Origin of the sequence: Nocardioides koreensis, from assembly GCF_039531775.1 — a bacterium.
GTDB lineage: Bacteria > Actinomycetota > Actinomycetes > Propionibacteriales > Nocardioidaceae > Nocardioides > Nocardioides koreensis.
Genome location: NZ_BAAAQR010000007.1, coordinates 54,763 through 168,196 on the forward strand (window position 1 = coordinate 54,763; position 113,434 = coordinate 168,196).

Below are 113,434 nucleotides of genomic sequence, written 5' to 3' on the forward strand. Positions count from 1 at the left end.
TCGACCACGACGTACGCCCCCGCGTCGTGCGCCGCCTCGCGGATGGTCTCGATGTCGGCGATCTCCAGTGCCGGGTTGGTCGGGGACTCCAGCCACACCAGGGCTGCGTCCTCGCAGGCCTTCACGACGGCGTCGGTGTCGGTGACGTCGACCAGCTCGGTCCGCAGCCGGCCCCGCGCCTCGAGGTCGCCGAGCTGCAGCACGGTGCCGTTGTAGGCGTGCCGGGGAGCAACCACCTTCGCGTCCCCGCCGACCAGGTCGAGCACCGTCGCGACCGCGGCGAGCCCGGAGGCGAAGCTCAGGCAGCGCCCGCCCTCGAGCGCGCCCAGCGCCTCCTCGAACGCCGCCCAGGTGGGGTTGCCGTAGCGGCCGTACTCCAGGTCCCCGCCGGCGACGTACGTCGAGGCCATCACGATCGGCTCGTTGAGCGGTTGGTCCGGCCGGTGCTCGGGTCGTCCGGCGGTGACCGCGACCGTCGACGGCCGCCACCCGGGGTCGGGTGTGGGGGCGGACACGGGCTGGGGGCTGGCTGGCGAGTCCTCGGACATGGGCCCGAGCCTAGGCCGCTAGGGTCGAGCCGATGAACGAGCCCACCCCGAACCGCAAGCCCCGCGTCGCCGTCGTGTTCGGTGGGCGCTCCAGCGAGCACGGCATCTCCTGCGTGACGGCCGGCAGCGTGCTGCAGGCCATCGACCGCGAGAAGTACGACGTCGTCCCCGTCGGTATCGCGACCGACGGCCGCTGGGTGCTGGAGTCCGGGGATCCCGACCGGCTGCGGATCGAGAGCGCGGACAAGCTGCCCAGCGTCGACGGCGCGGGCGCCTCCGTCGCGCTGGCCCAGCACGTCGGCTCCACCGACCTGGTCGTCTCCGAACCGTCGCAGCCCCCGAGAACGCTGGGCGAGGTCGACGTCGTCTTCCCGCTGCTGCACGGGCCGTGGGGCGAGGACGGCACCATCCAGGGCATGTTCGAGATGGCCGGCGTGCGCTACGTCGGCGCGGGGGTCCTGGCCTCCGCGGTCGGCATGGACAAGGCGTACATGAAGATCGTGCTGCAGGCCGCCGGCCTGCCGGTGCTGCCGTCGGTGACCGTGACGGCACGCGAGTGGGCCGCGGACCCGCAGACCTGCCGGGAGCGGGCGGCCACCCTGGGCTACCCGCTGTTCGTGAAACCCGCGCGCGGCGGCTCCAGCTACGGCATCTCCAAGGCGCACGACCCCTCCGAGCTCGACGAGTGCCTCGAGGAGGCCATGCGCCACGACCCCAAGGTGCTCGTGGAGGTCTCGGCCGAGGGCGGCCGCGAGGTGGAGTGCGGTGTCCTCCAGGCCCTGGACGGCACCCCGGAGACCAGCGTGCCGGCGGAGATCCGGGTCACCGGTGACCACGAGTTCTACGACTTCACCGCGAAGTACCTCCCCGAGGAGGCCACCGAGCTCGACATCCCCGCGCCGCTGCCTCCCGGGAAGACCAAGGAGATGCAGGGGCTCGCGACGCGCGCGTTCGAGGCGGTCGGTTGCGAGGGCCTGGCCCGCGTGGACTTCTTCGTGATGTCCGACGGCTCGCTGGTCATCAACGAGATCAACACGATGCCCGGCTTCACCCCGACGTCGATGTTCCCGCAGATGTGGGCCGCCAGTGGGCTGGACTATCCCGCGCTGGTGGACCGGCTGATCCAGCTCGCGCTCAAGCGCGACACCGGTCTGCGCTGACCTACTACTTGCAGCGCTCGACCAGCCTCAGGTCCCGGTCGACGACCGCACCGATCGTGGCGGCCGTGTTCGGGAACCCGTCCGGCCGGTAGCTCCCGGGCAGGAACACCTGCACCCGGGGCCGGTAGCCGACCGCGGTCATGGTCACGTCCTTCGACTGGTCGTCGGAGAGCAGCACCTCGTCGGGGACGTACCACCCGACCCCGGCCGCCTCGATGCACGTCGAGGTGTCGTCGAAGCCCGACGGCACCGGGACGCCGCAGGTGAGGACGATGGCCGGGTCGCCCCAGGCGGCGCCGAGGTCGGTGTCACCGGAGACGGTGCGCGACTCCTCCCCGGCGACCTGCTCCGGGAGGTCCTCGACGAGGTTGCGGCACGCGGCCGCGTCGGCGTCGGACATCGAGGGCGCGTCGATCCCGACCGGTCCGGGGCCCCCGCACCCGGCGAGCAGCAGCGCGCAGGCGGACGCGGCGACGCCCCGCGTCCGGGTGGACACGGGGCGTCGCCGACGGGCGGTGCGGTCAGGCACTCAGATGTGCACGACCGGGCAGGTCAGCGTGCGGGTGATGCCCTCGAGGTTCTGCACCTTCGAGACCACCAGCTTGCCGAGCTCGTCGACGTTGCGGGCCTCGGCGCGCACGATCACGTCGTACGGTCCGGTGACGTCTTCGGCGAGGGTGACGCCCTTGACCTGGGCAATGGCGGAGGCAACCTCGGCCGCCTTGCCGACATCGGTCTGGATCAAGATGTACGCCTGGACGACCATCGTGGGCTCCTCGTTCTTCGCGGGGATTCGTGTGCCGGTCAACCTACCGTGCGGGACGCGTGTGTCGATAGGTGCGCCCATGCACTGGCTGCGCAGCCCGATCTGGTGGGATGAGCGCATGGCTTTTCCCCCCGACGCCACGCTCACCGACGCCGGCGAGTTCGGACTCATCAGCGCCCTCACCGACGTGTTCACCCAGGGTGAGCACGTGCTGATCGGTCCGGGCGACGACGCCGCGGTGCTGCGGGTGAAGAACGGCCACGTCGTGGTCTCGACCGACCTGATGGTCGAGGGGCGGCACTTCCGTCGTGAGTGGGCGTCCGCGGAGGACGTGGGCCACCGGGCCGCCGCGCAGAACCTCTCCGACGTCAACGCGATGGGTGGCCGCGCCACCTCGCTCACGATCGGGCTGGCCGCCCCCGCCGACCTGCCGGTGCAGTGGGCGCTCGACTTCGCCCGGGGCTTCGCCGACGAGTGCGCGCTCGTGGGCGCGAGCGTGGTCGGGGGGGACGTGACCCGCTCCGACCAGCTGGTCATCGCTGTGACCGTGCTCGGCGCGTGCACGCAGGCACCCGTGGTGCGCTCCGGTGCCGAGCCGGGCGACGTGCTGGCCCTCTGCGGCCGCCAGGGCTGGGCCGCGGGCGGCCTGGCGGTGCTCGGGCGTGGGTTCCGCTCGCCGCGGGTGCTGGTCGAGGCCTACCGCCGCCCGGAGCCGCCGTACGACGCGGGGCGGCTCGCCGCCGAGGCCGGCGCCACGGCGATGATCGACGTCTCCGACGGGCTGCTCGCCGATGCCGGCCACGTGGCGCAGGACTCCGGGGTCTCCATCGACGTGCAGCGCGCGGCGTTCGAGGTGCCGGAGCCGCTGCAGGCGGTCGGCGCCGCGCTGGGGGCCGACCCGCTGCAGTTCATCCTCGGTGGTGGTGACGACCACGCCCTGCTCGCGACCTTCCCCGAGAGGTCGGTCCCCGAGGGCTGGTCGGTCATCGGGTCGGTCGCCGCGCCCGGCCCCGACGGGCCCGCGGTCACCGTCGACGGCGCGGCCTACGAGGGTCCGACGGGCTGGGTGCACTTCTAGGCCGTGTCTCCCAATTCCATGGCCTGCTGCGCGCCGCTCCACGGGCGCCTGGACTGCGTTGTCGTCGGTCGCCGTGGCTCCGCCACGTCTCCCTCCTCCGCCTTGCCAGGCACTCCGTGGGACGACGCTCGCGACGGCCCAGAATTGGGAGACACGCCCTAGCCGGTCCACCGGTCCGCGTCTCGGGCCGGCCGAGCGTCCTCCCCGAATCATCCGCGCCGGGGGAGGCGAACGGTGTGATCCATGGGAAAGGTGTGCACACAAGACGAGGGAAGGTGTCGCCGATGGTGGTCATGATCGGACACGCTGGTGTCTACCTGATCCTGGCGCTCGTGTTCCTGGCCATCATCGGCGGAGGCGTGCTCTGGGCCTACCGGAGGAGCCGGTAGGGCAGTGCGCGGGCATGCAGAGAGGCCGCCACCCGATGGGTGACGGCCTCTCGGCGATGCGTCAGATCAGCGCGAGACCTTGCCGGCCTTGAGGCAGCCGGTGCACACGTTCATGCGCTTGGGGGTGCCGTTGACGGTCGCCCGCACGCGCTGGATGTTGGGGTTGAAGCGACGCTTCGTAATCTTGCGCGACCACGGTCGGTTGTTGCCGAAGCCGGGCTTCTTGGCGCAGATGTCGCAGACGGCAGCCACCGTGAACTCCTGGAAAATCGAGGTTTCAGAACTGAGGGCCCGACGAGCGGGCAACCGCATCAGAGTATCCGATGCCCCGGGCCGGGTGCGAATCGTGGGGGATCGGACCGCTTGTCGCGGACTGATCCACGTGTTCACCACCGGGCGGCACGGGCGGGACCATGGTGCCACGCCCTATCCTGTGGCCTTCACCCGGCGTGGAGCGCACCACGCCGACGCGAAGCGACGGGACACGAGGCACGGCGATGGAAGTTCCACACGGGGGCACGATCGGGCTCGCCGTCGTGCTGCGCTTCGTCGACATCGCCACCGACGCCCTCGCCGCGGCCCGCGAGGAGATCGACGCGCTCAACGTCTACCCGGTGCCCGACGGCGACACGGGCACCAACATGTTCCTCACCGTGTCCGCCGCCCGCGACGCGATGCGCGAGGCGACGGGGGGAGACCCGGACAGTGACCGGGGTACGGCGCTCGCCGCGTGCAGCCGTGGCGCGCTGCTCGGTGCCCGGGGCAACTCCGGCGTCATCCTGAGCGAGATGCTCGGCGCGATCTGCCACCGGATCGCCGCCTCCGCGCCCGGCGAGCGCAACGCCGTGGTCATGGCGGAGGCCCTCCAGCAGGCGGCCGACGCCAGCTACGCCGCGGTCGGCACCCCGGTGGAGGGGACCATGCTGACCGTCGCCCGCGCGGCCTCGGACGCCGCGAACGAGCGCGCCGCGGACCCCCGGGCCCGGGCCCGCGACGTGTTCACCGCCGCCGCGGCCGCGGCGCGTGAGGCCCTGGCCCACACCCCCGAGCAGCTGCCCGCCCTCCGCAACGCCGGCGTCGTCGATGCCGGCGGGCGCGGCGTGAGCGTGATCCTCGACGCCGCCGAGACGGTCCTCACCGGCCGCCGGCCGGCGCCGGTGACCTCGCCGTTCGGGCGGCACGCGATCCCGATCCCGCAACCGGCCGGACCGCAGGAGGGCGACCTCACCGAGGACGGGCCCTCCTACGAGGTGATGTACCTCCTCGACGCCGAGGACGACCACATCCCCACCTTGAAGAAGGCCCTGGCCGGCCTCGGCGACTCGCTCGTCGTGGTCGGCGGCGAGGGACTCTGGAACGTCCACGTGCACGTCGACGACGTCGGCGCCGCGATCGAGGCCGGGATCGACGCCGGCCGTCCGCACCGGGTGCGCGTCACCCACTTCGCCGAGCAGGTCGACCGGGCCCGGGAACAGGCCAGACGGCGCGCCAGCGAGCGCTCCGGGCGCCGGATCGTCACGGTCGCCGCCGGACCGGGGCTGGCCGCGCTCTTCGCCGAGGCCGGCGCGGTCGTGGTCGAGGCCGGCCCCGGCCGACGCCCCTCCACCGGACAGCTGCTGGAGGCGATCACCTCCTGCGGTGCCGCGGAGGTGGTCGTGCTCCCCAACGACGCGGACTCGGTGCGCGTCGCCCAGGTCGCCGCCCGTACGGCCGAGGGCGACCACGGGCTCCGGGTGGCCGTCATCCCGACCCAGGCCCAGGTCCAGGGGCTGGCCGCGCTGGCCGTCCACGAGCCCGGACGCACCTTCGACCAGGACGTGCTCGAGATGACCGCCACGGCCCGGCACGCCCGCCACGGAGCGGTCACGGTCGCTGCCCGCCAGGCGATCACGATGGCCGGTCCGTGCGAGCCGGGCGACGTGCTCGGCGTGGTCGCGGGCGACTTCGCCCTGGTCGGCGAGGACCTGTACGACGTCGCCACGGCCGTGCTGGACCGGCTCCTCGGCGGTGGTGGCGAGCTGGTCACGATCGTGGCCGGGTCGCTCGACGACGGCGCCCACGCGGCGGCGTACGCCGAGGTGCGCCCGGCCGACCTGGCGGCCCGCAGCGCCGCCTGGGTGGAGGAGCACCACCCCGCTGTCGACGTCGTGGTGTACGACGGTGGCCAGCAGCGCTACCAGCTGCTCATGTCAGTCGAGTGAGGGGAGAGGGATGATCAGCCTCGACTCGCCGATCGAGACCGTGCTGGGGGACAAGAAGGCCAAGCGCGACAAGATCGTCGACAAGCTCGGCCTGCGCACGGTCGGCGACCTCCTCGACCACCACCCGCGTCGCTACGTCAAGACCGGTGAGCTGACCCGGGTCGACGACCTCGAGGAGGGCCAGATGCTCACGCTGGTCGGCGAGATCGTGAGCAGCAGGGTCAACCAGTACAGCGACCGTCGCACCGGCCGCACGGCGTACCGCCTGGACACCGTGCTCAAGACCGACGGTCCGTCGCTGCGGATGTCGTTCTTCGCCAAGTCCCAGCGCGTCTCGGAGTGGAACGCCTCCCGCCTGCGCGTCGGCCGGCGCGGCATCTTCCTGGGCAAGGTCGGCAGCTTTCGCGGGGAGTGGCAGCTCACCAACCCCCAGATGGCGCTGTTCGGCACCGCCGAGGAGGACGCCGCGAAGATGTCGCTGGACACGATGGGCGAGTACTACCCGATCTACCCGCTCACCCAGGGGGTCGACTCCTGGGACCTCCAGCGCGCCATCACCTTCGCCCGCACCGTCCTCGACGACGTGCCCGAGCTGCTGCCGGAGGGTGTCCGCCGTGACTTCGGCCTCGTCGACGCCCGCACCGCCCTCGACTGGATCCACGCGCCCGCCGACCTCGGCCAGGTCTCGCGCGCCCAGCGTCGCTACCGCTTCGAGGAGGCTCTCGTCACCCAGCTGGTGCTGGCGCGTCGCCGCCGCGAGCTGCGCCGGCAGGGGGCGCAGGCGCGCACCGGCGGCGACGGCAGGCTGCTCGCCGCCTTCGACGCCCGGCTGCCCTTCGAGCTGACGCAGGGGCAGCGCGACGTCGGCGCGCAGGTCGACCACGACCTGGCCCAGCCCCACCCGATGAACCGGCTGCTCCAGGGCGAGGTCGGCTCGGGCAAGACCTTGGTCGCGCTCCGCGCCATGCTGCGCACCGTCGACTCCGGGGGGCAGGCCGCGCTGCTCGCCCCGACCGAGGTGCTCGCCCAGCAGCACCACCGCTCGATCACCGCCATGCTGGGGGACCTCGCCGCCGGCGGCATGCTCGGCGGCGCCGAGGAGGCCACCGAGGTCGTGCTGCTCACGGGCTCGATGACCCGGGCGCAGCGCACCGAGCCGCTGCTGCGGATCGCCAGCGGTGAGGCGGGCATCGTGATCGGCACCCATGCCCTGCTCGAGGAGAAGGTCTCCTTCGCCGACCTCGGCTTCGTGGTCGTCGACGAGCAGCACCGCTTCGGCGTGGAGCAGCGGGCGGCCCTGACGGACAAGGCGGGATCCCCGCCGCACGTCCTGGTGATGACCGCGACCCCGATCCCGCGCACGGTCGCGATGACCGTCTTCGGCGACCTGGAGACCTCCACGCTCACCGAGCTGCCCGCCGGCCGGGCACCCATCCAGACCAGTCTCGTGCCGCTCGCCGAGCGTCCGCAGTGGCTCGGCCGGGTCTGGGAACGCGTCCGCGAGGAGGTCGGCAAGGGGCACCAGGCCTACGTCGTGTGCCCGCGGATCACCGGTGACGAGCCCGAGCAGGGGGAGACCGACCAGCTCGACGTCGACGAGGAGGGCCAGGTCGTCGCCCCCGCCGGGTCGCTGAGCGCGGTGGAGGAGGTGGCGGCCGAGCTCGCCGAGGGGCCGCTGTCCGGACTGCGGGTCCGGGTGCTGCACGGCAAGCTGCCGCCCGACGAGAAGGACCGGACCATGCGGGCCTTCGCCGCGGGCGAGATCGACGTGCTCGTGTCCACGACCGTGATCGAGGTCGGTGTCGACGTCGCCAACGCGACCGCGATGGTGCTGCTCGACGCCGACCGGTTCGGCGTCTCCCAGCTGCACCAGCTGCGCGGTCGCGTGGGCCGCGGCGGCCTGCCGGGGCTGTGCCTGCTCGTCTCGCGCGCCGAGCCGGACACGGACGCCCGGGCACGGCTGGAGGCCGTGGCGGGCACGACCGACGGCTTCGAGCTCAGCCGTGTGGACCTCGAGCAGCGCCGGGAGGGGGACGTTCTCGGCAAATCGCAGTCAGGATTCCGTTCCAGCCTGCAGACTCTGCGGGTGCTCCGCGACGAGAAGACGATCGTCGAGGCCCGGTCGGCGGCCGACGCGCTCCTCGAGGCCGACCCCGGCCTCGGCTCCAGCCCGGGGCTCGCCGCCGCCGTGGCGGAGATGGAGCAGTCCCGGCACTCCGACTTCATGGAGAAGTCATGACCCGCATCATCGGCGGGTCCGCGGGGGGCCGCCGGATCACCACGCCCCGTGGGGCGAGCACCCGCCCCACCAGCGACCGGGTGCGCGAGGCGCTCTTCTCGGCCGTGGAGTCCTGGTGCGGGTCGCTGCACGGACTGCGCTTCCTCGACCTGTACGCCGGGTCCGGCGCGGTCGGCCTCGAGGCGTGGTCGCGCGGCGCGGGTGTCGTCACGCTCGTCGAGCAGGACCGCCGCACCGCGGCCCTGATCTCCTCCAACGCCCGCGCACTCGGGTTCGCCAGGGCCAACGTGCTGGCCGCCTCCGTGGCCGGCACCCTGCGCCGGCCCCCGGCCGCGCCGTACGACGTCGCGTTCCTGGACCCGCCCTACCCGCTGGCCGACGAGGCGGTGGCCGACGACCTGCACGCGCTCGTGGACCACGCGTGGCTGGTGCCGGGGGCCCTGGTGGTCGTCGAGCGCTCCTCGCGCAGCCCCGAGCCGGGCTGGCCCGGAAGCTTCACCGGCATCCGGGAGAAGCGCTACGGCGAGACCGTGCTTTGGTACGGTCACGCCGCGTCCACGCCAGCCCCCGAGGAGTAACCCGTGCGCCGAGCCGTCTGCCCCGGATCCTTCGACCCGGTCACCAACGGACACCTCGACATCATCTCCCGCGCCTCCGGCCTCTTCGACGAGGTCGTGGTCGCCGTCGGCGTCAACAAGTCCAAGAACCGGCTGTTCAGCCCCGAGGAGCGGATCGCGATGCTCCGCGAGGTCTGCGGCGACTTCCCCAACGTGACCGTCGACAGCTTCGACGGGCTGCTGACGACGTTCTGCGCCGAGCGGGGCATCCACGCCATCGTCAAGGGCCTGCGGGCGGTCAGCGACTTCGACTACGAGCTGCAGATGGCGCAGATGAACGCCTCGCTGGCCGACGTCGAGACCGTGTTCGTGCCCACCAGCCCCGAGTACTCCTTCCTGGCCTCGAGCCTGGTCAAGGAGGTCGCGACGTTCGGCGGCGACGTGTCCGGCCTGGTCCCGCCGATGGTGCACGAGCGGCTGCTGCAGCGCCTCGCGGAGAACGCCGGCTCCGGCGGCAGATGAGCGGACGGGGGGCGGTTTTGCTGTCCCGTGCCCCGGACGGTTAACATTCTTGGCGATCTGTCCTGTCCGGACCCGGAAGTGAATCCCCTGAGCAAACTGGACCCGAGAGCGCCGCTCGTGCTCGATACACGCGAGCTCGGCCGCCGCCCGGGGTCCCAGCGCGAGGTGACACGAACGGTGCCGGCACCGGCAGATCTGGGCATCGAAGTTCTCCGTGTCCCCGAAGGATCGCAGGTCGAGCTTGACCTGCGTCTGGAGGCGGTCATGGAGGGGGTCCTGGTCACGGGCACGGCACACGCCGGGCTCGAGGGCGAGTGCGTACGGTGCCTGGAACCGATCACCGACGAGCTCGAGGGTCAGTTCCAGGAGCTGTTCGTCTACGACGACCACGCCACCTCCGAGGAGGACGACGAGGCCAGCTTGCTCGAGGGCGACCTGCTCGACCTCGAGCCCCTGCTGCGGGACGCGGTGGTGCTCGCACTACCGTTCCAGCCGCTGTGCCAGGACGACTGTCCCGGACTGTGCCCCGAGTGCGGGGCCCGTCTGGCCGACGACCCCGACCATGGCCACGAGGCTGCGATCGACCCGCGCTGGGCGAAGCTGTCCGGGCTCGAGCAAGACCCCGAACAACCCGAGTAACACGTACGGCCGGACGTCCCGGTCCTGGTAGAGGAGAGAACAGTGGCTGTCCCGAAGCGGAAGATGTCGCGCAGCAACACGCGTCACCGTCGCTCGCAGTGGAAGGCCGTCGCGCCGTCCCTGGTGACGTGTGCGAACCCCGCCTGCGGTGCCAAGCACCTTCCGCACCGCGCGTGCGGCGAGTGTGGCCAGTACGGCGCCCGCGCCGACCGTCGTCAGGTCCTCTGATCACGATTCCGGTCCGCTGACCAACTACGGCGAGCTCCGAGCGGCGCTCGGGAACCCTGAGCTGGATCCCGAGCTGCTCGAGCGCGCCCTCACCCACCGGTCCTACGCCTACGAGAACGGCGGCCTGCCGACCAACGAGCGCCTGGAGTTCCTGGGCGACTCGGTGCTCGGCGTCGTCGTGACCGAGACGCTGTACCGGACACACCCCGACCTCTCCGAGGGTCGGCTGGCCAAGCTGCGCGCCGCGGTCGTCAACGCCCGCGCGCTCGCCGAGGTCGGCCGCCGCATCGGCCTCGGCGAGCACGTCAAGCTCGGCCGGGGCGAGGAGTCGACCGGGGGCCGGAACAAGGCCTCGATCCTCTCCGACACCGTCGAGGCCGTCCTCGGTGCCGTGCACCTGAGCGGCGGTTTCGCGGTCTCGGCCGAGGTCGTGCACCGCCTCTTCGACCCGCTCATCGAGGCCGCCTCGGCCCTCGGTGCGGGCCTGGACTGGAAGACCTCGCTGCAGGAGCTGTCCGCCGAGCACGGTCTCGGCGTCCCCGAGTACGTCATCGAGGACGACGGCCCCGACCACATGAAGACCTTCACCGCCCAGGTCCGGGTGGGCGACGGCCTCTACGGCAACGGCGTGGGCCGGTCGAAGAAGGAGGCCGAGCAGGCCGCCGCCGAGACGGCGTACGGCGAGATCGCCAACGACCTCGGGGTCGACGACCCGGCCGTGAAGGCCGCGCGCGGCGCCGCGGTCTCGGACTGACCCGCGGCTGGCACCGGTGCCGGAGCTGCCCGAGGTCGAGGTCGTGCGGGCCGGCCTCGAGCGCCACGTGCTCGGCGCCACCATCACCCGTGTCGACGTGCTGCACCCACGCCCGGTGCGCCGTGACGTGCGTGGCCCCGACGGCTTCGCGCTCGCGCTGACCGGACGCCGGATCGAGGCCGCGTGCCGGCGCGGCAAGTACCTCTGGCTGCCGCTCGACAACGGCGACGCCCTCCTCGGCCACCTCGGCATGAGCGGCCAGCTGCTGGTGCAGCCGTCCGACGCCCCCGACGAGCGCCACCTCCGGGTGCGGCTCGTCCTCGAGGGCCCGGACGAGGGCAACCCCTTCGACACGGCTCGTCCCTCGCCCACTCAGGACACGGAGCTGCGGTTCGTCGACCAGCGGATGTTCGGGGGGCTGTCGGTCTCGTCCGGGGGCGCGGAGCTGCCTCCCGAGATCGCCCACATCGCGCGCGACCCGCTGGACCCCGAGTTCGACGACGACGAGTTCGTACGCCGGGTACGACGGCGCACGTCGGGCATCAAGCGGCAGCTGCTCGACCAGAACCTCGTCTCCGGCGTGGGCAACATCTACGCCGACGAGGCGCTGTGGCGCTCCCGGCTGCACGGTGAGCGCCCGGGGGAGCGGCTCACCGCCCGGCAGGTGCACGAGCTGCTCGGGAACGCCCGCGCCGTCATGTCCGACGCGCTCGGCCAGGGCGGCACGTCGTTCGACGCGCTCTACGTCAACGTCAACGGCGAGTCGGGCTACTTCGACCGCTCGCTGCACGCGTACGGGCGGGAGGGTGAGCCGTGCGAGCGCTGCGGGACCCCGATCCGGCGGGTCTCGTTCATGAACCGGTCGTCGTACTTCTGCCCGACCTGCCAGCCCGTGCCGAGGCGTCGCCGCAGGTTGCCCCAGGCTTTGCCTGCCGTCGATTGACCGGGCGCGGATCCGGTGAGACTCTTGAAGACGGCCCGCCACCGCGGGTTTACCACCCACCCGGGAGGATTGTCCATGGCCAAGGCGCTGATCGGCTACATGAACAGCGACCTGCGGACCCCCGCGCGACTCGTGGCCGAGAACGACCGGCTGCGCACCCGCGTGGGTGAGCTGGAGACTCTGGTCCGCCGACTCTCCGAGGAGAACGACAAGCTGGCGGCCACCCAAGCCGCGATGCTCGACCTGGAGTCCGCGTCGATGCAGGAGATGCAGCCCGTCTGATCCCGGGCGCACCCTCGCAGTCCACGGCGTGACCGTGGACACGGTGGCTCGTTGAGCCGCCATGCGTCCCGTCGTCGCGCTCGCCTGCTCAGTCCTCGCACTCGGTGCCACCCTCGGTGTCGCCGACCCCGCCGCCGCCCACGGGGACCACACCGGTCCACGTCACGCGCAGTCGGCGCTCGCCGGTGAGTCGGGGAGCGCCCTGCTCTCCAGCCCGAACGTGACGCACCTGTCCGCGAACCCGTCCCAGGTCGGAATCTCCGGCTGCTTCATGCGGACGGCGCCGATCCTGGTGACCAGCGGCCTGGACTCGGTCCGGGTCTGGGACGTCTCGGACGCCGCGCATCCGCAGCTCACGGGCACGCTGCCGAGCGCGCAGTTCGAGAACGAGGCGATGAACTGCGGCGAGCGGAGGACGAAGCACGGCACCCGGCGGTTCGCGCTGATCGGTGTCGACTCCGTGCAGGCCTCGCCCGACGACATCCAGCACGCCAACGTCGGCGGCGGCGAGCTGGTCGTCGTCGACGTCACCGACCCCGCCGCGCCGCACGTCCTGTCGCGGGCGCCGGGGACCACCAGCACGCACACCGTGGCCTGCGTGGACCAGGCCGACTGCACCTACGTCTACTCCGCCGGCGAGGGCAGCCACTTCTCGATCTTCGACCTGCGCCGGCTCGGCCGCCCGCGCGAGGTGGACGCGCGGCCCGGGAAGGACGGGGTGCAGCCGTACTGGTCGCCGACCGCCGGCCACAAGTGGAACTTCGACGCCGCGGGCATCGGCACCCACACGGGGTGGAACGGCGCGTCCATGTGGCGCACCACGGACCCGACCCACCCCCGGCTGATCACCACCACCGGTCGCGCGGGCCGGGGCACCGACCCGCGCCACCCGGGCTGGAACGACTTCATCCTGCACAACTCGTTCCGCCCCCACGCGCGGGCCTTCAAGCCCGGCAGCTCGCCGTCCTTCGCCCACGGCAACGTCCTGCTCACCACCGAGGAGGACTACGAGCAGACCGACTGCACGCAGGCCGGCTCCTTCCAGACCTGGTGGGTCAAGCGTCTCGACGGCACCAGGTCCGCCATCGTCCCGCTGGACAAGGTCGAGCTCTCCGACCTCGGCGACTTCCCGCTGCCGCGGGGCGCCTTCTGCTCCTCGCACTGGTTCGACTTCCGTCCCGGGGGGATCGTCGCGGTCGGCTACTACGGCGGGGGCACCCAGTTCGTCGACGCCCGCGACCCGCGGCACCTGAAGTCCTACGGCTACGCGGTCTGGGGCGCCTCGGAGGTGTGGGACAGCATGTGGGTCCCCGTCTACGACGGCCACGGTCGGCAGACCGGTGCCAGGACCAACGTGGTCTACGCGATCGACCTGGTCCGCGGCCTCGACGTGTACGCCGTCGACGTGCCGGGCGACGGGGTGGGTGCGGTGCCGTCACCGTCCGCGGTGCCGGCGGGCACGGTGGCGGATCGGGCCCGCGAGGGCGTCGTACCCCTGGGCCTGGTCGGGTCCGCGATGGCGCTGACGGTCGCGCTGCGACGCCGCCGGCGCGACCCGTAATTCCCATGACGGGGCGGCCCCTCGACGGCTAGCGTTGCCTGCTTGTGAGCCGCCTCGTCGAGACCGTCGTACCCCAGCGCCTCGGCGCCGGCTTCCGCTGGCTGCTGGCCTCGTCGTGGGTGTCGAACCTCGGCGACGGGATCGCCATCGCGGCCGGCCCGCTGCTCGTCGCCTCCCTGACCCACGACGCGCTCCTGGTGGCGCTCGCGGCGCTGCTGCAGTGGCTGCCCCCGCTGCTCTTCGGCCTGTACGCCGGGGCGCTGGCCGACCGGCTCGACCGCCGGCTGATCGTGGTCACCGTCGACCTGCTGCGGGCGGCCGTCCTGGTCCTGCTGGCGCTCTCGGTGGTCAGCGGAACGGTGTCCATCGGGCTCGTGCTGGTGGCGATGTTCCTCCTGGGCACGGCGGAGGTGTTCGCGGACAACACCTCGAGCACGCTGCTGCCGATGCTCGTGCGGCGCGAGGACCTCGCGGTGGGCAACGCCCGGCTCCAGACCGGCTTCATCACGGTCAACCAGCTGGCCGGGCCGCCGATCGGTGCGGCGCTCTTCGCGGCGGGGACGGCCCTGCCCTTCGTGACCCAGGCGGTCCTCGTCGCACTCGGGGCCGTGCTCGTCTCCCGGATCGTGCTGCCGGCCCACGGCCGCGACCGCAGCACCGAGAGCCACGTCCGCCAGGACATCGCCGAGGGGTTCCGCTGGGTGCTGCACCACGCCGCGGTCAGGACCCTGGTGCTCACCATCTTCGTCTTCAACATCACCTTCGGCGCCGCCTGGTCGGTGCTGGTCCTCTACGCGACCCGCCACCTCGGCATGGGGGCGATCGGCTTCGGCCTGCTCACGACCGTCTCGGCCGTGGGCGGCCTGATCGGCACCATGTCCTACGGCTGGATCACCCGGCGGGTCAGGCTGGGCGACCTGATGCGGATCGGGCTGCTGATCGAGACGTTGACGCACCTGGCGCTGGCGCTGACCACCCGGCCCTGGGTGGCGATGGTGATCTTCTTCGTCTTCGGCGCGCACGCGTTCATCTGGGGCACCACCTCGATCACGGTGCGCCAGCGGGCGGTGCCCTCCGAGCTCCAGGGCCGGGTCGGCGGGGTCAACCTGGTCGGCGTCTTCGGCGGGCTGGTCGTGGGGTCGGGCATCGGCGGCCTGCTGGCCCAGCACTGGGGAGTGACGGCGCCGTTCTGGTTCGCGTTCGCGGGCTCGGCCCTCTTCGTGGTGCTGATCTGGGGACAGCTGTCCCACATCGCGCACGCCGACGAGGAGCCGGCGCCGGCACCGGCCTGAGTCGCGCCGCGGCTCGCCCTGGTCGGCCGCTGACCGGCGGAAACGACGGAGATTCCCGGAACCGGGGGAGGGGGCCGGTAGTGTGAGCGACGCTGAGCTTCCCCACGGCGTGCTGCGATGAGGCAGCTCTCGTTCAGTGCCCCGTGACGGGCCGACGGACAGACCGTCGCCCCGACGATGCTGAGGAGCCGCGTTGTACCTGAAGAGCCTGACCCTGAAGGGGTTCAAGTCCTTCGCCTCCTCGACCACCCTGGCGCTCGAGCCCGGCATCACCTGCATCGTCGGGCCCAACGGCTCGGGCAAGTCCAACGTGGTCGATGCGCTCGCCTGGGTGATGGGCGAGGCCAGCGCCAAGTCGCTGCGCGGCGGCAAGATGGACGACGTCATCTTCGCCGGCACCTCCGGCCGCCCGCCCCTGGGCCGGGCCGAGGTGCTGCTGACCATCGACAACTCCGACGGGGCGCTCCCGATCGAGTACGCCGAGGTCACCATCAGCCGCACCATGTTCCGCAGCGGCGGGTCGGAGTACGCCATCAACGGCAGCTCCTGCCGGCTGCTCGACGTCCAGGAGCTGCTCTCCGACTCGGGCATCGGCCGCGAGATGCACGTGATCGTCGGGCAGGGCCAGCTCGACACGATCCTGCACGCGACCCCCGAGGACCGGCGCGGCTTCATCGAGGAGGCCGCGGGCGTCCTGAAGCACCGCAAGCGCAAGGAGAAGGCGCTCCGCAAGCTCGACTCCACCGAGGGCAACCTGAACCGGCTCGCCGACCTGCTCAACGAGATCCGGCGCCAGCTCAAGCCGCTGGGCCGTCAGGCCGAGGTGGCGCGCAAGGCCGCCGCGGTGCAGGCCGACGTCCGGGACGCCCGGGCCCGCCTGATGGCCGACGACCTGGTCGCGGCCCGCACCTCGCTCGAGCAGGAGCTCGCCGACGAGTCGGTGCTGCTCGAGCGCCGCACGCAGGTCGAAGCCGCGATCACCGCCGCACGCGAGACCGAGGCCGCGCTCGAGGCCGCGCTGCGCGAGGACCTGCCGGCGCTGTCGGCGGCCCAGGAGACCTGGTTCTCCCTGTCCGGGCTGCGCGAGCGGCTGCGCGGCACCCAGTCGCTGGCCGCCGAGCGGGTGCGCAACGCGACCGGCACCGCCGAGTCCGACGACACCCGGTCGGGGCGCGACCCCGACCAGCTCGAGGCCGAGGCCGAGCGGGCGCGCGAGCAGGAGCAGCGGATCGCCGCCGAGGTCGACGGCCACCGCACCGCCCTCGAGCAGGCCGTCACGGCCCGCAAGGCCGCCGAGGACGCCGCCGCCGAGGAGGAGCGCCGGATCGCCGGGCTCCAGCGTGCGGCCGCCGACCGGCGCGAGGGGTTGGCCCGGCTGCACGGCCAGGTCAACGCCCTGAAGTCCCGCGCCGCCGCCGCCGACGACGAGCTGGGCCGGCTCACCCTGGCCCGCGAGGACGCCCTGGCCCGCGCCGAGCGGGCCCAGCGCGACTTCACCGCGCTGGAGACCCGGGTCGCCGGGCTCGACGCCGGCGAGGAGGGGCTCGACGCCGAGCACGAGGCCGCGAGCGCCCTGCTCGACGACATCGAGGAGCGGCTGGCCAAGGCGCGTGACGAGGCGCAGCAGGCCGACCGCGACCGGACCGGGCTGCTGGCCCGCAAGGACGCCCTCGAGATGGGGCTCAACCGCAAGGACGGGGCCGGCGCCCTGCTGGCGGCCTCCGACTCGGTCTCCGGACTGCTGGGCTCGGTGGCCGCGCTGCTCTCGGTCCGTCCGGGCTTCGAGGCGGCCGTGGCCGGCGCCCTCGGCTCGGCCGCCGACGCGGTGGCGGTCGCCGACGCCGATGCCGCGGTCCGCGCGATCGGGCTGCTCAAGGACGACGACCTCGGCCGGGCCGGCCTGCTGCTGGGCGCCGAGGCGGGCGCCCACGACCGGGCGTGGCCCGGACTGCCCGACCACGCGTCGTACGCCGTGGACGTGGTGGAGTGCCCCGAGGCGCTGCGGCCCGGCCTGGCCCGGCTGCTGTTCAAGGTGGCCGTGGTCGACGACCTCGCCGCCGCCCGGAGCCTGGTCGCCGACCTGCCCGACGTCACCGCCGTCACCCGCGAGGGAGACGTCCTCGGGGCCCACTTCGCCTCCGGCGGCTCCTCGAGCCAGCCGAGCCTGATCGAGATCCAGGCGGCCGTGGACGAGGCCGCCGACCAGCTCGCCGAGGCGGTCGCCGCCTCCGAGCGGCTGGCGTTCGACATGTCGCGCCTGGAGAGCGAGCGGCTCGAGGCCCAGAAGCGGGCCGACGTGGCGCTGGCCAAGCTGCACGAGTCGGACGCGACCCTGGCCGCGGTGGCCGAGGAGCTGGGCCAGTACGGCTCCCAGGCTCGCGCCGCCCGCGGCGAGGCCGAGCGGCTGGCGCAGGCCATCGAGAAGGCCGAGGCCGCGCGGGACCAGGCGCTGGCCGGGCTCGCCGAGCTGGAGGCCCGGCTGACCCGTGCGGAGGAGGCACCCGAGGAGGAGCCCGACACCTCCGGCCGGGAACGTCTCGCCACGGAGGCGCGCGACGCCCGGCAGGGGGAGATGGACGCGCGGCTGGCGCTGCGAACCTCCGAGGAGCGTGCCCGCGCCCTGCACGGCCGGGCCGACTCGCTGGTGCGGGCGGCCCGCGCGGAGCGCGAGGCCCGCGCCCGGGCCGCGGAGCGTCGCGAGCGCCTGGTGCGGGAGGGGCGCGCCGCCGAGGCGGTCGGCGCCGCCGTGGCCTACGTGCTGGGCCGCCTGGAGGTCTCGGTGCACCGGGCCGCCGAGGCCCGCGCCGCCGTCGAGCAGGCCCGGCAGGGTCGGGAGCAGCAGCTGCTGAGCGTCCGCGCCAGCCTGCGCGACCTCGGCCGCGAGCACGACGAGCTGGTCAGCTCCGTGCACCGCGACGAGATGGCCCGGACCCAGCAGCGGATGCGCATCGAGCAGCTCGAGGAGCGCGCTCTCGAGGAGCTCGGCCTCGACCCGGACGGCCTGGTCGCCGACTACGGACCCGACCAGCTCATCCCGGTCCAGCCCGGCCCCGACGCGGCCGAGGACGAGACCGCGGAGCAGCCCGAGCCGGTCCCGTTCGTGCGCGAGGAGCAGCAGAAGCGGCTGCGGGCCGCCGAGCGCGCGCTGGCGATGCTCGGGAAGGTCAACCCGCTGGCGCTCGAGGAGTTCTCCGCGATGGAGGAGCGGCACAAGTTCCTGACCGAGCAGCTCGAGGACCTCAAGAAGACCCGCAAGGACCTCCTCGACATCGTGAAGGAGGTCGACACCCGGGTCGAGCAGGTCTTCACCGAGGCCTACGCCGACGTGAGCAGGGCCTTCGACTCGACGTTCGCCCGCCTCTTCCCGGGCGGCGAGGGTCGGCTGGTCCTCACCGACCCCCACGACATGCTGGCCACCGGCGTCGAGGTCGAGGCCCGCCCGCCCGGCAAGAAGGTCAAGCGGCTCTCGCTGCTGTCCGGAGGCGAGCGGTCCCTGGTGGCCGTGGCGTTCCTGGTCGCGCTGTTCAAGGCCCGGCCCTCGCCGTTCTACATCCTCGACGAGGTCGAGGCCGCGCTCGACGACACCAACCTCGGCCGCCTCCTCGAGATCTACGAGGAGCTGCGGGAGAACTCCCAGCTGCTGGTGATCACCCACCAGAAGCGGACCATGGAGGTCGGCGACGCCCTGTACGGCGTGACCATGCGCGGTGACGGGGTCTCGGCGGTCATCAGCCAGCGGCTGCGGGAGGCCGAGCCGGCCTGACCGCCGTGCTGGCCCACGGGCGCGCAGACGGGCCGGTCGCCGGCGTCGTCGCTGACGACTCAGCAAAGCACCGGCGCGAGCACGTCCTCGTAGCGGTCGAGCGGTGGATCGGTGTCGCTGAGCAGGCGGAACAGGGCGGCCCGGACCATCGCCTGGCGGGCGGCTCCGCCGGCCCAGTCACGAAGGCGGGCGGCAGGTGCCCCCAGCCACATCGCCGCGTCGAGGATGCAGACCGCCTCGGCCCAGCGCGGCGGGCGCCAGGCGGGCGAGACATCGAGGATCACCGGAGCGCCGGCCGCGTCGAGCAGCACGTTGCCCGCGAGATCGGCGTGGACGAGCTGGTCGGGGCCGAGCGGGGTGTCGTCGCGCAGGTCCGCGAGGCGGCCTACGAGGTCGGCGCCGGAGGGCAGGCCGTCGAACGCCGCCCGCTCGGCCTGCGCCCACCGGTCCTCGCGGCGGGACAGGCTCTCGGGTCTCGACGGCACCGCGTCGGCGAGCTCGGCGTGCAGCAGCCGACCGGACGCGACCAGCACGTCGAGCTCGGAGCACGACGTGGTGCCCGGCTCCCAGCGACTGGCTCCCCAGCCATCGACGACCCACTCGCCGTCGCGCGCCGGGACGGGCATCGCGATGCGCAGGCCACGCTGCGACCGGCCCGGCCGCTCGTCGAGGCGCACCGCCAGACGCGCCAGCACCGGGTTGAGCCACGCGCACACGGCAGCGTCGCGGCCGGGGGAGAGGACCAGGTCGCCGGCCCGGACGCTTGCGCCCTGCCCACCCGGCAACGGCTGCACGTCACCGGGCACGGCGAAGAGGTCGAGGACGCGCTCGGAAGGCAGCACGCCGACACCCTAGGAGGTGAGGCATCCCCTAGGCTCGGCGCCGTGACCCGCTCGATCCCGACCCGCGCCGACTACGTCCGATGGGAGCGGGTCACCACCCGCTGGGCCGACATCGACGTCTACGGGCACATGAACAACGCCCGCTACTTCGAGCTGATCGACACCGTCGTCAACAACCACCTGGCCGAGGCCATCGGGGTCGACATCCGGGAGCTGCCGGCGATCGGTGTGGTGGCCGAGGTCTCCTGCCGCTACTTCGCCGAGGTCGGCTACCCCGAGCCCGTCGACCTCGGGGTGGTCGTCGACAAGGTCGGCACGTCCAGCGTCGTCTACCGGGTGGGCCTGTTCCAGGGTGAGGGTGAGGAGGCGGCCGCCGAGGGCCGGTTCGTGCACGTGTACGTCGACAACACCGACCCGGCCCGCCCGGTCACGCCGATGCCGGACGTGGTCCGGGCCGCGGTCGAGCCGCTGCTGCGCGGCTGAGCCACCCCTGCCCCTTCGTACCCCCCGGGGCGTCGTACCCCCGTGACCTCGGCCACCGGGCCGGGAAGCCCGGGCCGGGTGCCGCACGCCGCGCTGGTGGCGTGTGGGACCGTGGAATTCGGGGTACGCCGAACCCGACCCACCTTCCCCGGAGGACACCTCATGCTGCTGATCGCCCTCGTGATGCTCGCCATCGTCGTCCTCGCCGTCCTGGTGGTGACGTTCGCGGCCTTCCCGCACCGGGGCGAGGAGGTGCCGGCGGCGCCGTGGCTCGGGGAGGCCATGACCAAGGCGGCCGACGCCCTCCCGACCATCGAGAACGTGGACGGGACGGCCTCCGAGGAGACCCCGCGCCGGGGCGCCGAGCGGCCGGCCGCCGCCCGGAAGGACACCGGCCCGGTGTTCTGACCGCCTCTGGTTGGATTGCGCCCATGGACCTCCTGTACCTCATCGCCCTCATCGCGGTCGTCGCGGTGCTCGCCATCGGCGCGGGTGTCGGGCTGCTCGTTCGGGGCGGCCGCAAGCAGCCCCCCGCCCCCACGGGCGGCACCGACGTCATCGCGCCGCCGCCCACCGAGGTGGAGGCCCCGGCCGAGACGGCCCCCGCGGTCGAGGTGCCCGAGGCGCCCGTCCTGGAGAAGCCGGAGGGCACCGCCTCCCGGCTGGTCCGGCTCCGGCAGCGTCTCGCCGGCTCGCAGGGTGGGCTGGGCCGCGGCCTGCTGTCCCTGCTCTCGCGCGACCGCCTCGACGAGGACACTTGGGAGGCGATCGAGGACGTCCTGCTGACCGCGGACGTCGGGGTCGCCCCCACCCAGGAGCTCGTCGAGAAGCTGCGCACCCGACTGCGGGTCGAGGGCGGGCAGACCGTGGACGCCCGGACCGTGCTCCGTGAGGAGCTGATCGCCCTGGTCGACCCCGACATGGACCGCCGGCTCCAGGTCAGCGGGGCGGACGGCACCCCCGGTGTCGTCCTCGTCGTCGGGGTGAACGGCACCGGCAAGACCACGACGGTCGGCAAGATCGCCCGGATCCTGGTCGCCGAGGACCGCAGCGTCGTGCTCGGCGCGGCGGACACCTTCCGCGCGGCCGCGGTCGAGCAGCTGGCGACCTGGGGCGAGCGGGTCGGGGTCGACGTGGTGCGCGGTCCCGAGGGCACCGACCCCGCCAGCGTCGCCTTCGAGTCGGTGAAGGAGGGGATCGACACCAAGGCCGACACGGTCATCGTCGACACGGCCGGGCGCCTGCAGAACAAGGCCGGCCTGATGGACGAGCTCGGCAAGGTCAAGCGGGTCATCGAGAAGCAGGCACCGGTCACCGAGGTCCTCCTCGTGCTCGACGCCACCACAGGCCAGAACGGCATGATCCAGGCCCGCGTCTTCAGCGAGGTCGTCAACGTGACCGGGATCGTGCTGACCAAGCTCGACGGCTCCGCCAAGGGCGGCATCGTCGTCGCCGTCCAGCGTGAGCTGGGCGTACCGGTCAAGCTCGTCGGCCTCGGCGAGGGCGCCGACGACCTCGCGCCGTTCGACGCCGCCGCCTTCGTGGACGCGCTGCTCGGGGGCTCCTGAGCAGCGAGCGGTCCCGAGCTGAACCACGCCCACGACGGGCCCCGCGCACGGCGCGGGGCCCGTCGTCGTTCACACCGAAGTAACACAACCCCGGAACTCGTTTCCTGGCCGCAACACGCGGCGGCGTACGTCGAAACCTGCGCCCCCGAAGGTTTCGGGCAATGGGGCGGGAGCCCTGGCCGACAGCGCGGTCGGCGGTCGAGATCACGGGCTCGGCGGGAGTGCTCCGTCCTCGAAGGATCGAAACCCTTGGAGGTTCTGTGGACGGCTACTACGCCTGGATGCTGATGGCGACCTCGCTCGTCCTGATGATGACCACGCCTGCGCTGGCGCTCTTCTACGGCGGCATGAGCGGGTCGAAGTCGGTGCTGAACATGATGATGATGTCCTTCTCCGCCATGGGCGTGATCGGCATCGTCTACGTGCTGTGGGGCTGGTCGATGTCGTTCGCCGGTGGCGACGTCGCGACCCTGTTCGCCAACCCCTTCGACGCCTTCGGGCTCGACGGCGTGGACTGGGGCAGCTACATCGCGGTGGGATTCCAGATGACGTTCGCGGTCATCACGGCGGCCCTGATCAGCGGCGCCATCGCCGGCCGCGTGAAGTTCTCGGCCTGGATGGTGTTCCTGCCGATCTGGATCACGCTGTCGTACTTCCCGCTGGCCCACATGGTGTGGGGCGGCGGCTTCCTCTCCGGCGCCAACCCCGACGGCCTGTCGGCGAGGCTGTTCGGCTTCGCGGACGGTGTCGCCAACATCGTGCCGCAGGACTACGCCGGCGGCACGGTCGTCCACATCAACGCCGGCATGGCGGGCCTGGTGCTCGTGCTGCTCATCGGCAAGCGGCTCGGCTTCGGCACCGAGCCGATGCGGCCGCACAACCTGACGCTGACCATGGTCGGCGCGGGCCTGCTGTGGTTCGGCTGGTTCGGCTTCAACGTCGGCTCGATCGTGTTCCTCGCCGGCGACGGCGGCGCCAAGGACACCGCCCAGTTCATGACCGAGACCGGCGTGACGTGGATGAACACGACGCTGGCCACCTGCGCCGCCATGCTGGCCTGGCTGGCGGTGGAGCGGGTCATGCACGGCAAGGCGACCTCGCTCGGCGCGGCCTCCGGCATCGTCGCGGGCCTCGTGGCCATCACGCCCGCGTGCGGCGCGGTCGACGTGTACGGCGCCCTGCTCGTCGGCGTGGCCGCCGGTGCGCTGTGCGCCTGGGCGGTCGGGCTGAAGTACAAGCTCGGGTACGACGACTCGCTCGACGTGGTGGGCGTGCACCTGGTGGGCGGCATCGTCGGCACGGTGCTCATCGGCCTCGTGTCGACCGCCTCCGCCCCCGGTGGCGTCGACGGGCTGCTCTACGGCGGCGGCCTGAAGCCGCTGGTCATCCAGGTCCTCACCGCCCTGTTCGCCATCGTGTGGTCCGGCTTCTGGACGCTGCTCGTCGGCCTGGCCATCAAGGCGACGATCGGCTGGCGGCTCAGCGAGGAGGACGAGGTCGAGGGCATCGACTTCACCGAGCACGGCGAGTCGGCGTACGACCTCTTCGGTCCCGGCGGCGCCCGCCGCCCCGGCTCGGTCCTGGCGACCGGCACGGTCAAGGAGTCGACGGTCACGGAAGGAGCACCGGCATGAAGCTGGTCACCGCGGTCATCAAGCCGCACAAGTGGGAGGACGTCCGCGAGGCCCTCGAGACCTTCGGCGTGACGGGCATGACCGTCAGCGAGGTCAGCGGCTACGGCCGCCAGAAGGGCCACACCGAGGTCTACCGGGGAGCCGAGTACGACATCGCGCTGGTCCCGAAGATCCGGATCGAGATCGTCGTGGACGACGGCGACGCCGAGGACGTGGTCGGCATCGTCGTCAAGACCGCCCAGACGGGCCGGATCGGGGACGGCAAGGTGTGGGTCAGCCCCATCGAGACCGTCGTCCGGGTCCGCACCGGCGACCGCGACGAGGCGGCCCTCTGAGGACAACCACCCCATGTGACGCGGTGTCCACGCCCCTACCGCGGTGCCGCAGCACCGCACCAGAGCCGTGGGCACCGCGTTGCATGCGCCGCCCCTCCGACTCGTTAACGCGACCGAAACAAATCCGGCGGGCGTCCGTAACAGGCTCTGGCGAGGCTGGGCGCCCATGACCGCCCTCGCCGCTGCCGCGCCCGCCGCCCTCGACACCGGTGACACCGCCTGGCTCCTGGCAGCCTCGGCCCTCGTGCTGCTGATGGCCCCGGGCCTGGCCCTCTTCTACGGCGGCATGGTCCGCTCCAAGAGCGTGCTGAACATGATGATGATGACCTTCGGGTCGCTCGCGGTCATCACCGTGCTGTGGGTCCTGGTCGGCTACTCGCTGGCCTTCGGTGACGACCTCGGTGGCGGCCTTCTCGGCGACCCGGCGCAGTACGCCGGCCTCGGGCAGCTGATGTCGCCCGACAGCAACGGTGACTCGACCGTCCCGCTCATCCTGTTCGCCGTGTTCCAGGGCCTCTTCTGCGTCATCACCGGCGCGCTGGTGTCCGGCGCGATCGCGGACCGGGCGCGGTTCGGCGCCTGGCTGGTCTTCGTCGCCGTCTGGACGCTGCTCGTCTACGCGCCGGTGGCGCACTGGGTCTTCGACTTCTCCTCCGGTGACCACGTCGGCGGCTGGCTGGCCAACCGGGTCGGCCTGGTGGACTTCGCCGGCGGCACGGCGGTGGAGATCTGCTCGGGCGGCTCGGCGCTGGCCCTCGCGCTCGTGCTGGGCCACCGGGTCGGCTTCGGCAAGGACCCGATGCGCCCGCACAATCTGACCCTCGTGATGCTCGGCGCCGGGCTGCTGTGGTTCGGCTGGTTCGGCTTCAACGCCGGCTCCGCGCTCGGCGCCGACCAGGCCGCCGCCGTGGTGTTCACCACCACCCTGGTCGCCGGCGCGGCGGGCGCGCTGGGCTGGCTGGTGCTCGAACGGCTCCGCGACGGCCACGCCACCTCGCTGGGCGCCGCCTCGGGCATGGTCGCGGGCCTCGTCGCGATCACCCCGTCCTGCGGCTCGCTCTCCCCGGTCGGCGCGATCGTGATGGGCGCGGCCGCGGGCGTCGTGTGCGCCTGGGCCGTCGGCCTGAAGTACCGGTTCGGGTACGACGACTCCCTCGACGTGGTCGGCGTGCACCTGGTCGGGGGACTGGTCGGCACCTTCGGCATCGGGCTCCTGGCGACGGCCGCTGCCCCCACCGGCGTCGACGGGCTGCTGTACGGCGGTGGGGTCGACCAGCTCGGTCGCCAGCTGCTGGGCGGCGGCGTGGTCCTGGTCTACGCCTTCGTCGTCTCCGGCATCATCGGCATCGTCGTGGACAAGCTCCTCGGTTTCCGGATCGACGAGGAGCACGAGGTCAGCGGCATCGACCTGGTCGTGCACGCCGAGACCGCCTACGACCTGCACGCCACCGCCGGGGCCCGCTCGGCGGGACACGGGATCCTGGGTCCCTTCACCCAGCAGCGAGAGGAACCACGTCCATGAAGCTGGTCACCGCCGTCATCAAGCCGCACAAGTGGGAGGACACCCGCGCCGCCCTCGAGACCGTCGGGGTCACCGGCATGACGGTCAGCGAGGTGAGCGGCTACGGCCGCCAGAAGGGGCACACCGAGGTCTACCGCGGCGCGGAGTACGACATCGCGCTGGTCCCGAAGATCCGGGTCGAGATCGTCGTCAACGACGAGGACGCCGACGCGGTGGTGGACGCCATCGTCACCAGCGCGGCCACCGGGCGCATCGGTGACGGCAAGGTCTGGGTCGCCCCCATCGAGTCGGTCGTGCGCGTCCGCACCGGCGACCGCGACGACGCCGCGATCTGACCGGTCGCCGTGACCGCCCCCGAGCGCGCCGAGCGCACCGCCGCGGCCGACGCGCTGTGCGCGGCGGCGTACGAGCAGTGCGGCGGCCCGGACACCGGGGTGGCGCTGGTCGCCGTCGGGGGGTACGGCCGCTCGGAGCTGGCACCGCACTCGGACCTCGACCTGGTGCTGGTCTCCGACGAGGGGGTCGGGCTGGGTGAGGTCGCCGAGCGGGTGTGGTACCCGCTGTGGGACTCGGGCTCCAAGATCGACCACTCGGTGCGGACCCTGCCGGAGATGGTGGCCGCGGCCGGGGGAGACCTGCGGGTGGCCCTGGGGCTGCTCGACCTGCGCCACCTCGCCGGCGACCCGAACCTCACCCTGCGGCTGCGGACCACGATGCTCGCCCACTGGCGGCGCCAGGCCCGCGACCAGCTGCCGGCGCTGCGCGAGCTGGTCCGGGCCCGGCACGCGCTGGTGGGGGAGCTGGCCCACCTCTCGGTGCCGGACCTCAAGGAGGCCGAGGGAGGGCTGCGGGACGCCACCGTGCTCAAGGCCCTGGTGGCCACCTGGCTGGTGGACGTGCCGCACGCCGACCTGGAGCGCACCCGCCTGGCCCTGCTCGACGTCCGCGACGTGGTCCAGGCGCTCGCCGGGCGCGCCGCCGACCGGGTCGGTCCCGAGATGTGGCCCGAGCTCGCCGCGGGCCTCGACCTGCCGGACGCACGCGCGGCGCAGGTGCACGTGCGCGAGCTCGGCCGCCGGATCACGCACCTGTCGCGGCTCACGTGGCGGCGCGTGGACGGCGTGCTCTCGCGCCCGGCGACGCGCGGCGCGCGGCGCCCCGCGCTGACCCCGCTCGCACCCGGCGTCGCCCTGTCGTCGGGGGAGGTGGTCCTCGACGGACGGGCGCGGCCGGCCGAGGACCCGGTGCTGCTGCTGCGGGCCTGCGCCGCCGCGGCCGAGAACGACGCCCTCCTGGCGCCGCCGACCGCGGCCCGACTGGTCCGCGAGTCCCCACCGCTGCCGGACCCCTGGCCCGCCGAGGCGCGCCGGCTGCTGGTGCGGCTGCTCGCGTCCGGTCGCGGGCTGCTGCCGGTCTGGGAGACGCTGGAGGAGACCGGTGCGCTGGCCCTGGTGCTGCCCGAGTGGGAGCGGATCCGGCTGCTCCCGCACGCCTCGGCGATCCACCGGTACACCGTCGACCGGCACGTCGTGGAGACCTGCATCGAGGCCTCCGCGCTGATCCGCAGCGTCGCCCGGCCCGACGTCCTCATGGTGGCGGCGCTGCTCCACGACATCGGCAAGGGCGACCTGACCGAGCACAGCGTCGCCGGGGAGCCGATCGCCCGCGCGATCGCGACCCGGATGGGCTTCGACACCGAGGCCGTGGACCTGATCGGCACGCTGGCCCGGCGCCACCTCCTCCTCGCCGAGACCGCCACCACGCGGGACCCCGACGACCCCGCGACCGTCGACCTCGTGGCGGCCGGCGTGGGCAGTGCCGAGGCCCTGTCGCTGCTGACCGCGCTGACCGAGGCCGACGCCCGGGCCACCTCGGCCAAGGCCTGGACACGGTGGCGGGCCGGGCTGGTCCGCGACCTCGCCCGGCGCGCGGCGGCCGCGCTCGACGCCGGGGCCAGCCCGCCGAGGGTGGTCGCCGACGACGTCGCGATCCCTCCGGAGGTGCTCCGCGGGGCGGCCTCGGTCACCGTCGACGCGGTGCCTGACGGGTCGCGGGTCACCGTGGTCGCGCCGGACCGGATCGGCCTGCTCGCCGACGCGGCGGCCGTCCTCGCGCTCCAGCGGATCCCGGTGCGGGCGGCCCGCGCCTGGGCGCAGGACGGCTACGGCCTCTCCGTGTGGGAGGTCGCCGGGGAGCACCTCGACGCCGCCGTGCTCCGCCAGCGGTACGACGCCGTGGTCGAGGGTCGGCTCGATCCCGCCGGCCGGCTGCGTCCCGCCGACGTCGACACGCTCGCGCCCACGGTCGCCGTACGCCCCGAGGCCTCCGCGCACGCGACCGTGCTCGAGGTCCGCGCGGCCGACCGGCCCGGGGTCGTCTACCTCGTCTGCGCGGTGCTGGCCCGGCTCGGCATCGCCGTCCGCTCCGCCCACGTCGACACCCTCGGTCCGCAGGCGGTGGACGTGTTCTACCTCCAGGAGGACTCGGCCGGAGTGCTCGGCGACGCCCGGGCCGCCGAGGCCGCCCATGCCGTGCGCGCCGCACTCTCGGGCGACGCCGGTTAGGCTTGACCCTCGACTGGCCGCCACCCGGCCGACGTACGACTGACGAGGACCGACTTGTTCGCCACACTCTCCGACCGGCTCGCCGACACCTTCAAGAACCTCCGCGGCAAGGGCCGGCTGTCCGACGCCGACATCGACGCGACCGCCCGGGAGATCCGGATCGCGCTGCTCGAGGCCGACGTCGCCCTGCCCGTGGTCAAGGAGTTCGTCGGCGCGGTCAAGGAGCGGGCCCGCGGCGAGGAGGTCAGCCAGGCCCTCAACCCGGCCCAGCAGATCGTCAAGATCGTCAACGAGGAGCTCGTCAACATCCTCGGCGGCGAGACCCGCCGGCTGCGGTACGCCAAGAGCGGCCCCACCGTCATCATGCTCGCCGGCCTCCAGGGTGCCGGCAAGACGACGCTCGCGGCCAAGCTGGCGCTGTGGCTCAAGGAGCAGGGCAAGACCCCGATGCTGGTCGCCTGCGACCTCCAGCGCCCCAACGCCGTCAAGCAGCTCGAGGTCAACGGCGAGCGCGTGGGCGTCCCCGTCTTCGCCCCCGAGCCCGGCAACGGGGTGGGGGACCCGGTCGGCGTCGCCCGGGCGTCGATCGACGAGGCGAAGCGCAAGCTGCACGACGTGGTCATCGTCGACACCGCCGGCCGCCTCGGCATCGACTCCGAGATGATGCAGCAGGCTGCCGACATCCGGGACGCCGTCCAGCCCGACGAGGTCCTCTTCGTCGTCGACGCGATGATCGGCCAGGACGCCGTGGTCACGGCGCAGGCCTTCCTCGAGGGCGTCGGGTACGACGGCGTGGTCCTCACCAAGCTCGACGGTGACGCCCGCGGTGGCGCGGCGCTCTCCATCGCCTCGCTCACCGGCAAGCCGGTCATGTTCGCCTCCGCCGGTGAGAAGATGACCGACTTCGACCTCTTCCACCCGGACCGGATGGCCTCGCGCATCCTGGACATGGGTGACGTGATGACCCTGATCGAGCAGGCGGAGAAGGCCTTCGACCAGGAGCAGGCGGCGAAGGCGGCGGCGAAGCTGACCGGCCAGGGTGGCGAGTTCACCCTCGACGACTTCCTCGAGCAGATGCAGCAGGTCCGCAAGCTCGGCTCGATGTCGAAGATCATGGGGATGCTGCCCGGGATGGGGCAGTTCCGCGAGCAGCTCGAGAACTTCGACGAGCGCGAGATCGACCGGATCCAGGCGATCATCCAGTCGATGACCCCGGCCGAGCGGGCCAACCCCAAGATGATCGACGGCTCCCGCCGGGCCCGGATCGCCAAGGGCTCGGGCCGCCAGGTCTCCGACGTGAACAGCCTCGTCGACCGGTTCTTCGAGGCCCGCAAGATGATGATGTCGATGGCCCGCGGTGGCGGCATGCCGGGGATGCCCGGGATGCCGGGTATGCCGGGGGTGGGCGGCAAGCGCGGGAAGACCAAGGCCCAGCCCAAGAAGGGCAAGGGCGCCAAGCGCTCCGGCAACCCGGCCAAGGCCGCCCAGCAGGCCGCCGCGGAGAAGGAGAAGGCCGCCTCCGGTGGCAACCCGTTCGGTGCGCCCGCCGGCGAGGACGTCGACTACGAGAAGGCCGCCGCCGCGCTCGACCTGCCCAAGGACTTCTCCAAGTTCCTGAAGTGATGAGCCGCCCAGCCGTGCACGAGCGGAGCGAGTGCACGGCGTGGGGGCGGCCAGGTCGAGCAGGCGACGCGACCGAGGAACGAGGTCGCGCGAGCGCGTCGAGACCCGGTGAGCCGAAGAGCAACCTGATGGACCTGATGGAGGGCGGCCACTGATGCCCACAGTCCTCGTCGTCGACGCCGCCAACGTGGTGGGCAGCCGGCCGGACGGCTGGTGGAAGGACCGGGCCGGCGCCGCGCGCCGGCTGCACGAGGGCCTCGCGGTGGCGGACACGCCGTACGACGAGGTGGTGCTGGTCCTCGAGGGTGCCGCGAAGGGCGGGGTGCGCCCGGGCCGCGACGGCCACCTGCGCACCGTGCACGCGCCACGCAGCGGCGACGACACGATCGTCGCCGAGGCCCGCGCGGCCGCGGAGCGCGGCGACCGGGTCACGGTCGTCACCGCCGACCGGATGCTGCAGGCCCGGGTGCAGGGGCTCGGCGCGATCGCGCTCGGCCCGTCGTGGCTGCTCGACCAGCTGGACTGAGCCCGCGGTAGCGTCCGGGCATGACTGCCTCCACGCCTGCCCTGAGGTTCAGCGGACCGGTCCTGCCCGACGGTGAGCCCCGGGACCTCTACGTCGTCGACGGGCGGGTCACCTACGAGCCCGTCGCGAGCGCCGAGGACGGCGGCCGCGGCTGGATCGTGCCCGGCCTGGTGGACGCGCACTGCCACGTGGGGCTCGACAACCACGGCGCGGTCGACGAGGCCACCACCGAGCAGCAGGCGATCACCGACCGGGACGCCGGCGCGCTGCTGCTGCGCGACTGCGGGTCGGCCGCGGACACCGCGTGGGTGCACGACCGGGAGGACCTGCCCCGGCTGATCCGGGCCGGCCGGCACATCGCGCGGACCAAGCGCTACATCCGCAACTACGCCCACGAGGTCGAGCCCGCCGAGCTGGCGTCGTACGTCGCGCAGGAGGCGCAGCGCGGCGACGGCTGGGTCAAGCTGGTCGGGGACTGGATCTCCCGGGAGGAGGGCGACCTGGCGCCGTCGTTCCCCGAGGAGGCCTTCGCCGAGGCGATCGCCACCGCCCACGAGCACGGCGCCCGGGTGACCGCGCACTGCTTCGGCACCACCGTGCTGCCCGAGCTGATCCACGCCGGCATCGACTGCATCGAGCACGGCACCGGGCTGACCACCGACCTCATCGACACCATGGTCGAGCGCGGCACCGCGCTGGTGCCGACGGTCGTGCAGCTCAACAACTTCCCCGACTACGCCGACGCCGGCGAGGCGAGGTTCCCGGCGTACGCCGCCACCATGCGTGACCTCCACGCGCACCGCCGCGAGACGATCATGTCCGCCTACGAGGCCGGGGTGGCGATCTACGCCGGCACCGACGCCGGGGGAGTCCTCCCGCACGGCGGGATCGCGGGCGAGGTGCTGGAGCTGGCGGCCTACGGCTTCAGGCCCGAGGACGCCCTCGGCGCGGCCTCCTGGCGGGCCCGCGCGTGGCTCGGCTGGAACGCCACCCTCGAGGAGGGCGCCCCCGCCGACTTCGTCGTGCTCGACCGGAACCCGCTCGAGGACCTCTCGGTCCTGCGCACCCCGTCGCGGGTCGTGCTCCGGGGGCGCGTCGTCGCCTGAGCCCGCCCGGGGAGGTCATCCGGGCTGGTCGCGGGCGCGACGTGACCGGATGACGTCGGCGGCCGGACCCCTGTCGGATCAGACGCGGCAGACGTCGCCCGGGTGCCGCGCGGCGCGACGCTCGGCGGCGTCCGCCGACACGGCGCAGGCAGGTGCCACGGTGACGAAGCCGCGGTACCCGTCACAGACCAGGGTGGCGCCGGCGCTGAGCGCGAGCCGCTCGGCCGCGTCAGCGGACAGCGCACAGGCACGGGACGCGCTCGCGCTCGCCGCGCCCGGTGTCGCGACGAGCAGGGTCGCCGCCAGCGTGACGGCGGTCCCGACGGCCGCCGCGCGGCCCGTGACGGGGTGGCTGGGTCGGGCCATGACGTCCTCCTCGGGCAGCGAGCCGCGAAAGGCTCTCGTCCGACGGTCCGGCCCCGCGGTATCAGGCGGGTACAACCGCCCGACCTCGCCGCCGGGACGTCATCCGCTCCGGTTGTCCGGGCGACGACCTCGTACGACGTTGCGCGGCCTCCGGGGCGCGCCGTTCGCGAACCTCACGCCCGTCACGATCAGGACGACCAGTCCGACCGCACCGAGCAGGAGCGGCGCCAGGATGGTCGCGAGGATCCCCCCGATGAAGCTGCCGATCTCCGGGGCGGGCCCGATCTGGGCGGGGCCGCCGGTCGGCGCGCAGATCACGCGCAGGTCGCCCGAGCCGGGGTCGAACCGCCGGTCGCCGACCCACTCCCCGCTCCCGGCGGACTTTGTGAAGCTGCCGGTCACGGGGGAGTAGGACACCTCCCGGCCGGTCGCCGCGTCGACGATCGAGCAGTCAGCGGCGTCGTACTCGTGCACCCACAGCATCCGGTCGCCGTCGGTCCCGATCGAGACGGCGTGCTGCCGCCCGTCGGCCGGGATCGTCGCGTCGGTCTCGAGGAAGCCCCGGAGCGTCCAGACGAACATCCCGATCCCGATCGCCAGCCCCGCGAGGACGATCCCGCCGCCGAGCACGAACCACCAGCCGCTGGGCCGCGGCTTCCGCGGCGGCGGTGGCGGGACGGGGCCGCCGTACGGCGGGGGTGGCGGAGCGCCGTACGGTGGCGGCGGGTACTGGCTCATGGCCTCACCCTGCCCGATTTCGGCGGGATGGACCCGATCTGGCAGAATCACCCGCTGAGTCCTGTGCGCCCGGACCCTCTCATCCGGACGCCGCAGTGCCCACGAGGAACCCGAACCAGTGTCCCCACTCAGGTTCGCGGGCCCCTCACCACACACCAGTCGTCAAGGAGACACCACCAACGTGTCGGTCAAGATCCGTTTGAAGCGCCTCGGCAAGGTCCGGGTGCCGCAGTACCGCATCGTCATCGTCGACTCGCGCAAGAAGCGTGACGGTCGCGTGATCGAGGAGATCGGCAAGTACCACCCCAAGGAGGACCCGTCGTACATCGACGTCGTCTCCGACCGGGCGCAGTACTGGCTCGGTGTCGGCGCGCAGCCGTCCGAGGCCGTCGAGGCCATCCTCAAGGTCACCGGTGACTGGCAGAAGTTCAAGGGCCTGCCGGGCACCGAGGGCACCCTGAAGACCGCCGAGGCGAAGCGCGACAAGCTCGAGATCTTCAACGAGGCGCTCAAGGAGGCCGCGAGCGAGCCCAAGGGCGGCGCCGTGACCAAGAAGGCCGCCTCGAAGAAGGCCGAGAAGCCCGCCGAGGACGCCCCGGCCGAGGTGCCCGCCTCGGAGACCCCGGAGGGTGCGGCCGCCGAGGCCGAGGCCGCCGAGAAGGTCACCGCCGAGGACGCCGGCAAGAGCGAGGCCTGAGCATGATGCTCGCCGAGGCGCTCGAGCACCTGGTGCGCGGCGTGGTCGAGCACCCGGACGACGTGAGCGTCCGGGACAAGCAGCTGCGACGCGGCTCGATCCTCGAGGTCCGGGTGCACCCCGACGACCTCGGCAAGGTGATCGGCCGCGGTGGCCGCACCGCGACCGCGTTCCGCACGGTGATCTCCGCGCTGGCCGGTCGTGGCGGGGCCCGGGTCGACTTCGTGGACGTCGACCGCCGCCGCTGAGCCTCATCGGTGGTCGAGCCTGGCGAGACCACCGCACGCAACGCGATCGAATGGGTGCCGCCCCCGGGTGGCACCCATTCGTGGTTCCCAGATCAGGAAGGCAACCGTGGCCCGCACAAGCTCGACCGATGACGGCTTGAACGGCGGCGGCTCGATCGAGGTCGTGGTCGGCCGGATCGGCAAGCCGCACGGCGTCCGCGGCGAGGTGACCCTCGACGTGCGCACCGACGAGCCCGAGCGCCGGTTCGTCACCGGTGCGGTGCTCCGGGCGGAGCCGCCGCGCGGGTCGGCCACCGCCCTGTCGTCGGTGACCGTGGCCCGGGCCCGCTGGCACCAGACCACGCTGCTGGTCACCTTCGAGGAGATCGGCGACCGCAACGCCGCCGAGGCCGCCCGCGGCCTGGTGCTGCACGCGACGATCCCCGCCGACGAGTCACCCGAGGACCCCGACGAGTTCTACGACCACCAGCTGGTCGGGCTCGCGGCGTACGACCTCGACGGCGCCGCGCTGGGCGAGGTGAGCGGGCTCGTGCACGGTGGCGCCCAGGACCTGCTCACGATCCGCACCCCCGACGGCCGCGACGCGCTGGTGCCGTTCGTCAAGGCGCTGGTGCCCGAGGTCGACCTCGTCGCCCGCCGCGTCGTGGTCGCCGACCGGCCCGGCCTGGTGACGCCGCTGCCCGAGGACGAGTAGCCCCGTGCAGATCGACGTCGTCACCATCTTCCCCGACTACCTCGCGCCGCTGGAGCTGTCGCTGGCCGGCAAGGCGCGGGACAAGGGGCTGCTCGACATCCGCGTGCACGACCTGCGCGGCTGGACGCACGACCGCCACCGCACGGTCGACGACACGCCGTACGGCGGTGGCGCCGGCATGGTGATGAAGCCCGAGCCCTGGGGCGAGGCGCTCGACGACCTCGGGCTCGACGGGGCGACGCTGGTCGTCACGACCCCCTCCGGCGAGCCGTTCACGCAGGCGCTCGCCCGGGAGCTGGCGACCCGCGAGCGGCTGGTCTTCGCGTGCGGCCGCTACGAGGGGATCGACCAGCGGGTGCTCGACGAGGCCCGCACCCGCACCGAGGTGCGCGAGATCTCGATCGGCGACTACGTGCTCAACGGGGGCGAGGTGGCCGCGCTGGCCATCACCGAGGCCGTGGTCCGGCTGCTCCCGGGCTTCATGGGCAACCCGGAGTCGCTGGCCGAGGAGTCCCACGAGGACGGCCTGCTGGAGTACCCCGTGTACACCAAGCCCGTGTCCTGGCGGGGGCACGACGTGCCCCCGGTGCTGCTCTCGGGCGACCACGCCGCGATCCGGGCGTGGCGCCACGAGCAGGCGGTACGCCGGACCGCCGAGCGCCGTCCCGACCTCGCCCACCCCTCGGTGCTGCTCGACGACGTCGAGGTGCGGCTGGTCCAGCCCGGCGACGCGGGGGAGCTGTTCACCCTGCAGCGGGCCTGCTGGGTGCAGGAGCAGCAGGACAACCCCGGCGTGGAGATCCCGGCCCTCCACGAGACGCTCGAGGACCTGCGCGACTGGATCGCCCGCGACACCGTGCTGGTGGCCCGGTCCGCCGGCCGCCTGGTCGGTGCGGTGCGAGCCCGCCTGGACGGGGGCGCCTGGGAGATCGGACGGCTGATGGTCGCCCCCGACCTCCAGGGTCGCGGCCTGGGCCGGGTGCTGCTGCAGCGCATCGAGGCCGCCGCGCCGCCCCACGTCACGGCGTACGCCCTCGTCACCGGCACCGGCAGCCTGCGCAACCAGAAGCTGTACAAGAAGGCCGGCTACCGGGCCCGCGGCGAGGTCGAGCCGGGCGTGGTCCGGTTGACCAAGAACGTCGGGAAGCGATAGTCGGATTACCGGCGCCGGACCGGGCTGTGGCAAACTTGCGCCTCGGCCAGTCGGCCAAACAGGGATCGCCCCGAGGACACGTTCCGATCGGGGGGTCCGCGTCGGTTCCTGCCGCAGGGGGAGCATGACGCCGCCGGCCACCACGACGGGCCCACAACAGAACGTTCCCCGTACCGCGGCTGACCTGTGGCACTCGCGAGGAGAGACAATGAGCAACGTCATTGCCGAGCTCGGCAACTCGATCAAGCGCGACGACGTCCCCGCCTTCCGCGCCGGTGACACCGTCAAGGTCCACGTCAAGGTCGTCGAGGGCAACCGCTCCCGCGTCCAGATCTTCCAGGGCGTCGTGATCCGCGTGCAGGGCTCCGGCGTCGGCCGCAGCTTCACCGTCCGCAAGGTCTCCTTCGGCGTCGGTGTCGAGCGCACCTTCCCGATCAACTCCCCGATCTTCGAGCAGATCGAGGTCGTCACCCGCGGTGACGTCCGCCGCGCCAAGCTCTACTACCTGCGCAACCTGCGCGGCAAGAAGGCCAAGATCAAGGAGCGCCGGGAGGCCTGAGCGAGTCCCAGCCAACCGCTCTATACGCTCTGCGCGTGACTTCCGAAGACCGCGACTCCACATCCGTCGTCGAACCAGACGGCGAGGGGTCGCGGTCTTCGCGTTCCCGCAAGAAGAAGAAGAAGCACCTGCCGGTCTGGCAGGAGACGATCCTGCTGCTCGGCATCGCGCTGGTGCTGGCGATCGTCATCAAGGCGCTGTTCGTGCAGGCCTTCTACATCCCCTCGGAGTCGATGGAGCCCGGGCTGGTCAACAACGACCGGATCCTGGTCCAGAAGGTCTCCTACTGGTTCGGCGGCAGCCCCGAGCGCGGCGACGTGGTGGTCTTCAAGGACCCCGGCGACTGGCTCAGCCCCACGGAGAAGACCGGCCCGCAGAGCGGCGTCACCGAGCTGATGGCCAAGATCGGCCTCTACCCCTCCGGCGGGCATCTCGTGAAGCGCGTCATCGGGGTCGAGGGCGACGTCATCAAGTGCTGCGACAAGCAGGGCCGCATCACGGTCAACGGCCAGCCCCTCGACGAGGACTCCTTCGTCAAGGAGAAGGGGATCGACTGCGACGGCCCGATGATCGGCGACTGCTCCCGGAACTCCTGGACCGCCGGCCCGGTGCCGAAGGGGCACATCTTCGTGATGGGCGACAACCGGGGACACTCGGCCGACTCCACGGTCCACATGTGCCAGAACAACCAGACCGACTGCGTCCCGGGGGACGAGTACGTCCCGGTGGACCTGGTGGTCGGCAAGGTGTTCGTGCTGCTCTGGCCCAGTGACCACTTCCGCTGGATCCAGCGTCCCGACACCTTCGCGGACGTGCCCGACGCCTCCTGAGGTCCGCTGGTCGCCGTGAGTGCACTTCCCCGAGGGTCCACGGTCCGGCGTGACGCCGGGCTGTACGGCTACGAGCGCGCGCTGCGCCGGCACGGCATCGAGCCGATCGCCGGGGTCGACGAGGCCGGCCGCGGTGCCTGCGCCGGGCCGCTGGTGGCCGGTGCAGCGATCCTCCCTGCGGGCAAGGCCGGGATCATCCCCGGGCTCGCCGACTCCAAGCTCCTGACCGAGAAGGCGCGCGAGCGCTGCTACCAGCAGGTGATGAAGCGAGCGCTGTCGTGGTCGGTGGTGGTCATCGGGCCCGACGAGTGCGACCGGCTTGGCATGCACGTGGCGAACGTCGAGGCGCTGCGGCGCGCCGTCGCGCTGCTGGACGTCGCACCGCAGTACGTCCTCACCGACGGGTTCCCCGTCGACGGCCTGGGGGTGCCCGGGCTCGCGGTGTGGAAGGGCGACCGGGTCGTGGCCTGCATCGCGGCGGCGTCCGTGCTCGCCAAGGTGACCCGGGACCGGATCATGTGCGAGCTCGACGCCGACTGGCCGGCGTACGACTTCAAGACCCACAAGGGCTACATCACCGACGTGCACGCGGCCGCGCTCAGCGAGCACGGTCCGTCGCCGGTGCACCGGATGCGGTTCGTGAACGTCCGCCGCGCCGCCGGGATCGAGCCGGCGGTGCCGGGGGTCGAGGTGCCCGAGGAGTCACCGGTCGGCTGACCGCGGTTGGTCGTCCCCGGCACGGGGGCCACGCCACCCGCCACGACGCCGCCGGCATCCTCGGTGACCCGTCTACGATGCGAGTCGGGGTGGAACACCGCCCCGGAACCGCCGCTGGCCGCACGCGACCGAGGAGAGCTGATGAGTGCCGAGGATCTCGAGAAGTACGAGACCGAGATGGAGCTCACCCTCTACCGCGAGTACCGCGACGTCGTCTCGATCTTCAAGTACGTCGTGGAGACCGACCGCCGGTTCTACCTGTGCAACCAGGTGGACGTGAAGGCGCGCACCGAGGCCGGCGAGGTCTTCTTCGAGGTCTCGATGAGCGACGCCTGGGTGTGGGACATGTACCGGCCGGCGCGCTTCGCCAAGAACGTCAAGGTGCTGACCTTCAAGGACGTCAACGTGGAGGAGCTCAGCCCCGCCGACATCGACCCGTCGAAGGCCTGAGCCCGCCGGACTCCCGCTGACCGGGCCACGAGTCGTGCACAGCCCGGCATCCTGTCCCCGCCGTCCACAGCCCCGCCCCCGCCGTACCGGCGCCGTCCCCGCTCCCGGCGACGCTGGGCGCAGGAGGTCGGATGATGACGGGATCGGCAACGGCAGCGAGCAGGCAGGCGCTGGGGGCGTACGGCGAGCGGCTCGCGGAGCGCCATCTGTGCGCCCAGGGACTGGTCGTCCTCGACCGCAACTGGCGCTGCGACGAGGGTGAGATCGACCTCGTGCTGCGAGACGGCGACGTCCTCGTGGTGTGCGAGGTGAAGACGCGCAGCGGGGTCGGCTGCGGGACGCCGCACGAGGCGGTCACCGAGGTCAAGCTCGACCGGTTGCGGCGGCTCGCCGAGCGCTGGGCGGGCGCCCACGACCTGAGGCCCGCGGAGGTGCGCATCGACCTGGTGGCCGTCCTCCGGCCGCTCCGCGGACCCTCGGACCTCGAGCACGTCCGGGGGCTCGCCTGATGCCGTTCGCGACGGCCCACACGGTGTCCCTGCACGGGGCATTGGGCCACCTCATCGACGTGCAGACCGACGTGTCGCCGGGCCAGGTCGGCCTCACCCTCGTCGGGCGGCCCGACCCGTCCCTCAACGAGGCCCGGGACCGGTGCCGGATGGCGGTCCTCAACAGTCGGCTGGAGTGGCCGTCGACCCGGAGGATCACGGTGCTGCTGTCCCCGGCAGACCTCGTCAAGCGCGGCACTCACTTCGACCTCGCCGTCGCGGTGTCCATCCTGGCGGCCGCCGGCACCGTCCCGCCGCGGGCCCTCGCCGGGACCGCGTTCATCGGCGAGCTCACCCTCGACGGGGGGCTGCGCTCGGTGCCCGGCGTGCTTCCGATGGTGCTGGCAGCCGCGGAGCGGGGCGTGGGCCGGGTGTTCGTGCCGGAGCCCCAGGCCCGCGAGGCGACCATGGTGCCCGGGATGACCGTGATCGGGATGCGCTCCCTGGGCCAGGTGGTCGCCGAGCTGCGTGGCGAGGAGGTGCCCGAGGCGGCTCCGGTGGCGCCGATGTCGGGCAGCCGGTTGCTGTCCTGGCGGGGGTCGGAGCGCCGCGACGAGCTCGACCTGTCCCACCTGAGGGGCATGGCCGACGCCCGGTACGCCGTCGAGGTCGCCGCCGCCGGCGGGCACCACCTGATGCTCTCGGGGCCCAAGGGGTCGGGCAAGACCAGCCTCGCCGAGCGGATCCCGGGCATCCTGCCGGACCTCACCCCGGAGGAGTCGCTGGAGCTCACCGCGATCCACTCGCTGGCGGGGGCGCTGGAGCCTGGCGACGGGATGCTGGTCCGGCCGCCCTGGTGCGCCCCGCACCACGACGCGAGCAAGGCCAGCCTGCTCGGCGGCGGTCTCGGACAGGTCCGTCCCGGCGAGCTCAGCCGCGCCCACGCCGGGGTGCTCTTCCTCGACGAGTTCCCGCTCTTCCGCACCGACGTCATCGACGCGCTGCGCCAGCCCCTCGAGAGCGGTGAGGTGACGGTCGCGCGACGCGACGAGTCGGTGACGCTGCCCGCGCGCGGCATGCTCGTGCTGGCGTGCAACCCCTGCCCCTGCGGGGAGTTCGCGCCCCAGGTCGGCCAGAACCAGTGCCAGTGCCGGGAGGTGCAGCGCCGGGACTACCGGGCGCGGATCAACGGCCCCGTCGCCGACCGCATCGACATCCTGCGACACCTGACCCCGATCCGGCCGCACGACGGGGACCACCTGTTCGACCCGCCGGAGACGAGCGCCGCGGTGCGCGCGCGGGTCGAGGAGGCGCGGCTCCGCCAGGCGGAGCGGTACGCCGGCACCAGCTGGCGGCTCAACGGCCAGGCGCCGGGGCCGATGCTGCGCGAGCACTGGCCCCTCGAGCGGGCCGGGCAGGGCCTGGTCGACGACGCTGCCTACGCCGGCCGGCTCACCCAGCGGGGCGCCGCCCGGGTGCACCGGGTGGCCTGGACCGTCGCCGACCTGCGCGGCCTACGGCAGCCCGGAGCGGACGAGGTCACGGTGGCGCTACAGCTGAGGACCGGGGAGCCGCTCCTGCTGTCGGCGCTGGAGAGGCGCGCCGGATGAGCCCGGCCGACGACGACCGTCTGGCGCGCGCGGCGCTCTCCCGGGTCACGGAGCCCGGCGACCTGCGGATCGCCCGGCTGGTCGACGAGCTGGGGGCCGAGACCCTCTACGGCGCGCTCCGGCTGGAGCGCGCCCTCGAGGGGGTGCTGACCGACGTGGCGGCGAGGCTGGTGGCCGTCGACCCCGTGCGAGAGCTGGAGCAGGCCGCGCGTCTCGGCGTCCGCTTCGTGGTCCCCGGCGACCCGGAGTGGCCGCACCAGCTCGACGCCCTCGCCGGCGCCGAGCCGGTGCAGGAGCGCGGCGGCGTGCCCGTCGGGCTGTGGGTGCGCGGACCCCTGCGCCTCGACGAGCTCGACCGTTCGGTCGCGGTGGTGGGGTCGCGGTCCGCGACGACCTACGGGGCCGGCATCGCGGCCGACGTCGCAGCGGGCACCGCGCGGGCAGGCTTCGTCCTCGTCTCGGGGGCCGCCTTCGGGATCGACCAGGCAGCGCACCGCGGCGCGGTGGCGGCCGGCGGGCGGAGCGTCGCGGTCCTGGCGTGCGGCGCCGACCGCGTCTACCCCGCCGCGCACCGGGCCCTGATCGACCATCTCGCCGCCGAGGGAGCGGTGGTCTCCGAGACGCCGCCCGGTGGTGCGCCGACCAGGCTGCGCTTCCTGTCCCGCAACCGGATCATCGCGGCGCTGGTCCGGGGGACCGTCGTCGTGGAGGCGGCGGTGCGCAGCGGGGCGCTCAACACGGCGAACTGGTGCACCCGGGTGAACCGTCCCCTCATGGGAGTGCCCGGACCGGTCACCAGCGCGCCCTCCCAGGGCGTGCACCAGCTGATCCGGGTGGGCGCCGCCACGCTCGTCACCTCTGGCGACGACGTGCTCGAGCTGCTCGGCGACGCGGGGGAGCACCTCGTGGACGAGCCCCGGGGGAGGACCCGGCCCAGGGACCGGCTCACGGTGCGCCACCAGCAGGTGCTCGACGCGGTGCCGGCCGAGCGGTGCGCGGGGACCGACTCCATCGCCCGCGCGGCCGGCATCGGGCTGCGGGAGGTGCAGACCGCCCTCGACCGGCTCGCGCGCGACGGCCTCGTCGAGCGCGTCGAGGGCGGGTGGCGGCTCGCCGCGATGGCACACACCTGACGGCGCCCGGGCTCCTACACTGGCCGTGTGACGGAGGAGGCTGTCGAGGCCGGTGGTGCCGGAGCCGACGAGCTCCCGGAGCCGATGGCCCGGGTGCTCGGCGAGTACGAGCGGCACCTCGTCTCCGAGCGCGACCTCACCCACCACAGCGTGCGCGCCTACGTCGCGGACATCGCAGGCCTGCTCGACCACGCCGCCCGGCTCGGGCACACGGATGTCGCAGGTCTCGACCTGCGCACGCTGCGCAGCTGGTTGGCCAAGCAGCAGACCCTGGGCCGTTCCCGGACCACCCTGGCCCGACGAGCCACCGCCGCTCGGGTGTTCACGGCGTGGCTCGCGCGCACCGGCCGGGCGCCGGTGGACGCGGGTGCCAGCCTCGGGTCGCCCAAGGCCCACCACAACCTGCCCGCGGTCCTGCGGGTCGACGAGGCGGACGAGCTGATCCGCGCCGCAGCGGAGATCGCCGACGACGGCAGCCCGGTGGGGCTGCGCGACGTCGCCATGCTCGAGCTGCTCTACGCCACCGGCATCCGGGTGGGGGAGCTGGTCGGGCTCGACGTGGACGACATCGACCGGGACCGGTTCGTCGTGCGTGTCTTCGGCAAGGGGCGCAAGGAGCGGTCGGTGCCGTTCGGCCGGCCGGCCGCGCGGGCGCTCGACTTCTGGCTCAAGCAGGGGCGACCCCGGCTGGTGGTCGAGGGCTCGGGGTCCGCGCTGTTCCTCGGGGCGCGTGGACGCCGCATCGACCAGCGCGCGGTGCGCACGCTGGTCCACCGGCGGATCGCCGAGGTCCCCGGAGCGCCCGACATCGGCCCGCACGGTCTTCGGCACACCGCCGCCACCCACCTCCTCGAGGGGGGCGCGGACCTGCGCTCGGTCCAGGAGCTGCTCGGGCACGCCTCACTGGCGACGACGCAGCTCTACACCCACGTGACCACCGACCGGCTCCGGAAGGCCTACCAGCAGGCACACCCGCGCGCCTGACGACGACGCGCCAGCGGACTCGTCGATGGTGGTCGAGCAAGCCGAGCGGCTGAGGAACGAAGTCGCGTCCGGCGTGTCGAGACCCGGTGAGTGACCCTGAGCGAGTGACTCAGGACGTCAGTCCGCGGCCAGGAGCAGCTCGACCAGCGGCCGCCACCCGGCGTAGGGAGACCTCGGCCGCGGCAGCGGGCTGGGCACCTCGTCCGGGAGGGCGTCGACCGGCACCTGGCGCCACAGCGGCAGCAGTCGCACCGGACCTGCGCCCACGAGTCCCAGCGGGTCCAGGTAGGTCGTTCCGCGCAGCCAGCCCCAGTGCAGGCAGGCCCGCGGGAAGCAGTGCGAGCCGGGCAGCTGCAGGACCCCGATCCGGTCGCCGGCAGCCACCGCGTCGCCCACGGCAACCTCGGCGCGCACCGGCTCGTAGGTGGTGCGGGTGTCGCCGTGGTCGACCACGACCACACCGCGCCCCGCGATCGAGCCGGCGAAGGAGACGGTGCCCGCCAGCGCCGTGCGCACCGGCCGGCCCACGGCGCCGAGCAGATCCACGCCCCGGTGCCCGGCGCCCCAGGTCGAGGAGGGCGGGTCGAAGCCGGCGACGACCTCGGGCACCGGCTCCAGCGGCCACACGCCCACCGGATCCGGTGGCTCCTGAGGAGGCGAGGGACGAGCCGTCTCGAAGGGCTCCCCGGGCGCGCCGGGCGCCGCGCCGGCACCGGACAGGGCCAGCGCGGCGCCCAGGACGACGACGAGGGCGAGCCCGGGGAGCCGGGTGCGGCGGGCTGTGCAGGAGGGGGTGCCGGGGCGCATGCCGGCAGCCTGCCCGGGGCGGAGGCCCGCCACGCGGCGTACCGTCCGGGCTGGGGAGGAACGGGGCGTCGGGAGCCGCTGTGCAGGGTTGCCGGCCCGTCTCCTCGCTGATTGGCCGACCACCGCAGCCGTCGACTACTCTGGTCGCAGCAATCCTTGCGGATTGACTTCGCACGCTCGCTGACCGCGACGGAGCCTGACTTCTGGACTCCGGTCACCCGTGGGCGAGTCCCTCAGTCCTCTCCGGCGACGGAGCGGGTCGGGCCTCGTGCGAGCGTCAGGGCAACCGACACCCGTCGGGTGCAGCAACTGAAAACAAACGCAGAGCCCGTCGCCGGCTCGTCCTGATTGAAGGGCGGGCACACGGCGGCGCGCTCACCACACAGGAGATTCACATGGCAGTCGTGACCATGCGCCAGCTTCTCGAGAGCGGCGTGCACTTCGGACACCAGACCCGTCGCTGGAACCCGAAGATGAAGCGCTTCATCATGACCGAGCGCAACGGCATCTACATCATCGACCTGCAGCAGTCGCTGGCCTACATCGACCGCTCGTACGCCTTCATCAAGGAGACCGTCGCCAAGGGCGGCACCGTGATGTTCGTGGGCACCAAGAAGCAGGCCCAGGAGGCGATCGCCGAGCAGGCGACCCGCGTCGGCATGCCCTACGTCAACCAGCGCTGGCTGGGCGGCATGCTCACCAACTTCCAGACCGTGCACCAGCGGATCAACCGCCTCAAGGAGCTCGACGAGATCGACTTCGACGACGTGGCCGGGAGCAGCCGCACCAAGAAGGAGCTGCTCCAGATGCGCCGCGAGCGCGACAAGCTGAACAAGTCGCTCGGCGGTATCCGCGAGATGAGCCGCACCCCCGCGGCCGTGTGGATCGTGGACACCAACAAGGAGCACCTCGCCGTCGAGGAGGCGCGCAAGCTGCGCATCCCGATCATCGGCATCCTCGACTCCAACTGCGACCCGGACCTGGTCGACTTCCCGATCCCGGGCAACGACGACGCGATCCGCGCCGTCGGCCTGCTGACCCGCGTGGTCGCCGACGCCGTCGCCGAGGGCCTCATCGCCCGCTCCGGTGGCAAGTCCGGCGCCGAGACCGCTGAGGTCGGCGCCGAGGAGCCGCTGGCCGAGTGGGAGCGCGAGCTGCTGGGTGGCGACGCCGAGAAGGCCGCCGTCGAGGCGACCGGTGGCGACGCCGCCGAGAAGACCCCCGCGTCCGAGGCCACCGGCGCCTCGTCCGAGGGGGCCGAGTCCGCCGCGCCCGCGGAGGCCGCCGAGGCTGCTGCGCCCGCCGAGGCCACCGAGGCTGCTGCGCCCGCCGAGGCCACCGAGGCTGCCGCCCCGGCCTCCGACGAGGCCAAGGCCTGACGGTTCCACGGCTCGCCGTCGTGCGCCCGGCCCCGGCCCGGCGTGCGACGGCGCCCGTGCACCGCCCCACTCACAGACACGTCTAGGGAAGAAGGACCATGGCGAACATCTCCGCCGCCGACGTCAAGAAGCTCCGTGAGCTCACCGGCGCCGGCATGATGGACTGCAAGAAGGCGCTCACCGAGGCCGACGGCGACTTCGAGAAGGCCGCCGAGCTCATCCGCATCAAGCTCGGCAAGAAGATGCAGGAGCGCGGTGCGGAGCGCGAGGCCTCGGCCGGCCTGGTCGCCACCTCCGGTGGCGCGCTGGTCGAGCTCAAGTGCGAGACCGACTTCGTGGCCAAGGGTGACGACTTCGTCGCCGCGGCCCAGCAGATCGTCGACGCGGCCGCCGAGGCCAAGGCCGGCGACGCCGAGGCGCTCAAGGCCGTCCAGCTCGGTGACAAGACCGTCGGCGAGGTCGTCGAGAACCTCGCGATGACCATCGGCGAGAAGATCGAGCTCGGTCGCGTCGCCTACTTCGACGGCCCGGTCGTCGCCTACATGCACAAGCGTGCCGCGGACCTGCCGCCGGCCGTCGGCGTGCTGGTCGAGTACGACGGCAACGAGGACGCCGCCAAGGGTGCCGCCATGCAGGTCGCCGCCATGCGTCCGCAGTACCTCACGCGCGACGAGGTCCCCGCGGACGTCGTCGCCAAGGAGCGCGAGATCGCCGAGGCCACCTCGCGCGAGGAGGGCAAGCCCGAGCAGGCGATCGCCAAGATCACCGAGGGTCGCCTCAACGGCTTCTTCAAGGACGTCGTGCTGCTCGAGCAGCCGTCGGTCACCGAGAACAAGAAGACCGTCAAGGCGGTCCTCGACGAGGCCGGCACCAGCCTGACGCGGTTCGCCCGGTTCGAGGTCGGAGCCTGATCCGCAGCGCTTGATGCAATAGATTGGCGCCAGTCGTGGATGAGGAGGCCGGTTCGATGACAGAGACCCTGATCATCGGACCGGCCTCCTCGCACGCCAGCCCCCGACACCCACACGCACGAAGGAGCCGCCCGTGACCGGGTACAAGCGAGTCCTGCTCAAGCTGTCCGGTGAGGTGTTCGGTGGCGGCAAGGTCGGCGTCGACCCCGACGTCGTCCAGAAGATCGCCCGCGAGATCGCCGCGGTCTCCCGGGCCGGCGTCCAGATCGCCGTGGTCACCGGCGGCGGCAACTTCTTCCGCGGTGCCGAGCTCCAGCAGCGCGGCATGGACCGGGTGCGCGCCGACTACATGGGCATGCTCGGCATCGTCATGAACTGCCTGGCGCTGCAGGACTTCCTCGAGAAGCTGGGCGTCGAGACGCGGGTGCAGACCGCGATCACGATGGGCCAGGTCGCCGAGCCCTACGTCCCGCGCCGGGCGATCCGGCACATGGAGAAGGGCCGCGTCGTGATCTTCGGCGCAGGCATGGGAATGCCCTTCTTCTCCACCGACACCGTGGCGGTGCAGCGGGCGCTGGAGAGCAAGTGCGACGTGGTGCTGGTCGCCAAGAGCGGGGTGGACGGCGTCTACACCGCCGACCCCAAGATCGACCCAACCGCGACGAAGTTCGACGACCTGACGTACGACGAGGCGATGAGCCGTGGCCTGCGGATCATGGACCAGACCGCTTTCGCGCTGTGTGGGGAGAACAAGCTGCCCATGGTCGTCTTCGGCATGGAGCCCGAGGGCAACATCCTTCGCGTGGTGCAGGGTGAGAAGATCGGAACACTGGTCAGCGCCGGCTGAGTCTCGACAGGCTCGACCACCGGGCGTGGGCGAGACCACCAGGCGTGGGGAGGCTCGACCGGTGACACCATCGACGTACGTGACGAATCAGGAGCAGCCGTGATCAACGACATCCTCAACGAGGCCGACAGCAAGATGGACAAGTCGGTCGAGGCGACGCGCGAGGAGTTCGCGGCGATCCGGGCCGGCCGGGCGCACCCGAGCATGTTCAACAAGATCGTCGTCGACTACTACGGGTCGCCGACGCCCCTGCAGCAGCTGGCGTCGTTCACCGCCCCCGAGGCGCGCGTGATCCTGATCCAGCCCTACGACGCCGGCGCGATGAAGAACATCGAGAAGGCGATCCGCGACTCCGACCTCGGCGTCAACCCTGCCGACGACGGCAAGCTCATCCGGTGCGTGTTCCCCGAGCTGACCGAGGAGCGCCGCAAGGAGTACATCAAGGTCGCCAAGGCCAAGGCCGAGGACGGCCGCGTCGCCGTGCGCAACCTGCGTCGTACCGCCAAGCAGAACCTCGAGAAGCTCGAGAAGGACGGCGAGGTCGGCAAGGACGACGTCACCGGTGCCGAGAAGCGCCTGGACTCGATCACCAAGCAGCACACCGACGCCATCGACGAGATGCTCAAGCACAAGGAAGCAGAGCTGCTCGAGGTCTGAGGACCTCCGAGCTCGCAGCTTCATGACCGAGACCTCGCCCGGCCCTGCGCCGGTGCCGCAACCCAGCTACGGCCGCGCGGGCCGCGACCTCCGCAAGGCGGTCGCCTCGGCGGTCGTGCTGCTCGCCGCGATCGCGGCGTCGCTCGCCGTCTGGAAGACGGCGTTCATGTTCATCGTGGCCGCGGCCGTGGTGGTCGCGGTGTGGGAGCTGCACCAGGGGTTCCGGGCCAAGGACATCGACCTCCCCGAGCAGCCGCTGATGCTGGGCGGGGTCGTCATGGTGGTGGTCGCCTACGTGTGGGGCTCCGCCGCCCTGGTGACCGCGACCGCCGTCACCGCCCTGGTGATCATGCTGTGGCTCCTGCGTCGCGGCATCGAGGGCTACGTCATGAACTCGACGGCCTCGGTCTTCACGCTGGTCTACGTGCCGTTCCTGGGCTCGTTCGTGGCGCTGATGCTCGCGGAGGGCGGCATCACCGGCGGCGGCCTCGACGACGAGGGCGTCCAGGGCATCATCACGTTCGTCCTGGTCACGATCGCCTCCGACATCGGTGGGTACGTCGCGGGCGTCCTGTTCGGCAAGCACCCCATGGCGCCGGTGATCTCGCCGAAGAAGTCGTGGGAGGGCTTTGCCGGCTCGGTGGTCTTCTGCGTCGTGGTCGGCTGGGCGCTGGTCGTCCACCTGCTCGACGGCGACTGGTGGGTCGGCGTCCTGCTGGGCCTGATCGTGGTCGTGATGGCCACGCTCGGCGACCTGTGCGAGTCGGTGATCAAGCGCGACCTCGGGATCAAGGACATGAGCCAGGTGATCCCCGGTCACGGCGGCCTGATGGACCGGCTCGACTCGTTGCTCGCCACGATCGCACCGGTCTGGCTGCTGCTGCACTACCTCGTCTTCTGACGTGACCCTGTTCCTGGTCCGGCACGGACGCTCCGCGCCCCGCCCCGGCGTACCCGCGCACAAGTGGGAGCTCGACCCCGTCGGCTTCGACGAGGTCTGGGCGCTGCGCGAGTCCGGCCGGCTGCCGGACGCGGCGGTCTGGTTCTGCTCGCCGGAGTCCAAGGCGACCGCCACGGCCCAGCTGCTCACCGAGGCCGAGATCGGCGTCGTGGACGCGCTGCGCGAGCACGTCCGCGAGTCCGGCGACTGGATCGACGACTTCACCGGCACGGTCGCGCGGGCCTTCGCCGAGCCCGACTCCCCGGCGTACGACGGGTGGGAGCCGCTCGCGGCCTGCCGGGACCGGGTCGTCCGTGCCGTGCGCGGCATCCTCGACGTGCACCGGGGCGAGGACGTCGTGCTGGTCGGCCACGGCACCGCGTGGACCGTCCTCGTGGCCGAGCTGACCGGCCGCGAGCCCGACCTCGCCCGCTGGCGCAGCCTGGCGATGCCCGACCTCATCGTCGTCGAGGCCTGAGCAGGCCCCGTGGCCTCACAGCGGTGACGGCACGAAGGGCAGGAACGTGCGGACCCAGTCGAGCCGGTCGTCGAGCCAGCCGAGCAGGCTCAACGTGTTGCCGATGGACGCGGGGGGCCGGCTCATGAGGGTGTCGGCGCGCAGCAGCCGCTCGAAGTCCACGGTCACCGGCTCGGCGCGGGGCCGGCCGTCCCGGGTCTGGAAGGCGACGCCGGCCAGCTCCATCACCTTGATGACCTCCTGGGCGACGATGCCGTAGGCGACGGTGGTCGGGTGCACCCCGTCGAGGGAGAACAGGCCCCCGTCGGTGCGGCCCTCCGGCCCGGACCGGAAGAAGCGGGTGGACGGCACCGGGTCGAGGGCGGCGAGCGCCGGCGGCAGCTCGTACGGCGTCCACCAGGTCGGCCGGGCCCACGGACTCTCGACGTAGCGGCGGGTGGCCAGCCGGTCGAGGATCGAGCCCATGTCGAAGAGGTACCAGTCCAGGCCGTCGGAGCGGGCGGCGCCGACCGAGGCGATGATCGCCTCGTTGTACGCGTCGATGGCCGAGTCGATCGCGCGCGCCTCCTCGCCGGTGAGGTACGGGTCGTGCCTGGGGTCGAAGGCGTCGTCGGTGATCCACGGCCGGGTGTAGTAGGGGAAGTACCGCGAGTCGGGGCGGACCTTGCGGAACACGCCGCGGGTGATCGGCGCGATCGTGACAGCGGGGACCGTCGCGACGATCACGTGCTGCGCCCCCACGCCGCGCAGGCGCTCCACCAGCAGCTCCCAGTCGGCCGCGAAGGCGCTGGGCCGCCACACGTTGCAGCCGACTCGCGCCTCGAGCCGCTGCTCGGGCGACAGCGTGGCGTAGTCGGCCGGTGTCCACGCGGGGCTGAGACTGAGCACCGAGCCCAGCGCGTTGTTGGACCCGAGGACCACGACGAGCGTCTCCACCCCCTCGCCCACCCGGGCCAGGTCCGTCACCGCGTCGAGCACGGAGCGTCCGCGGTTGCCCTTGCGCGCCCGCTGGAGGACCGGCCAGGCCGCGCGGTCCTGGTGGTGCTCGACGAGCTGGGCCAGGAAGTCGTCGCTGGCCGGGCGCCGGAGCCGGGCGGCGACCGAGGCGGCGGTCTGCAGCTGCGGGTCCAGCAGGTCCCAGCCGTAGACCGCCATGTTGTGGAACGGCGCCCCGGCGGGCGGGACGACGGCGCCGGCGCCGCGTTCCCAGTAGTCCTCGACGTCGTCCATGTAGGAGCGCAGCCACGCCGCGGCACCGACGATCTCCCAGAAGTCGAGCCGGTCCCCGTAGCGCTCCTCGAAGGCCCGGGCGAGCCGCTCGAGGTCGAGGGGCAGCCCGCCCGGCCCGGTGGGCCACTCGTAGGTGGGGTAGGTGAACTGCTCCGCGGTCAGGCCGAGCTCGTAGGCGGTGATCGCCGGCCACGAGAGGTCGGTGCGATGGATGGCCGCGCTCATGAACCCGTGGGTGAGGGAGTCGCCCACGGTGACCAGGCGGTGCTTCGCCGGGGCGGCGCCCCCGCGGGCCACGTCGACGCCGAGGGTCGGGTCGGTGACCGGCTCCCTTGGCGTGTCGTGGATCTGCACCTCGTCGGGAACTGCCCGTGCGTCCGCCATCACTCACCGCCTGGAACGGGTCACCGGACGCGACGTGCGACGCCGGGACCTCAGAGAGCCGCGTTGTCCTCTCGCACGCTACGCCGGTCCGGGCTTCCTCACCACCAGCCCTGCCGACGGGCCCAGCGGAGCAGGGCGAGGCTGATCGCGGCCATGACGACCAGGACGAAGACGAGCTCGGTGTAGTGCGTGTGCTCGGACACGATGACGTTCATGCCGTAGACGGACGCGATCGCGGTGATCGGGAGGGTGACCGCGGCGATGACCGCCAGCCGCTCCATCGCCACCGTCATCTTCGTGTGCACCTTGGTCTGGTAGAGCTCGATCACGCCGAAGAGGAAGTGCGCCTCGCCGTCGGCCAGGGACCGGACCCGGTCGAACTGGTCGGCCAGATCGCGGGCCCGGGTCGCGTCCGGGTCGTCGGCCATCCGGTGGATGCCGGCCATGCGGACCCAGATGTCGTGGCACTGCGCGGCCATCGTGCGGGTGGTGATCAGCTCGTGCCGGATCAGGAACAGCTGCTCGAGAAGAGCCTCGGGATCGCGCAGCTGCGACGCCATCACCTGTCGCTCCAGGCCCGGGAGCCTCTGGGCGACCTCCCGGATGAGGCCGCTCTGGCGTCGGGCCACGGCCGAGGTGATCGCGTACGAGAGCTCCGCCGGGCTGCCCGGCCGGAACCTGCCCGCCTCGATCCGGGCCAGCACCCCGTCGGTCTCGACCTGCGCGACGGACTGGTGCAGCCCCGGGTTGATCGGTCCGTGCACGGTGACGAGGTAGTGGTGGGCGATGATCTGGTCGAGCTCGAGCAGGTGCACGTGCCCGGCGTCCCCGAGGTAGGGCGACTGGGTCGTGACGAACACGTGGTCGTCGTACCCGTGCACGGTCGGGACGTAGTTGCGCTGCCGGCACCCCTCCACGACCATCGAGTGGCAGCCCAGGCCCGTGAGCAGCGCCTCGCTCGCGTCGTCCCAGACCGGGACGTCGACCCAGAAGAAGCCCTGCTCGTGGCCGAACAGCTCGACGACGTCCTCGGGCTCGCGCGGATGGGCCCCCGACGCATCCACGAACCGGACCTCCATGAGGACAGCGTGGCCGGGTCGGCGAGGTGCCACAAGACACAGTCGGCGTACGGCGAGGACTGCTGACTCCGACGGCGTGTTCTGCAAGTATCGAGACGATGAGCACCGAGCAGACCCACGAGGACGCCGGTCCGGCACGCCAGCCGGACTGGTGGCACCGCGACCACCCGACGTTCACGGCGATCACCGGCTTCTTCACGGGGCTCGCCTACATCATCGTGGTGCCGGGCCTGTACTACGCGGTGCTCAGCTGGACGTTCGACGACCGGCAGGCCGAGGACCTCTTCCCGTTCGTCCTCGTGTCGCTCGCCGTGCCGCTCGGCCTCGTCGTCTCGCCGCGGACCCGCCGGTTCGGGCTGTACATGTCGCTCGGGGTGGTGGCCACCGCCCTGGTGGTCATCGGTGTCGCCCTGCTGGTGCTGTGGATCCTCGTCTACCGTGACGCGGATCTCTCCACCTCGCTTTAGAGGTCCTCACCGCCCGGATGCGATGATCGGGGTCTGATGTCTGACGACGCCACGCCCCAGACCGCCGCTCCCGAGCCGCCCGCCGCGGCCGAGGGCGCCACTACGCTCCCGCTCGTGTTCGACGAGCCGCGCGGACGCCGCAAGCCGCCGCGCCACCTCGCCGACCTCGCGGCCGACGAGCGCAAGGCGCTGCTCGAGGAACAGGGCCTTCCCGGTTTCCGGGCCAGGCAGCTCTCGACGCACTACTTCGCGCGGCTGGTCGACGACCCGGCGCAGATGACCGACCTCCCCGCCGGACAGCGTGACGAGCTCGTGGCGGCCCTGCTGCCGCCGCTGATGACACCGCTGCGCACGATGGAGGCCGACCGGGGCACCACCCGCAAGACCCTGTGGAAGCTGTTCGACGGGGCGCTCGTCGAGTCGGTGCTGATGCGCTACCCGGACCGCGCCACCATGTGCGTCTCGAGCCAGGCCGGCTGCGGCATGGCCTGCCCGTTCTGCGCCACCGGTCAGGGCGGCCTCCAGCGCAACATGTCGACCGCCGAGATCGTCGAGCAGGTCGTCGCCGGCGCCCGCGCGCTGGCCCGCGGCGAGGTGCCAGGGGGCCCAGGGCGCGTCTCCAACGTGGTGTTCATGGGCATGGGGGAGCCGCTGGCCAACTACAAGGCCGTCATCGGCGCCGTACGCCGCCTCACCGACCCCACGCCCAACGGCCTGGGCATGTCCGCGCGGGGGGTCACCGTCTCGACCGTCGGCCTGGTGCCGCGGATCAACCAGCTCGCCGGGGAGGGCATCCCGGTCACGCTGGCGCTGAGCCTGCACGCGCCGGACGACGAGCTGCGCAACGAGCTGGTGCCGATCAACACCCGCTTCTCCGTCGCCGAGACGGTCGAGGCCGCCTGGAACTACGCCCGGACGACCAAGCGTCGCGTCTCGATCGAGTACGCCATGATGCGCGGCATCAACGACCAGGCCTGGCGCGCGGACCTGCTGGCCGACGTGCTGAGGTCCTACGGTGACTGGGGCTGGGTGCACGTGAACCTGATCCCGCTCAACCCGACCCCTGGGTCGAAGTGGACGGCGTCGGACCCGGCCGACGAGCGCGAGTTCGTGCGCCGGCTCGAGGCCAAGGGCATCCCCACCACGGTCCGCGACACCCGGGGCCGGGAGATCGACGGGGCCTGCGGCCAGCTGGCCGCCACCGAGTCCTGACGCCCCGCGACGTCAGCGCAGGAACGCCGGCGCCGGCAGCAGCAGCTCCACGTTGCGGTCCTTGCGGGTGCCGCGCCGGTTCTCCGTGCGCTCCTGGGGGTCGTTGGCGGCGAGCAGCCGCCCCAGGGAGGCCAGCTTCATCGGTCCGTCGAGGTCGGGGCCCGGCTTGAGCGGTGAGGCGTGGTCGAGCATCGTCGTGAAGATCGACAGCGTCCCGTCCCGGTTGTCGACGATCTCGACCAGCCGGGACTGCTGCGGCCAGTCGATGTGCGAAGCCGTGTTGACCTCCCAGAATCCGCCACCCGCCGCACGGGCGTGCGCCCGCACCGAGTTGCTGTGCGTGTGGCCGTTGACCCAGGCGACGACGTTCTCGTGCGCGAGGAGCTCGGCCACCACCGCGTCGCCGAGCACCCGGGGACCGGTGGCTCCGGGCGTGGCGTTGTCCATCGTCCACGAGGTGTGGTGGCTGGCGAGCACGACCAGGCGGTCGGTCGCGGCCGCGAGCTGCTGCTGGAGCCAGGCGAACTGGGCCTGGTCCATCGACCCCTCGGCGCCGCCGTTCTCGTTGACGGTGTCCATCACGACGAAGCGGACCAGCCCGCGGTCGAAGGTGTAGTACGCCGTCCCGTCGGTGCGGTTCTGCTCGGTGAAGCCGTGCCCGACGGGAAGACCCGCGGTCGTGAAGTGCTCGGCGACGGTCTCGGCGCGGCCGAGGGGGCGGCGGTCCGGGTCGGGGGTGACGGTGCGGACGCCCATCGAGGTCGACTTCTTGTCGCCCGTCGCCTGGGCCGCCAACGCCTCGGTGCGGGGTGCGTTGCCCTGCATCAGCTGGTCGTGGTTGCCCAGCGCCGCGAACCACTCGACGTCCAGGCCGTGCGCCTTGAACGGGCGGCGGCAGTCGTCGAGCAGGCCGGGGACGCGGGGGAAGCCGTACTGGGCGCGGTACTTGTCCGGCTGCTTGCCCGCAGGCGTGCCGTGCGGGTGCCAGAAGCTGGTGTCGTAGAAGTCCGGGTCGCCGTCCATGACCCCCTCGTACCGCGTCAGGTCGCCGGAGTCCTGGCGGATCCGCCCGCCGTCGAGGAGGTCGATGTTCCAGCGGATCTCGTTGTACTGCGAGTTGTCGGAGTTGTCGCCGGTCTGGATCGCGAAGGCCAGGCCCTTGCCCGTCACGGGGCCGCGGCCCACCCGGTTGATCTCCCGCACCATCGCCTCCGCGACGTGGGCGGTGAGGACCTCCTGGGGGCGGTACGCGGCCGAGACCACGACGTCCCCGCCCTCGAGCCGGGCGGGGGACTGCGCGTCGACGACGTGCACGTCGGAGAGCTGGGCGAAGGCCAGCAGCGCCCGGCGGCGGTCCTTGCGTCCGGCCTTGGCGGTGGCGCCGAGGCCGGTGCGCACGACGTGCCCCTCGCCCTGGGCGTGCGCGAGCGGAACCCAGCCGCCGCGTCCGGCCGGCCCCTTGACGATGACCTTGTCGATGCTGCCACGGTGACGCGCGGTGCCGGCGACGGCGGCGTCGGCCAGCCCGCCGAGACCGGCGAGGGCAGCGGCGGCGCCCACGGCGCCAGCGGAACGGAAGAGGTCACGACGGCTCAGGGTCACGAGCCGAAACCCTAGTTTTCGCGAGCCTCCCGCGTGGTGTTTTCGATGAGGTCGGCGGCTTCCTCGACCGTGTCGACGAGGTGCACGTGGGGCTCCATGACGCGACCGCGCGACAGCGACGCGAGCAGCGGCCACGCGGGCACGGTCTCGGTCCAGTACCTGCGGCCGATCAGCACCATCGGCGCGACCGAGGACTCGTCGGCGTAGAAGTTCTCGCAGCCGTCCTGGAAGACCTCCTGGACGGTGCCGCCGGCGCCGGGCAGGAACACGATGCCGGCGTCGCAGACCTCGACCAGGATCGCCTCGCGCGTGGCGTTGCGGAAGTACTTCGCGATTGCGGTGCCGAACACGTTCGGCGGCTCGTGACCGTAGTGCCAGGTCGGGATGCCCAGCGACTCGGTGGCGCCCGGCCAGCGGTCCAGGACGTCGAGCGCGGCGTCGGCCCAGGCTCCGACGGAGGGTCGGTAACCGGGCACCGCGGCCAGCTGGGCCAGCGCCTTCTCGTGGTCCTCGACGGGACGGTCGGCCAGGCGGGCGCCGAAGTTGGCCGCCTCCATGGCGCCCGGGCCGCCACCGGTGGTGACCACGTGGCGCCGCCCCAGGAGCCGACCCAGCCGGGCCGCGTCGGCGTACGCCGGCTCGTCGCGTCGCAGGGCGTGCCCGCCCATGACCCCGACCAGGTGGCGCGGTCGGACCCAGTCGACCAGCGCCTGGTCGATGGCGTGGTCGTGCAGGGCCCGGGCGAGCAGGGCGTCCTGGTCGCCCGGGCCCTTCGACCAGGCGTACGCGCGGGCGTCGAGGCTGGCGGGGTAGGACGTCGCGTCGTACAGCTCGCGAGCGGTGTAGAGCGAGGAGCGGTAGGGGTCGACCGGCACCTCCGGGATCGCTGGGAAGACCATCCCGCCGCGTGACTCGATCCGCCCGGCGTCCCCGTCGGCGAACGTGCAGCCGAGGAAGGACGCGCCGGCGACCTCGCACCGTGCCAGGTCCGCCCCTCGTGCCGAGAGGTCGACCGCCCGGACCCACCATCCCGACAGGTTGGTGGTGCCCCGGGCCATCCGGCGGTCGAACTCCTCCAGCGTCTCGATCTCGACGACGCGGCCCCGGGTGTGTCTCACACCGGAAACCTACGCCGTCGCGACCTCAGAACGCGTGTGCCACCAGCTCCCCGAACAGCTCGTGCTCGTCGACCTCGAGCCCCTTGCCGCGGAACCACCCACAGACGTTGGCGCAGTCCCGCATCAGGAAGTCCATCCCCGCCGTGTTGCCGGCCAGGTCGACGATCTGCGGCAGGTCGATGATCACGAGCCGCTCGCCCGCGGCGAGCATGTTGTACGCCGAGAGGTCGCCGTGGACGACGCCGTGCTGCACCATCGTGGCCATCGCCTCACGCAGCTGCTCGAAGTACGACGCCAGCAGGCCGGGCTCGGGGCGGGTCTGGGCCAGCCGCGGCGCGGTGTCACCGTCGGTGGTGATCCACTCCATCAGGATCTCGGTCCCGTCGATCTGCACCGGGTAGGGGACCGGCAGGCCGATCTCCCAGAAGCGCTTGAGGGCGTCCCACTCCGAGACCGCCCACTCGCCCGCCGCGACGACCTTGCCCCAGGTGCTCTTGCGCTTCAGGGCGCGCTCGTCGCGGGAACGCTTGGTGCTGCGGCCCTCGGTGTACGCCGCGGCGCGGTGGAAGCTGCGGTGCTCGTTGCTGCGGTACCGCTTGGCGGCCATCACGACGGCGCCGCCGGGGTCGGCCGGGTCGGCCCGCTCGACCAGGAAGACGTCGGCCTCCTTGCCGGTCTTGAGGATCCCGAGCTCGGTGTCGATGGCGCCCTGGGACGTCACCACCCAGTCGGGGCGGGGCTCCGGGCCGCGCGAGAGCGGCTCGACGCTGAGCCACGTGGACCAGCGCTGGGAGGAGTCGTCGATCTCGTCGTACGCGGCGAAGTCGAAGACGAACGACGGGTCGATCCCGTCGAGCGTGTCGTCGGCCGCGTCGTTGCCCGGCAGCCGGACGAGGTTGTCAGAGGTGTACTGCTCGTGGTGCGTGAAGTCCTGGGACATCGGTGTGGGTGCTCCATGAGATGAGAGAGGGACGGTCTGCGGACAGGCCGAGGACAGTGGCTGACATGTCACGGCTCCTCTCGGTCATGGGCACGGCTGCGGGATGGCGCAAGCGCCCGGGTCCCACCATGGTGCTGGCCGGCGTCCGAGCGGCACAACTGATTTACGCCGGGAGTCGGCTAGGTTCACGCCGTGCAGCGACGACACCCGGGCGGACGTCCCGCCCGGCCCGGCACCCGGCTGCGCCGAACCGTCGCGCTGGCGGCCGCGGGGATGGTGCTGGGCCTCCTCCCGGGACAGTCGGTGGCGGGGACCTCCGCGCCGTACGGCAGCGACGGGATCGGCGACCCCTACTTCCCGCTCGACGGCAACGGCGGCATCGACGTCCGGCGCTACGAGATCCACGACGCCTACGACTTCGAGGACCGCCGCATCTCGGGCTGGACCCGCCTCACCCTCCGCGCCACGGAGACCCTCGGTGGCTTCCAGCTCGACTTCCTGCTGCCGGTGCGCGACGTCCGGGTCGACGGTCGGCGGGCCGAGTGGTCCCGGCCGAACCCGCACGAGGTCACGGTGGCGGCCCCGATCCGGAGCGGCTCGACGTACGACGTCGTGGTGCGGTACTCCGGCCGCCCCGCCGCTAGGGGCTGGGACGGGGAGCGCAACTGGCTCGCCGACGACACCGAGGTCGTCGCCATGAACGAGCCGCACATCGCGGCCTGGTGGTTCCCGGCCAACGACCACCCCCGGGACAAGGCGCGCATGGACATCCACGTCACCGTGCCCCGGGACATGGACGTGATCGCCAACGGGGAGCGGGTCTCCCGCACCGTGCACGGCGACCGCGCGACGACGCACTGGCGGGCGGCCGAGCCGATGGCTCCCTACCTGGCGTTCTTCGCGGCCGGCCACTTCGCGGTGCGGCAGGGCCGCGACCACGGCGTGCCGTGGCTGGTCGCGGTGTCCCGAGAGATCGCGCGCCCGGACCGTGCGCGCCTGCTGCGGCTGATGGAGCGCACGCCGGCGATCGTGCACTGGTTGCAGGGACAGCTGGGGCGCTACCCGTTCTCGACCACGGGGGGCCTGACCACGCGCCTGAGCTCGGGCTTCGCGCTCGAGAACCAGACCCGGCCGACCTACGACATGCACCTCAGCTCCCCGAGCACCGTGGTGCACGAGCTCGCGCACCAGTGGTTCGGTGACTCGGTGGCCGTGGAGAGCTGGCGCGACATCTGGCTCAACGAGGGGGCGGCGACCTTCATGGAGGCCCGGTACGCCGAGGCGCACGGCGGTCTGCCCGCGCAGAGCTGGCTGCTGGACACCTACAAGGACCACGCCGACGACTCGTGGTTCTGGGGCCTGGACATCGCCGACCCGGGACCGGACCGGCTCTTCGAGTGGCCGGTTTACGAGCGTGGCGGCATGACGCTGCAGGCGCTGCGGCACCGGATCGGGAGCGACGCGTTCTGGCGGCTCCTGCACCAGTGGCTGCGGGACAACCGTGGCGGAAATGGCTCGACCGAGGCCTTCGTCGCGCTGGCCGAGCAGGTCAGTGGCCAGGACCTCGACGGGTTCTTCCAGGCCTGGTTGCGCGACGGCGCGCGTCCGGCCCGGACCGCCGCGAACGGCCTGGCCTGAGAGCGCTCAGCCGCGCAGCCGCACGGACAGGCAGGTGACGCAGCCCTCGAGCTTCTCGAACTCGCCGATGTCCACCGCGACGACGCGCAGCCCGCGATCCTCGAACAGGGCGCGGGTGCGAGGAGCGCTGGTCGACATCAGGACCGTCTCGTGGTCGAGCAGCACCACGTGGGCGCCCGGCTCCTCCGGCACCGGCAGGAAGTCGTCCCACACCGCGGGGTCGTCGACGAGCGGCTGGTAGCCCACCACGGTGCCGCCCGGCAGCGCGGTCACCGCGGACTTCAGGTGCAGCACCCGGCTCACCGGCACGCCCACGACGGTGGCACCCTCCGGACCGAGCAGGGCGGCGAGCTGCTCGACGCCGGAGGCGTTGGTGCGGCCGCCGAGGCCGACCCAGACGGTGTGGTCGTGCTTGAGGACGTCGCCCCCGTCGAGGGTGCCGGGCGCCTCGATCCGCGCGATCCGGTAGCCCAGCCCGGCCAGGGTCTCCTCGGTGCCGGCGGTCTCCGGCTTCCGCTCGTCCGCACCGGGCCGGCTGATGACCGCGAGGTCGCCGAGGACGACCACGGTGTCCTCGACGAACGCGGCGTCGGGGCAGTCGTCGGCCGGCGGCACCTCCACCGTCTCCCAGCCCTCGGCCCGCAACGCCGCGACGTACCCCTCCCACTGGGTGCGGGCGAGGTCCGCGTCGACCGGGGTACGGGCGATGTGGGTGAGCAGCCCCTCGGCGAGGCGGGGGCTCGGGCGACGGACCAGCGCGCGGTTCATCGGGTCAGTGTCCCAGCAGGGGCGCGACGGCCCGGGCGACCAGGCTCTGCTGCCGGGTCAGCCGCTCCTCGCCGTCGGCCAGCGTCATCGCGCGCAGCCCGGTGTTGATGCCGAGCCAGCGCAGCGGCTCGGGTTCCCAGGGCCGTGACCGGTGCCCGACCCACGGCAGCGCGGTGAGGTCGGTGTCGCGGCCCAGCACGAGGTCGCGCAGGGTCCGCCCGGCGAGGTTGGTGGTGCTGACCCCGTCGCCGACGTAGCCGCCGGCCCAGCCCAGGCCGGTGCCGCGGTCCAGCCCGACCGAGGCGCACCAGTCCCGGGGGATCCCGAGCGCGCCGCCCCAGGCGTGCGTCACGCGGGTGCCCGCGAGCACGGGGAGCAGGTCGAGGAGGGCGGCGTACAGCTTCATGAAGACCCGCTCGTCGCGGTCGAACTCGGGCCGGACGCGGGACCCGAGGTGGTACGGCGCGCCGCGGCCGCCGAAGACGATCCGGTCGTCGGCGGTGCGCTGGCCGTAGACGATCAGGTGCCGGTGGTCGGTGAACGTCTCGCGCCGGGCCAGCCCGATCTGCTGCCAGGTCTCGGCCGGCAGTGGCTCGGTCGCGATGACGAGGGAGTAGACGGGCACCACGGTGCGGGCGTGGCCCGGCAGCATCGGGGTGTAGCCCTCGGTGGCGCGGACCACCGTGCCGGCCCGGACGGTGCCGTGCTCGGTGCGGACCCGGCCGGCGTCGATGTCGGTGACGCGGGTCTGCTCGAAGATCCGCACGCCGCGCCGCTCGACGGCCTCGGCGAGCCCGCGGACGAGACGGCCCGGGTGGATGGCCGCACAGTCCGGTGTGTACGTCGCGCCCCGGGTGCCGGCACCCGCGAGGACCGAGGTCGCCTCACGGACGTCCAGCAGCCGCAGGTCGTCCTCGCCCCGGCCCCACGCCCGGGCGTCGCGGACCTCCTGCCGGGCGCGCTGCCACTGGGCCCGGTTGCGGGCCAGGGTGATCGTGCCGCCCTTGGCGAGGTGGGCGTCGATGCCCTCGGCGGCGGCGACCCGCGCGACCTCGTCGACGGTCTCGCGCATCGCCCGGTGCTGGGCCAGCGCCGCCGGCCGGTCGGACATCGCGGCCAGGGAGGGGAGCGAGGCGGGGAACAGGGCGGAGCACCAGCCCCCGTTGCGGCCCGACGCGCCGTACCCCGCGACCTCGGCCTCCAGCACCGCGATCCGCAGCGACGGGTCGGCCTCGGCGAGGTAGTAGGCGGTCCACAGCCCGGTGAAGCCGGCGCCCACGACGGCCACGTCGACGTCGAGGTCGCCCGGCAGCGACGCACGCGGCGTCGGGTCGTTCCCGGCCGTCTCGTGCCAGAACGAGAGCCGGTCGTACGCCGGGCGCTGGTTCAGCGGACGCCCCACGAGTAGGTCTGCTTGCGCAGCCGCAGGTACATGAACGTCTCGGTCGCGGCCACGCCCTCGATGGTGCGGATCCGGCAGGAGAGCAGCTCGAGGAGGTGCTCGTCGCTCTCGCAGACCACCTCGACCAGCAGGTCGTAGGCGCCGGCGGTGACCACGACGTAGTCGACCTCGGCGAGCTCGGCGACCTTGTCGGCGACCGGCTCGAGCGGGCCGGTGACCTTGACCCCGACCATCGCCTGGCGCGCGAACCCGAGCTCGAGCGGGTCGGTGACGGCCACGATCTGCATGACCCCGCTGTCGATGAGCCGCTGGACACGCTGGCGGACCGCCGCCTCGGAGAGGCCCACCACCTTGCCGATCGCGGCGTACGACCGGCGACCGTCCTGCTGGAGCTGTTCGATGATCGCCTTGGAGACCTCGTCGAGCTGGATGACGGGGTGGTCGTTCTTGCGGTTCATGCGACGCATGCTCGCAGGGTGCAGGACTGCCGGTCAAAGATTTCCGGTGGGTCGCGGACGAGGGATTTCGTTGCGTAGAGGTTTCGAACCGACGGGATCGCTTGTCGAGGGGCGCGGGACATGGCACGATCCGAGCATCGAGGGGGAGACACTCGAAGGGAGTTCGATGACGCCGGACATGCCGAACACTCGGGGGCTCACCAGACGCGGGTTGCTCCAGGGCGCCGGCGGTGTCGCGTTCGTCGGCGCGAGCCTGGCCGCCCTGAAGCTCCCGTTCTTCGCCACCGACGGAGCGCAGCAGAAGCCGGCGGAGTGCCGGTCGACCGACGCGTCCGCGAGCGACAAGCAGCTCGTGATCTCGAACTGGCCGGGCTACATCGATCCGAAGAAGAAGTCGGACTCCACCTTCCAGGTCTTCGAGGACCGCACGGGCATCACGGTGGACTACACCGACGACGTCAACGACAACGCCGAGTTCTACGCCAAGGTGAAGAACCAGCTCGGCGCGTGCGAGACCATCGGGCGGGACATGATCATCCTGACCGACTGGATGGCCGCGCGGATGATCGGTCTGGGCTGGATCCAGCCGCTGGACAAGGCGAAGGTCCCGAACCTCCACGACAACCTGATCGAACCGCTGCGCAACCGGCAGTGGGACCCCGACCTCACCTACCACGCACCGTGGCAGAGTGGCCTGACCGGCATCGCCTACAACGCGGCCAAGACCGGGGAGGTCAAGAGCTTCGACGAGCTCATCAGCCGCTCCGACCTCAAGGGCCGGATCACGCTGCTCTCCGAGATGCGCGACACGATGGGGTTCATGCTCAAGGTCGTCGGCGCCGACCCGACCAAGTTCACCTCGGCACAGTGGGGGAACGCGATCGACCGGCTGCAGGAGGTCGTGTCGGCCGGGCAGGTCCGGGCCTTCACCGGCAACGAGTACATCCAGGACCTCGCGGCCGGGAACATCGTGGCCTGCGAGGCGTGGTCCGGCGACGTGATCCAGCTCCAGTTCGACAACCCGGACATCAAGTTCGTCACGCCCGAGGAGGGGCTGTCGCTCTGGAGCGACAACATGATGGTCCCCAACCACGCGACCCACCAGGCGAACGCCGAGGAGTGGATCAACTACTACTACGAGCCCGAGGTCGCCGCGAAGCTGGCGGCGTGGGTCAACTACATCTGTCCGGTCGAGGGCGCCCGCCAGGAGATGGAGAAGATCGATCCGTCCCTGGTCGACAACCAGCTGATCTTCCCCGACGAGAAGACGCTGTCCGTGGCCTTCGACTTCATGCCGCTCGACGACCGCCAGACGGTCGAGTACGAAAGGGATTTCTCCGATGTCACAGGTGGCTGAGCAGGACGCGACATCCGTCCCCGGGGACGACAGCTTCGACGGGCTCCGGCTCAGGGAGGTGACCAAGTCCTTCGGCGCGTTCACGGCGGTGGACATGCTGGACCTCGACATCCCGAGCGGGTCGTTCTTCGCGCTCCTCGGGCCCTCGGGCTGCGGGAAGACCACGACCCTGCGGATGGTGGCGGGGCTGGAGACACCCACGTCGGGGTCCATCACCCTGGGCGGTGAGGACATCACGTCCGCGAAGCCCTACCGGCGGCCCGTGAACACGGTCTTCCAGAGCTACGCCCTGTTTCCGCACCTCGACATCTTCGAGAACGTCGCGTTCGGGCTGCGCCGGCGCAAGAAGTCGGACGTGGACGCGCAGGTCAACCAGATGCTCGAGCTGGTCGAGCTGACCAGCCAGGCGCGCAAGAAGCCCGCCCAGCTCTCGGGCGGCCAGCAGCAGCGCGTCGCCCTGGCCCGCGCGCTGATCAACGAGCCGCAGGTGCTGCTGCTCGACGAGCCCCTCGGGGCCCTGGACCTCAAGCTGCGCCGCTCGATGCAGATCGAGATCAAACGGATCCAGAACGAGGTCGGCCAGACCTTCGTGCACGTCACCCACGACCAGGAGGAGGCCATGACGATGGCCGACACGGTCGCGGTGATGAACGCGGGCATCATCGAGCAGATGGGCTCGCCGACCGACCTCTACGAGAACCCGCGGTCGACGTTCGTGGCCAACTTCCTCGGCCAGTCCAACCTGATCGAGAGCACGGTGAAGGACCGCTCGGCCGACGTCGTGACCGTGGACATGCACGGCATCGGGGTCTCGATCCCGCTGACGCGAGCACACGCTGACGGCAACAAGGGCTGGGTGGGGATCCGGCCCGAGAAGGTGCTCATCGGTGAGGAGGGCGAGGAGCTCGACGCGCCCGGCAACAGCGTCCCCGGCGGGGTGGTGAGCGACGTCAGCTTCGTCGGGGTCAGCACCCAGTACCTCGTCCGGATGCCGTGGGGGCAGGAGCTCCAAGTCTTCCAGCAGAACACCGGCCACCGCAGGCTGTTCCGGCAGGGTGAACGGGTCGAGCTCTCGTGGCGACCGGACTACGCGTTCCTGCTCGACTACAGCCAGGACGCTGCGGCCGGTGCGCAACGCGGCAGCGAGGACTGACCTGCCATGAGCGACTTCACGCGCCGCCGCGGCGCGATCGGCTACCTGCTGCTGATCCCGGCCGCGTTGTGGCTGGTGCTGTTCTTCGTCATCCCCTTCTACTCGTTGCTCGCGACCAGCCTCTACGACCCGGCCGGCTCGGACTTCCGCGGGTACGAGATGACCTACCAGTGGAGCAATTACCAGCACGCGCTGCAGGACTACTGGCGGCCACTGGTCCGGTCGCTCGTGTACGGCGGCGTCGCGACGCTGCTGTGCCTGGTCCTCGGCTACGTGCTCGCCTACGCGATCGCGTTCAAGGCGGGGCGGTGGAAGAACCTGATGCTCGTGCTGGTGATCGCGCCGTTCTTCACCAGCTTCCTGGTGCGGACCCTGTCCTGGAAGCTGATCCTGGCCGACGACGGGCTCGTGGTGAACACGTTGCAGGCCGTGCACCTGCTCGGGCCGGACGGACGGCTGCTGGCCACCCCGGTGGCGGTGGTCGCTGGTCTGACCTACAACTTCCTGCCGTTCATGGTGCTGCCGCTGTTCGCCAGCATCGACAAGATCGACCACCGGTTGATCGAGGCCTCGAGCGACCTCTACGCCAACCCGGTGGTGGGCTTCTTCAAGGTCACCTGGCCGCTCTCGCTCCCCGGGGTGGTGTCCGGGACGCTGCTGACGTTCATCCCGGCCGCGGGTGACTTCATCAACGCCCAGCTGCTCGGCAGCCCCAACCAGCGGATGGTCGGCAGCGTGATCCAGAGCCTCTTCACCGATGCCAACGACTATCCGGCCGCGGCCGCCCTCTCGATGATCCTGATGGTGATCATCGTCGGGATGGTCTTCGCCTACATCCGCCGCGCCGGGACGGAGGAGCTGCTGTGAGCATCCGCTGGCTCCGCGACCACCTCGTCCTGCTGCTGGGCCTGGTGGTCCTCGCCTACACCTTCATCCCGATCGCGGTCGTGGTCCTGATGAGCTTCAACGACCCGCAGAGCCGGCTGGTCTACCAGTTCGACGCGTTCACCCTGCACAACTGGCTCAATCCCTGCGAGGACCCGAGCATGTGCGAGGCGCTCGGCCGCAGCGTCGAGATCGGGCTGGCCGCGACCCTGGTGGCGACGATCCTCGGCACCCTGGCCGCCTTCGCGCTCGTCCGCTACGACTTCGCCGGGCGGTCCTCCTCCAACCTGCTGATCTTCCTGCCGATGGCCTCACCCGAGATCGTGATGGGGTCCTCGCTGCTGGCGCTCTTCGTCGCCTCCGGCTTCGCGGGTCAGCTCGGGTTCTGGACGATCCTCATCGCCCACATCATGTTCTGCCTGTCGTTCGTGGTCGTGACCGTCAGGGCCCGGCTCGCCGGGCTCGACGACAACCTCGAACAGGCGGCCATGGACCTCTACGCCACGCCGTCGCAGACCTTCTGGCGGGTGACCTTCCCGTTGGTCTTCCCCGGAATCCTCGGCGCGGCGCTGCTCAGCTTCTCGCTGTCCTTCGACGACTTCATCATCACCAACCTCAACGCCGGCAACACGACCACCTTCCCGATGTACGTCTGGGGCGTCGCCCAGCGCGGCGTACCCATGCAGGTCAACGTCGTCGGCACCGTCATGTTCGTGATCTCGATCGCGATCGTCCTGGGCGGCGAGGCCCGGAACCGGCAACGGCGACGCAGCCTGACCGAGGGCCCCGTCGGCGCGGAGCTCGCAAGCGCCAGACGACCCTCGTAAGGCCGAGTCGGCGCAGTTTCACCCGGACGGGAGCCCGAGTCGGCGCAGTTTCACCCGCGCAGGAGGCCCAGTCGGCGCAGTTGTACGCACAAGGCGGTAGAGCTCAGATGATGAAGGTGCGTGTGCCGTAGGTGGCCTTCGCCTGCTGGAACGCCGCGGCGAGGCGCCGGTCCGCGTCCTGGTGGAAACCGTGGACGTTGGCCTTCCCGAACACCTCGATGAGCCAACGACGCTGCTCGGCCAGCCACCCGCGGCGCGAGTCGTCTGCCTCGACCTGGTCGTCCGAGGAGTGCCACTCCACGCCGTCGTACTCGGCGGCGAACAGCAGCTCCTCGAGCCCGAGGTCCAGCCGGAACACCACCTTGCCGTCCACGACGATCTCGATCTGCAGCTGGGGCCGCGGCAGCCCGGCGTCGTACCAGCGCAGGCGGAGCGCGGACTCGCCCGCAGACTCGGCACGTCCGTCGGCGAGCGGGACCAGCCAGCGCAGCTGTACGACGCCGCGCTGGCGAGCGAAGCGCTCGATCGACGCCAGCAGCTCCTCGTGCGTGAAGACACCCAGCCGCAGCAGGGCGTCCAGCGCGGCCAGCGCCTGGTCCCGTCGACGCAGTCGGCCCAGGTCGAGGGCCGTCCGCAAGGGCGTCGTGGTGAGGATCCCCCTGACCTCCATGAGGTCGTCCTCGGTGAGGGTGCGCTCGCCGCTGGTGACCAGCTTGTTGCGGAGCCGGCCCGCGTCGGCGGGCCGGAAGTACGACACCTTCGGCACCTCGAGGTGTGAGTTCGGGGCCATGGCCATGGGCGCCCCGTGCAACCAGGCCGCGGTCTCGTCGCAGACGAAGCAGCCGTCCGGCACGACGAGGAGCAGGGTCTCCGCCCGCAGGTCGAGGCCGTCGGGCACCTGTGTGGGCACGTAGACGCTCTCGATCGACCGTCTGAGGCAGCCATCCCTCACGAGGGCCCCCAGCCGCCGGTCCGTGAGGCCGGCGCCGAGGGCCATGCTGCGAGTGAAGGGTCGGTCGACCGGCAGCGGGAAGCTGTCATCCAGGAACAGTGCGTTGTCTCGAGTCATGCCGAGACTTGTTCCCGACGACGCCGGGGCCGCCACTGGCTTTTTCGAGTCTGTGGAGAACCAGGGCCAGCCACGACGACTGCGCCGGCTCGGCTGGGTCAGACTGCGCCGACTCGGCGGGCGCGTCGTACGACCGGGCCGGCCCGGCCGGTCAAGCTGCGCCGACTCGGCGGGTTCGCGGCGTACAACTGCGCCGACTCGGCGTGGGGATCAGAGCAGGGAGTAGGCCTTGTCGAGGACCACGCGCAGGATCTGCTCGATCTCGTCGAAGTGCTCCTGGTCGCAGATCAGCGGGGGAGCGAGCTGGACCACCGGGTCGCCGCGGTCGTCGGCCCGGCAGTAGAGGCCCTCGTCGAACAACGCCTTGGAGAGGTAGCCGCGCAGCAGCTTTTCGGCCTCGTCGTCGTTGAAGGTCTCCTTGGTGGCCTTGTCCTTGACCAGCTCGATCCCGTAGAAGTAGCCGTCGCCGCGGACGTCGCCGACGATCGGGAGGTCGGTGAGCTTCTCGAGGGTGGCCCGGAACGCGCCCTCGGTGTCGCGGACGTGCTCGTTGATCTTCTCGCTCTCGAAGATGTCGAGGTTGGCCATGGCCACCGCGGTCGAGACCGGGTGCCCACCGAAGGTGTAGCCGTGGGCGAACGACTCGTGCCCGTGCAGGAACGGCTCCATCAGCCGGTCGCTGGCGATCATCGCACCCAGCGGCGAGTAGCCCGAGGTCAGGCCCTTCGCACAGGTGATGATGTCGGGCTGGTAGCCGTACCGCTCCGCGCCGAACATGTGGCCCAGGCGCCCGAACGCGCAGATGACCTCGTCGGAGACCAGCAGCACGTCGTACTCGTCGCAGATCTCGCGGACCCGCTGGAAGTAGCCGGGCGGGGGCGGGAAGCAGCCGCCGGAGTTCTGCACCGGCTCGAGGAACACCGCAGCCACGGTGTCGGGGCCCTCGAACTCGATGGCCTCGGCGATCCGGTCGGCCGCCCAGCGACCGAAGGCCTCCTCGTCGCGCGCCGCCTCGCCGGCGCCGTGCTCCGCGGCCCGGTAGAAGTTGGTGTTCGGCACCCGGAACGTCGAGGGCACCAGCGGCTCGAACTGCGCCTTCATGCCCGGCAGGCCGGTGATGGACAGCGCGCCCTGCGGGGTGCCGTGGTAGGCGATGGCCCGGCTGACGACCTTGTGCTTGGTCGGCTTGCCGGTCAGCTTGAAGTAGTTCTTGGCCAGCTTCCAGGCGCTCTCGACCGCCTCGCCGCCACCGCTGGTGAAGAAGACCCGGTTCAGGTCACCCGGCGCGTAGCCCGCGACCCGCGCGGCCAGCTCGATCGCCGAGGGGTGGGCGTAGGACCACAGCGGCATGAAGGCCAGCTCGCGGGCCTGCTTCGCGGCGGCGTCGGCCAGCTCGGTGCGCCCGTGGCCCAGCTGGGACACGAAGAGCCCGGCCAGCCCGTCGAGGTAGCGCTTGCCCTGCGCGTCGTAGATGTAGGCGCCCTCGCCGCGGACGATGACGGGCACGTCCGCGTGGTCGTACGTCGAATGCCGCGTGAAGTGCATCCACAGGTGGTCCTTCGCGGCCTGCTGCAGATGGTCGTAGTCCGGGTGCATGCCCCCATGGTCGCCAAAGAATCGCCTCCGGGCAAGTGAATCCGTGGTGAATCGCGTCCCACGCCGCGAAATCCGCAGCGATTCGACGCGGGGTCGGGTGTCTGGGAGGGCGACGCTGCTTGAATGCGGCCATGACGACGGTGGTGCTGCGCAACGGGACGCTCTTCGACGGGCACCGGTACGCCGGGCCCGGCGCGGTGGTCCTCCGTGACGGCCGGATCGCCGCCGTCGTGACGGGGCCTGATCTCGACGGGCTCGATCACCGGCTGGGGCAGCTCGATCAAGGGGCGGGGGCGCCGGTGACCGAGGTCGACCTCGGGGGCGGCCTGGTGGCGCCCGGCTTCGTCGACGCCCACGTCCACGCCGTGCAGGGCGGTCTCGAGCGGCTCCGCTGCGACCTGTCCGAGGGGCGCACGCGCGAGGACTACCTGGCCCGGGTGGGGGACTACGCCCGACGGCACCTGGAGCTGCCGTGGATCCTCGGCGGCGGCTGGGCGATGGCGGCCTTCCCGGGCGGTACCCCCACCGCGGCCGATCTCGACCTCGTGGTCCCGGACCGCCCCGTGTTCCTGCCCAACCGTGACCACCACGGCGCCTGGGTGAACAGCCGCGCCCTCGAGATCGCTGGGGTGGACGCGCACACCCCGGATCCGTCGGACGGTCGGTTCGAGCGGGATGCCGACGGGCGACCCGCCGGCACCCTGCACGAGGGCGCCATGCACGCCGTCGCGCGGCACCTGCCCGCGACGAGCGCCCCGGAGTACTACGAGGCGCTGCTGGCCGGGCAGTCCCACCTCCACTCGGTCGGCGTGACCGGGTGGCAGGACGCGATCGTCGGGGCCTACGCCGGCATGGACGACCCCGGCCCGACGTACCTGCACGCCGCCCGGGCCGGCGACCTGACCGCCCACGTGGTCGGGGCGCTGTGGTGGGACCGGGACCGCGGTGCGGAGCAGGTCGCGGAGCTCGTCGCCCGGCGCGCGGAGTACACCCACGGCAGGTTCCGGGCCACCAGCGTCAAGATCATGCAGGACGGCGTGGCGGAGAACGGCACGGCTGCGATGACCTCGCCCTACCTCGACCGCTGCGGGCACCCGACCGCCAACGCCGGGCACTCGTTCGTCGATCCGGCCGCGCTGGGGAGGTACGTCGAGGCGCTCGCCGCCGAGGGGTTCCAGGTACACGTGCACGCGATCGGGGACCGGGGCGTCCGGGAGGCGCTCGACGCCTTCGCCCACACCGGTCGCGCCCTCGGCGACGGGGACCTGCGGCACCACATCGCCCATCTCCAGCTCGTGGACCTCGACGACGTGGGCAGGTTCGCGGCGCTCCGGGTCGTGGCGAACATCCAGGCGCTGTGGGCGTGCCTGGACGAGCAGATGACGGAGCTGACGCTGCCGTTCCTGGGTGCGGAGCGGGCGCGCCGGCAGTACCCGTTCGGCGACCTGCACGGGGCCGGCGCCCGGCTGGCGGCCGGCAGCGACTGGCCGGTCAGCAGTCCCGACCCGCTCGCCGCGATCCACGTCGCGGTCAACCGCACGGCGTACGACGAGCCGGGACCGGCCGGGGAGGTGCCCTTCCTGCCCGAGCAGGCCCTCGCGCTCGAGACGGCGTTCGCGGCCTACACGTCGGGCTCGGCCTGGGTGAACCACCGCGACGACGCGGGCGTGCTGGAGGCCGGAAGGGCGGCCGACCTGGTGGTGCTCGACCGGGACCCGTTCGCCGGTCCGGCGAGCGAGATCGGGGCCACCAAGGTCGTCTCGACGTGGATCGACGGACGGAAGGTCTTCGAAGCGTGAGTCCCTCGCAGTGACGGAATCCGTCATTGGAAACGCGGGCCCCTACAGATTCCGTTGTGTGATGGCTAGGCTCACTGCCACCGCTGACAACACCGGAGGGCTGCACCATGGCTGACACGACGTTCCGCAACGTCATCAACGGCGAGCTCGTCGACGCAGCGTCGGGGGAGACCTACGACGTGATCGACCCGACCACGGGCGAGGTCTACGCGACCGCGCCGGCATCCGGCGGCGAGGACGTCGACCGTGCCTACAAGGCCGCCGAGCAGGCCTTCGAGACCTGGGCCGACAGCACGCCGTCGGAGCGCCAGCGCGCCCTGCTCAAGATCGCCGACGAGCTGGAGAAGCGGTCCCGGGAGTTCGTCGACGTCGAGTCGAAGGACACCGGCAAGCCGATCGGCTTCACCGTCGACGAGGAGCTGCCGCCGGCGATCGACCAGATCCGCTTCTTCGCTGGGGCCGCCCGGGTGCTGGAGGGCAGGGCCGCGGGGGAGTACCTCAAGGACCACACCTCCTTCGTCCGCCGCGAGCCGATCGGTGTGGTCGGCCAGGTGACGCCGTGGAACTACCCGCTGATGATGATGGTCTGGAAGATCGCCCCGGCGCTGGCGGCCGGCAACACCGTCGTGCTCAAGCCGAGCGACACCACGCCCGCCTCGACCACCCTGTTCGCCGAGATGGCCCAGGAGTTCCTGCCGCCGGGCGTGTTCAACGTCGTCACCGGTGACCGGGACACGGGCCGGGCCCTGGTCGAGCACCCGATCCCGCAGCTCGTCGCGATCACCGGCTCGGTCCGCGCCGGCGTCCAGGTCGCGCACTCGGCGGCCGACCAGCTCAAGCGAGTCCACCTCGAGCTCGGCGGCAAGGCCCCCGTGATCGTCTTCGACGACGCGGACGTCGAGGCCGCGGCCGAGGGGATCGCGGGCGCGGGCTACTTCAACGCCGGCCAGGACTGCACCGCGGCGACCCGGGTGCTCGCCGGACCGGGCGTGCACGACGACTTCGTCGCGGCGCTGACCGAGCAGGCCCGCAGCACCAGGACCGGGCTCCCCGACGACGAGGACGTGCTCTACGGACCGCTCAACAACGTCAACCAGCTCGATCGCGTCACGGGCATGGTCGACAGGTTGCCCGACCACGCGCGGGTCGAGGCCGGCGGCAGGCGGCAGGGTGACCGCGGCTACTTCTACGAGCCGACGGTGCTCTCGGGCCTCCGGCAGGACGACGAGCAGATCCAGGACGAGATCTTCGGCCCGGTCATCACCGTGCAGCGGTTCAGCGACGAGGCCGAGGCGCTGCGCTGGGCCAACGGCGTCAAGTACGGCCTGGCGTCCTCGGTGTGGACTAAGGACCACGGGCGCGCCATGCGGATGGCGCGCAAGCTCGACTTCGGAGCGGTGTGGATCAACACCCACATCCCGATCGTCGCCGAGATGCCGCACGGCGGCTTCAAGCACAGCGGCTACGGCAAGGACCTGTCCATGTACGGCCTCGAGGACTACACGCGCGTCAAGCACGTGATGTCCTACATCGGGGAGTGAGATGAGGATCCTGCTGATCGGCGCCGGCGGCGTCGGTGCGGCGTTCGCTGCCATCGCCGCGCGCCGCGACTTCTTCGAGGCCGTGGTGATCGCGGACTACAACGTCGAGAGCGCGGAGAAGGCCGCCGTCGCCGACGACCGGTTCAGCGCCGCCCGGGTCGACGCGAGCAGCGCCGACTCGGTGACCTACCTGTGCCGCGAGCACGCGATCACGCACGTGATGAACGCCGTGGACCCGCGGTTCGTGATGCCGATCTTCGAGGGTGCGTTCGCCGCCGGCGCGGACTACCTCGACATGGCCATGTCGCTCTCCCGGCCGCACTCCGAGGCGCCGTACGAGAAGACCGGCGTCAAGCTCGGCGACGAGCAGTTCGCCAGGGCCGAGGACTGGGAGTCGGTCGGGCGGCTCGCGCTGGTGGGGATCGGCGTCGAGCCGGGCCTCTCGGACGTGTTCGCGCGGTACGCCGCGGACCACCTGTTCAGCGAGATCGACGAGCTCGGGACCCGCGACGGGGCGAACCTCACCGTCGACGGCTACGACTTCGCCCCCAGCTTCTCCATCTGGACCACGATCGAGGAGTGCCTCAACCCGCCGGTGATCTGGGAGAACGGCGAGTGGCGCACCACCCCGCCCTTCTCGGAGCCGGAGGTGTTCGACTTCCCCGAGGGGATCGGACCGGTCGAGTGCGTCAACGTCGAGCACGAGGAGGTCCTCCTCATGCCGCGCTGGGTCGACTGCCGGCGCGCCACCTTCAAGTACGGCCTGGGGGACGAGTTCATCGAGGTCCTCAAGACGCTGCACAAGCTCGGGCTGGACCGGACCGACAAGGTGAAGGTCGGGGGAGTCGAGGTGAGCCCGCGCGACGTGGTGGCCGCCTGCCTGCCGAACCCGGCCGAGCTCGGCCCGCGGATGAAGGGCAAGACCTGCGCCGGCCTGTGGGTCATCGGCAAGGGCAAGGACGGCGCCCCGAGGTCGACGTACCTCTACCACGTGGTCGACAACGAGTGGTCGATGCAGGAGTACGGCCACCAGTGCGTCGTGTGGCAGACCGCGATCAACCCGGTCGTCGCCCTCGAGCTGCTCGCGAACGGCACCTGGTCGGGCTCCGGGGTGCTCGGGCCGGAGGCCTTCGACGCTGTCCCGTTCCTGGACCTTCTCACCGAGTACGGCAGCCCCTGGGGCCTGCAGGAGCTCTGACCGGCTGGGGCTGGGCAAAAGTCCGTCACGCAGTGGCTGCGCCTGCGAAAACCGTTGTTTTCATGACCTTTGACGATGGAACTCGCAGTTGGGTGGCGCTACCGTTCAGCCATGTCGACCGCGATCGAGCTCCGGGGACTGAGCAAGCACTTCGGTGAAGTGCGCGCGGTGGACGGCCTCGACCTCGAGATCGCGGACGGCGAGTTCTTCTCGATGCTCGGCCCGTCCGGGTCGGGCAAGACCACGGTGCTGAGGCTGATCGCCGGGTTCGAGCAGCCGACCAACGGGACGATCACCCTCGGCGGCGAGGACGTGAGCGGGCGGCCGTCGTTCGCCCGTGACGTCAACACCGTCTTCCAGGACTACGCGATCTTCCCGCACATGAGCGTGCGGCAGAACGTGGAGTACGGCCTGCGGGTCAAGAGGGTGCCGCGGGCCGAGCGGCGCAAGCGGGCCGAGCACGCCCTCGAGACGGTCCGGCTCGCCGGGTACGACGACCGTCGGCCGCACCAGCTCTCCGGCGGCCAGCGGCAGCGCGTGGCCCTGGCCCGCGCCCTCGTCAACCGTCCCAAGGTGCTGCTGCTCGACGAACCGCTCGGCGCGCTCGACCTCCAGCTGCGGCGGGAGATGCAGATCGAGCTGAAGGAGATCCAGCGCGACGTCGGCATCACGTTCGTGTTCGTCACCCACGACCAGGAGGAGGCGCTCACGATGAGCGACCGCATCGCGGTCTTCAACAACGGGCGCATCGAGCAGCTCGCAACTCCGGTGCAGCTCTACGAGCACCCGGCCAGCGCCTTCGTCGCGGGTTTCGTGGGCACCTCCAACTTGCTGCAGGGCGAGGTGGCGGAGCAGCTCGTGGGCGCGGAAGGCACCTTCGTGATCCGCCCGGAGAAGGTCACCATGACCGCCCCCGAGGCCGCCCCCGCCGCCGGTGACGGCACCTGCGTCGCCCGCGGCGTGGTTCGCGAGGTCGTCTACCTCGGCGCCACCACGCACTCGGTGGTCGACCTCGACGCCGGCGTCACCCTCACCGTGTCGCACCAGAACGCCGACAAGACCATCGACGCCGCGCTCGAGCGCCGCGACCACCCGGTCGCGCTGGTCTGGCAGCGCGACAACCTCGTCCCCCTGGGCGGACCCCGTCCCGGCCCGGTGGCGTCCCCTGAGGAGGAGAGAGCATGAAGAAGATCAGTCCCAGGCGGCTCGCGGCGGTGGCCGCCGCAGCCCTCCTGGTCGCGGTCTCGGGATGCGGCACCAGCTCCGACAGCGGTTCGAGCGGCAACGGCGGGTTCACGCCACCGGACCTGCCGATGAAGCAGTCGATCGGCGACATGGAGGGGCAGGTCAACATCCTGGCCTGGCCGGGCTACGCGGAGGACGGCAGCAACGACCCGAACTACGACTGGGTGACGGCGTTCGAGAAGAAGACCGGCTGTCAGGCCAACGTCAAGTACTTCAACACCTCCGACGAGGCGGTCAAGCTGATGCAGACCGGCGAGTACGACGTGGTCTCGGCCTCCGGTGACGCCTCACTACGCCTCATCGCCTCCGGTGATGCCGCACCGGTCAACACCGACCTGATCGAGAACTACGCCGACATCGCGCCCTTCCTCAAGGACCGCGACTGGAACTCCGTCAACGGCCAGATGTACGGCATCCCGCACGGCTGGGGAGCGAACCTTCTCGCCTACAACACCGAAGTGGTCAAGCCCGCCCCCACCAGCTGGGGCGCGGTCTTCGGGGGCGCGTCTGACTATCCCGGCAAGGTCACGGCCTACAACTCGCCGATCTACATCGCCGACGCGGGGCTCTACCTCATGAAGCACCAGCCGGACCTCGGCATCAAGAACCCCTACGCGCTCGACCAGGACCAGCTGCAGGCCGCGGTCGACCTGCTGAAGAACCAGCGCAAGTACGTCGGGGAGTACTGGTCGGACTACCTGCAGGAGGTGTCGGGCTTCAAGACGGGCGACACGGTGATCGGGACGGCGTGGCAGTACAACGCGCTCACCGCCCAGGCCGAGGGCGCGCCGATCAAGACGGTCTTCCCCTCGGAGACCTCGACCGGCTGGTCGGACACCTGGATGATCAACCCCAAGTCGTCGCACTCCAACTGCGGTTATGCGTGGATGGACTACATCGCCGGCCCCGGGCCGCAGGCGCAGGTGGCGGAGTACTTCGGCGAGGCACCGGCCAACACCAAGGCCTGCGCCCTGACCGTCGACAAGAATTTCTGCGACGACTGGCACGCCGAGGACAAGGCCTACTCCGACAAGCTCTGGTACTGGACCACGCCGATCTCCGACTGCCTCGACGGCCGGACGGACGTCCAGTGCACCGACTACGGCGACTGGACCCAGGCCTGGACCGAGATCAAGGGCTGAGCCGGTGGCACGCGCGCCGAGGCAGGGCCTTCGCACCGGACTGCTCCTGCTGCCGCCGATGCTCTGGCTCGGTGTGGCCTACCTCGCCGCGCTTGCCGCGCTGCTCATCACCTCGCTGTGGACCCAGGACGACTTCACCGGCGAGATCCAGCGGCAGTGGACGCTGGACAACTTCCGGGACCTGTTCACCATCGACGTCTACCGGACCATCACCGTGCGCACTCTCGAGATCGCGGCCCTGGTCACGGTGATCGACGCGGTACTGGCGTTCCCGGTCGCCCTCTACATGGCCAAGGTCGCCTCCCCGCGCGCCCAGCGGCTGCTGGTGATCGCGGTGCTGATGCCGCTGTGGGCGTCGTACCTGGTCAAGGCCTACGCCTGGCGGGGGATGCTGTCCGAGGGCGGGCTCCTCGACTGGGTGCTGGGCCCGTTCGGCCTGCAGTCACCCGGCTACGGGCTGCTCGCACTCACGATGACGCTGGCCTACCTGTGGCTGCCCTTCATGATCCTGCCGGTGTACGCCGGCCTGCAGCGCCTGCCGGACTCGCTGCTGGAGGCGTCCGCGGACCTCGGGGCTCGCTCCTGGACGACGGTGCTGCGGGTGGTGCTCCCGCAGGCGTTCCCGGCGCTGGTCGCCGGGTCGATCTTCACGTTCTCGCTGACGATGGGCGACTTCATCGCGGTGCGGATCGTGGGCGGCACCAGCCAGCTGCTCGGCAACGTGGTGTACGACAACATCGGGGCGGCCAACAACCTGCCGTTCGCCGCCGCGGTGGCCACGGTGCCGATCGCCGTCATGCTGGTCTACCTCGCCGCCGTACGCCGCACCGGCGCGCTGGACAACCTGTAGGGGAGGGCGGGCCATGACCATGTCGCGAGGCCTGCGGGTCTTCCTGCTCGGGTTCACGGTGCTGGTACTGGTGCTGGTCTACATCCCGCTGGCGCTCGTGGTGGTCAACTCCTTCAACGTCGACCGCACCTTCACCTGGCCGCCGCCGGACCTGACCCTGAAGTGGTGGGACGCGGCGCTGCACAGCACGGCGGCGCGGTCTGCGCTGTGGACCAGCGTCGAGGTGGCGCTGGCGGCGACCGCGGTCTCGATGGTGCTCGGGACCCTGGCCGGGCTGGCCCTGCGGCAGACCCGGTTCTTCGGGCGCAACGTCGTCTCCCTGGTCATCATCCTCCCCATCGCGCTCCCCGGCATCGTCACAGGGATCGCGCTCAGCAACGCGTTCACGACGATCCTGGGCGTCGGCCTGAGCCTGTTCACCGTGGTCGTGGCGCACGCCACCTTCTGCATCGTGACCGTCTTCAACAACGTGCAGGCACGCCTGCAGCGGCTGGGCGGCAGCCTCGAGCAGGCGTCGATGGACCTCGGGGCCGGGCCGTTCACGACGTTCCGGCTCGTCACCTTCCCGATGCTCCGCTCGGCGCTGCTGGCCGGGGCGCTGCTGTCCTTCGGACTGTCGTTCGACGAGATCGTGGTGACCACGTTCACGATCAGCGCGACCGACCAGACGCTGCCGATCTGGATCTTCCAGAACCTCTTCCGCCCCAACCAGGGCCCCGTCGTCAACGTGGTCGCCGCGGTCCTGGTGCTCCTCTCCGCGATCCCGATCTACCTCGCCCAGCGCCTCTCCGGCAGCACCGCCGAGGGGCTCACCGGCGCCCGCTGACAAGGCCGACTCGGCGCAGTTGTACCCGCGGATGGTGCCGAGTCGGCGTGGGGGCACGGGTCAGGCGGTGGCGGCGAAGGCCTCGGCCAGCACGTCGAGGCCCTCGTGGAGCAGGGGGTTGGAGATCGCGAGCGGGGGCAGGAGGCGCAGGACGTTGCCCCAGGTGCCGCAGGTGAGCGTGACGACCCCCTGCTGGTGGCAGTACGCCGAGACCGCGGCCGTGCGGACCGGGTCGGGCAGCGTAGTGCCCGGCTCGCAGAGCTCGATCGCCATCATCGCCCCGCGGCCGCGCAGGTCGCCGATCACCGGGTGGTCGCCGGCGATCGCCGTGAGCCGCTCGTGCATCAGCGCACCGATCTGCCGGGCCCGGCCGGCGAGGTCGTGGGAATGCATCTCCTCGATCGCGCCCAGTGCGGCGGCGCACGCGACCGGGTTGCCACCGTAGGTCCCACCGAGCCCACCGACGTGGACGGAGTCCATCAGGTCCGCGCGCCCGGTCACGGCCGCCAGCGGCAGCCCCCCGGCGATGCCCTTGGCGGTGGTCACCAGGTCCGGGACCACGCCCTCGTGGTGGGAGGCGAACCAGTCGCCGGTGCGGCAGAAGCCGGTCTGGATCTCGTCGGCGATGAAGACCACGTCGTTGCGGGTGCACCACTCCGTGAGGGCCGGCAGGAAGCCGCGCGCGGGGACGACGAAGCCGCCCTCGCCCTGGATCGGCTCGACCACCACGCAGGCGAGGTTGCTCGCGCCGACCTGCTTCTCGATGACGTCGATGGCCCGGGCCGCGGCCTCCTCGCCGGAGAGCCCGTCGCGGAACGGGTAGGACATCGGTGCGCGGTAGACCTCGCCCGCGAACGGCCCGAAGCCCTGCTTGTACGGCATGTTCTTGGCCGTCATCGCCATCGTCAGGTTGGTGCGCCCGTGGTAGGCGTGGTCGAAGACCGCGACCGCGTCCCGGCCCGTGGCGACGCGGGCGATCTTGACCGCGTTCTCGACCGCCTCGGCGCCGGAGTTGAACAGGGCCGACTTCTTCGCGTGGTCGCCCGGCGTCAGCTCCGCGAGGGCCGCGCAGACGTCGACGTAGCCGTCGTACGGCGTGATCATGAAGCAGGTGTGCGTGAACGCCGCCACCTGCTCCTGGACCCGCGAGACCACGTCGGGCGCCGCATTGCCGACGCTGGTCACCGCGATGCCCGACCCGAGGTCGATCAGCGAGTTGCCGTCGACGTCCACGAGCACCCCGCCGCCGGCCGCGGTGACGAAGACGGGGAGCGTGGTGCCGACGCCGTCCGCGACGTGCTGCTTCTTGCGGTCGAGCCGCTCCAGCGAGGCGGGTCCGGGGATCTGGGTGACGAGGCGGCGCTCCTGGGGGAGCGAGGGGCCGCCGGTGAGGTGGGAAGCCATGGATCGAGACTAGTTGCCGATCGGCGACATGGCGACGGATCCCGCCGTCGGCCTCGATCGACACCGCGCTTTTCGTCGCTCTGATGCCGCGTTCATGCGCCGACCGCCGCCTGCCGTCACGGCGGCGAGCCGGGCCGCCCGCGCGCGTCGAGCGCCACGAAGCAGTAGCCGCGTTTGCGGGCGACGCGGACGATCCGGGGGACCGCGGCGATCGAGGCGCGGGAGCCCGCGGCCCCGTCGTGCTGGAGCACGATGTTGCTCAGGTTCGGCCGTAGCCCCGCGAGGACGCGCCTGGCGATGGCCTTCCTCGATCCCCCCGACCAGTCCTGTGCGTCGACGTCCCACAGCACCGGGACCAGCCCGACGCTGCGCACGGCCCGGCGGACGCGGCGGTCGATGTCGCCGAACGGCGGGCGCATCAGGTCGCTGGGGTGCAGCCCGGTCGCGCGCAACCGGCGCTCGGTGGCACGCAGCGTGTGGCGGATCTGGGCCCGGGTCTGGGTGGTCATGTTCTGGTGCCGATAGCTGTGGTTGCCGACCAGGAATCCCGACTTCCCGACGAGCCGGGCCGCGGCGGGCGCCGCGGCCACCTGCTGGCCGACCATGAAGAACGTGGCGGGTGCGTGGACGCGCCGCAGGATGCGGACCAGGCGCGGGGTGTTCGCCGCGGAGGGCCCGTCGTCGAAGGTCAGCGCGACGTACCCCGAGGGGCATGCGGCCGAACCGGCGGCGGCCGCAGCGGACCCGACACCGATGGGCGGTGCGGTGAGCAGGGCCAGCCCCAGCACCGCCGCGAGCAGCAAGCGACGCACGGTCCCATCGTGCGCAGTTCGCGGTGCCGGTGTCCTCCAGCGCCCGTTCGATACCTCAATGTGGGTGCTGCGAGGATGGCCCGGTGAGCAAGCCCCGCGATGTCGTCGTCCTCGGCTCCACCGGCTCGATCGGCACCCAGGCCCTCGACCTGGTGCGCGCCAACCCCGACCGTTTCCGCGTGGTCGGCCTGACCGCGGGCGGCTCCAACCCCGAGCTGTTCGAGCAGCAGGTGGCCGAGTTCTCGCCCGCCCTCCACGGTCTGGGCGAGGAGGCCAGCGTCGAGGCCGCGGGGCACGACTGCGACGTCGTGCTCAACGGCATCACCGGAGCGGTGGGCCTGCGCCCGACGCTCGCCGCGCTGGATGCCGGGAACACGCTCGCGCTGGCGAACAAGGAGTCGCTGATCATGGGCGGCCCGCTGGTGCTCGAGCGTGCCGCGCCGGGCCAGATCGTGCCCGTCGACTCCGAGCACTCGGCCCTCGCCCAGTGCCTGCGCGGCGGCGCCGCCTCGGAGGTACGCCGGCTGGTGCTCACCGCGAGCGGCGGACCCTTCCGCGGGCGCAGCCGCGCGGAGCTGGCGGGCGTCACCCCCGAGCAGGCGCTGAACCACCCCACCTGGGACATGGGACCGGTCATCACGATCAACTCCGCGACCCTGGTCAACAAGGGGCTGGAGGTGATCGAGGCGCACCTGCTCTTCGACATCCCCTTCGACCGGATCGACGTGGTGGTGCACCCGACGAGCGTCGTGCACTCCATGGTCGAGTTTGTCGACGGCTCGACGCTGGTCCAGGCCAGCCCGCCCACGATGCTGATCCCGATCGCGCTCGGCCTGGACTGGCCGCACCGGGTGCCCGACGCGGCGCCCGCGGTCGACTGGTCCCGGCCCGAGACGTGGGAGTTCTTCCCGCTCGACGACGAGGCGTTCCCGGCGGTCGCGCTGGCCCGGCGGGCGGGGGAGACCGGCGGCACCGCGCCCGCGGTCTACAACGCCGCCAACGAGGTGTGCGTCGAGGCGTTCCGCCGCGGGCGGCTCGCCTTCAACGACATCGTGACGACGATTGCCGACGTCCTCGGGCGGCACGACGTACCCTCGAACCAGCGGCTGGACGTGGCGGACGTCCTCGCCGCCGACGCGTGGGCGCGGGACGAGGCCCAGCGGACCATCGACGGCTCGGCTTGTGAAGGTGGCGAATGACTGCCCTGTACTACCTGCTCGGCGTGGTGATCTTCGCGGTCGCCATCCTGGCCTCGATCGGCCTGCACGAGCTCGGCCACATGATTCCCGCGAAGAAGTTCGGCGGGAAGGTCACCCAGTACTTCATCGGCTTCGGCCCCACCGTGTGGAGCAAGCGGATCGGCGAGACCGAGTACGGCGTCAAGGGCGTCCCGCTCGGCGGCTACGTCAAGATCGTCGGGATGCTGCCCCCGGGCGCGGAGCAGGCTGCCGGTCCAGCGGGGGCCGAGGAGGTCACCGAGGACGCCATGGGCAACCAGGTCGTCCGGGTCCGCAAGTCCAACACCGGCATGTTCACCCAGCTGATCTCCGACGCCCGCGCGGCCGAGTGGGAGACGATCCGTCCCGAGGACTCCGACCGCCTCTTCTACAAGATGCCCTGGTGGAAGAAGGTCATCGTGATGGCCGGCGGGCCGTCGGTGAACATCCTGATCGCGTTCGGGATCTTCGCCGCGGTGTTCGCCACCTACGGCAACCCCAGCGACGTCCGGATCTCGCCCGTCGTCGACCGGGTCGAGGCGTGCGTCGTCCCCGCGGCCGAGTCCGGCCGCGTCTGCACCGCCCAGGACCCGGTCAGCCCCGCGGTCAAGGCCGGACTGCAGGAGGGCGACCGGATCGTCGCGTTCAACGGCACCGAGATCACCCAGTGGCAGCAGCTCCAGGACCTGATCCGGGCCAACGCCGCCGGCACCGCGAAGATCACCGTCGAGCGCGACGGCCGTACCCAGGTCCTCACCACCAACACGATGGTCACGCCCCGGCCCACGTCGGCGACCGACGAGACCCTCAAGCCGGTGGGCTTCCTGGGCTTCACTCCGACCTCCCACCTCGGGACGGGCGGTCCGGTCTACACGCTCGACCAGATGGGCACGATGACCGTCGACACGGTCAAGGCACTGGGCACCCTCCCGGTGAAGGTCTGGGGTGTCGCCGAGGCCATCGCGGGCGTCAAGGACCGGGCGATCGACAGCCCGGTCAGCATCGTGGGCGGCGGCCGGCTCGCGGGTGAGACGGTCTCCGAGCACGGCTTCCCGCTGGTCGACAAGGCCGTGTTCCTGCTGATGCTCATCGGCGGCTTCAACTTCTTCATCGGCATGTTCAACTTCATCCCGCTGCTGCCGCTCGACGGCGGGCACATCGCCGGCGCGCTGTGGGAGGCGGTACGCCGGGCGTTCGCCCGGTTGCGCGGGCGTCCGGACCCCGGCTACGTCGACGTGGCGAAGCTGTTGCCGATCGCGTACGGCGTCGCCGCCTGCCTGCTGGTGATGGGCCTGGTGCTGATCGTCGGGGACCTCGTGGTCCCGCTCCACATCGACTCCTGAGGGGGTCGGGCCGTCGGTGGTCGAGCCTGTCGGGGCCACCAGTAACCTGAACCCATGACCGAGATCAGCCTGGGCATGCCCGCCGCACCGCCGCCGGTGCTCGCCCCCCGTCGTCCGACCCGCCAGATCAAGGTCGGCAAGGTCGGCGTCGGCAGCGAGTCGCCGATCTCGGTCCAGTCGATGACGACGACGCTCACCGCCGACGTCAACAAGACCCTGCAGCAGATCGCCGAGCTGACGGCGTCGGGCTGCGACATCGTGCGCGTGGCCTGCCCGAGCCAGGACGACGCCGAGGCGCTGCCGGAGATCGCGCAGCACTCGCAGATCCCGGTGATCGCCGACATCCACTTCCAGCCGAAGTACGTCTTCGCCGCGATCGACGCCGGCTGTGCGGCGGTGCGGGTGAACCCGGGCAACATCCGCCAGTTCGACGACCAGGTCAAGGAGATCGCGGCTGCCGCGAAGGACCGCGGCACCAGCATCCGGATCGGCGTCAACGCCGGCTCCCTGGACAAGCGGCTCCTGGAGAAGTACGGCAAGGCCACCCCCGAGGCCCTCGTCGAGTCGGCCGTCTGGGAGGCGAGCCTCTTCGAGGAGCACGACTTCCACGACTTCAAGATCTCGGTCAAGCACAACGACCCGGTCGTGATGGTGCGCGCCTACGAGATGCTCGCCGAGCGCGGCGACTGGCCGCTGCACCTCGGCGTGACCGAGGCCGGGCCGGCCTTCCAGGGCACGATCAAGTCGGCGACCGCCTTCGGGGCGCTGCTCAGCAAGGGCATCGGCGACACCATCCGGGTCTCCCTGTCCGCACCGCCGGTCGAGGAGGTCAAGGTCGGCCTGCAGATCCTCGAGTCGCTCAACCTGCGCCCGCGCCGCCTCGAGATCGTGTCCTGCCCGTCCTGCGGGCGGGCCCAGGTCGACGTCTACAAGCTCGCCGACGAGGTGACGGCCGGTCTCGACGGCCTCGAGGTGCCGCTCCGCGTCGCGGTGATGGGCTGCGTCGTGAACGGGCCCGGTGAGGCCCGCGAGGCCGACCTCGGCGTCGCCTCCGGCAACGGCAAGGGGCAGATCTTCGTCAAGGGCGAGGTCATCAAGACGGTGCCCGAGTCCAAGATCGTCGAGACCCTGATCGAGGAGGCCATGCGCATCGCCGAGGGCATGGAGTCGGTCGACGGCTCCGGCGCCCAGGTCACCGTCTCCTAGCCGGCGACCGCGCGCCCGAGGTCACTGTTCGCCCAGGTCACCGTTCGGGCACGGGGCCCGGATCTTCGCGCCGGCCCGGCGCGGGTGGCCTATCGTTCGCGGCATGTCTCGGACTGTGCGCCCCGCGGGTCGCCTGCTGCTCGGCCTGGTGGGGGCGGCGCTCGCCGTGCTGGCGGTGGCGGGCGCGGCGTCCGCTGCCGGAGGCGACAACCCGCCTGCCCGGTGCCTGCGGCCGAACCGGTACGGCGAGCTCCCCACGTGCACGTGGGACGGGACCAGCTGGCACCGTTCCTTCGGCGGTGGCATGTCCACCGGCGGCCCGCCCGCCGGGTTCGTCGCGCTCTTCGTGCTCGTGCTGCTCGGCGGTGTCGGGGTCCTGGTCTGGAAGGTCAGCACCGCGCGGCGGATGGCTCGGGAGTCCGGGATGAGCGCCGGCGACGCCACCGCGATGACGTTGCTGACCGACGACGGGTTCGGGGCCACCTACCTGGCGGCGAACCTGCGGGACCGCACCCACGCTGCGCCGGCACCGCCGCCCGCTGCGGGCCGCACCGTGTCCGAGCGCCTGCAGCAGCTGCAGGCCCTGCGGGACCAGGGCCTGGTCACCGTCGAGGAGTACGACGCCCGGCGGGCCGCGATCCTCGACTCGCTGTGAGGATCCGCCCGCAGGGCCTTTGGTCCGCCGCCGAGGTGTCGTCCGGCGCTGCCTGGGCCCGACGCCATCGCCGACGCTGGGGGACATGACAGGTGAGGTCCCGGCCGGCGCGGTCACCGTCGGCATCGACGACTCCGACGCCAGCTTCGTGGCGTTGCGGTGGGCCGTGCGCGAGGCCGAGCTCGAGCAACGTCCGCTGTGCATCGTGCACTCCTACGACCCGCGGCCGGCGGTCTACTCGGGCGTCGGAGCGACGTTCCCGGGGGTCGACCTGTCCGACACGCTGGACAAGGCCGCCGAGGAGGTGCTGCACCGGGCCCGGCACCTGGCCCGCGAGCAGGCCCCGGAGCTGCCGGTGACGCTGGTCTGGAGCACGCTGGACCCGCGCGAGGCCCTCGCCGAGTCGGCAAAGGCCGCCTCGTTGCTGGTGGTGGCGTCGCGCGGGCACGGCAGGATGGCCCATCTGCTCCTCGGCTCGGTGGGCCTGTGGATCTCCCAGCACGCGCCCTGCCCGGTGGTCGTGGTCCGGGGTGACCTCGACGCCGCGGGGGAGTACGTCGACCGCCGCTGGATCGTGGTCGGCACGGACGGGACACCCGCGGCCGAGGCAGCGGTCGAGTTCGCGTTCGCGCAGGCGTCGAGGCGCGACGCCCGCCTCACCGTCGTACGCTGCCTCCCCGTCGAGGTCGGGGGCCTCCACCGCGCCCACGAGGGGCCGGTCGAGGGCGACTGCCCCGAGCGTCGGGCGCTGGAGGACCAGGTGTCCAGGCTGGCCGAGCGGCACCCCGAGGTCCGCGTCGACACCGAGCTGCGCCGGGGGTCCGCCGCCGGCCACCTGACCCGGGTGTCCGAGGGGGCGAGCATGGTCGTGGTCGGCAGCAGGCCGCGGCACGGCCCCGGCCCCTGGGGCTTCGGGGGGGTACGCCGCGCGGTGGCCGAGCACGCCTCCTGCGCCGTGGCCGTGGTGCCCGGCCACCCCGGGTCAGACGACTGACGCGGTCCAGGTGATCTGCGTGCCCGGCGCGGCGTCCTCGATGTCGAGCGTGCCGGACCGCTGCTCGGCGCGGCGCCGGATGTTGTCGAGCCCGCTGCGGCGTCCCGTCTCGCCGAGGCCGACGCCGTCGTCACGGACGCAGACCGTCATCCGGTCCGCGTTGCCGGAGACCGTGACCTGGGCGCGGGTCGCGGAGGCGTGCCGGGCGATGTTGGTCAGGCCCTCCCGGACGACCGCGGCGACGTCGCCGGTGAGCTGCGGGTCGCTGAGGATGTCGACCGGCCCGCTGAAGCTCACGTCCGGGGAGAACCCGAGCACGGGGGTGACCTCGGCGACCACCTCCATGACCGCGGTGCGCAGGTGACCACCGAAGCGGTGCGGGGTGAGCTGGAAGATCGAGGACCGGATCTGGCGGATCGCCTCGTCGACCCGCCCCACGACCTCCTCGAGCTGCTCGGCGCGTGGCTCGTCGAGCCCGGCGGCCACCCCCTGGATGCCCATGCCGGCGGCGAACAGCTGCTGGATCACGTGGTCGTGGAGGTCGCGGGCGATCCGGGCCCGGTCCTCCAGCAGCAGCATCCGCTGCTGGTCGCGCCGCGTGTCCACCAGCTCGAGGGCGATGGACGCGTGGTTGGCGAACACGGTCGCCATCTCCACCTCGTCCTCGGTGAAGCGCAACCGGCCCCGGAGGCGACCGGCGAAGAGCACGCCGCGGGTGGTCCGCCCGCCGATCAGCGGCAGCACCATCACGGGCCCGACCGGGACCACCGAGGAGAGGAAGACGCTGCCCTGCAGCGGCAGCTCGTCCCGGCTCACGTCGACGACGAGCGGGGTGCCGGTATCGAGCACGTACTGGCTCAGCGTGTTCTCGATGGGGTAGGCCGATGCCATCAGCTCCTGGCTGCCGACCCCGACGGCGGCCTCCACGACCAGTGTGTCGCCTTCGGGCGCGGGGCGCACGAAGGTCACGGTGTCGGCGCCGGCCAGCTCCTTGACCTTGTGCCCGATCGTCGCGAACACCTCGTCGGGGGAGCCCGTCAGCATCTGCAGGGTCGTGTCGGTCGAGGCCTGCAGCCAGCTCTGGCGACGGCTGGCGGTCTCGAACAGCCGGGCGTTCTGGATCGCCACCCCGGCCGTGGCGGCCAGCGACGTGACCAGCTCCTCGTCCTCGGCGCTGAACCCTCGCGGCACCAGCGTGGCGAGGTAGAGGGCGCCGAAGACCTCCTCGCGGATCCGGACGGGCACCCCGAGGAACCCGCGCATCGGCGGATGTCCCTCCGGGAAGCCCACCGAGCGGGGGTCGGCCCCGAGGTCCTCGAGGCGGATCGGCCGGGGGTCCTCGATCAGCGCTCCGAGGAGTCCCTTGCCCTCGGGGAGCCGACCGATCTCGGAGACCGTCGAGTCGTCCACGCCGACGTGGATGAACTGCTCGAGGGCGGTCCCGTCGGGGGAGATGACGCCGAGGGCGCCGTACGGCGCTTCGACCAGGTCGCACGCGGCCCGGACGATCTGGTGGAGGACGGGCTGGAGGTCGAGGACGCCGACGATGGCGCGCTGGGCACGGAGCAGCTCATGCAGCCGGGTGACCGGCTCGACCCGGGCGTCGGTGCTTTCCACGGGTCGAGGGTACCGGCACCGTGACCTGCGTCACCTGGTTCCTGAATCGTGGGGGCGCAGGGCGGCCCGGCGCCGCGTAGGCTCCCCTCGTGCTCACGACCCGCCACGGGGTGCGCCCCCTGGGGCCGCCGGACCTCGACGCCTTCCTGGCGCTCGCCGGGCGCGACCCGGTGGTGAACGTGTTCGTGGACTACCGGGCGCGCACCACCACGCTCGAGCCGCGCTGGCTCGGCGGGGAGATGTGGGGGCGCTTCGAGGACGGCGAGCTGGTGGCCGCCTGCCACGTGGGCGCGAACCTGGTGCCGGTCCAGGCGAGCGTCGAGGACGCCCGGGCCTTCGCGGAGCGCGCGCTCACCCGGGGGCGGACGGTGTCGACGATCGTGGGCCCGCAGGACGCGGTCCAGGCCTTCTGGAACGGCGTCGCCCGGGGCTGGGGAACGCCTCGCGAGATCCGCTGGAACCAGCCGCACCTCGAGATCTCCGGGGCCCCCGCGGTCGCCCCTGACCCCCTCGTGCGTCGCACCACCCGGCAGGACATGGACGAGCTGTACCCCGCCTGCGTGGCGATGTACACCGAGGAGGTCGGCATCTCGCCGGAGTACGGCGGGGGAGCCGAGCTCTACCGGGCCCGCGTCACCCAGCTGGTCAACCGTGGCTGGTCCTACGCCCGGTTCGACGGCGACCGGCTGGTGTTCAAGGCCGAGGTCGCCTGCGCGTCCCCGCGCGCTGCCCAGGTGCAGGGGGTCTGGGTCCCTCCCGACCGTCGCGGCGAGGGCCTGGCCACGGCCGGGATGGCCGGGGTGGTGGAGCTGGTACGCCGCGAGGTCGCGCCGGTGGTCTCGCTCTACGTCAACGAGTGGAACGCCCCGGCCCGCCGCGCCTACGAGCGGGTCGGGTTCCGGCAGACGGCCACCTTCGCCACCGTCATGTTCTGACACGTCCTGAGCGCCGACGCCCGGTTCGGCGTCATGGACCCGGTGTGACGACGTCGAGGAGTGGGCGCGCTCGGCGCCCGATCTCCCACTCGTGACCTCGGAGTCCTCTGATGCGCCTGTCCTCGCTGTTGCTCGCCCTCCTGCTCGTCGCCGGGGTCGGAGGTGCGGCCGCATGGGCGACGACCTCGAGGTCCGGCACCACGCAGCTGACCGCGTGCGTGTCCAAGAAGAGCGGCACCATGCGCCTGGTGAGCGCGTCGACCCGCTGCAAGTCCGGTGAGCGACGGGTGACCTGGAACGTGCAGGGGCGTCGCGGGGCGACGGGTGCAGCGGGGCCGGTCGGACCGGTCGGACCGGAGGGACCGGTGGGTCCTGTCGGGGCGACGGGGGATCGGGGTCCGGTCGGTGAGCAGGGCCCGGCCGGTGAGCAGGGTCCGCAGGGACCCGTCGGAGCGCAGGGCGCGGAGGGCCCGCAGGGCCCCACCGGCCCGCAGGGCCCCGCGGGCCTCACGAGCGTGCTGAGCGCGACCGTGCCCGCAGGCCAGACCATCACGGCCTCCGGGACGTTCCTCGGGCAGCTGACCCTCGACAAGTCCAGGAGCTACGTGGTCTCGGCCGGCGTCACCGCCACGGCCGCGGTGAGCGGAGCACTCCAGTGCCAGCTCCTTCGCGGGGGTGCCTCCGGGTGGGACGAGATGGGCGAGATCGACGTGTCCGCACGCTCGACGATCTCCCTGGAGCACGTCTACAAGGGTGTGCCCGTCATCGGCACGCAGTACGTCACCGTCCACCTCGCCTGCCTGACCGGGGGAGACGACTACGTCGTCGACGTGGCGCACCTCAACGCGATCCCGGTGCAGTCGGTGCAGGGCGGCGCCGCGGCGGCGAAGAGCACGTCGCCGGCCACCCTGACCTGGGCACGCTGAACGCAGGCCGGGCCGGGCCGGACGGGCTCGCCCGCCCCGGCCCGCCCGCTCAGCTGCGTGCGGCCGTCGTCCTGCGCAGGTTCGGCACGGGCCGCAGGTCCGAGGCCCGCTCGCAGTCGGCCACCACGCAGCGCACCGTGGCGGACTTCTCGGTGCCGTTGGTGTCCAGCAGGAGCTTCCGGTCGGACTCCCAGTCCAGGGCGCCGAACCACTGGGCCGAGTAGTGCGCCAGCACCTTCCCGTGCGGCTTGCGCAGCAGCACGTCCCGCGGGCCGAGGCCGTCGCTGAGGATGTGGATGGTGGCCATCCGGGTGCCCCGGGGCGCGAAGGTCGCGACGCGCTGCGAGCAGGACCTCCAGAGCGGCTCGGTGCCGCGCAGCGTGGTCACCACCGTGCAGCCGCCGAGGTAGGGGTCCTTGGTGTACGACGCGACCCGGTCCGCGCGGATGCTCGCCTCGTAGCCGGTCCGCCCGGAGATCCGACGGGTGGCGTCGCTGCGGGTGTTCCACCAGAAGGTGCGGTTCGGGCCCCAGCCGCCGAGCACCATCCGCTGCTCGTCGAGGTCGAGCACCGAGACCGACCCGCGGAACGTGCGGTCGGCCTGCGTCGTGCCGTCGGTGGCGTCGAAGACCCGGACCCGGCTGCTGTCACGGCCCGCCTTCGGGAAGGCGATCTGGGTGCCGTCGCCGGAGAGCAGCAGCTCCCAGATCGGCACACCGCGCAGCAGGACGGTCCGCCCGCCCGACGGCGTCAGCCGCAGGACCCGGAACCGGGCGGAGCCGTCGGCGTTGCTGGTGCCGACCACGTAGTCGTTGCCCGAGGGGCCGAGCAGGTGGACCCGGGCGGCCTCGACCTTGATGCGGACGTCGCCGTCCACCACGGTCCGCCCCTCGACGTGCGGGACGGCGATGTCCGGGCCACGCTTCAGCTCGGCAGGCCTGAGCACCGTCTCCGGGACGGCGGCCGCCGGAGCTGCGGACCCGACGAGGAGGGCGAGGGTGGCGGCCGCGGCGGTGGCGGTGGCGGCGATCTTGATGGGCTTCACGATGACTCCCCGGTCCGGACCGGGTGGTTCCCGGTGACGTCAGGTGGACGCGGCAACGGCCCCGAGGGTTGCAGTCGTGGCGGAACTGGTTCGCAGCCGACCCCGAGCCACAAGTAGCCTTCCTCCCATGATCTCCCGGATGTCGAGCCTGTTCGTGCGGACCCTGCGAGAGGACCCCGCGGACGCCGAGGTGCCGAGCCACCGGCTCCTCGTCCGCGCGGGGTACATCCGCCGCGCCGCCCCCGGCATCTACACGTGGCTGCCGCTGGGCCTGCGGGTGCTGCGCCGGGTGGAGAAGATCATCCGTGACGAGATGGACGGCATCGGCGCGCAGGAGCTGTCGTTTCCGGCCCTGCTGCCCCGCGAGCCCTACGAGGCGAGCGGACGCTGGACGGAGTACGGCGACGGCATCTTCCGGCTCAAGGACCGCAAGGGCAACGACTACCTGCTCGGGCCCACCCACGAGGAGATGTTCACCCTCGTGGTGAAGGACCTGTACTCCTCGTACAAGGACCTGCCGCTGTCGATCTACCAGATCCAGACCAAGTACCGCGACGAGGCCCGGCCCCGCGCCGGGCTGCTGCGCGGCCGCGAGTTCGTGATGAAGGACTCCTACTCCTTCGACGTCGACGACGCCGGCCTCGAGCGCAGCTACCAGACCCACCGCGACGCCTACATCCGGATCTTCGACCGGCTCGGGTTCGAGTACGTCATCGTCAAGGCCACCTCCGGCGCCATGGGTGGCTCGAAGTCCGAGGAGTTCCTGGCCAAGGCCGCGGTCGGTGAGGACACCTACGTCCGCTGCACGCACTGCGACTACGCCGCGAACGTCGAGGCCGTGCAGGTCCGCGCGCCCCGGCCCACGGCGTACGACGACGTCCCCGCCGCGCACGCGGAGGCGACGCCGGACACGCCCACGATCGACAGCCTGGTCGCGCACCTCAACGAGAAGTTCCCGCGCGAGGACCGGCCCTGGACCGCGTCCGACACGCTCAAGAACGTGCTGGTCACGCTCAAGCACCCCGACGGCACCCGCGAGCCGATCGCGATCGGCGTCCCCGGTGACCGCGACGTCGACGCCAAGCGCCTCGAGGGCCAGATGGAGCCCACCGAGGTGGAGCCCTTCGACGAGGCGGAGTTCAAGAAGCACCCCTCGCTGGTCAAGGGCTACATCGGTCCCGGCGTGCTGGGGGAGAAGGGCGAGTCCGGCATCCGCTTCCTCGTCGACCCCCGGGTCGTGGAGGGCACCCGGTGGGTGACCGGCGCCAACATCGACGGCAGCCACGTCGTCGACCTGGTCGTCGGCCGCGACTTCACCCCTGACGGCACCATCGAGGCCGCCGAGGTGCGCGACGGCGACGCCTGCCCCAACTGTGACGAGGGCACCCTCGAGTCGGCTCGCGGCATCGAGATGGGCCACATCTTCCAGCTCGGCCGCAAGTACGCCGACGCCCTGGACCTCAAGGTGCTCGACGAGAACGGCAAGCTCGTCACGGTCACGATGGGCTCCTACGGCATCGGCCCGTCCCGCGCCGTCGCCGCGATCGCCGAGGGCACCCACGACGAGCTGGGCCTGGCCTGGCCGCGCGAGGTCGCCCCCGCGGACGTGCACCTGGTGGCCACCGGCAAGGACGAGCACGTCTTCGCCGCGGCCGAGCGGATCGCGCACGAGCTCGCGGGTCAGGGCATCGAGGTGCTCTACGACGACCGTCCCAAGGTCAGCCCCGGCGTGAAGTTCAAGGACGCCGAGCTGATCGGCGTCCCCACGATCGTGGTGGTCGGCAAGGGTCTCGCCGACGGCACCATCGAGGTCAAGGACCGGGCGACCGGGGAGCGCGAGAACGTCCCGGCCGACCACGTCGTGGACCACGTGGTCCGCCGCGTCCGTGCCTGAGGCCGGCGGCGTCGACGCCGTCATCTTCGACTGGGGCGGCACCCTCACCCGCTGGCACGACGTCGACTTCCACGCCGAGTCGCTGGCACTGGCCCAGGCCGTGGTGAACTCCCACCACGAGCACCACGTGCACGCCCAGCGCCTGCACGCGGCGGGCGACGCGATCTGGGGTCGCAGCCGCGACCGCCAGCAGAGCTCGACCATCGCCGACCTGTTCGACGAGGCGGGGCTCGACCACGACCCCGAGCTGCTCGGCGCCTACCGGGAGTTCTGGGAGCCGCACACGCCGACCGACCCCGAGGTCGGGCCGCTCTTCGAGGCGCTGCGCGCCGACGGGATCCGGGTGGGCGTGCTCTCGAACACGATCTGGCCCCGCGCGTGGCACCGCGACTTCTTCGAGCGCGACGGCGTGCTCCGGCTGATCGACGGTGACGTCTACACCAGCGAGATCCCGTGGACGAAGCCGTCACCGAACGCGTTCGGTGCCGCGATGCAGGCCGTCGGCGCCACCGACCCGGCCCGCTGCGTCTACGTCGGGGACCGGCTCTTCGACGACGTCTGGGGCGCGCAGAACGCCGGCATGCGTGCCGTCCACATCCCGCTGAGCACCATCCCCGCCCACCAGGTCGGTCACACCGAGGGCGAGCCGGACGCGGTCGCGCACCGGCTCTCCGAGGTGCACACGATCGTCTCCGGCTGGGCCTGAACCGGGGCCCGGAACCACCCCTGAGTTGCAGGTTCGTGCAATGCAGGATTGTGAGGATCGATCTGCATCGCGCCCGTACGCCGTCTGTTGCATGATTTTGCACGAGGAGCTCGTCGGTCCCCCCCACATCGGACGAGTTCCTCGCCGGGCCTCTGTCCAGGCCTCAGCGGTCCGCGTACTCGTCGGCTCCGGGGAGCATCTCGGGAGTTCCCCGGAAGGCGAGTACCCGGACCGCTGCGTCGTTCAGGGCCGTGACCGCCCAGCGTCGCCGCACCCCCGCGGTGTTCGCCACCAGCGAGGCGTAGGTCGCGGCGCATCCCTCCTCCAGCTCCCGCGCGGCCCGGGCGACCCGTTCCGGGCTGTCCAGGCGCGCCGGCAGCTCGTACGACGCCGCCGACGCGACCGGGTCGCCGCCGAGGTCCGCGACGGTCCGGGTGAGCACGTCGCGGCGGGCCCGGTGCTCGGTGTAGGCGGACGAGATCGCGGCGTAGAGGCCCGGCTCCGCGGACCGGGACGTCTGGGCGCCCAGCGCGCCGTACACGTAGACCGCCGCGTGCTCGGCCGCGAGCGTCGCCTGGACCGCGTCGAGCGTGCTCATGCCTCCTCCCCGGCGGGCAGCGGGCTCAGCCGGGCGAGCCGCTGGGCGGCCCCGGCCGACATGCAGGCGAGGACCCGCGCGAGGGAGCCGCTGCGGGCTGCGAGCGAGGCGTCGACGAGCCGCCGCTGGGACCGCTGCTCGCGCACCCGGACCTCCTTCAGCGCGGCCGCGGGACCGGCGTACGAGCCCCGGTCCGCGCCGGCGCTCGGCGGCTCGGCCCCGAGGACCTCGAGGTGGGCGGCGTGCAGGTCGCCGAACGGGCGCACCGCGGACTGCAGCCGGGGGTAGGCCGCCGCGACGGACGCCGCGAGCCCGGCCAGCTCGGTGAGCTCGGCGACCACACGGTCGACCAGCGCGGCGTCCGGATCCTCGGCCGCCGACACGCCCGGGCCGTCGTTGCTGCCGTCGCGACTCGCGTCACATCCCGAGGCCACGACCAGGCCGGCAAGGGCGACGCCGACGGTCGTGCGTCGGGTTGCCGCAGCGCGCGGCAACGAGGGCAAGGGGTGGCGCACGCGCTGACCCTATCGCCGGGCGCCGGGGGCGGCGTCGCGGCCGGGTGAGCCGTGGGCGCCGCAGCCGCTATCGTGGATCCTCGACAACAGCACAAGGAGGTCGCCCACCCGTGAGCAGTGCCAGGCAGGACGCCACCCGGGACCGGATCGAGACAGAGCTCGTCGACCCCTTGAGTGCCCTGGGCCTCGATGTCGAGGCCGTCGAGATCTCGCCCGCCGGCAAGCGGCGGATCCTTCGCGTCGCCGTCGACAAGGACGGGGGCGTGACCCTCGACGACGTCGCCGACGCGACGCGCGAGGTCTCCCGCGTCCTCGACGACTCCGACGTGATGGGGGAGCAGCCCTACACCCTCGAGGTGACCTCGCGTGGTGTCGACCGGCCGCTCACGTTGCCCCGCCACTGGCGCCGCAACGCCGACCGGCTGGTGAAGGTGACCCTCGCCGACGGCTCGGCCGTCACCGGGCGGATCATGGGCTGCGACGACGACAAGGCCACGCTCGAGGTCTCCGGCAAGCGGCGCGACGTGGCCTACGCCGACGTCGCCAAGGCGCTGGTCCAGGTCGAGTTCAACCGCAAGCCGGCCACCGGCGACGACGAGGAAGGGGACGCCTGATGGACATCGACCTGAGCATCCTGCGGATGCTGGAGCGGGAGAAGGAGATCTCCTTCGACGTCCTGGTGGAGGCCATCGAGCAGGCCCTGCTGACGGCGTACCACAAGACGCCCGGCGCCCAGGAGAAGGCGCGCGTCGAGCTCGACCGCAAGAGCGGCCACGTGACCGTGCTCGCCTCCGAGGTCGACGACGAGGGCAACGTAGTCGGTGAGTACGACGACACGCCTGCGGGCTTCGGCCGGATCGCGGCGACGACGGCGAAGCAGATCATGCTGCAGCGCCTGCGCGACGCGGAGGACGACATCCGGTTCGGTGAGTTCTCCGGCAAGGAGGGCGACATCATCTCCGGCGTCATCCAGCAGGGGCGCAACCCCGACGACGTGATGGTCGACCTCGGCAAGCTCGAGGCGCTGCTGCCGTCGGGCGAGCGGGTCCCCGGTGAGAAGTACGAGCACGGCACCCGGATCAAGTGCCTGGTCGTCTCGGTGCGCAAGGGCATGCGCGGCCCGCAGATCACGCTGTCGCGGACCCACCCGAACCTGGTCAAGAAGCTCTTCGCGCTGGAGGTCCCCGAGATCGCCGACGGCACCGTGGAGATCGCCGCCATCGCCCGCGAGGCGGGGCACCGCACCAAGATCGCGGTGATCTCGCGGACGTCCGGCGTCAACGCCAAGGGCGCCTGCATCGGCCCGATGGGCCAGCGGGTGCGCAACGTGATGTCGGAGCTGCACGGCGAGAAGATCGACATCGTCGACTGGTCCGAGGACCCGGCCGAGCTGGTCGCGCACGCGCTGTCGCCCGCCCGGGTGTCCTCGGTCGAGATCATCGACGCGGCGGCGAAGTCGGCCCGCGTGGTCGTCCCGGACTTCCAGCTGTCGCTGGCGATCGGCAAGGAGGGGCAGAACGCCCGACTCGCCGCCCGGCTCACCGGCTGGCGGATCGACATCCGCAGCGATGAGGCGACCAGCGACGCCTGAGGTACGAAGGCGGCGCGTGTGGTCGCCCAGGTCGAGCAAGCGACGCGACTGAGGAACGAAGCGATGTCCTGAGGAGCGAGCGAAGCGAGCGTCTCGAAGGGTCGCGCGAGCGCGTCGAGACCCCGTGAGGGGCGCAGGGCGGTGACCACGGCCGCGCGGGAGCGCCTCGAGACCCAGTGAGCTTGCGCGGGGCAGTCGGCCCCGAGCTCACCCGAGGAAGCCGGTGATCGCCCGCCAGTACGCCGGATCCTCGACCAGGTCGGCGTGGTCGGCGTCCGGCAGGTCGACGACCTCGGGCTCCCCGGGGAGCACCGTCAGGAGGCTGTCGGTGCGCGGGGGCCGGACGAGGTCGTCGCGGCCGGCGCGCAGCACGAGGATCCGGGCGCGCACCTCCGCCGCGACCGCGGCCGAGTCCCAGCGGTCGTGGACCAGCCGGCCCATGGGCAGCCTCGGGAACAGGTCCTGTGCCACCGCCGCGAGGCTGTCGAACGGCGTCACCAGCACCAGGCGCTCGACCGGCCGTCGGGCGGCGACCTGCATGGCCACCCCGCTGCCGAGGCTGCGGCCGACGACGTCGACGCGGGTCCCGGGGTGGCGTGCGGCGACGTGGTCGTGGAGCGCCAGGGCGTCGCGGACCAGGGCTCGCTCGGCGGGCCGGCCGCCGCTGGCGCCGTACCCGCGATAGGCCAGCAGGTAGGCCGTGTGGTCGGGGAAGCGCTCCTCGAGCTCGGGCCGCAGCCAGTCCAGCGGCTCGCCGTTGCCGCCGAAGTAGACCAGGGCCCGGGGCCGGCCGGGGTTGACCTCCCAGCCGCGCAGCGCGACGCCGCCCACCACGAGGTGGAGGGTGGTGCCGTCGGGCGCGATCCGGGTGGCCTTCGCGGGGTAGACGAGCCGCCGGGTCACCGGGCCGAGGAGGGCGGAGAGCACGGGCACGCGGGCACGCTAGCCCACGTCGGCCGGCTCGGGCGGGAAACCTCGGTTCGATATCCGTTGCCCGGGCACGGTAAGGTGGTCGTCAGTGGTTCGCGAACACGTCTCTGCCCCCTGCCCGGATCCCACCGACCCGTCGGTGCCGGTCAGGACCTGCATCGGATGCCGCCAGCGGACCATGAAACGCGAGTTGTTGCGGGTGACCGCCGGCTCGGACGCGAACGGCCTCACCGCCGTCGTACCCGATCCTGACGGCACCGCACCCGGCCGGGGCGCACACCTGCACCCCACCGCCGAGTGCTACGACCTCGCGGTGCGGCGGAAAGCCTTCACCCGTGCCCTCCGGGCCGGGAAGGGGCTGTCCACCGCACCGGTGGGTGACTACCTCGACTCGCGCGCAGTCCGACCGTGATCGACCGACAGAAACTGGAGCAGCAGCTCATGAGCACTCGATGAGTACTTCGCGATGAGTTTGCACAACCACTAACGGTCTCAGTTTCCCCCAGCACCGCTGGACCCGGGTCTGAGGCCAGAAGGAGAAGCGTGGCTAAGACCCGAGTTCACGAGCTCGCCAAGCAGTACGGCGTCGAGAGCAAGTTCGTTCTCGAGAAGCTCAAGGAGATGGGGGAGTTCGTCAAGTCGGCAAGTTCGACCGTCGAGCCTCCTGTCGAGATGCGATTCAAGAAGGAGTTCGGCGAGCAGCTGAAGGCTGCCGGCGCGTCCGCGCCGGCCGAGGCTCCCGCCGCGGAGAAGCCCGCCGCCAAGGCGCCGGCTCCCAAGGCCCCGACCCCGGCGCCCGCGAAGGCCCCCGAGGCTCCGGCCGAGAAGCCTGCCCCGGTTGCCGAGCAGCCTGCCCAGCCCGCGGCTCCCGCCGCCAAGGCGCCCTCGGGCCCCCGGCCCGGCCCGAAGCCGGGTCCGGCTGCCGAGAAGCCCGCCGCCAAGGCGCCGGCCGAGCCTGCCGCCCCGACCGCGCCCCCGACCACGCCCGCGGCCCCCGCCGCGCCCGCGGCGTCGGCGTCCGCGCCGGCTCCCAAGGCGCCGGCTCCCCGTCCCGTCGGGCGTCCCGGTGGCACCCCGCGACCGGGCAACAACCCGTTCTCGTCCAGCCAGGGCATGGGCCGTCGGCCCGCGCCCGGCGGCGACCGTGGCCCGGCCGGTGGCGCTCCCGCCGGCGGTGCCCAGGGCGGCGGCGACCAGCGTCCGCCGCGTCCGCCGGCCGGCCGTGACGGTGGCGCTCCGGGTCGTGGCGGCGGCATGCCGCGCCCCAACCCGGCGATGATGCCCAAGTCCCCGGCCGCCTTCGGCTCCGGTCCCGGCGGTCGTGCCGGTGCGCCGGGTCGTCCCGGTGCTCCCGGTCGCGGTGGTGCCCCGGGCCGTGGCGGTGCGCCCGGCCGCGGTGGCGGCGCTCCCGGTGCCGGTGGTCGTCCCGGTGGCTTCGGCCCCGGCGGCGGTGGCCGCCCCGGTGGCGGTCGCCCCGGCCAGCGTGGCCAGACCCAGGGTGCCTTCGGTCGCCCCGGTGGTCCCTCGCGCCGTGGTCGGAAGTCGAAGCGGGCGCGTCGTCAGGAGTTCGAGGCCATGCAGGCCCCGACGATCGGCGGCGTGCGCGTCCGCAAGGGCGACGGCGAGACCGTCCGCCTGCCCCGTGGCGCGTCCCTGACCGACTTCGCGGAGAAGATCGGCGTCGACGCGGCCGCTCTGGTCCAGATGCTGTTCAGCCTGGGCGAGATGGTGACCGCGACCGAGTCGGTCAACGACGAGACGTTCGAGCTGCTCGGCGAGGAGCTCAACTACGTCGTCCAGATCGTCTCCCCGGAGGACGAGGACCGCGAGCTGCTGGAGTCCTTCGACCTCGAGTTCGGTGAGGACGAGGGCGACGAGAGCGACCTCGTGGTCCGTCCGCCGGTCGTGACCGTCATGGGTCACGTCGACCACGGAAAGACCAAGCTCCTCGACGCGCTGCGCAGCGCCAACGTCGTCGACAAGGAGGCCGGTGGCATCACCCAGCACATCGGTGCCTACCAGGTCACGACCGACGTCGACGGCGACGAGCGCCGGATCACCTTCATCGACACCCCGGGTCACGAGGCGTTCACCGCCATGCGTGCCCGTGGTGCGCAGGCCACCGACATCGCCATCCTGGTGGTCGCGGCCGACGACGGTGTGATGCCGCAGACGATCGAGGCGCTCAACCACGCCAAGGCGGCCGGTGTGCCGATCGTGGTCGCGGTCAACAAGGTCGACAAGCCGGAGGCGGACCCGACCAAGGTGCGCGGCCAGCTGACCGAGTACGGCCTGGTGCCCGAGGAGTACGGCGGCGACTCGATGTTCGTCGACGTCTCGGCCAAGTCCGAGCTCAACCTCGACAAGCTGCTCGAGGCCGTCGTGCTCACCGCCGACGCGTCCCTGGACCTGCGGGCCAACCCCAGCCAGGACGCCCAGGGCCTCGTCGTCGAGGCACACCTCGACCGCGGTCGCGGTCCGGTCGCCACGGTGCTGGTGCAGCGTGGAACGCTCCGGGTGGGCGACTCGATCGTGGCGGGTCCGGCCCACGGCCGCGTCCGCGCCATGCTCGACGAGCACGGTGTCGAGCTGCAGCAGGCCGACCCGTCGCGTCCCGCGATGGTCCTCGGTCTGAGCGCGGTGCCGGGTGCGGGCCAGAACTTCATCGTGGTCGACGACGACCGGATGGCTCGCCAGATCGCCGAGAAGCGGGAGGCGCGCGAGCGTGCGGCCATGCAGGCCAAGCGTCGCGTGCGTCGTACCCTCGAGGACTTCATGGCCTCCATGGAGAAGGGCGAGAGCCAGGAGCTCAACCTCATCCTCAAGGGCGACGTGTCCGGTTCGGTCGAGGCCCTCGAGGACGCCCTCGCGCAGATCGACGTCGGTGACGAGGTCAGCCTGCGGGTCATCGACCGCGGTGTCGGTGCGATCACCGAGACCAACGTCGACCTGGCCGCGGCCTCCGACGCCATCATCATCGGCTTCAACGTCCGCCCCCAGGGCAAGGCGAGCCAGATGGCGGACAAGGAAGGTGTCGAGATCCGCTACTACTCGGTCATCTACCAGGCGATCGAGGAGATCGAGGCGGCCCTCAAGGGCATGCTCAAGCCCGAGTTCGAGGAGTCGGTGCTCGGCCAGGCGGAGATCCGTGCGATCTTCCGCTCGTCCAAGATCGGCAACATCGCGGGCTGCATGGTCACCGGTGGCCTGATCCGGCGCAACGCCAAGGTGCGGGTCATCCGCGACGGCGCCGTGATCGCGGACAGCCTTGACCTGGCCTCGCTGAAGCGGGAGAAGGACGACGCCTCCGAGGTTCGCGAGGGCTTCGAGTGCGGCCTCGTGCTCCGCAACTTCCAGGACATCAAGGAAGGCGATGTCGTGGAGGCCTTCGAGATGCGCGAGATCCCGCGCAGCTGACCCACCGCGAGTCGGCGCAGCCGTCCCCAACCCGGGGCGGCTGCGCCGACTCGGCGATTTGAGAGAGTAGGAACATGAGCAACCCACGGGTGCGCAAGATCGCCGACCGGATCCAGGTGATCGTCGCGGAGATGCTGGAGCGCCGGATCAAGGACCCGCGGCTCGGGTTCGTGACCGTCACCGACGTGCGGGTCACCGGGGACACCCAGCAGGCGACGATCTTCTACACCGTCCTCGGCGAGTCCGGTGCCGAGGAGGAGGCGCTCGTCGGCTCCGCCGCGGCGCTGGAGTCGGCCAAGGGCCTGCTCCGCTCCGAGGTCGGCAAGCAGCTCGGCATGCGTCACGTGCCGTCGCTGACGTTCGTCCACGACGCCCTCCCCGAGAACGCCCGCCACCTCGACGAGGTGCTGGCCCGGGCGCGGGCGGCCGACGAGGCCGTCGCGGCGCAGCGGGGCTCGGCGTACGCCGGGGAGAGCGACCCGTACAAGAAGCCGCGCGAGGAGGACCTCGACGGGGCGGACGCCGACGAGCAGGACGACCTCGACCGGTGACGGCCACCGCCTCCGGGCTGGTCGTCGTGGACAAGCCCGTCGGCCTGACCTCGCACGACGTCGTCTCGCGGTTGCGTCGGCTCGCCGGCACCCGCAAGGTCGGCCACGCCGGCACGCTGGACCCGATGGCCACCGGCGTGCTGGTGCTCGGCGTCAACCGGGCGACCCGGCTGCTCGGCCACCTGATGCTCACCGAGAAGGCGTACGACGCCACCGTGCGGCTCGGCGTGGCGACGACCACCGACGACGCGGAGGGGGAGGTCGTCGCGACCGCCCCCACCGCGGGTGTGGACGAGGCCGACGTGCGCGCCGCGCTGACCGGGTTCGTGGGTGAGATCGAGCAGGTCCCGACGGCGGTCTCGGCGATCAAGGTCGACGGCAAGCGCGCCTACCAACGGGTCCGCGACGGCGAGGACGTGCAGCTGAAGGCGCGGCCGGTGACGGTCCACGAGCTGGTCGTGCACGACGTCGTCCGCGAGGGTGAGCAGCTCGACGTGGAGATCTCGGTGCGCTGCTCCAGCGGCACCTACATCCGCGCGATCGCGCGCGACCTCGGCGCCCGGCTCGGCGTGGGCGGGCACCTGACCGCGCTCCGGCGTACCGCCGTGGGCCCCTACGACCTCGGCGTCGCGCGGACCCTCGACCAGCTCGGCGAGGAGTTCGCGCTGATGCCGATCGCGGAGGCCGCACGCCGGGCGTTCCCGGTCCGTGAGCTCGACGCGGCCCACGCCGCCGACGTGCGCGTGGGCCGGCCCCTCGACGTCGCGGTCGACGGGGTGACCGCGGTCTTCGACCCGGCGGGGGAGTTCCTGGCCCTCTACGAGCCCCGCAACGGGGCCGCCAAGCCCGTCGCGGTCTTCGTCTGAACCCCGCCAGTAGTGTTCTCGCCGTGCACATCTGGCGATCCATCGACGAGGTCCCGCCCGATCTGGGCCCGACCGTCGTCGTCATCGGCAACTTCGACGGCGTCCACCTCGGGCACCGTCACGTGCTCCGGCGCGCCCGGGAGGTCGCCGACGAGCGCGGCCTGACGCTGGTGGCGATCACCTTCGACCCGCACCCGATGGCGGTGCTGCGCCCCGAGCACGCGCCCACCTCGCTCACCTCCGTCGAGACGCGTGCGGAGCTGCTGGGCGAGTGCGGCGCCGACGCCGTGCTGGCGCTGCCGTTCGACCGGGCCGTCGCGGCGTGGACGCCCGAGGAGTTCGTGGAGCGGGTCCTGTTCAGCCACCTGCACGCGGCCGTGGTCGTGGTGGGCGCGAACTTCCGGTTCGGCAACCGCGCCGCCGGCGACGTGGCCACGCTGCGCGAGACGGGCGCCACCTACGGCTTCGAGGCGGAGGGCATCGCGCTGGACGGCGGACCCCAGGTCTGGTCCTCCACCTACGTCCGCACCTGCCTCGCGACCGGCGACGTCGCGGGTGCCGCCGAGGCGCTCGGACGCCCGTACGCCGTGCGCGGCGCGGTCGTCCGCGGCGACCGGCGCGGCCGCGAGCTCGGCTACCCGACCGCCAACGTCCCGACCAGCACCCTGACCGCGGCCCCGGCCGACGGGGTGTACGCCGGGTGGCTGCGGCGGCTGGACACCGGCGAGTCGTTCCCGGCCGCGATCAGCGTCGGCACCAACCCGACCTTCGACGGGCAGCGCGAGCGCCGCGTCGAGAGCTACGTGCTCGACCGGACCGACCTCGAGCTCTACGGCGTGGAGGTCGAGGTCTCGTTCGTCGAGCGGCTCCGGGGCATGGTGGCCTTCGGATCGGTGGAGGAGCTGGTGGAGCAGATGCGCGACGACGTGGACCGTGCCCGCGAGCTGCTGGGGGCGTCTGCGTGACCCGGCCCGACGTCGATGCCGGGGCGCTCCCGGCCACCGAGAGCTGGTTCCTGCACCACGGCCTGACCTACTTCGTGCCGGAGCAGCGCGCCCACGTGCGCCAGGCGGCACGGGCGCGACGCGTCGTACCGTTCCTGCTCGTCGTCGCCGTGGTCGCCACCGGCGCCGGGGGACTGGTGGCGTGGTTCGCCGACCAGCTCACCCTCGGCCCGGCGACGCTGGCGTCCCTGCTGCTGCTGGCGGCCGCCTGGTACGCCCTCACGGCGCTGCACGCCGCACCGATCGTCACCTGGGCGCTGACCCGCACCTTCGGGAGCCTGCGCTCGCTGCTGCCGATGACCACGCGGGCGCTGCCGCTGCTGCTGCTGTTCATCACGTTCCTGTTCATCAACACCGAGGTGTGGCAGGTCGCGTCCAACCTGACCGCCGGCGCCCTGTGGCTGACCGTGGTGCTCTTCCTGGTCCTGGCGGTGGGGTTCCTGCTCGTGCGGCTGCCGGAGGAGGTCGACCGCACGGACGACAACGTGAACGACCAGTTCCTGCTCGACACCTGTCGTGGCACGCCGTTGGAGGAGGCCTGTCGCGACCTGGTCGAGGACCCGGACGCCGACCCCGCGGCGTACGCCGAGATCACCGGCTTCGAGCGGTGGAACCTCGTGCTCGTGCTGATCATCGTGCAGTCGGTCCAGGTGCTGCTCGTGACGCTGTCGGTCTTCGTGTTCCTGATGGTCTTCGGCGCGCTGATCATGACCGAGCCCGTGATGGGCGCGTGGCTCACGTCCCCGACGCACAGCATCCCCGGGGTCGACAGCATCTCCGTGGCGCTCCTCCAGGTCGCGACGTTCCTCTCGGCGTTCTCGGGGCTCTACCTGACCGTCTCCACGGTCACCGACGAGACCTACCGCGAGCAGTTCTTCGGCGGTGTCTCGCGCGAGCTCGAGCGGGCCGTGGGGGTTCGCGCGGTCTACCTCGCCCTGCGCGACCGGGACCGGCCCGCCGTCGGGTGACGGCGGGCCGGTCCGGGTAGCTGATCCGCTGGCGGCTCACCGGGTCTCGACACGCGGGTCGCGACTTCGCAAGCTCAGTCGCGCCGCTTGCTCGACCACCGACGAGCTGATCCGCTGGCGCGTCTCACCTCACGCGTCGAGGTCCTTCTCGACCAGGGCGGCGATCGCGTCGACCGCGGCCTGGTCGTCCCCGGACACCTCCACGGTGTCGCCCTTGCCGGCGCCGAGGGTCATGATCAGCAGCGCCGAGCTGGCGTCGACCGCCTCGTCACCGGGGAGACCGATGAGCACCTCGTGGTCGAGGTCGGCGGCTGCCTCCGAGATGATCGCGGCGGGGCGGGCGTGCAGGCCGACGGCCGAGCCGACGACGACGGACTTGGTGGGCATGGTTCTCCTTCGTTGGTGGACGGTTCGCAGGTTACGCGTGGTCGGGGCCGGCTCAGACCGGCTCGAGCTCGGCGTCGCTCTCACCGAGCGACTTCAGGGCGACCACACAGGCGGCGGCGACGACGGTCCCGGCAGCCAGGGCGATCAGGAAGCCGAAGGTGTGGCCGACCGCGAAGAGGACGAAGATCCCTCCGTGCGGCGCCCGCAGGGTGACGTCCAGGGCCATGGCCAGTCCGCCGGCCACCGCGCTGCCGGCCATGATGGACGGGATGACCCGCAGCGGGTCGGCGGCCGCGAACGGGATCGCCCCCTCGGTGATGAACGACGCGCCGAGCGCCCACGCCGCCTTGCCGTTCTCCCGCTCGGGCAGGCTGAACAGCCCCGGGCGGACGACGGTCGCGAGGGCGAGCCCGAGCGGGGGCACCATGCCGGCGATCATGACGGCGGCCATGACCTTCAGCTCGGGGGCGTCGGACGCGGTCGCGGCCGCCGCGAGGCCGGTGGTCGCGAAGGCGTAGGCGACCTTGTTGAGCGGACCACCCATGTCGAAGGCCATCATCAGGCCGAGGATCACGCCGAGCAGGATCGACAGGCTCGAGTTGTCGCTCATGTTCGTCAGGCCCTCGCTGAGCTTGTCCATCAGCTTGCCGAGCGGCTTGCTGAGCACCACGAGCATCACGATGCCGCTGATCAGCGTGGTCAGCAGCGGGATGAGCAGGACCGGCATCAGGCCGCGGGCCCAGGGCGCCACCTTCCAGCGGGTGATCCAGAGAGCGATGAAGCCGGCCAGGACACCGCCGATGATGCCGCCGAGGAAGCCGCTCTGGGGGAGGCCGAAGCCGGCCAGGTCGACGGCCAGGGCGCCCATCACGAAGCCGGGGGCGATCCCGGGCCGGTCGGCGATCGCGAAGGCGATGTAGCCGGCCAGCGCGGGCACCAGGAACTTGAACGCCGTGGCACCGAGGACGAAGAAGATCGCCCCGAGGTAGGCGAAGAAGCCGCTGTCGAGCAGGGCGTGGTCGAGCCCGAGTGCCGAGGGGTCGGGGAGGTTCCACAGGGTGTTCTTGACGACGATGTCGCCGCCGGGGCCGACGATCTCGTAGCCGCCGAACAGGAAGCCGAGCGCGATCAGCAGACCGCCCGCGGCCACGAACGGGATCATGTACGACACGCCGGTCATCAGGATGCGGCGGACGTGGTGGGTCCATTTCTCGCCGCCCGCGGACTCCTCGGCCGCCGACACGGTGCCCTCCACGCGGGGCGCGTGCGGGTCGTCGGCGTACCGCAGCGCCTCGGCGATCATCGCGTCGGCGTCGTCGATCGGACGCTTCACGCCCGAGGAGACGACCGGCTTGCCCGCGAAGCGGTGCCGGTCGCGGACCCCGACGTCGACGGCGAAGATCACGGCCGAGGCCGCGGCGATCGTGTCGTGGTGGAGCGGGGTCGAGCCGGCCGACCCCTGGGTCTCGACCAGGATGTCGACGCCGGCCCGGGCGGCCGCCGCCTCCAGGGCCTCGGCGGCCATGTAGGTGTGGGCGATGCCCGTCGGGCAGGCGGTGACGGCGACCAGGCTGCGACGCCCGCCGGCCGCGCCGGCGGTGGTGGTGCCGGCGGGTGCCTCGGCGACCGCGGCGGCCCCGGCGGCCCCGGTCGTGGCGGCCGCAGCCGCCTTCGCCGGCGCGGCGCTGGCAGCCGGGGTGAGGCCGAGCTCGTGCTCGATCAGCCCGACGACGTCCTCGCGGGTCTCCGCCTCGCGCAGCGCGTCGGTGAACGCGGGCTTGACCAGCGCGCGGGCGAGCTTGGTCAGCAGCTGCAGGTGGGTGGTGTCGCCTCCCGCCGGGGCCGCGATCAGGAAGGCCAGGTCGGCCGGCCCGTCCTTGGCGCCGAAGTCGACGCGCGGGCTGAGGCGGGCGAAGACCAGGGTCGGGTCCTCGACACCTGCCGTGCGGCAGTGCGGGATCGCAATGCCGCCCGGGAGCCCGGTGGTCGAGGTCGACTCGCGCGCGAGGGCGTCCTCGGCCAGCCGGGCGGTGTCGGTGGCGCGGCCCGCGCCCCCGACCACGTCGGCGAGGGCCCGGATGACGTCGAGCTTGTCGGTGCCCAGGTCAACGTCGAGGCGAACCAGATCGGTGGTGATCAGGTCGGACATCGTCACCCTCCTTGGGTGAGGTCGAGGTCGCGGACCGAGACGAGCTCGGGCGTGACCTGCGAGGGTTGCGGGATGGTCGTGCCGGGCAGCCCGGCTGCCGCACTGCCGTAGGCGACGGCGAGTGCGAGTCGTTGGGCGGGGGTCCGGTTGCGGACGTCCCCGAGGAGGTAGCCGAAGAGGCTGGAGTCGCCGGCGCCGACGGTGCTGACGACCGACGTGGGCGGGGGAGTGGCGTGCCAGGCGCCGTGCTCGGTGACCAGCACCGCACCGTGGGCGCCCAGGGTGGCCAGCACGGTCTCGACGCCGCGGTCGACCAGGGTCCGCGCCGCCTTCGCGGCGGCCTGCGGGTCGGACTCGAGCAGGTCGGCGTCGCCGCCGGTGAACGAGGCGAGCTCCTCGCCGTTGGGCTTCATCAGGTGGGGGGCGCTGGCGGGGAGTGCGTCGACGAGGGCGTGCAGCGGGGCCTCGCTGGTGTCCACGGCGATGCGGGCGCCGTGCTCGCGCAGTGCGCCGACCAGCTCGGCGTACCACGTGACGGGGGCGCCCGGCGGCAGCGAGCCGGCGAGCACGATCCAGTCGGCGGACGCGGCCCGGCGCAACAGTGACTCCGTGAGTGCGCCCAGCACGGCGGGGGTGACCGTGGGTCCGGGACTGTTCAGCTTGGTGGTGGTGCCGTCCGGCTCGCTGATCGTGATGTTGACGCGCAGCGTGCCGGTGGTCGGGACCGGGCGGCAGTCGATGCCGGCGGCGAGGAGCTCGAGCACGAACGGGTCCTCGGCCGGTGCGGGCAGCACCGCGATGGACGGGATCCCGGCGGACACCGAGGCCCGGGAGATGTTGACGCCCTTGCCGCCGGCCTGCGACGTGACCGACTCCGCGCGCTGCACCGCGCCGCGCTCGAGGCGGCCGGCCAGGGCGACCGTGCGGTCGTGGCTGGGGTTGGGGGTGAGGGTGACGATCATGCGACGACGACCTCCAGGCCTGCCCGGGTGAGCTCCCGCCGGTCGGCGGAGCTGATCGCGTCGTCGGTGACGAGGACGTCGACCTCGTCGAGCGACGCGAAGCGGTGGGGTGACTCCGTGCCGATCTTGCTGGCGTCGGCGAGCACGACGCTGCGCCGAGCGCTCGCCACCATCGCGCGCTTGGTCGCCGCCTCGTCCCAGTCCGGCGTGGTCAGCCCGTGGTCGGCGGTGATCCCGTTGGTGCCCAGGAAGACGACGTCGACCCGGAGGTTGGCCAGCGCGGAGACGGTCTCCGGCCCGACGGCCGCCTGCGTGGTGGTCCGGACCCGGCCGGGCAGCAGGTGCAGCTCGACCTGGGGGTTGCCCGCGAGCCGGGCGGCGACGGGGACGGCGTGCGTGACCACGGTGAGCCGCAGGTCGCGCGGGAGCAGGCTGGCGAGGCGGTTGGTCGTCGACCCCGCGTCCAGCAGGATCGTGGCGCCCGCCGGCGGCAGCAGGTCCAGGGCCGCGCGGGCGATCTGGTCCTTCTCGCCGGTGTTGGCCGCGTCGCGCTCCACCAGTCCGGCCTCGATGACGGCCAGGCTGTTCGCCGGGACCGCCCCGCCGTGGACCCGGCGGACGAGTCCCATGCGCTCGAGGGTCGAGAGGTCGCGTCGTACCGTCTCGGTGGTGACGTCGTACTGCTCGGCCAGCACCGTGACCGACAGCCGGCCGCGCTCGGCCACGAGCTGGGCCATCGCCTGCTGACGCTCTTCGGCGTACATGGTCATCGGCGTCCTCCTCTCGTGCTGCCCGGTGGATGAATCTGTGTATATGTTGTTTTACGCCCGAACGTGTTGACTGTCAAGGGGTCCGAGGGGTTAACTTGTGACCATGGTCACCAGCACCGACGCCCCGCACGGCTCCGCCTCCGAGGCGCACGAGCCCGCCCTCCTGCACGGCACCCCGGTGGTGCCCGGCGTGGCCTTCGGGCCCGCCCTTGTCGTCCGGGCCGAGGTCTCCCCGGACGCCGTGGCGGCCTTCGACGGCGCCGCCCTGGACGAGGAGGAGGCACTGGCCGCGTACGACGGGGCGGTCGCCGCCGTCGCCGACGGGTTCCAGCGCAAGGCCGATGCCGCCGCGGGTGCCGCGGCCGAGGTCCTCACCGCGAGCGCGGGCCTGGCCCGCGACAAGGGTCTGCGGGGCGCGGTCCGCAAGTCCCTCCGTTCCGGCGAGGAGCTGCTGGCGGCGGTGCACGCGGGCGTGGAGCAGTTCGTCACGGTCTTCACCGGCATGGGCGGCCTGATGGCCGAGCGGGTGACCGACCTCCGCGACATCGAGCGCCGGGTGGTGGCCCACCTGGTCGGTGAGCCCGAGCCCGGCGTACCGACCCCCGACCGCCCCTCGGTCCTGGTGGCCGAGGACCTCGCACCCTCCGACACCGCCGGCCTGGACCCGGCCGTCGTGGTGGCGCTCGTGACCGAGCGCGGCGGCCCCACCAGCCACACCGCGATCATCGCCCGCCAGCTCGGGATCCCGTGCGTGGTGGGCACCGCCGGCGCCCTCACGGTCGCCGCCGGCACACCGCTGCTCGTCGACGGCACCGCGGGCACGGTCGAGACCCGTCCCGACGAGGCGCTGGTTGCCCGCCGGGTCGAGGCCGACCGCGAGACCCGGGCGGCGCTGGCGTCCTGGACCGGCCCCGGCCGGACCGCCGACGGCACGCCGGTCAAGCTGCTCGCCAACGTGGCCGACGGCGACTCGGCCCGCTCGTCCGCCGACGCCCCCGTCGAGGGCGTGGGCCTGTTCCGGACCGAGCTGTGCTTCCTCAACCGCAAGGAGGAGCCGTCGGTCGAGGAGCAGGCGGGGATCTACGCCGAGGTGCTGGGTGCCTTCGGCAAGGACCGGTACGTCGTGGTCCGCACCCTGGACGCGGGCTCGGACAAGCCGGTCGCGTTCGCGACCCACGAGGGGGAGGAGAACCCCGCGCTCGGCGTTCGTGGGCTGCGGCTGTCCTTCGGCAATCCCGCCCTGCTCGAGCGCCAGCTCGACGCCATCGCGGCCGCGGCGGAGCAGACCGGCACCGAGGCCTGGGTGATGGCCCCGATGGTCGCGACCGTCGCCGAGGCCGCGGACTTCTCGAAGGGCGTCCGGAGCCGCGGCCTCAAGCCCGGGGTGATGGTGGAGGTGCCGAGCGCCGCGCTCCTGGCGCACCGGATGCTGGAGGTCGTCGACTTCCTCTCGATCGGCACCAACGACCTCACCCAGTACACGATGGCCGCCGACCGGATGGCCACCGACCTCGCCCACCTGACGGACCCGTGGCAGCCCGCGGTGCTGCAGCTGATCGCGATCACGGCCGAGGCCGGTCGCCGGGCGGGCAAGCCCGTGGGCGTGTGCGGTGAGGCCGCGGCCGACCCGCTGCTGGCCTGCGCACTGGTCGGCATGGGGATCACCTCGCTGTCGATGGCGGCCGCCGCCGTCCGGCCCGTGGGCGCCCGGCTGGCGACGGTCTCGATGGAGACCTGCGAGGACGCGGCCGAGGCTGCCCTCGCCGCCTCGGACCCGCGGGCGGCCCGGGAGGCAGTGCTGGCGCTGCTCGACTCCTGAGCTCCACCGGCCGCCCTGCTGGGTGGCCGGCGGTGGCTGGGCCACCGTTCCTGCCGCGTGATGGGTGGCTGGCCCACCGCCCGGGGCGCGGGCCGGGGTCCGCTCAGGCGGTCACGGTCACCGGGACCCCGCTGAACGCGGCGTTGCCCGAGACGTCGAGCATGGCCGGGTCGGTGAGGTCGTTGATCGACACGCCCGGGACCTCCGCGGCCCGGGACATCCGGGAGCCGGGCCGGCCGTGCCCGTAGCCGTGGGGGAGCGACACCACGCCCGGCATCAGGTCGTCGCTGGCCTGCACCTCGACCTGCACCGAGCCGATCCGGGAGGAGACGGTGACGACGGCGCCGTCGGTCAGCCCGCGCTCGCCGAGGTCGCGCGGGTTCATCAGCAGCTGGTGGCGGGGTCGACCCCGGGTGAGCCGCTCGGCGTTGTGCAGCCATCCGTTGCAGTCACGCTGGTGCCGTCGCCCGATGAGCAGCAGCTGGTCGGGCGCCGGCGTCGGCTGGGCGCGCAGCCGGTCGAGGTCCGCCAGCACCAGCTCCGGCGCCGCGTCGACGAGGTGGTCCCGGCGCAGGAGGCGGCCCGGGAGCTGATCGGGGCGGAGTGGGCCGAGGTCGACCCCGGAGGGGTTGGCCCGGAGCCTGCGCAGGGTGACCCCCGAGCCGCCGCGCCGGAGCAGCAGGCCGATCAGGAGCGTCGGGCTCGCGGAGAGCCGGGCACGCTGCGTGAGCCTCCGGCGCAGCGGCAGCCTGGCGTCCAGCCGCCGAGCGGTACGACGGGCCAGCTCGCGGTAGACCTGCCAGTCGTGCAGCGCGCCCTTCGCCGGCTCGAGGACCGCCGGGGTGAACCGCGCGGTGTTGCGCACCGCGAGCAGGTGGAAGACCAGGTCGTAGTGGTCGCGCTCGAGCGCCGTGGTCGGCGGCAGGATCACGTCGGCGTGCCGCGTGGTCTCGTTGACGTAGATGTCGACCGCGACCATGAAGTCGAGCCCGTCGAGCGCGCGGTCCAGCGCAGCCCCGTCCGGGGTGGAGAGGACGGGATTCCCGGACAGCGTCAGCAGGGCCCGGACCTGCCCGTCGCCCGGCGTCTCGATCTCCTCGCGCAGCGCCGCGACCGGGAGCTCCCCGGCGAACTCAGGCAGCCCGCGGACGCGGCTGCGCCACAGGTCGTGGTGGCCCCGCCCGATCAGCCCGGTGCCGACCGCGTCGATCGCCGGCGAGGTCAGCATGGCGCCGCCGACCCGGTCGAGGTTGCCGGTCAGCAGGTTGAGCAGCTGGACCGCCCACTGGCAGACCGTGCCGAACGCGTGCGTCGAGACCCCGACCCGCCCGTAGGCCACCGCGCCGTCGGCGGCGGCGTACTCCCGGGCAACACGGCGGATCTCCTCCGCGGGCACGCCGCTGGCGGCCTCGGCGTGCTCCGGGGTGAAGTCGGCGACGGCCGCGACCGCGGCGTCCAGCCCCTCGACGTACGACGGGGGCCGGGTCAGGCCCTCGGCGACCAGCACCTGCACCATCGCCAGCAGCACGTGCGCGTCGGTGCCCGGCCGGACGAAGTGGTGCTCGGTGGCGACCCGGGCGGTCTCGGTGCGCCGCGGGTCGAACACCACCATCCGCCCGCCGCGGGCCTTCAGCTCGCGCAGCCGACCCGGGAAGTCGGGCACCGTCATGAGGGAGCCGTTCGAGGCCATCGGGTTGGCCCCGAACACCAGGAAGTACGACGTGCGGTCGATGTCGGGGACCGGCAGGAGCAACTGGTGGCCGTACATCAGGTGGGCCACGAGCTGGTGGGGGAGCTGGTCGACCGACGTGGCGCTGAAGGTGTTGCGGGTCCGGAAGCCCCGGACCATCGCCGTCCCGTGCGTCATCGCCCCCAGGCTGTGCACGTTGGGGTTGCCGAGGTAGATGCCGAGGGCCTGCCGGCCGTGCCGGTTGACGGAGGCGGCGATCCCCTCGGCGGCGAGGTCGAGGGCCTCGTCCCAGCCGATCTCCTGCCAGGAGGTCTCCCCGGAGGCGCCGGTGACCCGGCGTACCGGACGGCGCAGCCGGTCGGGGTCCGCGTGGACGTCGGCGATCGCCACACCCTTCGGGCAGATGTGCCCCCGCGACAGCGGGTCGTCCGGATTCCCGCGCACGCCGGTCACCACGCCGTCCTCGAGGGTGATCCGGAGGCCGCAGATGGCCTCGCACAGGTTGCACACGCCGATCCGAGTGGTCTCCACCACGGCATCGTCGCACCCCCGACGGGGTACGAGCCCGCTAGCCTGCCTCAGATCCGCCCCACCGGGGCGGCACAACGAAGGGAAACCGATGGGATACGGACTCGGAGTCTTCCTGCTCGCGCTCGGCCTGATCCTGGCGCTCGCGGTCACGGACTCGCTCAGCGGCGTGGACCTGACCATGGTCGGCTGGATCCTCACGCTCGCCGGCGCGCTGGTCATCGTGCTCACCGCGGTGCAGGCCAACCGGGCCCGGCGCTCCGCCGCCGTGACGACTCACGCCGACGGCTCGCGCACGGTCACCGAGCGCCGCGACGACGTGCCGCCCCCGGCCGTCTGAGCCACGCTCCTTCGCACAGCACCCCGGCGCCCGGTGCGGGACCGCGATTCGGCGGTCCCGTCCGGGCGTTGGTAGTCTCTTCCGGTTGCCCGAGTGCGGGCGACTGCCGTCCAACGGCCGCGGATCCAGAGTGCCCGGGTGAACAGGCCCCGGCGCGCCGCGCAGCAGAGAACCGGAAGGAGCCCCGCATGTCGATCGGTACCGACGCGGAGACCAAGAAGAAGATCATCGCCGAGCACGCCACGACCGAGGGCGACACCGGTTCGCCCGAGGTGCAGATCGCGTTGCTCAGCCACCGCATCAGCCACCTCACCGAGCACCTGAAGACGCACAAGCACGACCACCACAGCCGTCGTGGCCTGCTGCTGCTCGTCGGTCAGCGCCGTCGCCTGCTGAACTACCTGCAGAAGACCGAGATCGAGCGCTACCGCTCGATCGTCGAGCGTCTCGGCCTGCGTCGATGACCTGAGGAGCGGCTGCCCGTCCGGGCAGCCGCTCCCGTCACATTTCGGTCCGTAACCGCTAGGGTCGGACCTGAAGCACACAACTGAAACAACGCATCAGCAACCAGGAGCGACCCGCACGTTTCGGCCCGGTCCTCGGTAGTGGCTCTCAGACGTGGGTCCGGTCTCGACAAGGTCGACACCGACACGGGCTGCGGGCCTCGATCGAAGACCGGCCCCCTTCCGGGAAAATGCCAGGGAAGGGACCCGGCGGGAACCTCGAGCTCTTCGAGCCCCGCCCCTCGAGCGGGACGCCGCGGATCGCTCCGCGAATCGATAGGAATGAACCCCTTTGACTGACTCCAACGCCGGGGGTCCCGTGATCTCCGCCGTCGAGACCGTGATCGACAACGGCAAGTTCGGCACTCGCACCGTCAAGTTCGAGACCGGCCTGCTGGCCCGTCAGGCCGCCGGCTCGGTGACCGCCTACCTCGACGACGACACGATGCTGCTGTCGGCCACGACGGCCGGCAAGCACCCCAAGGACCACTTCGACTTCTTCCCCCTGACGATCGACGTCGAGGAGCGGATGTACGCCGCGGGTCGCATCCCCGGCTCGTTCTTCCGCCGCGAGGGTCGCCCCTCCGAGGACGCCATCCTCACCTGCCGCCTGATCGACCGTCCGCTGCGCCCGACCTTCAAGAAGGGCCTGCGCAACGAGGTCCAGGTCGTCATCACCGTCCTCGCGCTCGACCCCGACACGCCGTACGACGTGCTCGCGATCAACGCCGCCTCGATCTCCACCCAGCTCTCCGGCCTGCCGTTCTCCGGCCCGGTCGGTGGCGTGCGGGTGGCCCTGATCGATGGCCAGTGGGTCGGCTTCCCGACGCACAGCCAGCTCGAGGACGCCGTCTTCGACATGGTCGTGGCCGGCCGGGTCACCGAGACCGGCGACGTCGCGATCATGATGGTCGAGGCCGAGTCCACCCTGCAGACCTGGAACCTGGTCCAGTCCGGCACCCAGGCCCCCACTGAGGAGATCGTCGCCGGCGGCCTCGACGCGGCAAAGCCGTTCATCAAGCAGCTCTGCGACGCGCAGGTCGAGCTCGCCAAGGAGGCCGCGAAGCCGGTCCAGGAGTTCCCGATCTTCCTCGACTACGAGGACGACGTGTACGCCGCCGTCGAGGCCGCGGTGAAGACCGAGACCGCAGCCGCGCTGACCATCGGCCCCAAGCAGGAGCGCGAGGACAAGCTCGACGAGATCAAGGCCGGCCTGCTCGAGAAGCTGGCCGGTGACTTCGAGGGCCGCGAGAAGGAGATCGGCGCGGCCTTCCGCTCGCTGAACAAGCAGCTCGTCCGCGAGCGGGTGCTCCGCGACAAGGTGCGCATGGACGGCCGCGGCCTCGCCGACATCCGTCCGCTGCACGCCGAGGTCGGTGTGATCCCGCGGGTGCACGGCTCGGCGCTGTTCGAGCGCGGCGAGACCCAGATCCTGGGCATCACCACGCTGAACATGCTGACCATGGAGCAGAAGCTCGACACGCTCTCCCCGGAGACGAGCCGCCGCTACCTGCACAACTACAACTTCCCGCCGTTCTCCACCGGTGAGACCGGCCGCGTCGGCTCGCCGAAGCGCCGCGAGATCGGTCACGGCGCGCTGGCCGGCCGGGCGCTGATGCCGGTGCTGCCCACCCGCGAGGAGTTCCCCTACGCGATCCGCCAGGTCTCCGAGGCCATGGGCTCCAACGGCTCGACCTCGATGGGCTCGGTCTGCGCCTCGACGCTGTCGCTGCTCCAGGCCGGTGTCCCGCTGCGGGCGGCCGTCGCCGGTATCGCCATGGGCCTGATCTCCGGCGAGGTCGACGGCAAGACCGAGTACGTCGCGCTGACCGACATCCTCGGTGCCGAGGACGCCTTCGGCGACATGGACTTCAAGGTCGCCGGCACGCGGGAGTTCGTCACCGCGCTGCAGCTCGACACCAAGCTGGACGGCATCCCGGCCGAGGTCCTCGCCCAGGCGCTGACCCAGGCCAAGGACGCCCGCATGGCGATCCTCGACGTCATGGCCGAGGCCATCGACACCCCCGAGGAGATGTCGGTCCACGCCCCGCGCATCATCAGCGTCCGGGTCCCCGTGGACAAGATCGGCGAGGTCATCGGCCCCAAGGGCAAGGTGATCAACCAGATCCAGGACGACACCGGCGCGACGCTGTCGATCGAGGACGACGGCACCGTCTACATCGGTGCCACCAACGGCGAGGCGGCGGAGGCCGCCCGCGCCGCCGTCAACGCGATCGCCAACCCGACGATGCCCGAGGTCGGCGAGCGCTACCTCGGCACCGTGGTGAAGACGACCAACTTCGGCGCGTTCGTCTCGCTGATGCCCGGCAAGGACGGCCTGCTGCACATCAGCAAGCTGCGCCCGCTGGCCGGTGGCAAGCGCGTCGACGCCGTCGAGGACGTCGTCTCGGTGGGCCAGAAGATCCAGGTCCAGATCGCCGAGATCGACGACCGCGGCAAGCTGTCCCTGATCCCCGTGGTCGAGGAGTCCGAGGCCGCGGCCGAGCCGGCCGAGGACGAGGCAGCGGAGTGATCACTGCGTGAGCAAGCTCAACGCTCCGACGACCGGCCAGCAGGCTTCTGCTGGCCGGTCGTCCGGTTCTACCTCCACCAAGGCCCGCAAGAGCGGGACCACCCGGACCCTGCAGACGGTCACCGACGGCGCGGGGCAGGTCACCTCGCGCGTACGCCGTACCGTCCTGCCGGGCGGGCTGCGCGTCATCTCCGAGGAGATGGCAGGCGTCCGGTCGGCCAGCATCGGGGTCTGGGTCGGCGTCGGCTCCCGCGACGAGACGCCGGCGCTGCACGGCTGCTCGCACTTCCTCGAGCACCTGCTGTTCAAGGGCACGGCGGAGCGCTCGGCGCTGGACATCTCGATCGCCCTCGACGCGGTGGGCGGCGAGTTCAACGCCTTCACCGCCAAGGAGTACACCTGCTTCCACGCGCGGGTCCTCGACGAGGACCTGCCGCTGGCGGTCGACGTGCTCGGCGACATGATCACCAGCTCGCGGCTGGAGCCCGCGGACGTCGAGGCCGAGCGTGACGTGATCCTGGACGAGATCGCGATGCACGACGACGACCCCGACGACGTGGTGCACAACCTGTTCGCGGCGCAGGCCTGGGGCGACTCGCCCCTCGGCCGTCCGATCGCCGGCACCGAGGAGTCGATCACCGCGCTGACCCGCGAGCAGGTCGCGCGGTTCTACCGCCGGCACTACCGGCCGGCGACCATGGTCGTCGCCGCTGCCGGGAACGTCGACCACACCGCGCTGGTCCGCCAGGTGCGCAAGGCCTTCGGTCGCAACGGCTGGCTGGACCGGGAGGAGGCGCCGGTCGCGCCGCGCCACGTCGCCCGGCCGCGCCGGGTCACGCCCGGCACCATCGAGGCGACCCGGCCCTTCGAGCAGGTCAACGTGGTGCTCGGCATGGAGGGGCTCGCCCGCCAGGACGACCGCCGATTCGCGCTCGGCGTCCTCAACACCGCCCTGGGTGGCG

109 protein-coding genes (2 of these 109 running past the window's edge) are annotated in these 113,434 nt (G+C 72.2%); 79 read left to right on the top strand and 30 right to left on the bottom strand.

Features of this window, described 5'->3' with window-relative positions:
- A protein-coding gene (locus ABD268_RS12470; protein ID WP_344152304.1) for a trans-sulfuration enzyme family protein crosses the window boundary here: on the bottom strand, positions 1-548 show its start. The gene continues 565 nt to the left of window position 1, outside the view; only the first 548 of its 1,113 coding nucleotides appear in the window; the start codon lies at positions 546-548; its stop codon lies beyond the left edge, outside the window.
- Positions 549-580: 32 nt separating this feature from the next.
- Here ABD268_RS12470 and ABD268_RS12475 point away from each other — a divergent pair, with 32 nt between their 5' ends.
- On the top strand, positions 581-1,708 hold the full coding sequence (locus ABD268_RS12475) for a D-alanine--D-alanine ligase family protein (RefSeq protein ID WP_344152307.1): 1,128 nt from the start codon (positions 581-583) through the stop codon (positions 1,706-1,708).
- A 4-nt stretch (positions 1,709-1,712) separates the two neighbouring features.
- Here ABD268_RS12475 and ABD268_RS12480 read toward each other — a convergent pair whose 3' ends face one another.
- Positions 1,713-2,204: a DUF3515 domain-containing protein gene (locus ABD268_RS12480; RefSeq protein ID WP_344152309.1), complete on the bottom strand. Its 492-nt coding sequence runs from the start codon at positions 2,202-2,204 to the stop codon at positions 1,713-1,715.
- Positions 2,205-2,237: 33 nt separating this feature from the next.
- Complete coding sequence (locus ABD268_RS12485) at positions 2,238-2,474, bottom strand: Lrp/AsnC family transcriptional regulator (RefSeq protein WP_284536751.1); 237 nt, start codon at positions 2,472-2,474, stop codon at positions 2,238-2,240.
- Between the two features lie 118 nt (positions 2,475-2,592).
- Between ABD268_RS12485 and ABD268_RS12490 the strand changes: the two genes are divergently transcribed.
- On the top strand, positions 2,593-3,552 hold the full coding sequence (locus ABD268_RS12490) for a thiamine-phosphate kinase (RefSeq protein WP_344152315.1): 960 nt from the start codon (positions 2,593-2,595) through the stop codon (positions 3,550-3,552).
- 455 nt (positions 3,553-4,007) lie between these two features.
- On the opposite strand, the gene rpmB is transcribed toward ABD268_RS12490, so the two are convergent.
- Positions 4,008-4,193, bottom strand: coding sequence for a 50S ribosomal protein L28 (rpmB, locus tag ABD268_RS12495; protein ID WP_056885645.1), 186 nt, complete (start codon positions 4,191-4,193; stop codon positions 4,008-4,010).
- A gap of 245 nt (positions 4,194-4,438) precedes the next feature.
- Here rpmB and ABD268_RS12500 point away from each other — a divergent pair, with 245 nt between their 5' ends.
- The 12 genes from ABD268_RS12500 to smc all read left to right on the top strand — a co-directional run bounded on the left by ABD268_RS12500 (position 4,439) and on the right by smc (position 18,922).
- The gene (locus ABD268_RS12500) at positions 4,439-6,142 is read left to right on the top strand and encodes a DAK2 domain-containing protein (protein ID WP_344152323.1); all 1,704 of its coding nucleotides are present in this window, start codon (positions 4,439-4,441) and stop codon (positions 6,140-6,142) included.
- A 10-nt stretch (positions 6,143-6,152) separates the two neighbouring features.
- The gene (locus tag ABD268_RS12505) at positions 6,153-8,381 is read left to right on the top strand and encodes an ATP-dependent DNA helicase RecG (protein WP_344152326.1); all 2,229 of its coding nucleotides are present in this window, start codon (positions 6,153-6,155) and stop codon (positions 8,379-8,381) included.
- Positions 8,378-8,959, top strand: a complete 582-nt coding sequence (gene rsmD / locus ABD268_RS12510) for a 16S rRNA (guanine(966)-N(2))-methyltransferase RsmD (protein ID WP_344152328.1) — start codon at positions 8,378-8,380, stop codon at positions 8,957-8,959. Before ABD268_RS12505 ends, rsmD begins: the two co-directional genes overlap by 4 nt.
- A gap of 3 nt (positions 8,960-8,962) precedes the next feature.
- Positions 8,963-9,460, top strand: coding sequence for a pantetheine-phosphate adenylyltransferase (gene coaD / locus ABD268_RS12515; protein ID WP_344152331.1), 498 nt, complete (start codon positions 8,963-8,965; stop codon positions 9,458-9,460).
- Positions 9,461-9,724: 264 nt separating this feature from the next.
- Positions 9,725-10,099 (top strand): YceD family protein, encoded by a 375-nt coding sequence (locus ABD268_RS12520; protein WP_344152334.1) that lies wholly within the window; start codon positions 9,725-9,727, stop codon positions 10,097-10,099.
- Positions 10,100-10,141: 42 nt separating this feature from the next.
- On the top strand, positions 10,142-10,327 hold the full coding sequence (gene rpmF, locus ABD268_RS12525) for a 50S ribosomal protein L32 (protein WP_135080093.1): 186 nt from the start codon (positions 10,142-10,144) through the stop codon (positions 10,325-10,327).
- The gene (gene rnc, locus ABD268_RS12530) at positions 10,248-11,081 is read left to right on the top strand and encodes a ribonuclease III (protein ID WP_344152337.1); all 834 of its coding nucleotides are present in this window, start codon (positions 10,248-10,250) and stop codon (positions 11,079-11,081) included. The genes rpmF and rnc overlap by 80 nt, the downstream gene beginning before the upstream one ends.
- A 16-nt stretch (positions 11,082-11,097) precedes the next feature.
- Positions 11,098-12,024, top strand: coding sequence for a bifunctional DNA-formamidopyrimidine glycosylase/DNA-(apurinic or apyrimidinic site) lyase (mutM, locus tag ABD268_RS12535; RefSeq protein ID WP_344152340.1), 927 nt, complete (start codon positions 11,098-11,100; stop codon positions 12,022-12,024).
- 75 nt (positions 12,025-12,099) lie between these two features.
- On the top strand, positions 12,100-12,306 hold the full coding sequence (locus ABD268_RS12540) for a hypothetical protein (RefSeq protein ID WP_344152343.1): 207 nt from the start codon (positions 12,100-12,102) through the stop codon (positions 12,304-12,306).
- Between the two features lie 61 nt (positions 12,307-12,367).
- Positions 12,368-13,867: an LVIVD repeat-containing protein gene (locus ABD268_RS12545; protein ID WP_344152346.1), complete on the top strand. Its 1,500-nt coding sequence runs from the start codon at positions 12,368-12,370 to the stop codon at positions 13,865-13,867.
- Positions 13,868-13,911: 44 nt separating this feature from the next.
- On the top strand, positions 13,912-15,159 hold the full coding sequence (locus ABD268_RS12550; RefSeq protein ID WP_344152349.1) for an MFS transporter: 1,248 nt from the start codon (positions 13,912-13,914) through the stop codon (positions 15,157-15,159).
- Between the two features lie 193 nt (positions 15,160-15,352).
- The gene (smc, locus tag ABD268_RS12555) at positions 15,353-18,922 is read left to right on the top strand and encodes a chromosome segregation protein SMC (RefSeq protein WP_344152352.1); all 3,570 of its coding nucleotides are present in this window, start codon (positions 15,353-15,355) and stop codon (positions 18,920-18,922) included.
- Positions 18,923-18,981: 59 nt separating this feature from the next.
- Here the strand turns inward: smc and ABD268_RS12560 are convergent, their stop codons facing one another.
- A complete protein-coding gene (locus ABD268_RS12560) occupies positions 18,982-19,764 on the bottom strand; it encodes a hypothetical protein (protein ID WP_344152355.1) in 783 nt (260 codons plus the stop codon).
- A gap of 42 nt (positions 19,765-19,806) precedes the next feature.
- Between ABD268_RS12560 and ABD268_RS12565 the strand changes: the two genes are divergently transcribed.
- The 11 genes from ABD268_RS12565 (at position 19,807) to ABD268_RS12615 (ending at position 31,125) form a co-directional block, all read left to right on the top strand.
- Positions 19,807-20,247: an acyl-CoA thioesterase gene (locus ABD268_RS12565; RefSeq protein ID WP_344152358.1), complete on the top strand. Its 441-nt coding sequence runs from the start codon at positions 19,807-19,809 to the stop codon at positions 20,245-20,247.
- Between the two features lie 162 nt (positions 20,248-20,409).
- Positions 20,410-20,655, top strand: coding sequence for a hypothetical protein (locus ABD268_RS12570; protein ID WP_344152360.1), 246 nt, complete (start codon positions 20,410-20,412; stop codon positions 20,653-20,655).
- Positions 20,656-20,678: 23 nt separating this feature from the next.
- Positions 20,679-21,815 carry a signal recognition particle-docking protein FtsY gene (gene ftsY, locus ABD268_RS12575; RefSeq protein WP_344152363.1) on the top strand — a complete coding sequence of 379 codons (1,137 nt, stop codon included), beginning with the start codon at positions 20,679-20,681 and terminating at the stop codon, positions 21,813-21,815.
- 260 nt (positions 21,816-22,075) lie between these two features.
- Complete coding sequence (locus ABD268_RS12580) at positions 22,076-23,449, top strand: ammonium transporter (protein WP_344152366.1); 1,374 nt, start codon at positions 22,076-22,078, stop codon at positions 23,447-23,449.
- Positions 23,446-23,784: a P-II family nitrogen regulator gene (locus ABD268_RS12585; protein WP_125038818.1), complete on the top strand. Its 339-nt coding sequence runs from the start codon at positions 23,446-23,448 to the stop codon at positions 23,782-23,784. Before ABD268_RS12580 ends, ABD268_RS12585 begins: the two co-directional genes overlap by 4 nt.
- A 166-nt stretch (positions 23,785-23,950) precedes the next feature.
- Positions 23,951-25,306, top strand: a complete 1,356-nt coding sequence (locus ABD268_RS12590; RefSeq protein ID WP_344152371.1) for an ammonium transporter — start codon at positions 23,951-23,953, stop codon at positions 25,304-25,306.
- A complete protein-coding gene (locus tag ABD268_RS12595; RefSeq protein WP_344152374.1) occupies positions 25,303-25,641 on the top strand; it encodes a P-II family nitrogen regulator in 339 nt (112 codons plus the stop codon). The genes ABD268_RS12590 and ABD268_RS12595 overlap by 4 nt, the downstream gene beginning before the upstream one ends.
- A 9-nt stretch (positions 25,642-25,650) precedes the next feature.
- Complete coding sequence (locus ABD268_RS12600; protein WP_344152377.1) at positions 25,651-27,870, top strand: [protein-PII] uridylyltransferase; 2,220 nt, start codon at positions 25,651-25,653, stop codon at positions 27,868-27,870.
- Between the two features lie 54 nt (positions 27,871-27,924).
- On the top strand, positions 27,925-29,493 hold the full coding sequence (ffh, locus tag ABD268_RS12605; RefSeq protein ID WP_344152379.1) for a signal recognition particle protein: 1,569 nt from the start codon (positions 27,925-27,927) through the stop codon (positions 29,491-29,493).
- 154 nt (positions 29,494-29,647) lie between these two features.
- Positions 29,648-30,019, top strand: a complete 372-nt coding sequence (locus tag ABD268_RS12610) for a hypothetical protein (RefSeq protein ID WP_344152382.1) — start codon at positions 29,648-29,650, stop codon at positions 30,017-30,019.
- 20 nt (positions 30,020-30,039) lie between these two features.
- On the top strand, positions 30,040-31,125 hold the full coding sequence (locus ABD268_RS12615; RefSeq protein WP_344152384.1) for an amidohydrolase family protein: 1,086 nt from the start codon (positions 30,040-30,042) through the stop codon (positions 31,123-31,125).
- 78 nt (positions 31,126-31,203) lie between these two features.
- Here ABD268_RS12615 and ABD268_RS12620 read toward each other — a convergent pair whose 3' ends face one another.
- Both ABD268_RS12620 and ABD268_RS12625 read right to left on the bottom strand, forming a co-directional pair.
- On the bottom strand, positions 31,204-31,491 hold the full coding sequence (locus ABD268_RS12620) for a hypothetical protein (protein WP_344152387.1): 288 nt from the start codon (positions 31,489-31,491) through the stop codon (positions 31,204-31,206).
- A 99-nt stretch (positions 31,492-31,590) separates the two neighbouring features.
- Positions 31,591-32,229 (bottom strand): hypothetical protein, encoded by a 639-nt coding sequence (locus ABD268_RS12625; RefSeq protein WP_344152390.1) that lies wholly within the window; start codon positions 32,227-32,229, stop codon positions 31,591-31,593.
- A 181-nt stretch (positions 32,230-32,410) separates the two neighbouring features.
- Here ABD268_RS12625 and rpsP point away from each other — a divergent pair, with 181 nt between their 5' ends.
- The 12 genes from rpsP (at position 32,411) to ABD268_RS12685 (ending at position 41,792) form a co-directional block, all read left to right on the top strand.
- Entirely contained in the window at positions 32,411-32,926 is a 516-nt protein-coding gene (gene rpsP / locus ABD268_RS12630; protein ID WP_344152393.1) for a 30S ribosomal protein S16, read from the top strand.
- A 5-nt stretch (positions 32,927-32,931) separates the two neighbouring features.
- Complete coding sequence (locus ABD268_RS12635; RefSeq protein WP_182539448.1) at positions 32,932-33,174, top strand: RNA-binding protein; 243 nt, start codon at positions 32,932-32,934, stop codon at positions 33,172-33,174.
- A 106-nt stretch (positions 33,175-33,280) separates the two neighbouring features.
- On the top strand, positions 33,281-33,868 hold the full coding sequence (gene rimM / locus ABD268_RS12640; RefSeq protein WP_344152396.1) for a ribosome maturation factor RimM: 588 nt from the start codon (positions 33,281-33,283) through the stop codon (positions 33,866-33,868).
- A 4-nt stretch (positions 33,869-33,872) separates the two neighbouring features.
- On the top strand, positions 33,873-35,021 hold the full coding sequence (trmD, locus tag ABD268_RS12645; RefSeq protein WP_344152399.1) for a tRNA (guanosine(37)-N1)-methyltransferase TrmD: 1,149 nt from the start codon (positions 33,873-33,875) through the stop codon (positions 35,019-35,021).
- Positions 35,022-35,229: 208 nt separating this feature from the next.
- Entirely contained in the window at positions 35,230-35,580 is a 351-nt protein-coding gene (gene rplS / locus ABD268_RS12650) for a 50S ribosomal protein L19 (RefSeq protein ID WP_344152402.1), read from the top strand.
- A gap of 35 nt (positions 35,581-35,615) precedes the next feature.
- A complete protein-coding gene (gene lepB / locus ABD268_RS12655; protein WP_344152405.1) occupies positions 35,616-36,410 on the top strand; it encodes a signal peptidase I in 795 nt (264 codons plus the stop codon).
- Positions 36,411-36,425: 15 nt separating this feature from the next.
- Positions 36,426-37,127: a ribonuclease HII gene (locus ABD268_RS12660; RefSeq protein ID WP_344152408.1), complete on the top strand. Its 702-nt coding sequence runs from the start codon at positions 36,426-36,428 to the stop codon at positions 37,125-37,127.
- Positions 37,128-37,268: 141 nt separating this feature from the next.
- Positions 37,269-37,577 (top strand): DUF2469 domain-containing protein, encoded by a 309-nt coding sequence (locus ABD268_RS12665; protein WP_344152411.1) that lies wholly within the window; start codon positions 37,269-37,271, stop codon positions 37,575-37,577.
- A 134-nt stretch (positions 37,578-37,711) separates the two neighbouring features.
- The gene (locus ABD268_RS12670) at positions 37,712-38,086 is read left to right on the top strand and encodes a YraN family protein (protein ID WP_344152414.1); all 375 of its coding nucleotides are present in this window, start codon (positions 37,712-37,714) and stop codon (positions 38,084-38,086) included.
- Positions 38,086-39,675 (top strand): YifB family Mg chelatase-like AAA ATPase, encoded by a 1,590-nt coding sequence (locus ABD268_RS12675; protein ID WP_344152417.1) that lies wholly within the window; start codon positions 38,086-38,088, stop codon positions 39,673-39,675. The genes ABD268_RS12670 and ABD268_RS12675 overlap by 1 nt, the downstream gene beginning before the upstream one ends.
- Entirely contained in the window at positions 39,672-40,808 is a 1,137-nt protein-coding gene (gene dprA, locus ABD268_RS12680) for a DNA-processing protein DprA (protein ID WP_344152420.1), read from the top strand. The genes ABD268_RS12675 and dprA overlap by 4 nt, the downstream gene beginning before the upstream one ends.
- A gap of 84 nt (positions 40,809-40,892) precedes the next feature.
- Complete coding sequence (locus tag ABD268_RS12685; RefSeq protein ID WP_344152861.1) at positions 40,893-41,792, top strand: tyrosine recombinase XerC; 900 nt, start codon at positions 40,893-40,895, stop codon at positions 41,790-41,792.
- Positions 41,793-41,909: 117 nt separating this feature from the next.
- Here ABD268_RS12685 and ABD268_RS12690 read toward each other — a convergent pair whose 3' ends face one another.
- Positions 41,910-42,599: a M23 family metallopeptidase gene (locus tag ABD268_RS12690; RefSeq protein WP_344152423.1), complete on the bottom strand. Its 690-nt coding sequence runs from the start codon at positions 42,597-42,599 to the stop codon at positions 41,910-41,912.
- Between the two features lie 395 nt (positions 42,600-42,994).
- Between ABD268_RS12690 and rpsB the strand changes: the two genes are divergently transcribed.
- The 6 genes from rpsB (at position 42,995) to ABD268_RS12720 (ending at position 47,811) form a co-directional block, all read left to right on the top strand.
- Complete coding sequence (rpsB, locus tag ABD268_RS12695; RefSeq protein ID WP_344152426.1) at positions 42,995-43,978, top strand: 30S ribosomal protein S2; 984 nt, start codon at positions 42,995-42,997, stop codon at positions 43,976-43,978.
- Positions 43,979-44,076: 98 nt separating this feature from the next.
- On the top strand, positions 44,077-44,889 hold the full coding sequence (gene tsf, locus ABD268_RS12700; protein ID WP_344152429.1) for a translation elongation factor Ts: 813 nt from the start codon (positions 44,077-44,079) through the stop codon (positions 44,887-44,889).
- Between the two features lie 133 nt (positions 44,890-45,022).
- Positions 45,023-45,736, top strand: a complete 714-nt coding sequence (pyrH, locus tag ABD268_RS12705; protein WP_344152432.1) for a UMP kinase — start codon at positions 45,023-45,025, stop codon at positions 45,734-45,736.
- A gap of 102 nt (positions 45,737-45,838) precedes the next feature.
- Positions 45,839-46,393: a ribosome recycling factor gene (gene frr / locus ABD268_RS12710; RefSeq protein ID WP_344152864.1), complete on the top strand. Its 555-nt coding sequence runs from the start codon at positions 45,839-45,841 to the stop codon at positions 46,391-46,393.
- Positions 46,394-46,415: 22 nt separating this feature from the next.
- Complete coding sequence (locus tag ABD268_RS12715; RefSeq protein WP_344152435.1) at positions 46,416-47,294, top strand: phosphatidate cytidylyltransferase; 879 nt, start codon at positions 46,416-46,418, stop codon at positions 47,292-47,294.
- Position 47,295: 1 nt separating this feature from the next.
- The gene (locus ABD268_RS12720) at positions 47,296-47,811 is read left to right on the top strand and encodes a histidine phosphatase family protein (protein ID WP_344152438.1); all 516 of its coding nucleotides are present in this window, start codon (positions 47,296-47,298) and stop codon (positions 47,809-47,811) included.
- Positions 47,812-47,826: 15 nt separating this feature from the next.
- Here ABD268_RS12720 and ABD268_RS12725 read toward each other — a convergent pair whose 3' ends face one another.
- Positions 47,827-49,425, bottom strand: a complete 1,599-nt coding sequence (locus ABD268_RS12725) for a hypothetical protein (protein ID WP_344152441.1) — start codon at positions 49,423-49,425, stop codon at positions 47,827-47,829.
- Between the two features lie 98 nt (positions 49,426-49,523).
- On the bottom strand, positions 49,524-50,504 hold the full coding sequence (locus ABD268_RS12730; protein ID WP_344152444.1) for a CorA family divalent cation transporter: 981 nt from the start codon (positions 50,502-50,504) through the stop codon (positions 49,524-49,526).
- 98 nt (positions 50,505-50,602) lie between these two features.
- On the opposite strand from ABD268_RS12730, the gene ABD268_RS12735 reads away from it, so the two are divergent.
- Both ABD268_RS12735 and rlmN read left to right on the top strand, forming a co-directional pair.
- A complete protein-coding gene (locus tag ABD268_RS12735; protein ID WP_344152447.1) occupies positions 50,603-50,971 on the top strand; it encodes a hypothetical protein in 369 nt (122 codons plus the stop codon).
- 36 nt (positions 50,972-51,007) lie between these two features.
- Entirely contained in the window at positions 51,008-52,183 is a 1,176-nt protein-coding gene (rlmN, locus tag ABD268_RS12740; RefSeq protein WP_344152450.1) for a dual-specificity RNA methyltransferase RlmN, read from the top strand.
- 12 nt (positions 52,184-52,195) lie between these two features.
- Here rlmN and ABD268_RS12745 read toward each other — a convergent pair whose 3' ends face one another.
- The 3 genes from ABD268_RS12745 to ABD268_RS12755 are packed head-to-tail and all read right to left on the bottom strand — an operon-like array spanning position 52,196 to position 55,843.
- Entirely contained in the window at positions 52,196-53,785 is a 1,590-nt protein-coding gene (locus ABD268_RS12745; protein WP_344152453.1) for a TIGR03767 family metallophosphoesterase, read from the bottom strand.
- Positions 53,786-53,796: 11 nt separating this feature from the next.
- Entirely contained in the window at positions 53,797-54,903 is a 1,107-nt protein-coding gene (locus ABD268_RS12750; protein WP_344152456.1) for an LOG family protein, read from the bottom strand.
- A gap of 25 nt (positions 54,904-54,928) precedes the next feature.
- A complete protein-coding gene (locus tag ABD268_RS12755) occupies positions 54,929-55,843 on the bottom strand; it encodes a serine protein kinase RIO (protein ID WP_344152459.1) in 915 nt (304 codons plus the stop codon).
- 192 nt (positions 55,844-56,035) lie between these two features.
- Here ABD268_RS12755 and ABD268_RS12760 point away from each other — a divergent pair, with 192 nt between their 5' ends.
- Positions 56,036-57,481 carry a M1 family metallopeptidase gene (locus ABD268_RS12760; protein WP_344152462.1) on the top strand — a complete coding sequence of 482 codons (1,446 nt, stop codon included), beginning with the start codon at positions 56,036-56,038 and terminating at the stop codon, positions 57,479-57,481.
- A gap of 6 nt (positions 57,482-57,487) precedes the next feature.
- Here the strand turns inward: ABD268_RS12760 and ddaH are convergent, their stop codons facing one another.
- The 3 genes from ddaH to ABD268_RS12775 are packed head-to-tail and all read right to left on the bottom strand — an operon-like array spanning position 57,488 to position 60,118.
- Entirely contained in the window at positions 57,488-58,249 is a 762-nt protein-coding gene (ddaH, locus tag ABD268_RS12765; protein ID WP_344152465.1) for a dimethylargininase, read from the bottom strand.
- Positions 58,250-58,253: 4 nt separating this feature from the next.
- Positions 58,254-59,651 carry an NAD(P)/FAD-dependent oxidoreductase gene (locus ABD268_RS12770; RefSeq protein ID WP_344152468.1) on the bottom strand — a complete coding sequence of 466 codons (1,398 nt, stop codon included), beginning with the start codon at positions 59,649-59,651 and terminating at the stop codon, positions 58,254-58,256.
- A complete protein-coding gene (locus ABD268_RS12775; RefSeq protein ID WP_344152471.1) occupies positions 59,636-60,118 on the bottom strand; it encodes an Lrp/AsnC family transcriptional regulator in 483 nt (160 codons plus the stop codon). Before ABD268_RS12775 ends, ABD268_RS12770 begins: the two co-directional genes overlap by 16 nt.
- Positions 60,119-60,287: 169 nt before the next feature.
- Here ABD268_RS12775 and ABD268_RS12780 point away from each other — a divergent pair, with 169 nt between their 5' ends.
- From ABD268_RS12780 to ABD268_RS12795, 4 genes are read left to right on the top strand one after another with little or no spacing between them, the layout of a single operon-like run.
- Complete coding sequence (locus ABD268_RS12780) at positions 60,288-61,466, top strand: polyamine ABC transporter substrate-binding protein (protein ID WP_344152474.1); 1,179 nt, start codon at positions 60,288-60,290, stop codon at positions 61,464-61,466.
- The gene (locus ABD268_RS12785; RefSeq protein ID WP_344152477.1) at positions 61,459-62,619 is read left to right on the top strand and encodes an ABC transporter ATP-binding protein; all 1,161 of its coding nucleotides are present in this window, start codon (positions 61,459-61,461) and stop codon (positions 62,617-62,619) included. The genes ABD268_RS12780 and ABD268_RS12785 overlap by 8 nt, the downstream gene beginning before the upstream one ends.
- Positions 62,620-62,625: 6 nt before the next feature.
- On the top strand, positions 62,626-63,486 hold the full coding sequence (locus ABD268_RS12790) for an ABC transporter permease (protein WP_344152480.1): 861 nt from the start codon (positions 62,626-62,628) through the stop codon (positions 63,484-63,486).
- Complete coding sequence (locus ABD268_RS12795) at positions 63,483-64,331, top strand: ABC transporter permease (protein WP_344152483.1); 849 nt, start codon at positions 63,483-63,485, stop codon at positions 64,329-64,331. The genes ABD268_RS12790 and ABD268_RS12795 overlap by 4 nt, the downstream gene beginning before the upstream one ends.
- Positions 64,332-64,434: 103 nt before the next feature.
- Here the strand turns inward: ABD268_RS12795 and ABD268_RS12800 are convergent, their stop codons facing one another.
- Complete coding sequence (locus ABD268_RS12800; protein ID WP_344152486.1) at positions 64,435-65,400, bottom strand: hypothetical protein; 966 nt, start codon at positions 65,398-65,400, stop codon at positions 64,435-64,437.
- Positions 65,401-65,610: 210 nt separating this feature from the next.
- Entirely contained in the window at positions 65,611-66,996 is a 1,386-nt protein-coding gene (locus ABD268_RS12805) for an aspartate aminotransferase family protein (protein ID WP_344152489.1), read from the bottom strand.
- A 131-nt stretch (positions 66,997-67,127) separates the two neighbouring features.
- Between ABD268_RS12805 and ABD268_RS12810 the strand changes: the two genes are divergently transcribed.
- The 7 genes from ABD268_RS12810 (at position 67,128) to ABD268_RS12840 (ending at position 75,597) form a co-directional block, all read left to right on the top strand.
- On the top strand, positions 67,128-68,795 hold the full coding sequence (locus ABD268_RS12810) for an amidohydrolase (RefSeq protein WP_344152492.1): 1,668 nt from the start codon (positions 67,128-67,130) through the stop codon (positions 68,793-68,795).
- Between the two features lie 107 nt (positions 68,796-68,902).
- Positions 68,903-70,336, top strand: a complete 1,434-nt coding sequence (locus ABD268_RS12815; RefSeq protein WP_344152495.1) for a gamma-aminobutyraldehyde dehydrogenase — start codon at positions 68,903-68,905, stop codon at positions 70,334-70,336.
- A gap of 1 nt (position 70,337) precedes the next feature.
- Positions 70,338-71,534, top strand: coding sequence for a saccharopine dehydrogenase family protein (locus tag ABD268_RS12820; RefSeq protein WP_344152498.1), 1,197 nt, complete (start codon positions 70,338-70,340; stop codon positions 71,532-71,534).
- 111 nt (positions 71,535-71,645) lie between these two features.
- The gene (locus tag ABD268_RS12825) at positions 71,646-72,719 is read left to right on the top strand and encodes an ABC transporter ATP-binding protein (RefSeq protein WP_344152501.1); all 1,074 of its coding nucleotides are present in this window, start codon (positions 71,646-71,648) and stop codon (positions 72,717-72,719) included.
- Entirely contained in the window at positions 72,716-73,921 is a 1,206-nt protein-coding gene (locus tag ABD268_RS12830; RefSeq protein WP_344152504.1) for an ABC transporter substrate-binding protein, read from the top strand. The genes ABD268_RS12825 and ABD268_RS12830 overlap by 4 nt, the downstream gene beginning before the upstream one ends.
- 4 nt (positions 73,922-73,925) lie before the next feature.
- A complete protein-coding gene (locus ABD268_RS12835; RefSeq protein WP_344152507.1) occupies positions 73,926-74,771 on the top strand; it encodes an ABC transporter permease in 846 nt (281 codons plus the stop codon).
- 13 nt (positions 74,772-74,784) lie between these two features.
- Positions 74,785-75,597: an ABC transporter permease gene (locus tag ABD268_RS12840; RefSeq protein WP_344152510.1), complete on the top strand. Its 813-nt coding sequence runs from the start codon at positions 74,785-74,787 to the stop codon at positions 75,595-75,597.
- Between the two features lie 60 nt (positions 75,598-75,657).
- Here ABD268_RS12840 and gabT read toward each other — a convergent pair whose 3' ends face one another.
- Positions 75,658-77,001 carry a 4-aminobutyrate--2-oxoglutarate transaminase gene (gene gabT, locus ABD268_RS12845; RefSeq protein WP_344152513.1) on the bottom strand — a complete coding sequence of 448 codons (1,344 nt, stop codon included), beginning with the start codon at positions 76,999-77,001 and terminating at the stop codon, positions 75,658-75,660.
- 116 nt (positions 77,002-77,117) lie between these two features.
- Entirely contained in the window at positions 77,118-77,813 is a 696-nt protein-coding gene (locus ABD268_RS12850) for a polysaccharide deacetylase family protein (protein ID WP_344152516.1), read from the bottom strand.
- 83 nt (positions 77,814-77,896) lie between these two features.
- Between ABD268_RS12850 and dxr the strand changes: the two genes are divergently transcribed.
- From dxr to ABD268_RS12875, 5 genes are all read left to right on the top strand, one after another.
- On the top strand, positions 77,897-79,012 hold the full coding sequence (dxr, locus tag ABD268_RS12855; protein WP_344152519.1) for a 1-deoxy-D-xylulose-5-phosphate reductoisomerase: 1,116 nt from the start codon (positions 77,897-77,899) through the stop codon (positions 79,010-79,012).
- Positions 79,009-80,373, top strand: coding sequence for a M50 family metallopeptidase (locus tag ABD268_RS12860; protein ID WP_344152522.1), 1,365 nt, complete (start codon positions 79,009-79,011; stop codon positions 80,371-80,373). Before dxr ends, ABD268_RS12860 begins: the two co-directional genes overlap by 4 nt.
- Before the next feature lie 54 nt (positions 80,374-80,427).
- Positions 80,428-81,579 carry a flavodoxin-dependent (E)-4-hydroxy-3-methylbut-2-enyl-diphosphate synthase gene (gene ispG, locus ABD268_RS12865; RefSeq protein WP_344152525.1) on the top strand — a complete coding sequence of 384 codons (1,152 nt, stop codon included), beginning with the start codon at positions 80,428-80,430 and terminating at the stop codon, positions 81,577-81,579.
- Between the two features lie 103 nt (positions 81,580-81,682).
- Positions 81,683-82,234 (top strand): SHOCT domain-containing protein, encoded by a 552-nt coding sequence (locus ABD268_RS12870; RefSeq protein WP_344152528.1) that lies wholly within the window; start codon positions 81,683-81,685, stop codon positions 82,232-82,234.
- A gap of 85 nt (positions 82,235-82,319) precedes the next feature.
- On the top strand, positions 82,320-83,228 hold the full coding sequence (locus tag ABD268_RS12875) for a universal stress protein (RefSeq protein WP_344152531.1): 909 nt from the start codon (positions 82,320-82,322) through the stop codon (positions 83,226-83,228).
- Here the strand turns inward: ABD268_RS12875 and ABD268_RS12880 are convergent.
- On the bottom strand, positions 83,217-84,845 hold the full coding sequence (locus ABD268_RS12880; RefSeq protein WP_344152534.1) for a sensor histidine kinase: 1,629 nt from the start codon (positions 84,843-84,845) through the stop codon (positions 83,217-83,219). The genes ABD268_RS12875 and ABD268_RS12880 overlap by 12 nt on opposite strands.
- A gap of 89 nt (positions 84,846-84,934) precedes the next feature.
- Here ABD268_RS12880 and ABD268_RS12885 point away from each other — a divergent pair, with 89 nt between their 5' ends.
- Complete coding sequence (locus ABD268_RS12885; protein ID WP_344152537.1) at positions 84,935-85,780, top strand: GNAT family N-acetyltransferase; 846 nt, start codon at positions 84,935-84,937, stop codon at positions 85,778-85,780.
- A gap of 110 nt (positions 85,781-85,890) precedes the next feature.
- The gene (locus ABD268_RS12890) at positions 85,891-86,706 is read left to right on the top strand and encodes a hypothetical protein (protein WP_344152540.1); all 816 of its coding nucleotides are present in this window, start codon (positions 85,891-85,893) and stop codon (positions 86,704-86,706) included.
- Positions 86,707-86,755: 49 nt separating this feature from the next.
- Here the strand turns inward: ABD268_RS12890 and ABD268_RS12895 are convergent, their stop codons facing one another.
- Positions 86,756-87,751, bottom strand: coding sequence for a hypothetical protein (locus ABD268_RS12895; protein ID WP_344152543.1), 996 nt, complete (start codon positions 87,749-87,751; stop codon positions 86,756-86,758).
- A gap of 127 nt (positions 87,752-87,878) precedes the next feature.
- Between ABD268_RS12895 and ABD268_RS12900 the strand changes: the two genes are divergently transcribed.
- Together ABD268_RS12900 and ABD268_RS12905 are read left to right on the top strand one after the other, a co-directional pair.
- Positions 87,879-89,645, top strand: a complete 1,767-nt coding sequence (locus tag ABD268_RS12900) for a proline--tRNA ligase (RefSeq protein ID WP_344152546.1) — start codon at positions 87,879-87,881, stop codon at positions 89,643-89,645.
- Positions 89,638-90,351, top strand: coding sequence for an HAD family hydrolase (locus ABD268_RS12905; RefSeq protein ID WP_344152549.1), 714 nt, complete (start codon positions 89,638-89,640; stop codon positions 90,349-90,351). The genes ABD268_RS12900 and ABD268_RS12905 overlap by 8 nt, the downstream gene beginning before the upstream one ends.
- A 163-nt stretch (positions 90,352-90,514) precedes the next feature.
- Here ABD268_RS12905 and ABD268_RS12910 read toward each other — a convergent pair whose 3' ends face one another.
- Positions 90,515-90,949, bottom strand: coding sequence for a ferritin-like domain-containing protein (locus ABD268_RS12910; protein ID WP_344152553.1), 435 nt, complete (start codon positions 90,947-90,949; stop codon positions 90,515-90,517).
- Positions 90,946-91,464 carry a hypothetical protein gene (locus ABD268_RS12915; protein WP_344152556.1) on the bottom strand — a complete coding sequence of 173 codons (519 nt, stop codon included), beginning with the start codon at positions 91,462-91,464 and terminating at the stop codon, positions 90,946-90,948. The genes ABD268_RS12910 and ABD268_RS12915 overlap by 4 nt, the downstream gene beginning before the upstream one ends.
- A 110-nt stretch (positions 91,465-91,574) precedes the next feature.
- On the opposite strand from ABD268_RS12915, the gene rimP reads away from it, so the two are divergent.
- Positions 91,575-92,078: a ribosome maturation factor RimP gene (gene rimP / locus ABD268_RS12920; RefSeq protein WP_344152559.1), complete on the top strand. Its 504-nt coding sequence runs from the start codon at positions 91,575-91,577 to the stop codon at positions 92,076-92,078.
- The gene (gene nusA, locus ABD268_RS12925; RefSeq protein ID WP_344152562.1) at positions 92,078-93,055 is read left to right on the top strand and encodes a transcription termination factor NusA; all 978 of its coding nucleotides are present in this window, start codon (positions 92,078-92,080) and stop codon (positions 93,053-93,055) included. Before rimP ends, nusA begins: the two co-directional genes overlap by 1 nt.
- Positions 93,056-93,262: 207 nt before the next feature.
- On the opposite strand, the gene ABD268_RS12930 is transcribed toward nusA, so the two are convergent.
- The gene (locus ABD268_RS12930; protein ID WP_344152565.1) at positions 93,263-93,988 is read right to left on the bottom strand and encodes an alpha/beta hydrolase; all 726 of its coding nucleotides are present in this window, start codon (positions 93,986-93,988) and stop codon (positions 93,263-93,265) included.
- Between the two features lie 136 nt (positions 93,989-94,124).
- Between ABD268_RS12930 and ABD268_RS12935 the strand changes: the two genes are divergently transcribed.
- The 6 genes from ABD268_RS12935 (at position 94,125) to ABD268_RS12960 (ending at position 100,791) form a co-directional block, all read left to right on the top strand.
- Positions 94,125-94,397: a YlxR family protein gene (locus ABD268_RS12935; RefSeq protein WP_344152568.1), complete on the top strand. Its 273-nt coding sequence runs from the start codon at positions 94,125-94,127 to the stop codon at positions 94,395-94,397.
- Between the two features lie 131 nt (positions 94,398-94,528).
- Positions 94,529-97,402, top strand: a complete 2,874-nt coding sequence (gene infB / locus ABD268_RS12940; protein WP_344152571.1) for a translation initiation factor IF-2 — start codon at positions 94,529-94,531, stop codon at positions 97,400-97,402.
- A gap of 74 nt (positions 97,403-97,476) precedes the next feature.
- Positions 97,477-97,953: a 30S ribosome-binding factor RbfA gene (rbfA, locus tag ABD268_RS12945; RefSeq protein ID WP_344152574.1), complete on the top strand. Its 477-nt coding sequence runs from the start codon at positions 97,477-97,479 to the stop codon at positions 97,951-97,953.
- The gene (gene truB / locus ABD268_RS12950) at positions 97,950-98,819 is read left to right on the top strand and encodes a tRNA pseudouridine(55) synthase TruB (RefSeq protein WP_344152576.1); all 870 of its coding nucleotides are present in this window, start codon (positions 97,950-97,952) and stop codon (positions 98,817-98,819) included. Before rbfA ends, truB begins: the two co-directional genes overlap by 4 nt.
- Positions 98,820-98,842: 23 nt before the next feature.
- Entirely contained in the window at positions 98,843-99,784 is a 942-nt protein-coding gene (locus ABD268_RS12955; RefSeq protein ID WP_344152578.1) for a bifunctional riboflavin kinase/FAD synthetase, read from the top strand.
- Positions 99,781-100,791, top strand: coding sequence for a hypothetical protein (locus ABD268_RS12960; RefSeq protein WP_344152581.1), 1,011 nt, complete (start codon positions 99,781-99,783; stop codon positions 100,789-100,791). The genes ABD268_RS12955 and ABD268_RS12960 overlap by 4 nt, the downstream gene beginning before the upstream one ends.
- Before the next feature lie 129 nt (positions 100,792-100,920).
- Here the strand turns inward: ABD268_RS12960 and ABD268_RS12965 are convergent, their stop codons facing one another.
- From ABD268_RS12965 to ABD268_RS12980, 4 genes are read right to left on the bottom strand one after another with little or no spacing between them, the layout of a single operon-like run.
- Complete coding sequence (locus ABD268_RS12965) at positions 100,921-101,178, bottom strand: HPr family phosphocarrier protein (protein WP_344152583.1); 258 nt, start codon at positions 101,176-101,178, stop codon at positions 100,921-100,923.
- A 52-nt stretch (positions 101,179-101,230) separates the two neighbouring features.
- Positions 101,231-103,327, bottom strand: a complete 2,097-nt coding sequence (locus ABD268_RS12970; protein ID WP_344152586.1) for a PTS fructose transporter subunit IIABC — start codon at positions 103,325-103,327, stop codon at positions 101,231-101,233.
- A gap of 2 nt (positions 103,328-103,329) precedes the next feature.
- Entirely contained in the window at positions 103,330-104,289 is a 960-nt protein-coding gene (locus tag ABD268_RS12975) for a 1-phosphofructokinase family hexose kinase (RefSeq protein WP_344152589.1), read from the bottom strand.
- Positions 104,286-105,059, bottom strand: a complete 774-nt coding sequence (locus ABD268_RS12980; RefSeq protein WP_344152592.1) for a DeoR/GlpR family DNA-binding transcription regulator — start codon at positions 105,057-105,059, stop codon at positions 104,286-104,288. Before ABD268_RS12980 ends, ABD268_RS12975 begins: the two co-directional genes overlap by 4 nt.
- A gap of 103 nt (positions 105,060-105,162) precedes the next feature.
- Between ABD268_RS12980 and ptsP the strand changes: the two genes are divergently transcribed.
- Complete coding sequence (gene ptsP / locus ABD268_RS12985) at positions 105,163-106,878, top strand: phosphoenolpyruvate--protein phosphotransferase (RefSeq protein WP_344152595.1); 1,716 nt, start codon at positions 105,163-105,165, stop codon at positions 106,876-106,878.
- Between the two features lie 103 nt (positions 106,879-106,981).
- On the opposite strand, the gene ABD268_RS12990 is transcribed toward ptsP, so the two are convergent.
- The gene (locus tag ABD268_RS12990) at positions 106,982-109,099 is read right to left on the bottom strand and encodes a molybdopterin-dependent oxidoreductase (protein WP_344152598.1); all 2,118 of its coding nucleotides are present in this window, start codon (positions 109,097-109,099) and stop codon (positions 106,982-106,984) included.
- A gap of 88 nt (positions 109,100-109,187) precedes the next feature.
- On the opposite strand from ABD268_RS12990, the gene ABD268_RS12995 reads away from it, so the two are divergent.
- The 4 genes from ABD268_RS12995 to ABD268_RS13010 form a co-directional block, all read left to right on the top strand.
- A complete protein-coding gene (locus tag ABD268_RS12995) occupies positions 109,188-109,436 on the top strand; it encodes a DUF6458 family protein (protein WP_344152600.1) in 249 nt (82 codons plus the stop codon).
- A 188-nt stretch (positions 109,437-109,624) separates the two neighbouring features.
- The gene (gene rpsO / locus ABD268_RS13000; protein ID WP_344152602.1) at positions 109,625-109,900 is read left to right on the top strand and encodes a 30S ribosomal protein S15; all 276 of its coding nucleotides are present in this window, start codon (positions 109,625-109,627) and stop codon (positions 109,898-109,900) included.
- A 358-nt stretch (positions 109,901-110,258) separates the two neighbouring features.
- On the top strand, positions 110,259-112,472 hold the full coding sequence (locus tag ABD268_RS13005) for a polyribonucleotide nucleotidyltransferase (RefSeq protein WP_344152867.1): 2,214 nt from the start codon (positions 110,259-110,261) through the stop codon (positions 112,470-112,472).
- 7 nt (positions 112,473-112,479) lie between these two features.
- Positions 112,480-113,434, top strand: partial view of a M16 family metallopeptidase gene (locus ABD268_RS13010; protein ID WP_344152605.1) — the 5' portion only. Its footprint extends 425 nt past the window's final position; only the first 955 of its 1,380 coding nucleotides appear in the window; its start codon is at positions 112,480-112,482; its stop codon lies beyond the right edge, outside the window.

Excerpts from the sequence above, each read along its gene's own strand:
- ABD268_RS12475 (WP_344152307.1), top strand. The coding sequence starts at position 581 with ATGAACGAGCCCACCCCGAACCGCAAGCCCCGCGTCGCCGTCGTGTTC.
- ABD268_RS12485 (WP_284536751.1), bottom strand. The coding sequence starts at position 2,474 with ATGGTCGTCCAGGCGTACATCTTGATCCAGACCGATGTCGGCAAGGCG.
- ABD268_RS12490 (WP_344152315.1), top strand. The coding sequence starts at position 2,593 with ATGGCTTTTCCCCCCGACGCCACGCTCACCGACGCCGGCGAGTTCGGA.
- ABD268_RS12500 (WP_344152323.1), top strand. The coding sequence starts at position 4,439 with ATGGAAGTTCCACACGGGGGCACGATCGGGCTCGCCGTCGTGCTGCGC.
- ABD268_RS12505 (WP_344152326.1), top strand. The coding sequence starts at position 6,153 with ATGATCAGCCTCGACTCGCCGATCGAGACCGTGCTGGGGGACAAGAAG.
- rsmD (WP_344152328.1), top strand. The coding sequence starts at position 8,378 with ATGACCCGCATCATCGGCGGGTCCGCGGGGGGCCGCCGGATCACCACG.
- ABD268_RS12520 (WP_344152334.1), top strand. The coding sequence starts at position 9,725 with ATGGAGGGGGTCCTGGTCACGGGCACGGCACACGCCGGGCTCGAGGGC.
- ABD268_RS12540 (WP_344152343.1), top strand. The coding sequence starts at position 12,100 with ATGGCCAAGGCGCTGATCGGCTACATGAACAGCGACCTGCGGACCCCC.
- ABD268_RS12545 (WP_344152346.1), top strand. The coding sequence starts at position 12,368 with ATGCGTCCCGTCGTCGCGCTCGCCTGCTCAGTCCTCGCACTCGGTGCC.
- ABD268_RS12570 (WP_344152360.1), top strand. The coding sequence starts at position 20,410 with ATGCTGCTGATCGCCCTCGTGATGCTCGCCATCGTCGTCCTCGCCGTC.
- ftsY (WP_344152363.1), top strand. The coding sequence starts at position 20,679 with ATGGACCTCCTGTACCTCATCGCCCTCATCGCGGTCGTCGCGGTGCTC.
- ABD268_RS12585 (WP_125038818.1), top strand. The coding sequence starts at position 23,446 with ATGAAGCTGGTCACCGCGGTCATCAAGCCGCACAAGTGGGAGGACGTC.
- ABD268_RS12590 (WP_344152371.1), top strand. The coding sequence starts at position 23,951 with ATGACCGCCCTCGCCGCTGCCGCGCCCGCCGCCCTCGACACCGGTGAC.
- ABD268_RS12595 (WP_344152374.1), top strand. The coding sequence starts at position 25,303 with ATGAAGCTGGTCACCGCCGTCATCAAGCCGCACAAGTGGGAGGACACC.
- ABD268_RS12610 (WP_344152382.1), top strand. The coding sequence starts at position 29,648 with ATGCCCACAGTCCTCGTCGTCGACGCCGCCAACGTGGTGGGCAGCCGG.
- ABD268_RS12615 (WP_344152384.1), top strand. The coding sequence starts at position 30,040 with ATGACTGCCTCCACGCCTGCCCTGAGGTTCAGCGGACCGGTCCTGCCC.
- ABD268_RS12620 (WP_344152387.1), bottom strand. The coding sequence starts at position 31,491 with ATGGCCCGACCCAGCCACCCCGTCACGGGCCGCGCGGCGGCCGTCGGG.
- ABD268_RS12625 (WP_344152390.1), bottom strand. The coding sequence starts at position 32,229 with ATGAGCCAGTACCCGCCGCCACCGTACGGCGCTCCGCCACCCCCGCCG.
- ABD268_RS12635 (WP_182539448.1), top strand. The coding sequence starts at position 32,932 with ATGCTCGCCGAGGCGCTCGAGCACCTGGTGCGCGGCGTGGTCGAGCAC.
- rplS (WP_344152402.1), top strand. The coding sequence starts at position 35,230 with ATGAGCAACGTCATTGCCGAGCTCGGCAACTCGATCAAGCGCGACGAC.
- ABD268_RS12665 (WP_344152411.1), top strand. The coding sequence starts at position 37,269 with ATGAGTGCCGAGGATCTCGAGAAGTACGAGACCGAGATGGAGCTCACC.
- ABD268_RS12670 (WP_344152414.1), top strand. The coding sequence starts at position 37,712 with ATGACGGGATCGGCAACGGCAGCGAGCAGGCAGGCGCTGGGGGCGTAC.
- ABD268_RS12675 (WP_344152417.1), top strand. The coding sequence starts at position 38,086 with ATGCCGTTCGCGACGGCCCACACGGTGTCCCTGCACGGGGCATTGGGC.
- dprA (WP_344152420.1), top strand. The coding sequence starts at position 39,672 with ATGAGCCCGGCCGACGACGACCGTCTGGCGCGCGCGGCGCTCTCCCGG.
- ABD268_RS12685 (WP_344152861.1), top strand. The coding sequence starts at position 40,893 with ATGGCCCGGGTGCTCGGCGAGTACGAGCGGCACCTCGTCTCCGAGCGC.
- ABD268_RS12690 (WP_344152423.1), bottom strand. The coding sequence starts at position 42,599 with ATGCGCCCCGGCACCCCCTCCTGCACAGCCCGCCGCACCCGGCTCCCC.
- rpsB (WP_344152426.1), top strand. The coding sequence starts at position 42,995 with ATGGCAGTCGTGACCATGCGCCAGCTTCTCGAGAGCGGCGTGCACTTC.
- tsf (WP_344152429.1), top strand. The coding sequence starts at position 44,077 with ATGGCGAACATCTCCGCCGCCGACGTCAAGAAGCTCCGTGAGCTCACC.
- ABD268_RS12715 (WP_344152435.1), top strand. The coding sequence starts at position 46,416 with ATGACCGAGACCTCGCCCGGCCCTGCGCCGGTGCCGCAACCCAGCTAC.
- ABD268_RS12725 (WP_344152441.1), bottom strand. The coding sequence starts at position 49,425 with ATGGCGGACGCACGGGCAGTTCCCGACGAGGTGCAGATCCACGACACG.
- ABD268_RS12730 (WP_344152444.1), bottom strand. The coding sequence starts at position 50,504 with ATGGAGGTCCGGTTCGTGGATGCGTCGGGGGCCCATCCGCGCGAGCCC.
- ABD268_RS12735 (WP_344152447.1), top strand. The coding sequence starts at position 50,603 with ATGAGCACCGAGCAGACCCACGAGGACGCCGGTCCGGCACGCCAGCCG.
- rlmN (WP_344152450.1), top strand. The coding sequence starts at position 51,008 with ATGTCTGACGACGCCACGCCCCAGACCGCCGCTCCCGAGCCGCCCGCC.
- ABD268_RS12755 (WP_344152459.1), bottom strand. The coding sequence starts at position 55,843 with ATGTCCCAGGACTTCACGCACCACGAGCAGTACACCTCTGACAACCTC.
- ddaH (WP_344152465.1), bottom strand. The coding sequence starts at position 58,249 with ATGAACCGCGCGCTGGTCCGTCGCCCGAGCCCCCGCCTCGCCGAGGGG.
- ABD268_RS12775 (WP_344152471.1), bottom strand. The coding sequence starts at position 60,118 with ATGCGTCGCATGAACCGCAAGAACGACCACCCCGTCATCCAGCTCGAC.
- ABD268_RS12780 (WP_344152474.1), top strand. The coding sequence starts at position 60,288 with ATGCCGAACACTCGGGGGCTCACCAGACGCGGGTTGCTCCAGGGCGCC.
- ABD268_RS12790 (WP_344152480.1), top strand. The coding sequence starts at position 62,626 with ATGAGCGACTTCACGCGCCGCCGCGGCGCGATCGGCTACCTGCTGCTG.
- ABD268_RS12800 (WP_344152486.1), bottom strand. The coding sequence starts at position 65,400 with ATGACTCGAGACAACGCACTGTTCCTGGATGACAGCTTCCCGCTGCCG.
- ABD268_RS12805 (WP_344152489.1), bottom strand. The coding sequence starts at position 66,996 with ATGCACCCGGACTACGACCATCTGCAGCAGGCCGCGAAGGACCACCTG.
- ABD268_RS12810 (WP_344152492.1), top strand. The coding sequence starts at position 67,128 with ATGACGACGGTGGTGCTGCGCAACGGGACGCTCTTCGACGGGCACCGG.
- ABD268_RS12815 (WP_344152495.1), top strand. The coding sequence starts at position 68,903 with ATGGCTGACACGACGTTCCGCAACGTCATCAACGGCGAGCTCGTCGAC.
- ABD268_RS12820 (WP_344152498.1), top strand. The coding sequence starts at position 70,338 with ATGAGGATCCTGCTGATCGGCGCCGGCGGCGTCGGTGCGGCGTTCGCT.
- ABD268_RS12825 (WP_344152501.1), top strand. The coding sequence starts at position 71,646 with ATGTCGACCGCGATCGAGCTCCGGGGACTGAGCAAGCACTTCGGTGAA.
- ABD268_RS12830 (WP_344152504.1), top strand. The coding sequence starts at position 72,716 with ATGAAGAAGATCAGTCCCAGGCGGCTCGCGGCGGTGGCCGCCGCAGCC.
- ABD268_RS12840 (WP_344152510.1), top strand. The coding sequence starts at position 74,785 with ATGACCATGTCGCGAGGCCTGCGGGTCTTCCTGCTCGGGTTCACGGTG.
- gabT (WP_344152513.1), bottom strand. The coding sequence starts at position 77,001 with ATGGCTTCCCACCTCACCGGCGGCCCCTCGCTCCCCCAGGAGCGCCGC.
- ABD268_RS12860 (WP_344152522.1), top strand. The coding sequence starts at position 79,009 with ATGACTGCCCTGTACTACCTGCTCGGCGTGGTGATCTTCGCGGTCGCC.
- ispG (WP_344152525.1), top strand. The coding sequence starts at position 80,428 with ATGACCGAGATCAGCCTGGGCATGCCCGCCGCACCGCCGCCGGTGCTC.
- ABD268_RS12870 (WP_344152528.1), top strand. The coding sequence starts at position 81,683 with ATGTCTCGGACTGTGCGCCCCGCGGGTCGCCTGCTGCTCGGCCTGGTG.
- ABD268_RS12875 (WP_344152531.1), top strand. The coding sequence starts at position 82,320 with ATGACAGGTGAGGTCCCGGCCGGCGCGGTCACCGTCGGCATCGACGAC.
- ABD268_RS12890 (WP_344152540.1), top strand. The coding sequence starts at position 85,891 with ATGCGCCTGTCCTCGCTGTTGCTCGCCCTCCTGCTCGTCGCCGGGGTC.
- ABD268_RS12900 (WP_344152546.1), top strand. The coding sequence starts at position 87,879 with ATGATCTCCCGGATGTCGAGCCTGTTCGTGCGGACCCTGCGAGAGGAC.
- ABD268_RS12910 (WP_344152553.1), bottom strand. The coding sequence starts at position 90,949 with ATGAGCACGCTCGACGCGGTCCAGGCGACGCTCGCGGCCGAGCACGCG.
- nusA (WP_344152562.1), top strand. The coding sequence starts at position 92,078 with ATGGACATCGACCTGAGCATCCTGCGGATGCTGGAGCGGGAGAAGGAG.
- rbfA (WP_344152574.1), top strand. The coding sequence starts at position 97,477 with ATGAGCAACCCACGGGTGCGCAAGATCGCCGACCGGATCCAGGTGATC.
- ABD268_RS12965 (WP_344152583.1), bottom strand. The coding sequence starts at position 101,178 with ATGCCCACCAAGTCCGTCGTCGTCGGCTCGGCCGTCGGCCTGCACGCC.
- ABD268_RS12970 (WP_344152586.1), bottom strand. The coding sequence starts at position 103,327 with ATGTCCGACCTGATCACCACCGATCTGGTTCGCCTCGACGTTGACCTG.
- ABD268_RS12975 (WP_344152589.1), bottom strand. The coding sequence starts at position 104,289 with ATGATCGTCACCCTCACCCCCAACCCCAGCCACGACCGCACGGTCGCC.
- ABD268_RS12980 (WP_344152592.1), bottom strand. The coding sequence starts at position 105,059 with ATGACCATGTACGCCGAAGAGCGTCAGCAGGCGATGGCCCAGCTCGTG.
- ptsP (WP_344152595.1), top strand. The coding sequence starts at position 105,163 with ATGGTCACCAGCACCGACGCCCCGCACGGCTCCGCCTCCGAGGCGCAC.
- ABD268_RS12995 (WP_344152600.1), top strand. The coding sequence starts at position 109,188 with ATGGGATACGGACTCGGAGTCTTCCTGCTCGCGCTCGGCCTGATCCTG.
- rpsO (WP_344152602.1), top strand. The coding sequence starts at position 109,625 with ATGTCGATCGGTACCGACGCGGAGACCAAGAAGAAGATCATCGCCGAG.